The sequence below is a fragment of the Sulfurisphaera tokodaii str. 7 genome, assembly GCF_000011205.1.
Lineage (GTDB): Archaea > Thermoproteota > Thermoprotei_A > Sulfolobales > Sulfolobaceae > Sulfurisphaera > Sulfurisphaera tokodaii.
The window spans coordinates 287502-402844 of the sequence record NC_003106.2; the positions used below are offsets into that span (position 1 = coordinate 287502).

A 115343-nucleotide genomic window follows, 5' to 3' on the forward strand; every position below is an offset into this window, starting at 1 on the left:
GATTTCTTACTAAATCTTCTAGATTATCGCTATATCCTACTATCTCAATTGATTTTCCTATAAGTTTTTCCAGCCTTTTTACATTAGAACCATTTTTACCTATAGCTGTTCCCATATTTTCTGGGTTTACAAGAAATATAATTCTGTTATTTTCTTCATCTACAATACAATCCCTTGCAGTTACACGCGTTACGTCTTGAAAAAGTGACATATACCTTAATTCCTCTGAAGTAAGCTTAATCTCAGGCAATTATTGAGCCCCCTCCTTTATTTCTTCTAGTAATCTGGATTCACCAGGATCTATAACACCAATAGTGGATATCATAAATGGTTTTCCACAAAGTGTTCCTAATTCATATGCACTACCATTATACTGATAAACTGGAATATTAGATATCTTTGCATAAGCTAGAATATCATCTTTAAGATCTTGCCTCAAGGTAGAAGCTATTATTACCATTTTTACTTTCCCTGTCTTCACCATTTTTATTGTTTTTTTGCTCCCAAAAACTACTTTTCCTGTTCTTAATAAAGTTTTTAGCTCGCTTTCAAATCCTGTTACTTCTGCCATTTACTTCACCTCACATTCAGCCTCATAGTCAACTCAACTATACCCGTGCCCAATCTAATTGGTTGACCGATTATAATATTTTCTACTACTCCTTTAAATTCTTCCATTTCTCCTCTTGCTGCAGCATCAAGTAAATGTTTCACAGTTACCTCGAATGCAGCTCTAGCTAATACGCTACTTTTTTCTCCAGTTACTCCATGTCTTCCAATTTGTCTAACTACACCAGTTCTTGTCATTATATCTGCTACTAATAGAATATGTCTCATATCTACATCTAGACCTTGTTCTTCAAGAACTTTTTTAATCTCTCTTGCAATAGCCTCTCTTGCAGCCTCTATTCCAAAAGTGTCTGCTATCTCATGAATATTATTTGTCTGAATTTTATTTACATCAACACCCTTTATTCCTATTACGCCTTCTAAGTTTGAACCATCAGTTATAATTACATATTCATCTCCTTTTTTCTGTACAATAGCTCTTCTAATTCCTTTTATTCCTTTAATTTTTGTATTTAATAACTTTTCACGCATTTTAAACAGAGCTGAAATATTATCTATTTCCTCAAAGTAAATGGTAAAAGTATAATCGTCAATATCTTCAATTCGTATCTTACCTAATTTTAACTTCGAGATGATCTTCTTAACACTAGAAGGATCTACTCCTTTATCTTTAAGCATCTCCTCGTCTAATTGTATGGTAATAGACATATTAGTTATATCAACACTTATAGATGAAATCACATTCTCTATTTTGGTATACTCAATTTTTCTTGCTATTTCCAATGCTTTTTCTTTATCGTATTTATATTCATCTGTTAAATAGATAGTCATTATAGGGGTAGATGGTGTTTTTCTAGCGTCAACAATCTCTATTAATCGGGGTAAACCCAAAGTAACGTTTAACTCTCTAATACCGGCAAAGTGGAAGGTTCTTAAAGTCATTTGTGTACCAGGCTCGCCTATTGACTGTGCTGATACAATACCTACAGCTTCTCCAGGTTCAATTAACGACTCTTGGTAATCTTTCACAGCTAAATCTATTATTTTATCCACATCAGATTCTGTGAGATTTATATCAGTATTTAATAAAGCTTCTCTTAAATCTTGTATTACTTTATCAGGTAATTTATCCCTTATTTGTTCTAGTGATCTTTCTATATAAGATTTAATATAGTCCGAAACCATATAGTTCACCTCTTCCATCCTACTACTCTTTCTATTATTCTATTTACGTCAACAGTTTTACCGTGAGAACTATACATTGGATGCACCTCGTCTTCACCATAAGCTAGTTCGATTACTTCACCATATAAGGATCTTACAGTACCATCATATTCTACCCTCAAATCAGATAAGGCATTAATTAGTCTTCTCTGCATGTAACCGCTTTGCGATGTTTTAACTGCTGTATCAACTAGTCCCTCTCTACCTCCTGCCGCATGGAAAAACATTTCTATCGGTGTTAGTCCTCTTGTGAATGAGTTATGTACAAAACCTCTAGCATCTGGGGAAATATCTCCAGGCTTAAAATGAGGTAATGTTCTTGTCATATACCCTCTTTTTATTCTTTCTCCTCTTACTGACTGCTGACCTAGCATAGCTGTCATCTGCGTTATATTTAGTTCACTACCTCTTGCACCAGTAACTGCCATGATATAAACATTGTTGAATGGATCTAGATATTTAGTAGCTATATCACCAGCTACTTTTCTTAATTGATCTAACGTTTCTAAAATGTGATCTTCTAAGCTCTCTTCAGCAGTTCTACCAGGGATTAATTCTAATGTTCCTTCATTATATTGCTTAATTAATTCTTCTACTTTCTTATAAGCTACTTCTATTTGTTCATCAATTTCTTTAAATGCTTGAGGCGGTATCGTTACATCATCTAACGTCATAGTGAAACCTCTTAACTCGATAAACCTTATAAATAGTTTGAACACGTTATCCATTACCCATCTTCCATATTCTGTCCCATACTCTCGCACTAACCAATGCAATATACTTTCTGGTTGCTGGTTTCCTATTGCTTTTTTATCTAATACTCCTTCTAAAAGTATACCGTTCTTGATAACTATATACGAATCATGGGGACATACTTCATTTTTACAAGCTCTGAAACCTTTGGATATGTTAGCTTGTCCATGGAAATTGAAATCTTTTGGCAAGAATAGACTTACTATCTGTTTTCCGGTGTAATATTCTCTAGGTGCTAGTATTGCAGGCTCTCCTATTTCACCCATAAAATCAGTTACACCCAGAATTGTAGTTACTTCTTCTCTAGTAAGTAACGTAGTTTTTACTGTTAATAGATAAGCTCCACTAATATAATCTTGTGCTCCACCCATTATAGGACCTCCATACCTAGGGGTTATTATATTCCTGTGTACTAGCATTATTTCTTTAGCTTCAGCTATTGCTTCTTCTGATTGAGGCACATGTAAATTCATTTCATCTCCATCAAAATCAGCATTATATGGGGGACATACTAACAGATTTAGCCTGAAAGTCCTACCTGGTAATACCTTTACCTTATGTCCCATCATAGAGATTCTATGTAGAGATGGTTGTCTATTGAATAATACAATATCACCATCAATTAGATGCCTTTCAACAATATATCCGGGGGTTAAACTTGATGCAAGCTCCTTTCTATCCTTTACATATCTTAAATCTATTCTCCTACCATCTGGTCTAATAACATAATTTGCACCCGGCCATTTTTCTGGGCCATTAATTACATATTGTCTCATTCTTTCTATATTCATTTTAGTAACTCTTTCTGGCACAGTTAACGTTTTTGCAATAGCTACCGGTACTCCGACTTCATCAATACTTATATTAGGATCAGGTGATATTACGGTTCTTGCTGAAAAGTCTACTCTTTTTCCAGATAAGTTACCTCTGAATCTACCTTCTTTTCCTTTTAGTCTTTGAGCTAATGTTCTTAAAGGTCTACCAGATCTATGTTTTGCTGGTGGTATTCCAGGTATTTCATTATCGAAGTAAGTAGAAACATGATATTGTAATAGATCCCATAAATCTTCAATTATTAATTGTGGGGCACCAGCATCTATACTTTCCTTTAGTCTTTCGTTTATTCTTATTATATCCACTAACTTATGAGTTAAGTCGTCTTCAGCCCTAATTCCACTTTCTATTGTTATTGAAGGTCTAATAGTTATTGGAGGAACTGGCAATACTGTTAAAATCATCCATTCTGGCCTAGAATATTTAGGATCATATCCTAGTAATTCATAATCACTATCTGGTATTCTTTCTAGTCTTTCTCTTATATCTGAAGGAGTTAGTCTAATAACACCTTCTTTCCTCTCTTCATAGAAATTATACGGTTTCTCCAACTTTATCTTAAATTGTTTTTCACCACAGTGAGGACATTCCATGTTTTTCATTGCATTTTTCTTTATATATTCTACTAATCTTCTTGCTGCTGAAGGCCATCTATCCTTAATTGCGTGATATATTCTCGAATATCTCTGCAAATCTTCTTCTTTTATCTTAAGCCTTCCACAATGTCTGCATGTAGCTCTTAATATATCATAAACATGCTTTACAAAACCTACGTGAATTACTGGCCTTACTAATTCTATATGACCGAAATGTCCAGGACAGCCATTTAAAGTATTCCCACATGTAGGGCATTTTTGGCCTGGTTCAATTACTCCAAGCCTTGGATCCATTACACCTCCTTCAATAGGAGTACCGTCTTCGTCGTAAACTTCAGATGTTATAATAGCTGTCACTGACATTTTTCTAATTTCATCTGGAGAAAGAATACCAAATTTTATCCCTTTAATTATCTTTTCACTCATTATTCTCACCACCTACAGAAACTTTATCACCTAATACTAATCTAGGTGATATAACCATACTCATTAACTCTTGTAAAAGTAACTTAAATGCATATGAAACAGTAACTGGATATAAGTTTGCATTCTCACCATGTATTGGACATACATACTTATTTCTAGCTCTATCATACCAACCTATATATCCGCATTTATCACAAACATAAATTGTTGCTTTATCTGAATTATCTAATAATCTATCTTTAATGAGCATTGCAGTCCCAAAACCAATAAGACAGTCTCTTTCCATTTCTCCGAATCTTAATCCGCCTTCACGAGCTCTACCTTCAGTTGGTTGTCTAGTTAATATTTGTACCGGTCCTCTAGCCCTTGCATGCATCTTATCAGCAACCATGTGATGTAATTTTTGATAGTATACTATACCAAATAATATTCTGCCCTTTAATTTCTGACCTGTTCTACCATCATAAACTACTTCTGTCCCGTCTGGTAATAATCCAGATTCCCTAATTCCTTTCCTTATTTCTTCTAAAGGAGGACTTTCAATAAATGGAGTAGCATCAACTGGTTTACCCGTTAACGCAACATACTTGCCCGCCAAAGCTTCCATTATTTGTCCTATTGTCATTCTTGATGGTAATGCGTGTGGATTTAAAATTATATCTGGAACTACTCCTTTTACTGTATAAGGCATGTCAGCTTGATCTATTAGCATCCCTATTACTCCTTTTTGTCCATGTCTTGTAGCAAATTTATCACCTATTTCTGGAATTCTAAGATCTCTTACTCTAACTTTTACTAACTTATTTCCTTCAGATGATTCGGTTACTAATACTAAATCTACTATACCCATCTCTCCATGTCTTGTAACAATTGAGGTATCTCTCTTTGATTGCTCCGGAGATAGTTCTTTAAATTCTTGTAAAAATCTTGGCGGACTAACTTTACCTATAAGTACATCTCCACCTTTTACTTCAACCTCTGGGGATACTATTCCATTATCTTCAAGTAATCTATAATACTCATTACCCTTGTAACCCTTAGTACCTGGCTCTGGCTTCATTATTTTATCTTCTTGACCTCCAGGATATTTCAACTCTTCAGTTGAATAAAGTCTGAAGAATGTTGACCTATACATACCCCTTTCTACTGAAGATTTATTCATTATAATTGCATCTTCCATATTATATCCCGTGTATGACATTACTGCTAAAATAGCATTATTCCCAGCAGGCCTATCATTATAACCTATAATGTCTAATATTTTTGTTCCTACCAAAGGTTTTTGCGGATAATGAAGTAAATGAGCACGAGTATCAGTTCTGAGCTGATAGTTAGCTGCATATAATCCTAAAGCTTGTTTAGCCATAGCAGATTGATATGTATTTCTTGGTGACTGATTATGTTCTGGATAGGGAATAATCGAGGCTGTAATCCCTAATATAGCTGGAGGCCATATTTCTAAATGAGTATGATCTTTAGTAAGGTCTTGTGGGTTAAGTGCAATGTATGCATTTTCTTCTTCTTCAGCATCTAGAAATTCAATCTTACCTTGTTTTACAAGGTCATCAAAAGTTATCTCTCCTTTCCTTAATTTTTCTATGTCGTCTTCGCTTACTAAGGGCTTACCATCTTTAACAATAATTAATGGTCTTCTAACTCTTCCTCCATCACAATTTATATGTACTTCATTTATGTATTCTGTGACTATATGAGCAACATTAACTTCGTCACTAATCTTACCAGATCTACGTAGCTCTCTTATTTTTTCTGCTAGTTCTTTTCCATCTGGATAATATCCTAATAATCTTCCATTTAAATAGACTTTACTCCAATTTAGATACTTATTTATATCCTCTTCAGCTGAAAGTCTATCTATAAGTTCCTCTTGAGATATAACACCTTGTTCATAAATTACCTTTTCTATGCTTGATTCATTAATACCAACGGAAACTTGAGCTAATAATGCCAAATTTTTAACTAGTCCACTATTAGGACCTTCTGGGGTTTCAAACGGACACATTCTACCCCATTGAGTTCCATGTAAATCTCTAGCTTCAAAGTTTGGTTGTCCTCTAGCTAGTGAGGATACTACTCTCCTTAAGTGACTTAACATTGATAACCAATTAGTTCTATCTAATAGCTGACTTACGCCAGTTCTTCCTCCAACCCAATTTCCAGTAGCTAGTGCATGTCTTACTCTTTCAGTAATTATATCAGCCCTTACTAATGCAGTTAATGAAAGTCTTCTACCCCTTACTTTTGCCTTTTCTAATTGATAGACCAGATCTTTAACAAATGCTTTAAATGCAACTCTGAATAAGCTTGTAAATAAATCTCCTGCTAGTCTAACCCTCTTATTAGCATAATGATCTTTATCATCTGGTTGTCTTCTTCCTAGATATAGTTCTAGAAGCTTATTTACAGCAGCAGCCAAATAATATCCCTTCTTCTTCCTATCTTCTGGGGATGTACCAATGTGAGGTAAGAAGTATTTATCTATAATTTGCTCGGCTCTTTGAATTCTGTTTTCTCTTTTCTGACCTATAGCTATCCTATTTCCTATAAAGTCAAGGGCATCTTCAACTGTAGTTATTGAACTTGCTTGCTCTAATGAAGGTAGTAATTCATTCTGTATTTCTGGATCTAAAGATACTGCATAAACAATGTCCTTATCTGTAGTGAAACCTAATGCTCTCATCATAATGACAAATGGAATTTTACCTGGAACTGTAGCAAATGATACTTGAATACTACTATCCTTTAATCTTTCAATTACTACTTGAACTCTATATCCCGCAGCAGCTGATGTAATTTTTGCAACATGGGTTATATTAGAACCACTTTTACCATAATCAACCAATACTCTATTAGTGGCCAAATCTTCTTGCGCAACGATTACTTTTTCTGTTCCATTTACTATAAAATAGCCTCCAGGATCCTTAGGATCTTCTCCTATCTTTATTAGCTCATCATAAGTCATGTTAGATGTAGGATCTGCAATTGATTTTAACATAATTGGCAGATCTCCTATATAAACCTCAATTGGCTCTCCTTCTATATTATTCTCTATTGGAATCATAGTTAGATACAATGGGACAGCATAAGTTAGATTCCTAAGTCTAGCCTCAAGAGGAGTTAATTCTTTAGGGGGTCCTTTATCTGTTTCTCTAATTCCAGGTCTATCATATCTTATTTTACCTAACTTAATTTTTAATCCAGGTATTTCTGTTATAATTTCCCCTTGTTCATCTATTATTTGTTGTAATTTATTTCGCAGAAAATCATTGAAAGAATCTAAATGTTGTCTCACTAAACCCCTTAGTTTAAAGAATGATTTAACAATTTCCCATCTCTCATTAACTGTAAGACTCACTTATATCACCCACTTATAACGTATCTATATACAACTACTTCTCCAGACAAAGAGCTTTTTCTGGTAATTTTAATTATATCTCCAGGTTTTGCACCAACTAATTTAGCTATAGGATCTGATGCTCTAATCCAAGGAAGTTGCTCTGGTTTTATTCCTAATTCCTTAAGAATTTTATAAGCTTCTTCTATGCTTAGGACCTCATGCTTAGGAACAAGCTCATGCTGACTAGGATCTATTTTAATTTTTGATGAAGAACGCATTATATTCACCAAACTAAGTCGTAATATGTAAGTAGTTTCGACCACTTAAAAAAATTATGTTAATGAAGAAAGGAGTTTTCTTGCAGAATTTATAATCTCTCTTGCGGAAGAATAAATTTCGTCATATGATAATGAAACTCTTGCAATACCTTGCTGTATAGCCTTCATCCCTACAGCAGCTGCTACTCTTGGGTATACTTCCCACTCAGTCATTTTGGGAATAATATAATTTTCATTAATTCCTTTTTCTCTAGCAAAGGAAGCTAATTCTCTTGCCGCTTCGATTACCATTTCATCAGTTATAGTTTTCGCTCTAACATCTAAAGCACCCCTAAAAACTGCTGGAAATATTAAGGAGTTATTTACTTGGTTAGGTAAATCACTTCTTCCAGTAGCTACAATCCTAGCACCAGCATTTTTCGCTTCATCTGGCCAGATTTCAGGAACAGGATTAGCTAATGCAAACACTATTGGATCTTTATTCATTAATTTTATCCAATCTGATTTTATTACACCAGGGCCTGGCTTAGAAGCTGCAATTAAAACATCAGCACCTTTAAAAGCATCTTCTATTGTCCTAGCACCAATTTTATTTGTTTTTTCTAGAAGTTCATATTTCCATGGATTTTCTAATTTCATTGAATCCTCATCATTTCTTCCTTTATACAATGGTCCTTTACTATCTATAACAATCATATTTTCATAGGGAACACCATATTTATATAATAATCTCGCTGTAGCTATATTTGCTGCCCCAGCGCCATATAGAATGACTCTTATATTTTTTGGGTCTTTGCCAGTTATCTCAAGAGATGTTATTAATCCAGCTAGTGTAGCTCCTGCTGTACCTTGTTGATCGTCATGCCATACAGGAATTTCAACTGTTTGCCTTAATTTATCTAGAATATAAAAACATTTAGGTGATTCTATATCCTCTAAATTAATCCCTCCAAAAGCTGGTTCTAGTATTTTAACTGTTTCAATAATTTTATCCGGATCCTTCGTACCTATCGGCAACGGTATCGCGTCAACACCACCTAAATATTTAAAGATCAAAGCCTTTCCTTCCATTACTGGCATTGCGGCCTCTGGTCCAATATCTCCTAATCCTAAAACTCTTGTACCATCAGTTACTATAGCGATAGCATTCCACCTATAAGTATAATGGAAAGATAATTCTTTGTTTTTCGCAATTTCCTTGGATACTGCTGCTATACCTGGAGTATATAAAACGGCAAAATCGTCTATGGATTTTATAGGAACCTTAGGTAATATTTGTATTTTTCCCTTATATTTAGAAGAAATTTCAATTGCCTTTTTATCTAATTCACTCAATGTAATAACACCAGTATCTTTACTAAATATAAGATTAAATTTTTTGAGCATGAAATAGATATCAATGTGGTTTTAGTTGGTGAAAGATTATGTCTCAACAGTTACAAAGTAGAAGACTTAGACAACCTATTGTAGTGGTTTTAGGCCATGTAGATCACGGTAAAACAACATTATTAGATAAAATTAGAGGAACTGCAGTAGTAAAAAAGGAACCAGGGGAAATGACTCAAGAAGTAGGAGCTAGCTTCGTTCCTACGAGTGTAATAGAGAAAATAGCAGAACCATTGAAAAAGACATTTCCAATTAAACTTGAAATACCTGGATTACTCTTTATTGACACTCCAGGGCATGAACTATTTAGTAATCTAAGAAGAAGAGGGGGGAGTGTTGCAGATATTGCTATTCTTGTCGTAGATGTAGTAGAAGGGTTTCAAAAACAAACTTATGAATCCTTAGAGATATTAAGAAGTAGAAAAGTTCCTTTCTTAGTGGCCGCAAATAAAATTGACAGAATACCTGGCTGGAAACCAATAGATACTTATTCCTTCTTAGAAAGTATAAAAAGCCAAAGAAAAGATGTACAAACTCAACTAGATAATTACGTATATAGGCTTGTAGGACAATTAGCAGAATTAGGCTTCAATGCAGATAGGTTCGATCGTATAAGAGATTTCACTAAAACAGTTGCAATAGTACCTGTTTCAGCTAAGACAGGCGAAGGAATAGCTGAATTACTTGCTCTACTTGCTGGATTAACACAGAATTATATGAAAACAAAATTAAGATTTGCCGAAGGACCGGCTAAAGGTGTTATATTAGAGGTAAAAGAATTACAAGGGCTCGGATATACTATTGATGTTATTATATACGATGGGATCTTAAAGAAGAATGATACAATTATAATTGGGGGTCTAAACGGGCCAATTGTAACAAAGGTAAGGTCAATTCTTGTACCAAAGCCTTTGCAAGACATCAAAGTAGTTAAGACAGACTTAACACAAATTGATGAAGTTTATGCTGCTGCAGGTGTTAAGATTTATGCACCAGAACTCGAAAATGCATTAGCAGGTTCTCCGTTATTTGTAGCAGAGAACGAGCAACAAATTGAAGAATACAAGAAAATTATACAAGAAGAAATAGCTAGTGTAAAATATTACAATGCAAACATAGCAGGTATTGTTGTTAAAGCTGATAGTTTAGGAAGTTTAGAAGCTATAGTTGAAGGACTAAAACAAAAGAACATTCCGATTAGATTAGCAGATATAGGTCCTATAACAAAAAAAGATATAACTGAAGCTGAACTTACTTTACAAGAAGCAAAAGAATACGGAATTATAGCCGCATTTAGAGTAAAACCATTACAAGGCATAGAAGTCCCAAATAACATTAAGTTAATTTACAGCGAAATAATATACCAATTAATAGATGATATAGAGAAGTATATAACAGAAGTAAGAGAAAGTGAAAAGAGAAGAACTCTAGATTCTTTAATTCTTCCAGGCAAATTTAGGTTAATACCAGGTTATGTATTCCGTAGAAGTGATCCAGTAATAGTAGGTGTTGAAGTGCTAGGAGGAATAATAAGGCCAAAGTTTCCAGTTATGAAAAAAGATGGTAAAAGAGTGGGTGAGATACTTCAAATTCAAGATAATAAAAAAAGTGTAGATAGGGCTACTAAAGGAATGGAAGTAGCTGTTTCTATAAAGGGAAATATAATGGTAGGAAGACAAATTGATGAAGGAGAAATACTCTACACTGATGTACCAAAGGAAGATTTAGAGATACTATTAACCAAATATAAAGATATAATCACAGATGATATGAAAGAAGTTATAAAGGAAATAATTAATATAAAAAGAGTTAATGACCCTACATATGCACTTGGGCTAAAGGTGTAACTAGCTCTTCTTCTTTGAAAAATATACTCATTTCTCTTTTTGCCTTTTCTTCACTATCTGAAGCGTGTATAACATTTTCTGCTTTACTTAAGGCATAATCACCTCTTATTGTACCTGGTGGAGCCTCTTTAGGGTCAGTGTTTCCTATCATTTTTCTAACAACACTAACAGCTTCATCTCCTTCGATTACCATACACACTACTGGACCAGAAGTTATATAGCTAATTAACTCCTCAAAGAATGATTTACCTTTATGCTCTTCATAAAGTCTTTCTGCAGTAGGTCTATCTATTTTAACCATTTTTAAGCCTATAATTTTAAGACCTCTTTTTTCAAATCTAGAAATTATTTCGCCAATAAGATTTCTTCTTACACCATCTGGTTTTATCATAACAAAAGTTCTTTGGATACTCATCACTTACCACCTATATATGATTTTGTCCATTTCAACTTTTTAGGATCTCTATGTAGCTTCAACATTGATTTTTTACATTTATTTGAACAGAACCATAATATACTACCATCATTTCTTATATACATTAAACCAGTTGCTGGCGGTATTTCTTTTCCACAGAAACTGCACTGTTTAATTGAGGGCATCTCATGATAATACAGAGAGTGAAGTATTTAAGTGAATTGGTTTTTTGATTACTAAGGGAATAAGAAAATGAGCGAAAAAGAAAAATCACAAGCTCAGTCTTCGGTAATTGAAGAATTTGGATTCCCAGCTGAAGTAATACAAATTCTAGATAGAACTGGTGTTACTGGTGAAGTAACTCAGGTTAGAGTCAGAGTTTTAGAAGGAAGAGATAAAGGAAGAATTTTAACCAGAAATGTAAAGGGCCCAGTAAGATTAGGTGATATTTTAATACTTAGAGAAACAGAGAGAGAAGCAAGAAAATTGACAACAAAGAGGTAAATATATGCCTCTTTTTGTATTATCTAAACCAATTACATTACATTTTTTAACTCAGTTAAGATCTAAAAATACAGATCAGATTACTTTTAGGAAGACTTTAGTAAGATTAGGTAGAATTATAGGATATGAAATTCTTAATATGTTAGATTACAACATTATTGAAGTAGAGACTCCTTTAGGTGTAAAAGCTAAAGGAGTCTATATCTATGACTTGGAAAATATCGTAATTATAAGTATTCTAAGAGCAGCAACACCATTAGTTGAAGGACTTCTTAAAGCATTACCAACTGCTAGACTTGGTGTAATAGCTGCTAGTAGAAAGGAGACACAGGTTAATTTAGGATATCCAAAGGAAATGGAAGTTGAAATATTCTATAATAAAATACCAGAAATAAACATAAAAGACAATGTAATAATAGCAGATCCCATGATAGCTACAGCGAGTACAATGCTCAAAGCGTTAAATATAATAAAAGACAAAAAGCCTAAGAGAATTTTTATTGTATCTATAATAATATCCGAATATGGTCTGAAAAGAATATTAGAATCTTATCCCGATGTTAATATTATAACAGTATCTATAGATCCAGAATTAGATAATAGAGGATATATTTTGCCCGGATTAGGTGATGCAGGAGATAGAGCATTTGGTTAAACATTTTTATCCTTAAATGCTTTCATCAATAAATATGGTTAAAATAGGACTAGAAGTACACGTTCATCTTACATCATTGAAAACTAAATTATTCTGCTCCTGTCCTAGTGATTATACTGGGAAGGATCCTAATACAAACGTATGTCCCATATGCTTAGGTTTGCCTGGCGCAATTCCAGTATTAAACGAAAACGCTGTAAAAGCAGCTATTATGGTTGCTCTAGCCATCAATGCCGAAATAGCTAATTCTTTGATTATGGTAAGAAAACACTATTTTTACCCCGATATGGCAAAGAACTACCAAATCTCCCAATATGATGGACCTGGTAGCATTGCAATCAGTAAAGGTGGGTATCTAAAATTAAGAGAAGGCAAAACAGTTAGAATAAGAAGAATAAACATAGAAGAAGATCCTGCGAAGATAATCTATCCTACGGGATCAATGCTAACTAGCAAATACACGTTACTAGATTATAATAGATCTGGAATGGGACTGCTTGAAATAGTAACGGAACCTGATATGACGGAACCTAAAGAAGCGAGAGAATTTCTAGAGAAATTAAGATCTATATTAGAACACTTAGGTGTATGTAATTGTGATTTAGAAGGAGCTATGAGAGCAGACGCTAATGTCTCAGTAGAAGGAGGAGAGAGAGTTGAGATAAAGAACATAGGTTCGCCCAGAGAAGTAGAAGAAGCGTTAAAATATGAAATTGCTAGACAAAAAGCTGCTATAGCACAAGGTTTACCAGTTAAAAGAGAAACTAGGCATTGGGATTCTGAAAGAAAAGTAACAGTACCTACTAGGACAAAGGAAACAGAAGAAGATTACAGATATTTCCCAGATCCGGATTTACCACCATATCCAATAACTCAGGACCTCATAGAAGAAATAAGAAAGACTTTACCTGAATTACCCGATTTAAGGATAAAAAGATTAGTTACTCAGTATGGAATTTCAGATTACGATGCAACTGTATTAGTTATGGATAAAGCATTAGCTGATTTATTTGAAGAGACTGCGAAACATTATAGTAATTATAAAAAATTAGTCAATTTATTAATAAATGATTATTTAAGATGGTTAAATGATAAAAACCTAAGGCCTTCCCAATCCAAGGCTGGAAGTCAGCATTTAGTAGAATTATTAAAGTTGCTTGATGATGGAGTTATCACAATAAAAATAGCTAAGGAAATTCTTCCTGAAATTGTATTAGAAGGAAAAATGCCATCATCTATAATAAAAGAGAGAGGCCTTGTTGCAATAAAAGATGAAGATTACTTAATTAATGTAATAAAAGAAGTAATTAATGAAGAACCAGATGCTGCTGAAAAGGCTAAGAATGACCCTAAGGTTATAAATTATCTAGTTGGTAAAGTTATGAAAAAGACTGGAAAAAGAGCTGATCCACAATTAACTAACGAGTTAATAAAGAAGATTCTAGGCATTAAATAATCACAGCGTGGGTTTTTCATCACTTCTCAGCACTTAAAACCTCGATCATCAAAAATAATAGGAAGATGGTGATATTTATTTGAATATGCAAAAAGACAAGGATTTACGATTAAGATTAACAGTAGTGGATTTACTTAAAGAATTAAAAAACAGTTTCACTTATAAAGAACTTGCTAAAATCTTTAATATTCAAGAAAGTTTATTATGTAGATACGTTAACGGTTCTACTATTCCAAGTGAAGTACATGCAAAAGAGATACTTGACAAGTTAAAATCAAGAGATTTCCTAGTAAAATTCTTACTTAATAAAATAATTATTCATGATGACGGATATATTGATACTTCACGATTACTATTTTATCCAAATTTACTTAAGATATTAATTGAAATGTATTATTATAGATTTTTCGAAAATAAAGAAATAACTAAAATAGCTACTGTTGCTGTTAACGGGATTCCTTTTGCCACATTAACTGCTGAAGCTCTAGCTAAACCTCTAATAATCATAAAAAAGCATAAAGATTCTATGTTTATTGATTATATTGATGAAAGTTTAAAGGAGGCAGATGGTGTTATAACATCTATTTTTTTAAGAAAAGATTATATTTCAAAGAATGATAAAATACTACTTATTGATGATGTAATTAGAAGTGGTAAAACAATTACTACAGCAACAAAACTAATTAGAAAAGCTGGAGCAGATATAGTTGGAGTTTTAGTAATAGCTAGCGTCGGTAACGAATGGAGTAAACATATTAATGGGATACCGATTAAACCATTATTTGTATTATGATAGCAAGAATTCTAAAAGATGTATACGTAATAAAAGGAAATTTTAACAGTTACTTAATTATTACTAACAATCAACATGTAATTCTAATCGATAGTAGTAATGGAAATGATTCTAGTATATTAATAGAGGGAATTGAGGAAATACTATCAAAATACGATAAAGGAATAGACTATCTAATATTAACAAGTCATTATGAGGAAGTCTCTGGAGGAGCCAATTATATTTCATCTTTTCTACAAATACCATATATTGTAGCAAGTAAGGAGGATGCAATACTCATTAGAAAGGGAATAGGTAAAGAAAAATCCTATACTCCAGCTAAAGTAAATCTTGAAATTAAGGATACTACGAAGAAAATAGAAGAGGATATTTACATATTTAAATCAAAAGCGCCTACTTTAGGATCCCTTCTTGTTCTACATAAGAATATTATCTTTAGTGGAGTTAACAAGATATCAGGTATTATGAATAGGATAAATTATATATGTAACGCATATGAATGTAAAAAGGTAGAAGAGCTTTGGTTTTCGAAGAAAGATGTGACTCATGCGGAAGATTTACAGAAACAAAATACTGTGGAGTGAAAAAAATTAATGTTTGCGTAGACTGCTGTTTACTCTGCAACATAAGAAGTAAATGTGAGCTTAGGGTTTGGTTTCATGACCTAGTGCCTATAATAAGTGTTAAAGGGAAAATTTCAAAATGAGACCCTATATTATAATATTCAGTACTACTACTATAGATGGTAGAATTGCCTCAAAAGACTATTATAGTGAACTAAGCTGTCCTTACGATAAAATGAGATTACATATTTTAAGAACTGAAGTTGATGCTGTATTGGTTGGTTCTAATACTGTAAGGATAGATAATCCTAAGCTTTTAGTTAAGTATGCTAAGGGAAGAAATCCTGTTAGAGTTACAATAAGTGAGAGCTTAAATTTTGATCCTAATCTAAATATATTTAGTGTACCTCCTGATACAATAATTTATACTACTTACCAAGCTTATCTAAGGAATGAGGATAAAGCAAATGAATTAAAGAAAAAAGGAGTAAAAATAAGAGTTTTAGAAAAACTTTCATCTTGTATAATTGCAGAAGACTTATACAATTTAGGAGTAAAAAGAATTCTAATTGAAGGAGGAGGAAGAACTATATGGAATTTTATAAAGGATAATTGCTTTGATGAGATTAGGATAACAATATCTCCTAAAATTTTCGGAAATGGTGTTTCAGTAGTAAATGGAGAAGGATTCAAAGGAATAGAAGCACCAGAGCTTAAACTTGTAGATTGTAAAATATGTGAATGTAAAAAAGAAATTCATTTAAGATATATGAGATTATAAGAAGGGTTTGTATGTTAACTGGTATATTTCTCCTTGCTCAAGTCTTGTTGCATTTCTCTTGTATTTCATTGCATCTCCAATACTATCTTCTCCGTGCATCTTAATCCATTTATCTAATGGAATTTGATATTCTTTTAAGATCTTATCTCTGTATAAATCATTTAATACATTATATGTACAGAATGGAATAACCCTACCATCTGGCGTTACATAATGAATATCACATCTCATTACTCTTTGAATATCATAGTTATATAAGTCCATGAAATGCATAGTACCTAAGAATAATGTTCTATAATGCCATTCGCCTAGAGCCTCATAATTATGGTTTACTATAATATTATATAGCATCTTGTACACATCGAAATCTTTTGGACCCTTCTCCTTATCAATAAACTTTCTGAGATTATATAGCAACTTAATTCCTATCCAATATTTATTTCCTCCTTCTCTTAGTTCTTCTGTCTTCTCCTTTAGATATTCTAATAATCCTTCTAAATCAATAAATTTAGATATAGGAATAAAATGAGGTTCTCCATTTCTCCATTCTACATAGACATATGTTCCTGCTCCACAGCTTGGATGATTAGCCATTTCAAACTGTTCTTTACCAGTTAAAGCTTCAACAAGTTTTGAGAATACAACAGAGGTTCCTATTGGATACCAGCTATCTCTTGTAATTTCACCATCCGTTTGCTCCTCGATATTCTTAAGTACTTCTGGAATGGTTATTCTAAATTTGTTTCTCATGTTTCTCTTCATCATCCCGGTTAAACTAACAGGTTGGAAGTTTACTGATCTAACTACATCTAAGTTATATGCAGCAAACTTAACTATATTACCTAGGTCTTGATCATTAACTGTCTTTATAACAGTAGGTACAAGTACAACACTTGTCATTCCAGCCTTTCTAAATACTTCTAAAGTATATGGAATCTCCCAATGATTCTTTGGATTCGTCCTCCTATTAGTACCATCAAAACTCATATATATAGTATTAACTCCAGCTTCTCTAAGCTCTCTAGCATATCTTATGGCTTTTTCTGGATCTTCAAAATACATCTTTGCAAAAGTTCCTCCCCATGTATTTAACTGAATATGCTTAACTCCACTTTCTCTTAATACTCTAACAATTTCAATTAGATCCTCTCTTAATGTTGGTTCTCCGCCAGTTATTTGAATTACTAGTGTTATATCTTGTCTTTTTAGCTGGTTTACCATGAATTTTATTTGCTCTATGGTAGGTTCAAATACGTATCCTGCTTTTTCAGCAAAGAAGAAGCAATACCAACAAGATAAATCACACCTATTAGTTATTACTAAATTAACTAGTGCTGAGTGCTGGTGATGCATTGGACATAATCCACAGTTAAATGGACAAGGAGACTTAAGATCAACATAAGGTACTTTAGGTCCTTTACCCTCATACTCCCAGTAATCAAATTTATAGTATAAGCCTACATCTCCATAATATAGATCTTCAAACTCTCCGTGTTCTGGGCAAATTTTTCTAATATAAAGTTTATCTTCTTTTTCAAATATAACTGCTGGCAATAATCTATAACATACTGGACATAAGGAGCTTGTAACTCTGACAAGTTTCTCATTTTCAGTCAGTTTAGGCAATGGACCTCCAACTTTTATTTCTCTATCTCCGAATTTTACAACACCGTTTTCGAACTTTGAAGGAGCTGGTAATAGCCTAAAACCGCCTTGTGGTTCCTCTTGTGAAGTCTGTGCCATATTTACCTATCTACTACATAAAGAATTGCATATATATAAACAATTTCACCGTATATACCATCAATTAGGTTAAAACCATCCTGTAAAATTATCCCAACCAGTTTTTTTAATTATTGATTTTTTATATTCTAATACAGCACGTGAAGTTACTCTTCCAATTATATTGGGTGAAAAACCTAGATATTCCATATAATCAATAATTTCTGAGGCATTGTCATGCTTAACGACAATTAATGTTTCAAACTCTTCGCCACCATATTTAAGTAAATCATCGATCTTTATTCCATATTCATAAGTTTTCTCAATAACATTTTTCGAAAAAGGCAAATCTAGTAATTCTATGCCTTTTTTAGAACGTTCAATAATGTTATATAAAGATACTATCAGACCATCACTTATATCAGTTGAATAATTAATTGATGAGCAATAGTTCTCAAAGAGATCCTTAATTCTTCTATTAATAATAGGGTGTCTAACTTTATTTATTTCTGTTTCAGTAAGCTTTATTTTCCAATTATTGATATATGATAGAAAAACAATAGATGTGTATCCTATAAAATTACTTATTATAACTATATCATTTTCTTGGATATTTTTTACATCTTTGTAACAAATAGCCTTACCTACACCAGCTATATCTATCCATCCAGTAGTAGAAGCAGAATTAAGATCACCACCTATATATTGTGAACCATAATAATCGCTAGCATCTTTAATTCCTCTTACTATATCTTCTATCTGTGATACATATTTCTTATCTATCCCTAAAGAAGATAATATAAATTTTGGAACTCCTCCTTTTGAAAAAATATCACTCATTACAGCAGTAACAGCTTTCCATCCTATGTCATAAAAGTCCATGAAATTGAAAGTATAATCGAGTTTAAAACCATCAATTTTATACATATTATTATCCTTATCTACATATACATCATCTTCTACGTAACTATATTTCCCTATAATATTTTTTATAATTTCGTGCTCACTCATAGTAATCACAGAGCCGCCGCGGGGACTTGAACCCCGGACCACCGGCTTTCTTGGATCCTTCTTAGGAACCTTACGAGGCCGGCGCTCTACCAGACTGAGCTACGGCGGCATATTATAATTTAGAGTATCAAAATAAAATTTTTACGTCTGTTCAATAACATTCTTTGCATATGATAATGCTCTACTTATTAATTTCTTGTATTCTCCTAAATAGCTATACGGATTTAATGCTTCTATTATTTTCTCCTTACCTAGTATTTTAACTATTTCCTCATTGTCTAAAGCAGCTTCAAGCAATGATTTCCCTTCTCTTTCTGCTTCTCTAGATACTTTCATAACAAGTTCATGAGCTATATGCCTTGGAACATTTGCTAATGTAAGATTAATCATTAAGCTTTCAGCCATAATAAGACCTTTAGTGAGTTCTAGGTTCTTTCTCATATTTTCTGGGTAAACTCTTAGATTTCTTAAAAGAGCTTCCATACTCTCTAACATCTCATCCATTATAAGAAAAGAGTGAGAAAGAATTATCCTTTCAGATGAGCTGTTAGTTAGATCTCTTTCATGCCATAAAGGTATATTTTCTAGCTCAGATATTACAAAGCCCCTCAATACCTTGGCTAATCCACTGATTTTTTCCGCAGTTACTGGATTCTCCTTATGAGGCATAGTACTACTTCCTACTCTTGATTCTGCAGAACCTTCAGCTAACTCTAAAATTTCAGGTCTCATTAGCTCCCTTATTTCTAAGGCAAATCTGTCAAGCTGAGACGCTAAAATTGCAAGATCTGAGACTAACTCAGTATATCCGTCACGAGGAGCTATCTGAGTAGAGATTTCATGAGGAGGTAATCCTAAGTATTCTGAAACATATTTTTCTATCTCTAAACCTTTATCTTTCCAACCTGCCATTGTGCCTACTGCCCCAGCCATTTTTATTTTAAGTAATCTTTTGCTTGTATCGTTAAGCCTCTCTAACGAACGAGTAAACTCATAAACGTAATTTGCAAATTTAAAACCCAGCGTTATTGGTAACGCGTGTTGCCCATGTGTTCTACCTACCATTACAAGTTCTTGGTATTTTTCAGCATATTCCATTAATATTATTATTATATTTTTTAATTTTTTCTTTATTATATTTATGGCATCCCTAAAAATTAATACATTAGCTGTATCTACTATGTCATAACTTGTAGCACCAAAATGAATAAATTTACCAGATTCGCCAGATAATTCAGCTAAATGCACAGTTAATGCCATAACATCATGTCCTAATTTCTTCTCTAATTCTTCTACTCTGCTTATATTTATTTTGTCTATGTTTTTTTGCACAACCAGTACATCCTCTTCTCTTACTAAACCTATCTTTGATAAAGCATAAAGTAACGCTACTTCTACTGTAGCCATTCTTTTAAGAATTGTAGCTCTTTGGAATAATTCTCTCATCTCTTTGCTTCCGTATCTCCAGTCTAATACACAAACTGAATTTTCCACGGGAGAAATTATTTATTAAGTAGTATATGTGATTTTTTATTAATGTACATACTTACGATAGGAAGTCATTCATCATTACAAATATTACATGGAGCAAAAAAAGAAGGGTTTAAAACAGCTTTAGTAACGCCAGAAAAGAGAGTAAAATTCTACAAACAATTTACTTTCATAGATGAAGTTTATGGATACAAAAATGAAGATGAGGCAGTAGATTATATTAATGACTTTGCAAATAACGGTATACTTATCCCTCACGGGAGTTTAGTAGAATATATTGGACCCGAAAGAGTAAATAAGATAAAAACAAAAATTTTTGGAAATAGGAATCTGTTCGAATGGGAAGCCAATCAGAAAAAGAAAATGAGTTTATTAAAGAGTGCAAAAATAAAAATCCCCGAACAATTTGAAAATCCAGAAGATATAGACAGATTAGTTATAATTAAGTTACCAGGTGCTAAGGGAGGAAAAGGTTATTTTATAGCTAGAAATAAAAGTGAAGCAAAAGAAGGTTTAAATAAATTATTAGAACAAAAAATGATAAGAAGCATAGATGAAGTAATAATCCAAGAATATGTAATAGGTGTTCCTATGTATTTTCAATTTTTCAATAGTATCATATTAAATAGACTAGAAATTATGGGTATCGATATTAGGTATGAAACGAATATTGATGGACTAAGAAGACTTCCAGCAGATATTAAGATAGACCCTACTTTAGTTGTAGTAGGTAACATACCTGCAGTGGCTAGAGAAAGTCTTTTACCCCTCGTATACGAATACGGTGAAAATTTTGTTAATACGGTAAAAGAATTGGTACCTCCAGGAATGATTGGACCTTTCTGTTTAGAATCAGTAGTAACTGATCAAGGAGACATAGTGGTATTTGAATTCTCTGGAAGAATAGTAGCTGGAACTAATCTTTATGTTAATGGAAGTCCATATAGTTGGCTTTATTGGGATGAACCCATGAGCGTTGGCAGAAGAATCAGTAGAGAGATAAAATTAGCAATAAACTCTAATAAGTTAGAACAGGTGTTAACATAATGGTTAGAATAGCTGCTCTTGCAAGTCATTCTGCCCTTGATGTTTTTGATGGAGCTAAAGATGAAAATTTTGAGACTATAGCTCTTTGTAAAAAAGGTAGAGAAAGACCTTATTTAGAATTTAAAAGAATCGTAGATGAATGCATCATTTTAGATGATTTCAAAGAAATAGCTTCAGAAAAAATAGATAGTTACTTAACTTCTAGAGATGCTATAATAATTCCTAACAGAAGTTTAGCAGTATATGTTGGTTATGATAATCTAGAAAAAATGAGAACTAAATATTTTGGAAATAGAAAGATGTTAAGATGGGAAGAAAGGACTGGAGAAAAAAATTACTATAAAATATTAGATGAAGCTAAAATCAGAAGACCTAAAATATATAAACCTGAAGAAGTTGATGGTGCAGTTATAGTAAAATTACCCGAAGCTAAAAGAAGAGTTGAGAGAGGATTTTTCATTGCTGTTAATAAAAAAGATTTTGATGAGAAATTAGATTCCTTAATGAAGGCCGGTATTATAGATGAAAAAAGTGTTAATGAGATGGTAATAGAAGAGTATATATTGGGTGCCCATTTTAATATAAACTATTTCTATTCACCAATTTTTAATAGAGTTGAACTTTTAAGCATAGATAGAAGAATACAGAGCGATCTAGATTCCTTTTACAGATTACCAGCTGAAATACAGCTTAAACTTAATAGATTGCCAAGATTTATAGAAGTAGGACATGAACCAGCTACTATAAGAGAGAGTTTACTTGAAAAAGTTTTTGAAATTGGATATGCTTTTGTAGAAGCTACAAAAAAACTAGAACCGCCTGGTATAATAGGGCCCTTTACACTTCAAGCAATGGTTACACCAGAATTAGATTTAGTAGTATTTGATGTTGCCCCTAGAATAGGCGGCGGTACTAATGCTCATATGGGAATAGGCAGTCAATATTCTAAACTTTATTTCGGGAAGCCTATTAGTTTAGGTAGAAGGATAGCAATTGAGATAAAAGAAGGAATAAAAAACGGAGAATCTAATAAAATTCTTACATGATAATTATAACGTAACTTACACATAAGACTACCTAATTTCTCAGGTATCTATAATTATAAATCAGTATTAGCTAAGTTTATATATTTTTAAGAGAGATTTATCAAAACGGTGTTTTATGCTAAACATCCTTGTAGGAGGATTTTTTGGCGATGAAGGTAAGGGAAAAGTTGCAGCATACCTTTCATTAAAAGATTCCCCATCTCTTTCTGTAAGAACTGGATCAATTAACGCTGGGCATACTGTAACATATATGGGAAAACAATGGAAATTAAGAATTATTCCCTCAGCTTTTGTAAATAGAACCACATATTTAGCATTAGCTCCAGGGGCTTTAACTTCAATTGAAGTATTAATAAATGAGGCAAGAGAGACTAACTCATTAGATCGATTGTATATAGATCCACATGTTGGTATTATAACTGAGAAGGAAATCGAGGAAGAGAGAAATGATGAATACTTAATGAAGAGAGTAGGAAGTACAGGACAAGGAGTAGGATATGCTGAAGCAAAAAGAATTCTAAGAAAATTAAAACTAGCTAAAGATTATGATATATTATCTAAATTTTTGATCAATGTTCCAAATTTAGTTATAGAGAAATTAGAAAAGAATGAGACAGTTTTAATTGAAGGCACACAAGGTTACTACTTAAGCTTATACCACGGAGAATATCCTTATGTAACAAGTAGAAATACTTCTTCATCAGGTGTTTTAAGCGAAGTAGGTATAGGACCAAAATACGTAGATCATGTAATAGTCGTATTCAAATCCTATGTGACAAGAGTAGGTGAGGGACCTTTAGAAGGAGAATTAGATTGGGAAGAAGCTCAAAGGCTAGGGATTGCTGAAATAGCCACAGTTACTGGAAGAAAAAGAAGAAGTGCTCCATTTAATATTAAGCTTGCAAAAGAAGCAATAAGAGCTAACTCAGCTACTCAAATTGCTATAACTAAATTAGATGCATTATTTAAAGATGCTAAAGGAGTAAAAGAATATTCAAAACTTCCTCAAGAAGCTAAGAAATGGATAGAAGATATAGAGGAACAGTTAAAAGTACCAATCACACTAATTGGAACTGGAGAAGACACACTGGATATGATAGACTTGAGAAAAGAAAAGCTATGAGGTGAAATAGATGTTCTTTGACACTATAATAATTGGTGCCGGACCTGCTGGATTATTTGCGGCTTATGAATTAGCAAATCTAAATAAGAATGATGTGAAAATTCTTCTGATAGATAAAGGAACAAGACCACTGAAACGTGTGTGCCCATTATTAAGTCCAAAAGAGAAATGTACCTTTTGTAATCCATGTCATATCACATACGGTATAGGTGGTGCTGGGACGTACAGTAGTGGCATAATAAATCTTAGGCCAGATATTGGTGGAGAGCTTCATGAAATTATGAGAAGTTGGGATAAAGCACAAGAGTTAATTGATTATGTAGATCAAATACTTGTTAAATTTGGAGCACCTAAAGATAGATATTTTGAACCCAACATGGAAAAAGTAAAGGAAATCCAAAGAAGGGCTGCTAAAGTTGGCGCAGAATTTATACCAATAAGACAACGTCATATAGGAACTGATAAGACGCCTATCGTTATTGAGAATATATTAAAATATATTGAGAGCAAAAATGTGCAAGTTGCTGAACTTACTGAAGCTCTAGAAATAGAAAAGAAAGGCTCTGAATTCATTATAAAAACAGATAAGCTAGGTGAAATAGAAACTAAAACTTTATTAGTTGCCCCAGGGAGGGCTGGGGCAAAATGGTTCCTAGAGCAAGCTAAGAAATTAGGAGTTGACATGGTTCCTGGACCTCTTGATATAGGAGTCAGAGTAGAAACAGAAGCCTTTGTGATGGAAGATTTAACTAATGCTGTATGGGATCCTAAGGTTGTTATGTATACAAGGAAGTATGATGATAAAGTAAGAACTTTCTGTGTTAATCCAGGAGGATTTGTAATGAAAGAAGTTTATGATGACGGGACCATTGGAGTTAACGGACAAACTTTTGCAGATAGAAAAAGTAAAAACATAAACTTTGCGTTCTTAACTACTATTAAACTCTCAGATCCATTGGAAGATACCATAGAATATGGTAAAAGTATTGCTAGATTGATGACCAGATTAGGAGGAGAAAAACCAATAATTCAACGTTTAATTGATTTTGAAAAAGGAAGAAGAAGTACATGGGATAGAATTAACAGATCTACTGTTAAACCTACCTTAAGGGATGTAACACCAGGAGATATAAGCATGGGATTACCATATAGAGTAGTCAGCAATATAATTGAAGGGTTAGAAAGATTAGATAATCTAGCTCCAGGGATTTACTCGTCTAATACATTGTTATATGCACCTGAAATAAAATATTATAGCATGAAAGCAGTAGTGGATAGTAATATGGAGACCGTAGTTGATAATTTATTTGTAGCCGGAGATGGTGTTGGATTATCTAGAGGTATAAATGTAGCTGCAGCAACTGGAATATTAGCTGCAAGAGGAATTGCAATTAAATTAGGTCTTTTATAAATAGTACTTTTTTAGCTTTTAGTATAATTATTTATCATATGGAGCTATCAGAAATCGATAAGAAGCTTATAATGGAGCTTGAATATCATTTTCCCTTTAATGAGAAACCTTTTAGTGAAATCTCAGAAAGGCTTGGAATTTCTGAAGAAGAGATTATAAAGAAAACTAAGGAATTACTGAGTAATGAGATTATAAAAAGAGTAGGGATGTATGTAAACTTTAGAGCTAAAGGAATGGAAGGGGCTCTAATAGCTGCTGAGATACCAATAGAAAATTTGGAAAAATATAGAAAAATTACATTAGCTATAAAAGAACTTACTCATAATTATATTAGAAACCATCCAAAATATAATGTTTGGTTTGTATTAAAAGCTGAAAGCAAAGATAAATTGAAAGAAAATGTGAAAAAGATTTTAGAAGAAAGTAATGGTAGAGATTATGTGATTCTGTTCTCTAAAAAAACTCTTAAACTTAGCGTAAAATATGATATAATAAGAGGTGTTTCATATAGCGAACCAGAAGAAATTCACGAAAAAATACCTACAGCTGAAGAATTAGGTATTCCGAAAGAGTTATTGAAAGACCTTTCACTTCCATTACAGATTACTTCAAGACCGTTCAGAAATATAGCCGAAAAATATAATATGAAAGAGAGTGAATTAGTAGAACTAATAAAAGAACTTAAAGAAAAAGGAGTTATTAAAGATTATGGAGCAACAGTAAATGGCGATAAAGTAGGAATTAAAGAGAATGCCATGATGCTAGTTAATTCAGATGATATAGAATCCTCTTGTTACAACTTAGCTAAAAATCTAAAGGAAGCTACACATGTTGTATTAAGAGAATCGGATAAAAAATGGGACTATTTATGCTATGCTATGATCCATGGAGCAAATAAAAAAATAATATTTGAAGTTGCAAAAAAAGGAGTCGAAATTACTAAAGCCAAGAGTTATATGCTACTATTTAGCTTAGATAATTTGAAACCTGGTATTGTAATTTAGTAAAACTACCTTTTATTTTTAACATAGATGTTATATTTCTAATTTCTTCTAATGTTGCTTTTACTTTATTGTCTTTTATATTTCCTTCAAATTCCAGGTAAAAGTAATATTGCCATGGTATACTTTTTAATGGTCTTGAGTAGATCATTGTCAAATTAATGTTATTGTTATAAAATTTCTCTAAGACCTTATATAATGCACCAGGTTTATGAGGTACAGTAAACATTACCATAGTTTTATCTCCGTCTTCTATAAGTTTTTTGGATATAACAATAAATCTAGTTATATTGATACTATCATTTATATCTCTTAAAATAATTTTTAAATTATATAAATTAGCTGCATACTCTGAACATATTGCAGCAGAATATTTTTGTTTAGATGCATATAAAGCTGCAGTAGATGTACTTTCTACTGGAACAAAATTAGTAAAATTGTATTTGCTAAGTGTTTCTTTTGCCTCATTTATAGCATGAGAATGAGAATAGATAACTTCTATATCGTTTAAACTATTAACGGAAGGATTTACTGCAAGAACTAATTTTATCTCTTTTTCTATCTCATAATTCACATAAATCTCTTCATTTTTAAATAAATTATCTAATGTTTCATGAACAGGTCCTTCTATGCTATTTTCTATAGGTACTATCCCTATAGAATTATCTGTTATGCTATTAAATACTTCTGTAATAGTTCTTTTTGGTATTTTATCTCCTTCAAAAATTTCAGCAACCTCATTAGTGAAACTTCCTTTGGGACCTAAATAGTAAATTCCATTTGGATCAATAATTTAACTTTTTTCCTATATATAAACTATTCTACTAATTTAGCCTCAATACCATCTAAAGCTAAGTTGTACATGAAATCTGAAAGAGCATCACCACTAGGTACTTCAAACATTACATAAATTTTAGTATAACCAGGTTTAACATCACTGCTTGTTCTATCATGAACTACATCGATAACGTTCCCTCTTATTTGTGCTACTCTACTTAATACTTTATTAAGATATCCAGGTTTATCTGGTACTATTACCTTCACTTTGACTATTCGTTTATTCTTGAAAAGCATCTTATCTATAATTCTGGATAACATTGAAAGATCTATATTGCCCCCACTTAGAACCGGAATAGCTTTATGATTATAAGCAACTTTAATCTTTCCAGATAAAAGTGCTGCTAATGAAGCAGCAGCTGCTCCTTCTACTAATGTTTTATTTCTTTCTAATAAATATACTATAGCATTTGCTATTTCTTCATCATCAACAAGAACAATATCATCCACTAATTCATCTATTATGCTAAACGTTATTTCAGAGGGAGATTTTACTAGAATTCCATCTGCTATCGAAAAAGAGGGCTCAATCTCTACTAGCCTATGAAGATCTTTTGAGACCTTTAATGAAGGAGAAGCTGAAGATTGTACACCTATTATTTTGGTTTTTGGATTTTTTGCTTTTAATGCTATAGATATTCCTGATATTAGTCCTCCCCCTCCTATAGGAACAACAACAATATCTGGATTATATGGCAAAAGTTCTAGTCCTAATGTACCTTGACCCAAAATTACATCAAGATCTCCGTAAGGATGAACAAGAATACTTCCTTCTTCTCTTATAATCTCCTCAGCTTTTTTCATACTCTCATGAAGAAATTTCCCATACAAAATAACTTGAGCACCGTATGACTTTGTAGCTTGATATTTTGAGATTGGAGCAGTTTCTGGCATTACTATAGTTGCTTTAATTCCTAAAACTTTTGCAGCATATGCAACACCTTGAGCATGATTACCCGCGGAAACCGCTATAACACCTTTTTTCCTTTCTTCTTCGGCTAGGCTTGTCAATTTTGAAAAAGCTCCTCTTACCTTAAAAGAACCTGTTTTCTGCAAATTTTCAAGCTTTAAATATATTTGAGCTCCAATCATATCAGAAAAGGTTTTTGAGTAATCAATAGGCGTCTCATGAATATATTGTTTAATTCTATCTTGAATTTTTACTATTTCATCAAAATATTTTGTATAAGACATCAGGAAAACCCTGCAGTCATCACTTTTCAGAGATCGAGGGCTTCCTCATTAATTATCTTTTCTATTTCTGGCTTTAATTTATTATAGGTATCTTCTAAAATCTCTGGAAGAACTTTAACACCGCCTATAACTGGCATGAAATTAGCATCGCCGTTCCACCTAGGCACTAAATGGATATGAACATGTTGATCAATTCCCGCTCCAGCAACTCTGCCAATATTTATTCCTATATTAAAGCCATCTGGTGAATAGACTTTCCTAATTGCTTTCATACTTACTTTGAGAAAATACATCATTTCTAGTATTTCTTTTTCTTCTAATCCTTCTATTGAACTGACATGTTTATAAGGAACAATCATTAAATGTCCAGGGTTATAAGGAAACGCATTCAGTATAATAAATGAGAATTTACCCCTATAAACGATCCAGTTATTTTTATCTTCCTTTTTTTCGATTACATCACAAAATAAACACGAGGAGGACTTATTTTTTGAAGCTTCAGAGACATATTTTGACCTCCAAGGAGCCCAGAGAATATCCATAAGTGAAATAAATTAAGAGATGGATTAAAAATTACTCTTCAGCGTCTCTTACTCCCTCTTCCGTAATCGCAAATACTACTTCTCCTTCTGGCAAATGAGGAGCATCAACTATTCTAGCTATTCTTTTATTGCCTCTACTTTTCTTAAGCTGAACTCTTATACCTGGAACATGATATAGAGTATGACCACCTACAGCCACTGTAGGATCACCATAAAACATATCTGGCCTCGCCATAACTTGATTTGTTATTATAACCGCAAGGTCATACATTTCCGCTAATCTTACTAATTGATGTAAGTGTTTGTTTAATTTTTGCTGTCTCACAGCTAAATTTTCTCTCCCAGGGAATTCAGCCCTAAAGTGTGAAGTTACAGAATCTACAATTACTAGTTTAATTGCTGGATCTTTGCTAATGAGTTCTTGAAGATCATCAACTATTGCCATTTGATGATCACTGTTAATCGCTCTCATATAATATATATTATTCATTGCACTATCTGGTTCTAACCCTATAGCCTTTGACATAGCTTCTATTCTTTCCCATCTAAAAGTACCCTCAGTATCTATATAAACAGCTTTACCTCCTAATCCGCCTTTTTCTAACGGTAATTGAACATTAACACTTAACTGATGGCATAATTGAGTTTTACCAGAGCCAAACTCTCCGAAGAGTTCAGTCATTGTTCTTGTCTCTATTCCTCCGCCTAAAAGTCCGTCTAAAGCTTGACTACCAGTAGTTATTTTCTTAGTATTTATCCTCTCCTTCTTTACTTCCAAGGCTGTTTTAAATCTTATATCTAAAGCCTCTCTCGCCTCTTTAATTATTCTTTGGGCTGTAGTTAGTGGTATTCCTGCAGCTACACTCAAATCTTGAGGAGAAGCTACAGCAACTGCTTCTAATGACGAATACCCAGCTTCAATAAGTTTGTTAAGAATACTCTGTCCTACTCCAGGAAGATCTGAGAGACTTTTTACTTTCTTCCCATCAGAAGACATATCATTCACCAATTTCTAAATGTTACTCTTCTTATTTACTCCTAATAAACTTTTATCCTCCCTTTCTTAAATACCAACCTATATCTAATTCTGGTATTATCTTAACTGAATTCTTCTCTCTTTTAATCTTAACATATGCTATAAAAAATCCATCGTCATTTAGTGCTAAGTATCTGCCTTCATTTATTTCACTATTTATTGTAACTGACTTCCCATATGTAAGAATCTCACTTATTTTATTATTTATAAAAATTTTATTTTTACATATATTAATTAAATATTTAGATAAAGGTAATAAAGGCCTTATTTTCCTATTCTTTGTAATAAGCAGTATAGGTTCTCCTAAAGCATATGGATTCAATCTAATTTTGGCTAAATTTTCTAAAAGTTGATTTAATCTCTTTGATTTATCCATAATTTCTATCATTGAATAATATGCCCTAAATAAAAATATTTCTTTATTTATAAGAAAATCATAATTTTCTATACAATTATACATTTTTATTATCCTATTAATATATTTTATTGCTTCATCTATGGAAATTATTTCTACGATTACTCCTTTATTATTTTGCAAACAAAGAATCCCTCCGTACCACTTTTATGAGGATAAAACCTTATGCAATTTCTTAAACTTTCGTCAAATTTAATCCCATTAAATTCAGTAATTCCGCTAGTAGCAGGGTAACCATAAATTTTATCTGTTTTTGCCCCATAATTTTCTATTATATAATTTACAACAGCTTCGTTCTCCTCTGGGGCTATACTACAGCTAGAATACACTAATATGCCTCCTGGTTCTAGTATATTATAAGCAATATCTATAAGTTCTAGTTGATTTTGAAAAAATATTTTTAAATCCTCTATAGTAGTTTTAGTTTTTCTTGAAGGATCTTCTGGTATAAGACCTTCACCACTGCACGGAACATCTAACAGAATTTTATTAAATGGTATATTTAATTTACGCAATATTCTTGCGTCTGCCCTAAGTAAAACAACATTTTTAATTTTCATTCTATTTACATTTGAGTAAAGAGATTTAATTCTTTCCCTAGATTTTTCTACGGCAACTATTAATCCTTTATTTTTCATTAATTGTGCTAGTTGTGTAGTTTTGCTCCCCGGTGCAGCAGCCATATCAAGGACAAGATCATTTTCATTTGGATCTAATACGTATGGAGGAACCATCGATGCTAGTCCTTGAATATAATAGTAGCCAGATAAATATTCTATTGTCGCACCTAAACTAGGCTTAGATGGATACTGTTTTACTATATATCCATGTTTTAACCATGAAACTTTTTCTAGTTTAAATCCTTTATTTTCCATTATTTTTTCTAGTTTATTGCATTCTATTAGAAGATCATTACATCTTACACTTTTCTTTAAAGGAAAGGAACAACTATATAAAAAATCTTCTGTTTCTTCTTCTCCCATAATTTTTATATATCGTTCTACCATATAAGATAGAAATTTATATTTCGACGCGAGGGAAATAGCCTTTAAACTAGGAGAGATTGTAAATAAATTATTATACTTTTTAACATAATTTTCAATTGTCATAACCATGAAACATATTGAGAGAGAAATAAAAATAAAATTAATCTCTCCAAACATTGAAGAATTGGAAAAAATATTAAATATTAAGTACAAACTATTTAATGAAGAACATCAAATAGATATATATTATAATAGTCCAGTAAGAGATTTTAGAAAAACTGACGAAGCTTTACGTCTTAGATTAGTTAATAATGAAGTAGAATTAACATATAAAGGACCTAAACTCTCATCTGAGTCAAAATCAAGAGAAGAGATAACTGTTAAGATAGATAACCTAGATTCTATGGATTTAATTCTACAGAGACTAGGGTTCATTAAAGTTTTAAAAATAGAAAAAATAAGAAAAAATTATAAGATTAATAATTTTACTGTATCTCTAGATAGAGTATTTGACTTAGGAGATTTCGTTGAGATAGAAGGAATAGACATCACTGATGAGGAACTAATTAATTTCGTAAATAACTTTTTAAAAGAGTATAATATTGAGGGAGAAAAAACACTTAAGTCCTACCTTGAATTATTAGTTGATAAACTTGAGAAAGAGTCAAATAGCAATACTTACTGATTTTGGAATTTCTGATAACTATAACGGTGTAATGGAAGGAGTAATAAGGAAAATAAATCCAAACGTAGATATTACATATATAACTCCAAATGCTAAAGAATTTAATATATACGCTGGAGCCTATTTATTATATACAGCATATCGGTATTTTAAGAAAGGAACTATATTTTTGGTAGTAATAGACCCTGGAGTTGGAACTGAAAGAAAAGCATTACTAATCAAAACTAAAAATTATTATTTTATAGGTCCAGATAATGGAGTTCTATACCCATCAGTAGAAGAAGATAAAATAGAAAAAGTAATATATATTAATAATCCAAAACTGTACCTATCTAAAAATATCTCTAATACATTTCATGGTAGGGATATATTCTCAGTAGCTGCTGCATATCTTTCATTAAATGTGGATATTAATGTTTTTGGAAGTGAGATTAATAAAAATGAAATAGAAAAATTATCATTTTTATCTAACGAAATGCGTGAAGATAAAAATATAATATATTGTGGCAAGATTCTCTATATAGATCATTTTGGAAATGTTGCCACTTCAATTAGAATTAAAGCCACTAAAAATTTTAAATACCTTCTCAAGTACAAGGGAAATGAATATGAACTATTTGCAGTAAAAACTTTTGGAGAAGGAGAGCAGAATAAATTACTCTTATACAATAATGGATATGGTTTCTTAGAAATAGGAATAAATAAAGGCAATGCCTCAATAGTTATTAATGCGAAAGAAGGTGAGGATATCTGCTTAGAGGTTTATACCCAGGAAGATTCCAACCATTCCACTTAGGTCATTTATCTGTTATCAAATGGGCGCTTCAGAAAGTTGATGAACTAATAATAGTTATAGGAAGCGCTCAAGAGAGTCATACGTTAGCAAATCCTTTTACTGCAGGAGAAAGGATAGAAATGATAAGGGAAAGTTTACTAGAAGAAAATATAGATCTATCTTCTATTTATCTAATTCCAGTCCCAGATATATTAATGAATAATGTATGGGTTTCGCATGTTAGATCTTTTTCGCCAAATTTTGATATAGTATTTGCGAGAAACCCGTTGGTAATTAGGTTATTTAAAGAGGCTGGATTCGAAATTCTTATTCCTCCTCCATATGATAGAGAAAAATACAACTCTACATTAATAAGACGATTAATAATTGAAAATAGCGACGAGTGGAAAAAATTAGTACCTCAGAAGGTAGCAGAGTATATCCTAAAAATAAGGGGAGATGAAAGACTTAAAGCAATAGCTGGAATTTATTAAGCCACCAAATGGAAAATATTATATTTTTTAAACTATTATATATAACTGATAACTAATGATGAAATTAGAAACATATTATAATGTATATCCTTGGCATGCTAATCATTTTGGTAGTTTACATGGCGGAATTTATATGAACTGGTTAATAGATACAGCGGGCATGTTAATGTCTGGTATAAGTAGAGGCAACTATTTGCTTGCATCAGTAGATTATATTTATCTTTTTAAACCTGGTAAAGTCGGTGACGTAATTAGAATTATAGCAGAACCTTTAGCTAGTTGGGAAAGCTCTGTAGAAATAAAAGTAAAGGCTTGTATAAAGAGGGATAATAAAGAAGAATTAGGAGCTTTAGGCTTAACTACATATGTAGCTGTAGATGAGAATAATAGACCTAGACCACTACCCATAAAAATTGGAACTAACGAAGAAGCAAATAAAAGGAAAGAAAAAAGATTAGAAAGAAAGAAAAAAGATGCTGAAGATAATGAAGACCTTTTACCCGGAATGAGCTTTGGAAGAAGTTATATAAGAACTATATATCCAGAACATGGTTTTATGAATGGAATATTGTACGCTGGAAAGATGTATACAATGTTAGATGAGGCATTAGCTATAGTAGCTAAATTATACTCTAAAGGTAATGTGTTTACTGCAAGTGCAGGCTATGCTAATTTTCTCACTCCGGTTAGAATTGGAGACATATTAGAAATTCAGGGGGCAATAGAATATACGGGTAATACTTCTTTGGATGTTGGAGCAAAAGTATTTGCTATTAATCATTACACTGGTGAAAAAAGACTAGTCACCAGAACAGTATTCTCTTTTGTCGCAATAGATGAAAATGGCAAACCAAAGCCAATAAACAAGATAACGCCAGCTACAGAAAAAGAAAAGAGAATATTTGATGAAAGATTAAAGGAAAGAGAAGAAAGAATAAAACTATCTAAAAACATTCAAGAAAGTGAGAGTTGTAGCTAAATGATTTTTTTAGATAAAAGAAATGTAGACAAACTACTTGAAATTTCATGAGCTATTTTTAGTGGTAAAGGTATTCTATCAAATACTTGATATTCCTCAATAATATTTTTTGCCATTTTTAGATCTAAATTTGTATATATGTAAACGTCGCCCCTCAAAGTAGATACTCTTGTCAAGTTAGAAATCACGTTTATAATGATATCTCTCCTTTCATCATTGAAATGTCTATCTAACGCTCTAGTAATTTTGAATATATTTGGTTTAGATGAATAAAATATAATATATTTACTTTTTAATTCACTAGGATTTACAAAATTAAATCCACCAAAGGTTAATCCATCTAATATACATACATCACCAGTTTGTAAGGAATTCAAAACAGAAGTGCCATCATCACCATCTACAATTATAAAATCAAAATCTATGTCAATTATATCATAATCCTTAAAAACTACTGATAACATTACCGTACGGCCGTTTCTGCCCTTATATTTTAAAGGAAAGTATCCATCATCTATCCCAGAGACTAGCAATTTTACTATCTTTTTCAGAAATTGCCTTAATAACTGTTTCCTCATTAACTGCTAGGTTGACTTCCTTAGTTTTCCCATATCTCCCTCTATTCACAACCCTTGCAGTAATAATTCCTAACATATCTAATTCATTAATAATATCACTAACTCGCCTTTGAGTAACACTTTCAACACCAATCTTCTTAGCTAACTTAGTGTATACGTCATAAACTTCTCCAGTAGTAAGGGTTCTCCTTTTTTCATTAACACCGATCACAATAGCTAAAAGAACTAACTTAGAATGAAAAGGGAGAGTTGAAACAACCTCATATACTCTATCTCTTTCTATTTCAACCCTAGCTTTGTTTACATGCTCTATAGTTAATTTTTCGGCACCATCTCTCTCTGCTACTTCACCCGCAACTCTTAAAAGATCTAAAGCCCTTCTTGCATCTCCATGATCTCTTGCAGCAATAGCAGCACATAATTTAATTACATCATCAGAAACGACGGAATCATAAAATGCTAAAGTAGCCCTCCTTTTTAGAATGTCCTCTAATTCTTCAGCATTATAGGGAGGAAATACTATTTCCTCTTCACTTAAACTACTTTTAACCCTAGGATCAAGAAACTCAACAAATTTAATATCATTAGTTATACCTATTATAGATACCTTACTTTTACCCATTTCGTAATTAGCCCTAGTTAATCTATATAAAATATCATCACCATGCTTTTTGACTAAGGCATCTATCTCATCTAAAACTATAACTAAAATTGGCTTTAATTCTAATACTTTTTTGATAAATCGCCTATATAATTCTGCAGTAGAAATTCCTGTAAAAGGGACCTTTGAACCTAAATTTTCAAGAAGATCAGCCAAAATTCTGTATGGGGTATCTGTTTGCCTAGTATTAATATATACATAAATAAAAGAATTGGATATTTTCTCATGAAGCTTCTTGACCACAAATTTTGTTACAGCAGTTTTTCCAGTTCCCGTTAAACCATAGATGAAAATATTATTTGGTTTTTCTCCTCGCATTAATGGAGAAAGTATTTCAACTAATCTTTTAATTTGCTCTTCTCTATGAGGTAACTCTTCTGGAACATAATCTGGTAATAATAACTCTCTGTTTCTAAAGATTCTAGAACGACTTAAGGATGATAATATCTCATCAATAATCTTACTCATCAAACTCTAATTTTGAGACTATATGACATAAAAAGCCTAAGTCATTTTACCCCCCAGTAAATTACCCCTCTGTTTCCACTGGAGATTTATAAGATAATACAATAAAGCTTAATGGATACCAATACCCCTCTGTTTCCACTGAAACAAGAGAATAAGCAAGTATAAGATATTTTAAAACGTTTTGTATAATTCACTACATCTTGAATAAGAAAAAGCTAAAGTTATATTGTTTCCAGTGGAAACAGAGGGGTTCCCATCTGTTTAAGATGAGAAAGATTAATTAGCTATTATATAATAGTAAGTTATGGGCCGGTAGCTCAGCCTGGAAGAGTGCTCGGTTGGCATCCGAGAGGTCCCGGGTTCAAATCCCGGCCGGTCCACTGTGGGGGATACCCCCACACCCCCAATGCTAACGTAAAATTCCACTATCTTATCTAAAGGACCTACGTAAGTTTCCTTTACGTTACCATTAGAATCCTTCTCTATCTTGTAAACATAATACTTATTCCCTCTTTGACGTATCTTATATTGCCCGGCTGAGAAAACCCTATAACCCATATTTAAATTATGTCCTGTTTCTTTCATATAATCTTTTAGTTACGAGGTTATTGCCCTAGTTATCTGTTAGATTAAAAGAGAGATAAAAAATTCTATATTAGTAATAATAACCGTTTAGTGTTATTATTATAATTATTTTTATGAAATTTTAGTATTATTTTTTATGCAACAAGTTTTGATTCCTCTCAACTATTGTACTATAAAGCTGCTTAGTTATCTTAAAATCAATTGTTAATCATTAAATTTTATAGCATATGGAAAACAGTAACATAATTTTTGAACTATATGAATATAAGGTAATATAAAGAATAGATATATTGTGCTATCATCTGTAATTAAAGCTAAATCTGCTGTTATCGAGGGTAGAATAATAAAATTGCAATTGACTGATTCTTATTTTTATTTTTATATTTTTATGGGAAAATATAGAGATTATATCCTTAATGAAATATTATGCTCTTGTAAAAATTTCTTATTTAATAATATTTTTAAGAATAATAATAAATGCTACCATCAATATGCGTTAGAGTATGCACTCGAGATGGATAAAGTTTTAACATTAGAAGTTACTGAAGATCTCATGAGGGATATTATTATGGAGATTTATACCATGGATAAGTCATTTATACTTCGGAAAATACTATTTAGCCGAGGTTTAATACGTTGATCCCTACGTTAGGTATTCTTTATTTAGCTGTTGTTGGAGTTATAGTATCTGGTTTAATATATATCTCTTTTGCGGAAGTTTTTAAGAGTGGAATAAGAATTAAGCTTCAGAGAAGTAAAATAAACAAAGGTGGATCAGATGGGGGGAAGAAGAAAAAGAAGAAAGCAACTACTTCTAAGACCAAAACCTAAAATACCTAATACCTTTGAATGTCCTAGATGTGGAAAAGTAGCGATAACGGTAGAAATTAAAAATGGTATTGCCAAAATAAAGTGTGGAAATTGTGGACTAGAAGACCAATTTGAAGTTCCTCCGATATTTGATGAAGCTAACGCATATGGGAAGTTTATTGATAGATATTTTGAAGGTAAGATAGAAATAAAAGAGAGTAATAGTGAGGAGAAGGAAGAAAATGAAACTGAGAGGGAAAGTGAGGAAGATAATTCAGGAGAAACTGAATGAAGGAAAAGTTTTGCATTTTTCTTTATTCGATCCTGATAAAGTAGATCTAGAATCAATTTATTCAATAGCATTAAAGCTAGTAGAATCTGGTACAAGTGGTTTTTTAATAGGTGGAACTTTAGGAGTATCTAAAGAAAAACTTGACAGTATAATAGAGATTCTTGAAGATTTTGAGGTACCTAAAATAATTTTTCCTAGTAATGTCAATTTAATAACTGAAAAAGCTGATGCAATACTTTTTATGTCTCTCTTAAATTCAGATGATATTTATTATATAACTGGGGCTCAATTAATTGCCGCACCCATAATTAAGAAGCTTAAGTTAGAATCATTACCTACAGGATATATAATTGTTGGGCATGGAGGAACAGCTGCTCATGTTGGTAAGGCTAGAGTAATACCTTATGATAATATTGAATTAATAGTCGCATATTCTATCATGGCTGAACTTTTTGGAATGGATTTCGTTTATTTAGAAGCAGGCTCAGGTGCACCAGAGCCCATAAGACCTTCAGTTATCTCTATTACTAAGAAATACTTAGAAAATTCTAAAATTATAGTAGGAGGTGGAATTAGAAATGAAGAGATAGCAAAAGAATTAGCTCTTGCTGGAGCAGATATTATAGTAACTGGGAATATTATTGAGCAGAATTTGGAAAAAGCATTAAAAATAGTAAAAGAGATTAGTAATATTAGGAGATAATTATGCCATCAAGTAAAAAGAAGAAAGAAACAGTACCTTTAGCGTCTATGGCTGGATTAATTAGATATTATGAGGAGGAAAATGAAAAAATTAAGATTTCTCCGAAACTTTTGATAATTATAAGTATAATTATGGTCGCTGGAGTAATAGTAGCATCTATATTAATCCCACCCCCATAAAAAATAAGGGGAGCCCTAGATTGGGCTACGGGTTGCTGAGGAAACACCGGCCTCCAGGTCCCAGGGAGACCCCGTTAAGGGGTAGGGGTAGCACCCCTAGCAACTACACAGAAACGAGACTGGCATGATAGCAGATGAAGATGATTTGATGGTAACCCAAGTAATTGGGTTACCTAAATGAGAGCTATCATGCCAGTTGAAACGGTAGTCTCTCCTGGAGCAAGTGGGGAAAAGATGAGAAGGGACCCGATTTTCCCCGAGACGCTAAGTCAAATCCCAAAAATACAGAAGCCGGGTTATGCTAGGGCTCCCCTATTATCTTTTCTATTACTTCTCTCTCTATTTCTAATATTTCATTTTCTGATTTATTTCTATAAGATTCTAATAATTCTTTATTAAGTTCTAAAAAAGTATGTCCCCATTTAATAATATTTGCGATTTTTATGGCTTCTTCTACCTCATTTAATATATACAATGAAGCTATCACTGCTTCTATTGACGATAACTTATATGCAATCCCATAATTTGTTGGATTACCTGCGAAAAGAATAGGTAATCTTCTATGTTCTCCTTTTATTTTCTCAAATTCAATTTTAGAAGTAGAATTCCATGAAGTGTCAACAATAGTTATACCAGTTTTTAATGCAATATCTTTATCGAGAATAGATAGAATTCTTTTAGAATATGGATCGAGAATTATACCTTTTCCATATCTTGTTAATTCTGCAAAATTCAATTTAATTAATTTTCTTCCTGTACATTTCTTAGGATCATCTCTATGATAATCTATAATATATACTTTCATTAATTGTCATAAAGTTCTTATAACTTTATAATTAATAAACCTTCTGTAGATTAAAAATGGCCTCTGCAATAGTCCTCATAAATACAGATGCTGGTGGAGAAGACGAGGTATTTGAAAGATTAAAAAGTATGAGTGAAGTCACAGAAGTTCATGTAGTATATGGAGTTTACGATATAGTAGTGAAAGTTGAGGCAGATTCTATGGATAAATTAAAAGATTTTGTGACAAATACAATAAGAAAATTGCCTAAGGTGAGATCAACATTAACAATGATAATAGTAGAGGGAAAGAGTCTGGTCAAAAAATAATTATTGGTATTGACGATCACGATTCTCCAGTAGCTGGATGTACTACTCATTTTTCAACATTGCTAATTAAAGAATTAATTAAGGAAAAGATAAAACTTTTAGATTTTCCTTATCTCGTTAGATTAAATCCTAATATTCCGTGGAAAACTAGAGGTAATGCTAGCATAAAAATAATTATTTATAGCGAAAGAGATATAGATGAACTGGCTGATATTATATGGAATAAATCCATAGAATATACAGAAAAAATCAGTAAATCAGCAAAATATAACAGAAAGCCTGGTTTAGCAATATCAAATAAGGATATCTCTGATAGATGGTTTTATGAGAAAGCCGTAAAAGATGTTATCCCATTAAATTTGGCTATAGAGTATGCAAAAAAACAAGGCATGATAATAAAAGGTGATCGAGGTATCATAGGAAGTATTGCTGCAATTTCATATAAACCTAAAGAGTTCACTTATGAACTTATAACTTATAGACCAGAAAATGAGTGGAATAAGAATAAAAGAGAGATTGATATTAATAGTGTTATAGAATTCGAAAATAAATACTTCCCTTATGTTTTTGAAAATATTGATTATATAAAGAAATATTTGTTAATTTCTCCTCATGGTACTGATCCTATTCTATATGGAATTAGAGGAATTGATGCTAATATTTTGTTAAAAGGGCTAAATGAAATTATAACTAATGATAAAATAGACATGGCTATGATATTTAAGACTAATCAAGCTACTGATGACCACATAAATTCGTTTTCTAATTATTTTTATCAGACTACAGAAATTGAAGGAGAGATTTCTAAAATAGATAATATCAGAGGCGGTGATGTAATTATTAACGTTAATAGTAGTACAATAATAGTATATAAAGAAACTGGGGAGTTAAATATTGCTTCTAAGTTGTTAAAGGTAGGAGATACAATAAGAGTTGTTGGAGCGGTTAAACCTTCAGTTAAATATGGAAAGATAATAGAAGCTGAAAAAATTGAGGTTATTAAATTAAATAACAAGATTTTTAAAAACCCAGAATGTCCTAAATGCAACGGATCTACTGAATCTTTAGGAAAAGGCAAAGGATTTAGATGTAAAAAATGCGGTTATAGGTTCATTGGAGAAAAAAAATTAAAGGAAATTCCTAGGGAATTAACTTTAGGAATTTATCAATCTCGATATTATAGACATTTAAGTAAACCAATTTATCTTAATTTAATTAAAGAGAATAATTTAAATATAGATATAATAAATAATATTATAAAGTATTTAGTTAATTTTAAAAATATGTATACTTATTCCTGAAGAAGAGATTAAGAGTTATTATTTTATTACCTATTAGAGATAATCTATCTATGGACCCGTAGCTCAGCCAGGATAGAGCGCCGGCCTTCGGAGCCGGTGGTCCCGGGTTCAAATCCCGGCGGGTCCGCTATTTCCCGTTAAATTGAAAGATATTTTAATTCTCTATATCAGTACATTAATGCAAGGTATCTCGGCAAAAATGCAAAATCCTTATTAGGCTGAATGCTAAACATATATTGATGGTCAGTTTCGATATTTCAAAGTTAAACTATGATCAAAGACTCCGCGTGCTTAAGAAGGCAGTAGAAAAGCATGGTAAGGCATATATTGCGAGAGTATGCAATGTTAACTTAGCTACTATTTATCGTTATTTAAATGGTCAGATTTCAACAATACCAGATGAGGTAATTGAGAAGGCACTTCAAACATTAACAGTTGAAGAGATTAGTGATGCGATCTATGGTCTAAGGACTGTAGAAGTTGATCCAACGACTGCTTTAAGTGTAGTAGTTAAGGCAATGAAGGATGAGGGTTTTCGAAACTTCTTCCTATCCTTACTTTATAAATACTTAGGAGATTATTTAAAGCAAACATCTCAGTCCTATATCGTTACAGAAGAAGATGTTGAACTGTTTGAGAAGATTGTTAGAGAGACCAGAACTAAGAAGACAGCAGATGATATAATCAGGTATTTAACACGTGCTTTAGCAGAATTAAATAATGAACTGACCCCTGATAGGTTAAAGGAGTATATATTTGAATTAACGGAAGAAAATAGGGGTAGAGCTAGACACACTGCAAAAGCATTAAAACTCTTCATTAAAGAAGTAGTAAAGACAAGGGATAGCCACTTAGCACGAGAGTTATATGATTCATTTAAAATACCTAAAGCTAAGACTAATTATAAGCCCGTCAGCCTGAGCTTAGATACATTAAAACAAATATTTAACAATATAGAGGATTTGGGTGCTAAAGCATTCTTCTTGATTTTGACTGAAACTGGGCTGAGAGTAGGCGAAGTATTAAACTTAAGAGTAGACCAAATTGACTTAGAGCACAGAGTTATTAGGATTATGAAGGAGAGTGAGACTAAAAGAGCTTACATATCATTTCTTCATGAGGGTACTGCTAAATGGTTAAAAGAAGTTTATTTACCTTACCGCGAAGATTTCGTTAAACGTTATGAGCTCAACGTCAGAAAATTAGCCGAGGCTAACCCTGACCAAAATATAGATATTGAGGCGTGGAAGACAAAACTATTCCCATTCAGAGAGGATATGCTTAGAGCTGAGATTAAAATTGCAATGAGGAAAGTGGGCAAAGAGTTCAGGCTTTATGATTTAAGATCATTCTTCGCATCTTACATGATTAAACAAGGTGTTTCCCCAATGATAGTGAATTTATTGCAGGGTAGAGCACCACCACAGCAATTTCAGATACTACAAAACCATTATTTAGCAATCTCAGATATTGAACTACAGCAGTACTATGATAAATATGCTCCACGCCTCTTAGAGACTGTTCCAACATATTCTTAGATATCGAAATATGAAATTGATGTAAGCACGTGTACTGTTTACAGTCCACTTTTTAGTAGAATCATTTGTAGATTTGCAGAGTATATTGTGTTTTTCTGCAGTCTACTAAAAAGTGGACACGGGTGTATATACCCCCACCCCCTTCACCTAACTTACAAATTTCAAATTCGCACCCGCATATATATTCGCATTGCGAATTCAGCGAAATTCTGCGGAATCTTTCTACTTAACTGCTGAACTTTTTAGTTTTGTGATCATCTCTCCGCTGAAAGTTTCCAATTTTTTAACTAACTTCTCTTATTAACCACTAAAAAGTTGGCACTACTGAATCCTTCACGTGCTGTATTGGAATATTAATTGCAAAAAATTGCAAAAGCACTGGTTTTTGAAATGCAACCAGTTGGGTTTGAGGGGTGGGGGAGGGGGTGGGGGGTTACAAAATTTAGCACCTAGCCACTTTTAGGTGGCTAGATAGCAAAATTTGTAAAACAAACTGATTTTGCTCTAATAAGCACATAGATTAGTTTTTGGGTATACTGGGGTGTATAAGATCTTCACGCCGAATTTTATAATTACCAAATTTTACAACAATACGTAAAGACTTTTCATTTAAAGTTGATAACTAATTTTTACCCTTTCATGGGATATGTGCTATTAAATTTTACAAATATTTTTAGGCTTTCCGCCTTCATCTCTCCGATTGGGGGCATATAAAGGAAGAAGGACCGCGAAAGTAAGCCGTGTCACTGCATATGATGAGCGTAATAGCTATTCATAGCTATTATAGACGCTAATCAAAATAGCTATTATGAAGATGCTGACTAGGTTTAGATAAACTCCACGTGGGTTCTTTTATCTTTATATGCCTTTGCCTCCGCGTATTGAGGGCGTAAAGCCTTAATTGTTTAAACTTTTCGGTGAGAGAGAACATCAAATTTATAAAAATTGAAATTACGGGGCTTATGTGTGAGGGGGTCGTTAGATAAATTCAATTAATCTTTGTAAGAATATTTGAAAATCACTATTCTTATAGGAATAATATTACTTGGTTGACTATTTAGGTCACAGTGGTCCAACCAAAAATACTATTATTTTTTAAAACACGTGGTAACTTTTTTCACATTTTAATAGCAATTTGAGTTGGGACACCGTGACCAAAAATGTACATGACAGTTTAAAAATTCAATTAAAAAAATTCAAAATTTCAGTTGAATTCCATATGTTCTTCATCTATCCATCTACATAAATTCCTCTTTTCACACCAATCCAATAGTTCAAAAGCCCTGAGTCCTAACTCATCTTGTAAGTCCTTCATACTTCTAACTTTGCCCTTATATTGTGAATATAACTCTATTAATGAATTAGACACACCCACACTATCATTTCCACCCGTGCTATCTTCCTTTAGTTTAATCCCAACATAACACCAATCCCTTTCACCACCTATCCTTTTCCTTTGTTTTACTATCCTGAACCTACTCTCAAGTCTTTTCGTGAATGTGCTTTGAGGTTCAGGCTTTTTCTCGTTCTCATTACACCACTCAGTATACATACTATATAACTTCTTCTTAGACACAAACAAATTTCCGTTCTTAGGGTCATATTCTACTTTCCCACTCTCAATTAGGTCTTTAATAAATGCATAAACAGTATCTGAAGCCCTTTCCCACTTTTCTTTAATATCTGCACTACTATCCTCAAAATCAAACTTCTTCTGCTGAATCACGCGTGCAAATGCTAATATTGAAACTGTGATTATCCCCTCAATTTCATCTTTACTAAATGTCCTATCAAAGAATGTTGGGTCAGGATCAAATTGATGTGGAAATTCTATTACTAACCATCTTCTCCAAAATCCATAAGTCTGGTCTTTTACCACGGGCAATTCATTCGTGGAGTTGATCAGTTTAGCATAATTGATAAAGTATATAGGATCCCTGAACTTCTTTTGCCCCTCAATATAGTCCTCCCCCGTGAGTTTCTTAAAAGTGTCAGTGTTTGTGATTTTGAAGGCAAAGAGCTCACTGCTAATGTTTGCTAATTTATGGTATAACTCTATTGAGGCAAATTTATCACCATCAATTATCCTCTTGAGCGGTACTGCAGACACGTTATTTTTGCCAAGTATCTTCAGTAGTAGATTAAGAAATGTGGACTTACCGTTTGAACCATTACCCACGAGTAGGACTGCTTTATTAAAGTCATACCGTGGGTAAAGTGTGTAACCAATTACTTCAAAGAGCAAGATCCATTTATCATCAACCCATGATTTGAAGGTCTCCAAGCTCTTAGGACACACACCGCGTGCTAAATTCTCAATATCTTGTACTTTTATCTCCTTCCTCTCAAATTTTATTATCTCATCAATCTTAACACTCCACGGTATATAATGGAAAGCATATACGCGTGATGTCCTCTCCTTTGTATCATACCAAGTTATATCTTTGTCATTCCACTCCAAGGTGCCATTCCTAAATGCAATTCTCATTGGTTCTTTAACTAAGGGTCTAAGTGTTCTTCTCATAATCTCATCTTTAATATTTTTAACCACGCGTGTCTTATCAGAGCCTAATGGGAAATCCCTATACTCCTCTAACTTATCATTAATTATTTTCTCTATAGTCACATCAAAAGGTTCATAAATCCCCTTCTTCTTACTGAATCTAAATAAGCCGATAACGTACTCCTTAGCCTGATCCTTTCCCTTAAATGTTACAAGTCTATGTTCCCGCGTGATTTCCTCAGCGATAGCCTCGATAACAATTTGTTTAGCTTTTGATTTATCCTCTTTTGATATATTCTTAGCCTCAAGATACTTTGATACTACACTCCACGCGTTTTTAAGAGTTATCAGGAAATATTTGCGTGAATCCCACTTCTCATTATTCTTAGCCTTAGAGTCCTCTGGTAAAACCTGGAGTATTAGATCCGGATCCCTAAGCCCATGATATAATGATGTTTTAATTACCCTAAAGTCCCCACGACTCCTATCAATTCCTACATCAGCATAAGTTTTTCCTTCACAAATAACTTTGTACTCTAAACTACTGTGTTTAAGTTTCCCACAAATCTTATTTTTAGCCTCTTCAACACTCTTGAATTTGTTCTTCTTCTTGAGCTCAGCAATAAACTCCTCATAATGCTTATCCTCTGCTTTTAGTTCTTCCTTCCTATCACCTAACCATTCTATCACCCCACGTGATGGTTCAATCCCTATCTTTTTGCCCTTCTCTATTAGAAAGTTAAGTATGCCCTTTAGGTCAGCTTTTCTTATTTCATTATTATTAATAGAAGTATAGCATGTGGTATAGTCCTGACCCTTCCATGGGCATTTATCTGTGCTGCATGTTTTATGATTTACACAAGACTCAGGACCTACAACATAACTCCTAAAACTCTGTAAGTCTGCTATTCCTTTCCCATCTTTAATAAATGCGGGATTGAACTTCTGTGGTGGTATCTCATCAGCAGTAACGTAAATATGGATACCCCCGTGAACCGTATTAACACAGAGTGTGTTTTTGCATAGTTTAGTAAGCTCATCTTCTCCTATCCACGCCTTTAATAGTTCTTTATCCTCAAAGTCCAAAATTACTAAATTATTATGCCCGCCTAAGACTGCATAATTATGTCCTTCCTCAATCATCTTAAGGAATTTCTGGTACTCCTCATCAGTAGGCTTTCTATCCTGATACTCCTTCCATTCAATTGCCGGTCTCTTATCATCTTTATTCAGCGGTATAACGACAAACCCGTGCTGAATAAACCACTTAGCCCATTCTACTCTATCCACGCTGTATTACCTCTACTACCTTGATCTCAGGGCATTCAGCATATCTTCCCATATCTCCACAGATACTACTATCGCTATAACAATGCCTACCAAATGGGCATGAAGATTTTTTAATCTGTCTAACAGAGTTTAAACTAGCCATACGCACGCCCTCTAATTTTTAACTTAATTGCACGATTAGCGTGATTTTTTTAATTTTTGTCCAGTCTAACAAATTTTTTGGAAGACCTATGGCTAGCGTTCCGTTTTTATTAACAGTGTAGAAGGTCTTGAAGCCGATCGGGATAACATCATCATCAATTTTAGCATAAACATAGTATTTTTTGCCTTTTTCTATAACTTCCGAAAAAATCTTTGGCACGAACCCATACACGCGGTCCTTAGCTACTACAACAGTCACGGATGGAATAACAATTTGCTTAACTTCGAGTAACATTTTCTCACCGATAAAATCTCTGAAATTTCGCTATATATTAAAATTCATGGATAAAGCGAAAGGGATTTAATTTAAAATGAAATGAAAGGAAATTCAAAAGCGAAAGGAACCCCCCACGTGTGGTTTAGTAAAGCGAAAGGAGGTTAATCTAAGCGAAATGAGATAAATCGAAAGCAGTGCGGTAAATTAATATATTGCGTTTCGCTAAACTGTAGTTATGAGTGAAACAGCGAAAGATAAGAAAGATAATATAAAGGAAATATTAATTAAGAGGAAGGAGGTTAGCAAGGAGGAGTTAATGAACTTGCTTAAGGTTAGCCCCAGACGTGTTGAGCAATTAATTAAGGAGTTAAATGAGGAGTTTATGGAAGAGGGTTTCAGAATAAAGGGCATAGGGAAAAGTCCAAGGAAATATGTTTTGGAGAGAATTGAGTATGATGAATTCACGTTAACTCCCGATATCGCTTCATTGTTACTGAGATTTTCCAATTTAGATACTTCATGCAGACTCGTGCAGAGGTTCAAGAAAATACTCCCGCGTGCTTTAGAATTATTAAAGGAATCGAAATGGAGATTGTTATATTACACGGCTTTGGCAGGGATTAAGAGTGGCTCAATGACCATTATTCCGGAGGACCGAAAGGTTGAACTAAACGATGAAGATATTAAATTTCTGAAGCAATATATTTCGCGAGAAAATTACAATTTATTCATTAACTTTGTGTTTTATAATAGCGAGTTATTAAAGCAGTTTTTCAGTAAGTTAAAGTGGTCTGATGTTGAAAAGAATCCAGTACTTTTAACTATCGTTCAGTTTGTACAAAATAAGGGTTTGCATAGGGAAATTATATGCAATGTTGATCCCGAGTTCATCGTGTTTTGGGGGCACGGAATGGAAGAACAATTGTTATCAGAGTGTTTGCCTAGTAAGCAAGTAGAAGTGTTGGCAAAATTAGATGAGGTAAGGAAAAGAGTCCTTGAAGTGAGAAATAAAGTTAGCGATCTTCTTGACCCCATACAAACGGATAAAGGTGTGTTATCTTAGCAAGAGGATTTAGAAAACACGCGAGAGTAAATGTATATTTGGCATTTTTGTTGAATAATTATTTTTCGAAATGCTTTAGATGCAAAATAGCACGTGCAAAAGTTAGCCTAAAATGCAAGGTTATGTGTTCTTCGGAGCCGGTGGTCCCGGGTTCAAATCCCGGCGGGTCCGCTTGTAGGAGGATACTCCTTATGACCCCCAATTTCATTTTTAGATATGATTCAACTACGTCAACTAAAGAACCAACGTAACGCTCTTTTACCTCACCGTTTATCGTTTCCAGCTTATAGGCATAATACCGACCTTTTCTTTCGCGCAAAATATAATTACCGAACTTATATCTACGTTGTTTATCCGCCATTTCGCCTCACAGTATTATGGTTGCAAAATTTTAAACGCATTGTGGTATCACGTCAATTTTTGCTGTAAAAATGAGTTAAATTAAAAGTAGATAACAAATATTTTTGTTGTAAAAAATGAATTCAGAAAACAAAGCGACTTAGGAAATGGGTCACTAAGTATCGTTCCTCCACCGTTACATCTAAACAAGTAGTATACGTTGCGTAAAGAATTCGATATGTAGAGTTTATCATATTATTTTATTATTAATGGTTTTATAAAAGTATGGGGATATCTTATTTAGTATATACTATACTCTTTTTAGAAATATTTGCTCTAATAACTTGTAGTTTTGTAGAGTACTTTTTGGGATTTATTAATACTTAACACTCTTAATGCCAACCAAAATTCCTAAGGTAATTTTTTAAGTTAATTAAATATGTCATGATGTGGTGAAGGTTTTGGTTTTTGAGGAAGATTGGGAAGAAGAATTTGACGAGTTTGAGGAAGAGGAAGATTGGGAAGAAGAAGAGTTTGAAGAGGAAGAATGGTAATAAATTAAAGTTTTTTCTTACTTTTATTTAAGTTAGGTGTCATTATGAGAGTTGCAGTAATTAATTATGATTTTTGTAAGCCAGATAAGTGTAATTTAGAATGCATTACTTTCTGTCCTATTAATAGATCAGGTAGTAAAGCTATTGAATTATCTGATTTAGTTAAAGGAAAACCGATAATATATGAGGAGACTTGTATCGGTTGTGGTATATGTATTAAGAAATGCCCTTTTGAGGCTATAGATATTGTAAATCTTCCAGATGAGTATGGCGAAGATGTAATACACAGATATAAAATAAATGGTTTCAAGCTTTTCGGAATTGTAACACCAAAAAGAGGATATATAATAGGAATATTAGGGAAAAATAGTACTGGTAAATCTACTATTCTAAGGATTTTAAGCGGTGAGCTTATTCCTAATTTTGGCGATCCTCAAGCTAAATTAACTACTGACGAGGTTTTAGATCATTTTAAAGGAAAAGAAATATATGACTATTTTTATCAATTATATAATAAAAAAATAAGAGTAGCACATAAGATACAATATGTAGAATATGCAGCTAAATATCTTAAAGGTACTGTAAATGAATTACTAAAAAGAGCTGATCAAAGGGGAAAAATAGATGAGGTTAGGGAACTCCTTAATATGAAAAGTTTTTGGGAAAAGGATGTAAGATATTTAAGTGGTGGTGAATTACAGAAATTATTAATAGCAGCCACATTATTGAAGGATGCTGATATATACCTATTTGATGAACCTTCGTCTTATCTTGATATTAGGGAGAGAATAAATATGGCTTATGGAATACGTGAATTAACTAAAAATAAATATGTTTTGGTAGTAGAGCACGATTTGATTGTCCTAGATTATTTAGCAGATTTAGTAAACATTATATATGGCAAAAGCTCTGTTTATGGAAGGGTTTCTAAAACATATAGCAATAGAGTAGGAATTAATAATTTCTTAAGAGGTTATTTACCAGCTGAAAACGTAAAAATAAGACAAGAGGAAATAAAGTTCAATTTGAAAGATCTTACAGATTTAGATTTTAACCCACAAGCTTTACAAAAAGTTATTTGGACAGATATTACAAAGAAATTAGAGAGCTTTTATTTAGAAGTAAAAGGTGGTTATGCGAGAGAAGGGGAAGTAATAGGTATAGTAGGTCCTAATGGGATTGGTAAAACAACTTTTATGCGTATTTTAGTGGGTGAAATAAAACCTGATTCTGGTGAGGTCTTAACAGAAGGGCTTACATTATCATACAAGCCTCAGAAAATTGTTCCAGATTATGATGGAACAGTGCAGCAATACTTAGAAAATGTAAGAAAAGATATATTATCCTCTTCCTCGTGGTTCTACGAAGAAGTTATAAAAAGATTAAATTTGCATAGGATTTTAGAGTCATATGTAAAAGATTTAAGTGGTGGTGAATTGCAGAAATTATATATTGCAGCAACTCTTTCTAGGGAAGCAGATATATATGTTCTTGATGAACCTTCATCATATTTAGATGTAGAAGAACGATATATAGTAGCAAAAGCGATAAAAAGAGTTACTAGGGAGAGAAAAAGCGTTACTTTTATGGTAGATCACGATTTAGCTCTACATGATTATATAGCAGATAGAATAATGGTATTTTCTGGCGCTCCAGGGTTTTATGGCATAGGCAAAACTCCACAAACTCTAAGTAGCGGTATGAATGAATTTCTAAAGGAATTAAGAATAACATTTAGAAGAGATATGGATACTGGAAGACCTCGAGTAAATAAGCCAGGTAGTTATCTAGATAGATTACAAAAAGAAACTGGGGAATATTACTCTTTAAAGGTTATAAAAGAAGAATCCGCATAAAGTTTTTATCTGTATAGAGTAATAAGAGAGTGATGAAAACTACTATAAGTGTAATAAAGGCGGATATAGGAAGTTTAGCTGGTCATCACATAGTTCATCCAGACACTATGGCAGCCGCTAATAAAGTATTAGCTTCTGCTAAAGAGCAAGGAATAATTTTGGATTACTACATAACTCATGTTGGTGATGATCTTCAACTTATAATGACTCATACTAGAGGAGAACTAGATACTAAAGTTCATGAAACTGCTTGGAACGCATTTAAAGAAGCTGCAAAGGTGGCTAAAGATTTAGGTTTATATGCAGCGGGTCAAGATTTACTATCAGATTCATTTTCAGGGAATGTAAGAGGTTTAGGTCCAGGAGTAGCAGAAATGGAAATTGAAGAAAGAGCATCTGAACCTATAGCTATTTTTATGGCAGATAAGACTGAACCTGGTGCTTATAATTTGCCCTTATATAAGATGTTTGCAGATCCGTTTAATACACCCGGTTTAGTTATTGATCCTACTATGCATGGTGGTTTTAAGTTTGAGGTGTTGGACGTTTATCAAGGAGAGGCAGTAATGCTTTCAGCACCTCAAGAAATCTATGATTTATTAGCACTTATAGGTACACCAGCTAGATATGTTATAAGGAGGGTATACAGAAACGAGGATAACTTATTAGCTGCTGTAGTTTCCATAGAAAGGCTGAATTTAATAGCTGGAAAATATGTAGGTAAAGACGACCCTGTTATGATAGTAAGGTTACAACATGGTTTGCCAGCTTTAGGTGAAGCATTAGAAGCTTTTGCTTTCCCACATTTAGTTCCTGGATGGATGAGAGGTAGTCATTATGGTCCTTTAATGCCTGTATCTCAAAGAGATGCTAAGGCTACACGTTTTGATGGTCCACCAAGATTATTAGGACTTGGTTTTAATGTGAAAAATGGAAGACTTGTTGGTCCCACAGATTTATTTGATGATCCAGCATTTGATGAAACAAGACGTCTTGCTAATATTGTTGCTGACTATATGAGACGTCACGGTCCATTTATGCCACATAGATTAGAACCAACGGAAATGGAATATACTACATTACCTTTAATTTTAGAAAAACTAAAAGATAGATTCAAAAAAGAGTCAGATGTTTACAAAGCTAAAGAAAGTATTTATGCTAAAGAAGAAAGTCAAGGTCATGATTAATTTTTTCTTTTCCTTTCTTTATCTTAATTTAAGGTGATTTATGTGGGCAATGTGTACACCAAAGATATAAAGAGAGTAGCCATGCAATTATATGAGAAATTTAAAGATCAAATTTCCACTGATTATCAAGCTAATAAAAAAATAGTAGATGCATATGTTGATGTTATGTCAAAAAAGGTTAGAAATAGGATTGCTGGTTACTTGACAAGATATGCAAAAATGCAAAGAACTCAAGTTAAAAATGAGGTAGAAGAAGAATATATAGAGGGTGAAGGGTAAATATATGGTAAATATTATTTTTAAAGGTCCATTAGTAAATTATTTTGGAACTGATAGAATTATTCTTAAAAATTCTTATAATGATATAATAGATTTAATAAAAGAAATAGATAAGAATGATATTATAAGTCATGACGGTAAAATAAGGGCTGGATATATAATTCTAATAAATGGAAGAGATTATAGGATATATAATAAGCAACTAGGTGAAAATGATACGGTAGAAATAATTCCAATTAATCATGGAGGATAAAAATGGAGATTAGTGAATTCTCTTCAAGTATAGATGATATTAAAAAATATATTGGATTAAATGAGAATTGTATAGTTCAGATCATAGATTTTATACCGAAGGATATTTTAGCTAGTCATGCTTGTGAAGTATTTTTTTATTATTTAGATAAAGGATACAAAAACAGAATAAAATCTCCTGAAATATTTTTCTTAACATTATTATACGGATCTCTTAATATAAATGAAATTCTAAATAAAATAAAAATTTCCCAAAAAAAGTATATTATAAAATGTTGCAGAAATGAGAAAAATAATTATAAGAAAATTGACAAAGAAACTAGAATTCAATTATCTAATATAGCTATTAATTCACTTGAGACTCTCATATAAGTTTAGAACCAATATTATATGAATCAGAAATACCTTGCTTTTGTTCCTTTTATTATTGGTGTATATCTATTACTAATCTCTTTACATCTAATTAAATATAATAATTTTATTATTTTTATAACTATTATTTTTATAGCTCTATTAATACTAATATATAAATTAAATCTTAATAATAGAATAGAAAAAATAATGCTTAAATCAGTCATAACTAACTCCATTTATGAAATAGAAATAGATAACCAAAAATATTACTTCATAGGGTTTAGAATAATAGGAAAAGAAAATAATGAGGGAAAGATAGATTATAACTCTGAGCTTCAACTAGCTATTGATACAATTAGAAGAAATAAGGAGAGACATTTAAAAATAGCTATAGTAACTCTTTTAGACCCATCACCTGGAAGTGCAATTATATTTTATGCTAAAAAAGATAATGATTATGAAAGTTTTAGAAACGAAACTATATTAACTAAAAATATGATTGAAAGTATTGCACCTCATATCACATTAGAACCTGTAGAATTAAAAACAGATACTGTATTTCCAATACCTAAACTCTTAGGAAGTGTCTCATATGGAGGATATGTAGGTCAAATGAAATATGATATAAAAGCTAATCGTGTAGTTATTGGAGAATACGACATAGAACTAGGTAATATAATAGATGCTACTGAACTACCCGTAGGGATAAGATCAAATGATGTTTTTAGACATATAGGAATTTTTGGATCTACAGGAAGTGGCAAGTCAAATACAGCTGCAATAATTGCTGACGAACTTTATAAAAAAGGATTTGATGTAATAATATTAGACTGGCATGGTGAATATAAGAATTTACTTCCTAAATTTAATTTGTATAATAATAAGAATTATCTAGTTCTGAATCCTATTAATATGGATGATTTAACAACTATGGATATAACAGAATTGATTGGTGATGTTCTAGAACTTACCGAACCACAAAAGTTTATACTTTACTTGGGTTTAGAAGCCTTAAATCAGATGAAGGAATTCAGTTTCAAATCACTTTTACAAATAATATCTGCAAATATACCAGATAATACCTATATGCAAAGAGATATTAAATTTGCTTTGATTAGAAAGATAATAATGATATTTTCTGGGTTAGGCGAAAAACTCTTCTCATCGGAGAGCGGTTACACTTACTTAGATTTAGGCGAAAAATTAAGAGGAGGAAACATAATTGATTTAAGCTTTATTAGAAATATAAAGCTTAGAAAATTATATGGCTTAATGATATTAAAATTTTTATTAGAATATGTAATAGAAACCAAGAATAGAGACAGAAAAATATTTATAATTATTGAGGAGGCTCAAAACTATTTTAGCCAAGTGAATACTGTAATAAATAGGGCGTTACAAGAAATTAGAAAGTTCAATGTAGGGCTATGTATAATATCTCAGAGTCCTTCTAATGTTGACCAAGAAGTTATTAAGAATACAAGTATAAAGATAATTCACTCTATTAAATCCAATGTAGATAAAAAAGTTATTGCTGACTCAATATCACTAGAAAAAGAAGAGATACAAATACTAGATAAGCTTGACGTAGGAGAAGCTCTATTGGTTGCACCAAATTTAAGAAAAGAAACTCTAATAAAGGTAAAAAAAGTAGCTTAATCTTCTTCTTTCTTTTCTTCGCTCTTAGATTCTCCGCCTTTGCTTTCTGACTTCTTTCCTGCAGCTATTAGATCATCAATTCTTAATATTAATGTTGCAGCTTCGGTTGCAGCTTTAATTGCATTCATCTTTACTACTGCGGGCTCTATGACTCCAAGTTTCCACATATCTTCTACTTGGCCAGTAAACACATTAATACCATACCATTTGTTTGCCTCGTTCTCATGGGCACTTCTTAGTTTTACCAACAGATCAATAGGATCATAACCACCGTTTTCAATTAATATCATTACAAGGTTTTCTAATGCTGACGCATAAGCTTCAATAGCTAACTGTTCTTTGCCTCCAATTTGCGGTGCATATTTCCTTAATCTTTTTGCAATTTCCAATTCTACTGCTCCACCACCTGCTACTGCTCTACCATCCCTTATTACATCGGCTACAGTCCCTAGAGCATCTCTTAATGCTCTTTCTGTCTCATCAACTACTCTTTCTAAACCTCCTCTAATTAATATACTTACAGCTTTGGGATTCTTAGCTCCTTCAACAAATACCATTTTATCTTCTCCTACTTTTCTTTCTTCTACTAGTGCTGCATATCCTAAATCTTGTGGAGTTAATTCATCAATATTAGATACTACTCTACCACCAGTAGCTCTGGCTAATTTTTCTAAGTCACTCTTTTTAGCTCTTCTTACAGCCAAAATTCCTTTCTTTGCCAGATAGTGTTGTGCGACTTCATCAATTCCTTTCTGGCATATTACTACATTAGCACCAGTAGCAGCAATCTTATCTACTTTTTCCTTCAGTAAGTTTTCTTCTTCCTCAAGGAATTTCTTCATTTGTGTAGGGTCATTTATACGGATTTCTGCATCTAATTCTGGCTTTTCTACCTCTAAGGAAGCATCAAGCAATGCAATTTTTGCATTTTCTACTCTCTTAGGCATTCCAGGATGAACAACTTCTTTATCGACAACAATTCCATAAATTATTTGTGTATCATTAATACTACCGCCATGTTTCTTAACTATTTGTATATTATCTAGATCAACGTACCATCTATCTCCTCTTAATTCTGCAACTTGGGTTACTGCTTTTGCGACTATATCTGCAAGGTATTCTCTTGCACCTGCGACTGCTTTACTATTTAGTGATGTCATAGCAACTTTCTTTAATATATCCATATCATTGACAGATACCTTTTGAGCAATTTCTTCTATTGTTTTTAATGCTTGTTCTTCTGCCTTCTTAAATCCACTTACTATAATAGTTGGATGAATCTCTTTATATAGTAGTTCTTCTGCCTTTTTAACTAATTCTCCTGCGAGAATTACCGCAGTCTTTGTACCATCTGCTGTCTCTTCATCTTGTCCTTTGGCTATTTGTACTAATAATTTAGCTGCTGGATGTTGTAAGTCCATTTTGTCAAGGATTGTGGCACCATCATTTGTAATAGTAATATCACCCAGACTATCAACTAACATTTTATCCATTCCTCTAGGTCCATAAGTACTTTTTAGAGCTTCTTCTACAGCTTTTACAGCGGCTATGTTTATTCTTAATGCTTCTTTGCCATAAGTTCTACTTGACCCTTCTTTTAATATAATAACTGGAATACCTTCAGGTGTAGTTGCAACTGTAGCTGTGGTTGACATTTTTTCCACCGCTGAAAGCACATAAGAAGTGCTTATATAAAAAATTTTCTGTTAGTGTTTTGCGTGAATTTATACTCTGTGATTTAACTCAATATCTTAATTTTTATATAATAAAAGTTATATTTAAAGAAGTAAAAAGAATAATGCTTTGTTAAATATTATAAAAACTATTATTAGTCCTTTTTCCTATTTTATTTTTCAAAATATGCTGTATTTTAGTTTTTTCCTTAATTTTTATTTTAGATAATATTTTATTCATATATTTATTACTAATATTCAAATATCTTGATAATCTATTAAATTCTTTTTTATCGTAAAAATATAGTGCAATTGCCAATTTATATTTAACGCTTTTTGAATGAAATACTGGAAGATTATCAATAGTATCATATAATAATAATAATTTCTCGTTATTTTCCAAAAATTTCATTGCATTCAACGAGGTCTCTTTAATTACTGAACCGTTATATATAATTGTACTTTGTAATTTGTTTCTTCTACCTTTAAGAGTTTTATTCTTGAATTCTTTAATTCTTTTAGTTTTCGAGAAAAAATCGAAATATAAAGTTTCTGGGAAATAAACACTTTCGTCATAACTAGTAGAGTCTTCGTAATATATTTTATCAATGACTGAACCGCAACTTGTACAAACTAAATTACCATTTTTATAATCCCAAACTAAATTTTCACTTTCACAATATGGGCACTTCATGAGTGTATAGGATTCCTAAAGTATATATGATACTTATAAGGTATAACTTACTATAGAGACCCAGATGAATGAAGATATTGATATGTTAATAATAGCAAATGACCTTAAGCAAAGAGGAAGAAAATCGATAATTAGTGGAAAATTTATTTTCATTAACATGGCAAATGAGTACGAATACGTGGTATATCCGGTAAATGAAAATAAAACCCTCAGTGTAAAAGAATTAGAAGAATTTGTGGATTTTTCTAATAGAATTAAGAAAAAAGGTGTGATTGCAATAGTGGATAAATATGGTGATGTAACATACTATTTATTATCCGAAATAAATTTAGGTAAAAAGTGAGTAAGAAATGATTTCTTATGAGCCAGTAAGAGGAATGAAAGACTATTATGGCGAAGAGCTTCATAAAATAAAAGTAGTCGAGAATGCTTTTTTGAAAATTGTAAAACTAGCTGGATATCAAGAAGTGGAAACACCTATTGTAGAAGATTTTCAACTATTCGCTTTAAAAGGAGGAGAAGAACTTAGAAATACAATGTATGTCTTTAAAGATAAGGCCGGTAGAGAAGTTGCATTAAGACCCGAGTTCACACCTAGTATAGTTAGATTTTATCTTAATTCATTACAACATTTACCTAAGCCTATACGCTTATACTATTTAGGAACTGTATATAGATACGATGAGCCTCAATTTGGTAGATATAGGGAGTTTAGGCAAGCTGGTATAGAATTACTAGGATCTTCCAATATTTATTCAGATTTAGAAATATTACAAATATTAATAGAGATATATAGAGAATTAAATCTTATAAATAAAATTAGATTGAAAATAAATAATATATCATTAATAAGAAAAATACTTAATAAATTAAACATAAGTGATAATCTTCAAGAGCATTTTCTACATTTAATAGATAAAGGAAAAATTGATGAGGCATTATCACTTTTACCAAGTTCAGAATATACAGAACTTATAACTAACATCCTAAGTGTAAATAATTTAGATATCTCAAGTTATAATAAGATTAAAGAAGATCTTACAGAAAAATATAATTTAAAGGATTTAATTCAAGATCTAGATAGGATTATGTTACTCAAAAATATATTAGATAATCTAGGTGTAAATTCATATATAGACTTAGGTTTTGTTAGAGGTTTAGCTTATTATACCGGTTTAATATTTGAAGTGTTACATCCTTCTGTTTCTTTTAGTATTGCTGGTGGAGGACGATATGATAACCTTGTGGAACTGTATGGAGGTCCTCAAACTCCAGCTATAGGTTTTGCTATAGGAGTTGAGAGGACAGCATTAGTACTTGAGGAGCCTAATACTGTAAAAGAGAAGCAAAACAAAATAGGTGTAATAGTTTTATCAGACGAAGCTATATTATATGCTATTAGAATTGTGGATAAATTAAGATCAAATAATTATATTGCTACGATTAATCTAAAATCTATATCAATTTCTAAATTAATTCCTTCTTATGCTGAGGAAGGGTACTCGTTCTTAATTTTCATAGGTAAAAAGGAATATGAAGATAAAACTATAACTTTGAAAAATCTCAGTACAAAAGAGCAAGTGACTATTAAGGAAGAAAACCTTTTGGACTATCTTAAGCAAATAATTTAAGTTATCAAATAATCATTTTCATGGGTTATTAAAACATGGAAGAACTTCCTGCAACAGCGTTAGGTATTAAACTTAATGACGGTATAATTCTTGCTGCTGAAAGGAGACTTAGTTATGGCGGTTTCGTACTTAGTAGATCAGCTAAAAAAGTTTTTAAAATAGGAAGATTCGGCATAGCTGGAGCTGGTATAATGGGTGATATTCAAACATTAACACGTTTAATGAATGTTGAGATAAAGTATTACGAAATGTATAATAATAAGCCTATATCAGTAAAGGCAGCAGCTAAGTTATTATCAGTTATACTATACCAGTATAAGTGGACCCCCTTTATTTCGGAATTGTTATTTGGTGGTGTAGACGATGAAGGTCCCAAATTGTTTGTTTTAGATCCTATAGGTTCATTAATTGAAGATAATTACGCTGCTGTTGGTTCTGGTGCCAGAGTAGCAATAGGAGTTTTAGAAAGTGAATATGATCCAAGTATGAATTTAGATAAAGGGAAAGAAATTGTTCTAAAAGCACTAAAAGCTGCAATAGAAAGAGATGTAACTTCAGGTGACGGAATAGATATATTAACGATAAAAAGAGATAATACATCAAGCGAAGATTTTATAAAGATTTTTTAACACAAAAATAGACATGGTCCATCATCTTAAATAGACTATTACCTATTAATCCTTTTTCGCTATAGATTTTTACTATTAATCCAAATAGAGATATTTGATCTAAAATTTTGTTGCCTTCCGGTTTCTCATAAAAAAGATATCCGTGCGCACAAAAATCATTAGAAGTATAAACTGGTTTTTCTCTTGATATAATCATCGATACATTTTCTTCTTGTTTAAAGATATTAATACTTTCCAATATATCAAACTCTACTTGATATATTCCACAATCCATTTTGATTATAATAAGTCCCTTTAAACTACCCTTATCTATTGAGGTTATTTTACATGTAGTCTCGACTTTACCTTCAACCTGAACTGACATACCCTTTATAATAGTTTAATCTTAAATAATATTAACTATTATTCATTTTGATGAGTAGTAGAAGAGTTGCAACGGAATTAAATTCCCTTCTAGATAAAGCGATTGTTGTAAGGCTTATTAATAATAAAATCTACTACGGTACTTTATCTTCATATGAGCTATCACCATTTATTTTAACACTAACAAATGCAAAAGATAATGATAATAACACTTATTATAAAGTTATTTTAAATGGAAATTCTATAACTGAAATTCTAGTCAAATCTTCGCCTATATTTGATCCGAAAGAATTTGCAGATTTAGTGACGAAAGAGCTTAATTTACGTGCAGGAGACGCAAAAGTCTATGAGGAGGCGGGGGTTGTAGTAATACTTGATAGGATAAAAGTTTCTGAAAATGGAGTGGAAGGAAGCGGACCCTTGGCACAAAGAATTTACGATTTATATAACGATTATATAAATAAGAAAAAGAAAGGATCTTAAAATGGTAGGAGAATTTGAAATAAAAGATGAAGATCTAGCTGGTAGAATAGGAATCATAGAGACAAAAAGTGGAAAACTAGAAACACCGGTATTCTTTCCAGTAATTAATCCTTTTAAATCTGAAATCTCGATAAAAGATATAGAAAATTTAGGGTTTAAGAATTTAATCACAAATGCATATTTAATAAAAAAGATAACTAATACTAAAATTCAAGATATTCATAGCTTTTTACAATTTAATGGTGTAATAATGACTGATTCTGGAGCTTATCAGATACTTCAATACGGAAACATAGAAGTTACAAATAGAGAGATAGTTGAGTACGAGAGGGATATAAATACAGATATAGCAGTCTATTTAGATCTTCCTACTGGTGATACAAATAGCAGAGATGAAGCTATTAACAGTGTAAAAATCACGTTAGAGAGGGCAAAAGAAATAGAGGATATAGTCAAAAATGATTCAGAAAGGATTTGGGTACACCCCATTCAAGGTGGAAGATTTCTAGACCTTGTTGAATATTCGGCGATAGAGGCTGATAAAAACGAGGCATTTAAAATGCTAGCATTAGGAAGTCCTACAGTAGTAATGGAAAAGTACGACTATTCCTTATTGATCGATATGGTATTTATAGCAAAAAGTAATGTAAGTAGAGGCAAACCTTTTCATCTTTTTGGTGGCGGTCTTCCTCATATAATGCCTCTTGTTATAGCACTAGGTGTAGATTCTTTTGATTCTGCATCATATATACTTTATGCTAGGGATAATAGGTACATAACGAGAAGTAGAGTATATAGACTAGAAGAGTTAGAATATTTTCCATGTTCATGTCCAATCTGCTTAAAATACACACCCAAAGAGCTGCTAGAGTTACCAAAAGAAGAAAGAACAAAACTTTTGGCTCTTCATAATCTTTATGTAATTAAGGAAGAACTTAATGCTATAAAACAAGCTATTAGAGAAGGAAGATTATTTGAATATATTCAAGAAAAAGCATACTCTCACCCAGCAGTGTATTCTGCTTTTAAAAAAATATTAAAATATAAAGATTACTTAGAAAAATATGATCCAAGAGTAAAAGGAAATATTAGAGGAATTTTCTTGTTCGATCTTAAGTCTTTAAATAGACCAGAAATTGTTAGGCATTATAATTTCTTAGATAGGATTAATAAGAATAACGATAAAGCTATTATAATTTGTGAAAAAAGAGAAAATATATTAAAAAAAGTGAAAAATAATGAGAATGTAGACATATATCTTTTTAATCCTTTTTATGGTTTAATACCGATAAATCTAATAGAAGTCTATCCATACTTTCAAACTGAATATCCAGAGGAAATTGATGAAGATGTTTTACGTTATATTGAAAGTAAAATAGTTGAATTTGTAAGATCTAAAGGATATACAAAAATTGATTTCATAGGTTGTGAAAAATATTTATCACATATAAACTCTATTGGAGCCTTCTTTAGTTAATTCTTTTTGAACTAACTCTAATTGCCTTTGCAATTCTTCTTCAATCTTTCTTGCATCTTCGTATAGTTCTGACACATCAACCTTTAATCCATATAATTTATTAATTTCCTCTAATGCGATTGCTGCAGCTGCAGGGTCTATTCTTTCTCTATCTGCATAAGGTAATAACACTGTAGCTGGAAGATCCTCAATTTCAGCATATATAGTAAATAAAGCTAAGGGTCCAATAATTAATAGCTGTTTTTCCATTAGTGGATAAGGGAGAGTAATTTTACTAGCAGAAGTTTTTAACCATCTTAAGTTGCTACTGTCATTTTTGTATCTTTTATCTAATCCTCCTATTAGTAATATATCTGAAACTTGTATATTTTTTAACCACTTCATTATTTTTGCTGAGAAGATATTCATTTCTCTTTGTAGTGGTAATAGATGACTTAACAACACTAAGATATTATTATTGTTATCATAAAATAATTCAAAAGGTGTTGCTAGTCCGTACTCATCAATAAATGTAACATCTCTTAAATATTTAGTCAAAACGAAGCCTACTCTTTTCATTCCTAACTTTAAAACTAAATATCTAGTAGCTATATAACCTACTTCACCTAATGTTCTAAAACCGGTAATAAACTTAGCACCTTTTAGTTCATCTTCACTAATTCCCTTTAGAATTATCTTGATAGACATTTTTTATTCCTCTCTTTACAATTACAGCTAATCCCCTTTTATATTGTTTTACTTCCTCACCAGAGACTTTTGCTCTTCCTACAGCTAACAAGTTATCTTGTTCATCAACAACTAAGACTTCATCACCAGCTCTAATACTGGGATCAGAGTTTATGACGAACTTACAAAAAGCATTTCTTCCTTCTCTAATAAAGCTAGCCACCTCGTTCTTAATAATAAACCTAAATGAAGGAGGGGAAGTACAATTTTTTATAATTTGTCCACTTATTTCTGTAATAGAGAAAAGATTATCTTGTGCCCTTAATACTAAGAATAATCTTTTATCTTCTGTAAGAATATTTCTTATTCTATTAGTAGTTAATGATCTCTGTATAAAAAATGTAGAATCTTCTGGAAATAAACAAGAAGCTACTTTTGAAGAAAACTGATACATTGCAATATAACGTAAATAATTTATTTCATCTTTTTGTGCTTTTAAAGGTTTAGTTAAGTTAAACATACTTTTCTGTTCTGTCAGTATTTTTAGCTTTATTATTTTTAGCTTTAATTTTTTCTATAGCTGTAATTAAATCAGTCATGTTAACATACTTTCTTCCATTTCTAATTGCAATATACCCTGCTTCAGTACACACATTTTTAATCTCAGCACCGCTAAATCCTTCAGTCATGCTAGCAAGGATATCATATCTAATATTGCCATCTGTTTTCATTTTTTGCAAATAGATTCTAAATATTTCCTTTCTTCCCTCAAAATTCGGTAAAGGTACCTCAATTAACCTATCAAACCTTCCTGGTCTCAGTAGTGCTGGATCAAGAATGTCTAGCCTGTTTGTTGCGGCAATAATTTTAACATTATCTAATGGTTTAAATCCATCTATCTCAGCTAATAATTGCATTAAAGTCCTTTGTATTTCCCTTTCTCCACTAGTTCCCATATCCACTCTTTTAGCACCAATTGCATCTATTTCATCTATAAATACTATTGATGGAGCTTTTCTTCTTGCCAACTCAAATACTTCCCTAACAATTCTAGCTCCTTCTCCTACAAATTTTTGTGCAAATTCAGAAGCAACAACTTGAATAAATGTTGCATTACTTTCTGTTGCCACGGCTTTTGCTAGTAAAGTTTTACCAGTTCCAGGTGGACCGTAAAGTAATACACCTTTAGGCGGATCTATACCTATTTCTTTAAATAATTCTGGGTTTTTTAAAGGTAATTCTATAACTTCTCTTATTTCGTTTATTTGCTCATTTAATCCTCCGATATCAGAATAATGAACATTAGGTTTTTCTATAACTTCAAACGACTTTACATATGCATCTTCTCTTTCCGGTAATACTTCAACTATAGTGGATCCTCTTTGAGTTAATGCTACTAGAGAGCCAGGTTTAAGCTTTTTAATATCAATATTTGAGGAAACATTAACTATTAAATTAGGTCCAGAAGAACTTCTTACTATTACTTTCCCGTCTGGTAGTATGTCCAATACAATTGCTTCAATATATGGAGGAGCTAGTAGTTTTTCAAGTTCACCTTTATACCAATTTAAATCTTGACGTAGTTTTTCAAGTTCTTTAGTTAGAGATTCTATTTTCTCTTCAAGTAATCTTACTATTGGATCATCACTATTATAATGTTTGGCTCTGTAACTGTCTAATTCGTCAGACAATTTACCCCAATAATATCTTTGTATAATTAAACCTAAAAACGTTTAAGAGTAGTAATAAAGAATATATAGTATGCAAAGCTCAGCACAAAAATACTGTGAAATGTGTGGTGCTCCTATAAAAGGAAAAGGTATTACAGTTGCCTATGAAGGGAGTATTATTACTGTATGCCTATCTTGTTATAATAAAATTAGAAAATCTGCAAAAATAGTTAATGAAAAAGAAATAAAGAAAAACGAAGAAAAGAAAAAAATAAAAGCATCGACACCAAAATTATCTACTGAAGTGGAATTAGAAGTAGTAGATGATTATTACAAGTTAATTAAAGAAGCTAGAGAAAGACATGGTCTTTCACAACAACAGTTAGCTCAACAATTAAAAGTTTCAGAAAATGTAATAAAGAGATTTGAAAGTGGTAAATTAAAACCAACAATACAACAAGCAAAACAATTAGAAAAAATCTTAGGAATCAAACTGCTAGTACCAGTTGAGTCAGAAGAAGAAGGAGAGGAAAAAGATTTTGAGCTAACGCTGGGTGATGTAGCAAACATCAGAGAGGGAAAGAAGTGAAAGCAATACTCTTTACAGCAGAGGAATACAAAGACGAAGCCTTATCATTAGCAGAAACAGCATTTTATGAAATAACAAAAATCTACAAAATACCAAAAAAACCAAATCCAAATTTTTATATTCAAAAAGATAAAGTAGAGGAAATTAAAAAATTGAATGATATAGATGCTATCATAATTTTTGATTTATTAAAATCAAGGCATTTTATAAATCTTAACAAGGAACTTTTAGGAAAGAAAATATTAGATAAAGTTATTCTTCTTCTAGAAATATTTGCGCTTCATGCAGGATCTAAAGAGGCAAAATTGCAAATAGAATTAGCTAAGTTAAAGTACGAATTACCTATCCTTAAAGACATGTATAAAAAGACTAAAATTACTGAACAGCAAGGTCCTTTGGGTGCCGGTGTATACGGAGTAGAATCTACAATTAGGCTTTATCAGAGAAGAATAGTAAAAATAAGAAAAGAGCTGGAAGAAATAAAAAAAGCTAAAGAAGATCAAGTAAGGAGAGTCAATTTCAATAGTATAGCAATTGTAGGTTATACTAACGCTGGTAAAACTACTATTTTTAATTACTTAACTGGGTTGAATCAAAAAGTAGACTCCTCAATGTTTACAACTACATCACCTAAAAGATATGCAATACCAATAGATGGAAAGAAAATAATGCTTGTGGATACTGTGGGTTTTATTAGAGGTATTCCGCCACAAATAATTGAAGCTTTCTTTGTTACTTTATCAGAGGCAAAATACGCTAATGCTCTATTACTTGTATTGGATTCTTCTTTGTCAAGTACTTTACTGATTGAAATGTTGCAAAGTTCCCTTGAAATATTACGTGAATTAGGAATATCTGGGAAGCCTATGATCATAGTATTAAATAAAATTGATAAAAATAATGAAGAGAAAGAAGTAGAGGAGAAAGTAAGTTTAGTAAAAGAATTAGCAAACTCACTCTATACTCCAATAATAGATGTAATTCCAGTATCAGCGTTAAAAGGAATAAATATGAATATATTAAGGGATAAGATATTAGCATTAATTTAAAAGATATTTACGTTTTAAGATTGCATCATAGACCAGAAAGGGACAAAAGAGTTACAACGCATGTAGCTCTTGTAGCTAGAGCATTTGGGGCCAAAGGAATATTTATTCATGGAGAGGATATGAATCTGTTAAAGACCATAGAGAAAGTAAAAGCTAATTGGGGCGGAAAATATTTTTCAATAGAATTTGTTAAAAATCCAAAAAAAGTAGTTAGAGATTGGAGAAACTCTGGAGGCATTGTGGTTCATTTGACAATGTATGGAATTCCTATAGATAATATAATGGAAAAAATAATAAATAAAAATACAAAAATACTAGTTGTTGTAGGATCAGAAAAAGTAGAAGGCTGGTATTATTATAATTCAGATTATAACATTGCTATAGGTAACCAGCCTCATTCTGAAGTTGCTGCATTAGCTATTTTTCTGGATAGAATATATAAGGGTGGAGAACTAAATATACAATTTAGTGATGCAAAATTATCTATTATACCCCAAGAAAGGGGGAAGAAGGTGAGGAAAAATGAGTAGTAGGGCAGAAGAATTGATACTTAGCTTGGCAAAGGATCTAGTTGGTGAAGATGCAACAGAATTATTAAAGTTTCTCTTAAGAAAGAGAATTGAAATGACAGATGATGATATAGCGAAAGAGCTTAATGTAAAAGTGAACGAAATTAGGAAAAAGTTATATTTACTTTCTGAGCAAGGTTTTATAACCTATCGTAAAACAAGAGATAAAGAAACGGGTTTATTTATATATTACTGGAAAGTAAACATAGATCAGATAAATGAATTATTACTTAACAGAAAAAGATTAGTACTAGAAAAATTAAAGGCGAGATATGAGCAAGAGAAAGATTCTTTATATTATTATTGTCCTCAAGATAATATTCAATATAATTTTGATGAAGCATTAGAGAATGAATTCAAATGTCCAAAATGTGGATCACCACTAGAATATTACGACTCAGAAAAGACTAAAAAATTCTTAGAGTATAAGATAAAACAAATTGAAAACGAAATAGAAAGAGAGACACGACATGGCTCCAATAGTCGTTGATCTTTTTTCTGGAGCTGGAGGATTTTCATTAGGATTTAAAAAATTAGGCTTTGATATTAGATTTGCAATAGATATTAATCATGCTGCCGCAAGAACTTATGCGACAAATTTTCCAACCACTTTAGTTATAGAAGATGATATACGAAATATTACAGGAAGAGATATAGAATATTTAATAGGTAGAAAAGTCGATATCGTAATAGGAAGTCCTCCTTGTGAACCATATACTGGAGCAAATCCATTAAGAATGAAAGAACCTTTAGATAGACTTTACCTGGATGAAGATGGACAATTAACACTTGAATATATAAGAATTGTAGGCGAACTTAGACCAAAGATATTTGTTATGGAAAATGTACCATCCATTATTGGTACTGAATCTCTTAAATCTGCTGTAGAATATGAATTTTATAAAATAGGTTATAAGATATTCTTTAATTTTTTAAATGCAGAAGATTATGGTAACCCGTCAAAAAGAACTAGAGTATTTATTTCCAACATAGAAATAAATCCGCCAAAATCTAAGGAAAAAAAGACAGTTTGGGATGCAATAAAGGATTTAGAAGGAAGAACAGACGTACCAAACAATGAAGTTCAAGAGTTAAACGAGAATAAAATAAAGGAAATATCAAAATTGGATTACGGGGATTATCTGACCATGTTTAGAGGCAGTAATGGTAAGAATATACCCTTATATGTTAGACTTAATCCTTATGATATAGCTCCCACAGTTTTAGGAAATTCGAGATTCATTCATCCTTTCGAAAACCGATTCTTAACAGTCAGAGAACAAGCTAGATTAATGAGTTATCCAGACGATCATATTTTTCTAGGTAGCAGAGATGAGCAATATAATCAAGTAGGAGAAGCAGTTCCAGTAGTCTTATCTACCGCTATTGCACGAGAAATAATGGGAAAAGTATATGGAATTGTTTATAGTGCTACATAACATAAGTAGTACTCAAAGAATTATTGATTTTGCAAAATTAATTTTTAATTTAAATATAAATCACTTTATAGTAACAAAAGTAGGTGGAGTAGCAGCACAAGCTGGTGTACCAGAAGTAAGCAAGTTAGCTTATAAAAATAATAAATCATTTATAATATTACCAGATCTGAAAGACGCAATAGAAATTTTCAAGCCAGAAGTAGTTTATCTTTTTACACAGTCAGCAGAAAAAACATTTACAAAAGATTTACTTAAAGATAAAAATAGAGTAATGCTTGTCTTTCCGGGAAATGAAAGCGGATTCAATAAATTAGAATTAAATTTAGGCGAACCAGTTAAAATAGAAGGGTTAAGTAGCGAAATATCACCGGTTGCTCTTGTAGGCATAGTGACATATTGTTTAATTAATGAAGGGAAAATTTTGAATAAACAATAATTGAAGAAACTTTTATAAGTCAAAATATATAATAAGTTGTACAAGGGCCCGTCGTCTAGCCTGGTTAGGACGCCGCCCTTACAAGGCGGAGGTCCTGGGTTCAAGTCCCAGCGGGCCCATATTTTATGTTCTTCTTATTGCTAGAATTGTAAGTTAATGCAACAGCAAAGATTAAATGTGCAACGATATTAAGTTAAGACATAATGAATACAAAATATGCCAAAAGTAAACGTGGGCAAACCAAGACCTTTAGATTCTGGGTTCTAATCTCAAAAGCAGTTTTAGGGAATTAAAAAGTGAAGTAAGGTTTTGTTAAATATTCTATGATTATAATATAAATTGCAGATTTAAGAATTAATAGGAATAAATAGAAGACCTCTTTATCCGATGTTTTTTGCAGATAAAAAGAGAGAAATAATCATAATTATGGCAAAGATAAAAGGTTAGAATATTCAATGCCTTAAATATAATATGATAGAAATACCTTCTACGACTAATTACGAATAGAAGTTAATTATAATTTTTCGATGTCATTGATTTATAGAACCCTTAAATAGAAATTCAATACTAATAACATAAAATTAATGAGACAGAGTATTTTTAATTTTGATTATTAATATCTGAAGTAAAATTATAGAAAGAATGTTAACAAGTAATTCAATACTTATAATACTTTTTTAGCTACTATTAGCATTTCTCTAACTCTGTCTATGTATGAAGTGATATCGTTAACTGTAAGTTTTGATTCATGAAATCCCCAGACATGAATTACATACCCGCTATTCCAACTATCCAAAAACCCATTTTCTCAGCTTGATTGAAGAGTATTAGAGGCTTTAGCTAATAGATAAGTGTACCATCTGCCTTTACTCATTGCTTGCTGATATTCTGGTAAGTTAAACTTTTCAGCTAAAGCCTTAACAATCTCTTAGAAACCTTATAAGTCTTCTCTGAAACTTGAATAGGATTACCTCTACTTCTTTCATATATTTTTCCAGCTAACTCAAGCCTAAGCTTAATCCCATTTTGAGGATCTTTTTAACAATCCTAGTATGCTCAATTTCTCTACATCGATTTTTTCTTTTTCAGCTCTTTTAATTAGTTCTTCCATAAGAGGATCTTTATGTTCAAACCTATATTTTTAGTTCGTAGTCTAGCTTATAGCTATAGCTAATATTGCCATGCCGAGTAAGTTTGGTTATTAATTCGAAATTTATGCTATATTCATAATAGCTTACATCGTAAAGGTTTATCTTAATTTATATCCTTAAATATCTTAGATAGACAAACACTCTTTTTAGTCTTATGAGATAATAATTCATAAATGTGAATTGCTAAAGGATCTCTTAATTTATCCTTACTTTGTAAGATAAAAAGTATATATATATTATTAAATTTATCTTGAGCATTATATAGAATAAGATTACATATTCGCATAGAGAAATATATATTTAACAGCATATAATTAGTAATAATAAAAACTAAGACGAGTTTATATATATTCTAAAGTAGTTCATGCATAGAGGAACTATTACTTAAGTATTATATAATATCCAGCAAACTTTAAGAATTCTTTCTCATCTTTCTCATCTATTAAGTTTAGATCTACAAGTTCAGAAATATCCTCTGGTAAAGAGAGATGAATTTTAATGAGAAGCTCACTTAATTTCTTGGCGTCTAAGTTTCTAATAACTAGAGCTATATCTAAATCACTACTCCCCATAGTCCTCCCTTTTATAACAGAACCGTAAACTATAGCTTCCTTAACATCTACTAAGTTCCTGGCAGAATTAAGTACCAACAATGCAATATTCTTCCAGTTTTCCTCAAGGTATTTTATTCTCTCTATTCCGAACACCACTTATCTCCCCAGACTTTTCTTACAAGATTAATTACCTCCCTAGCGGTATTTAAGCAGATTTCTGCATCATCCTTTCCAAGCCCATAAGAAAAATACTGTCCCCTTTGTCTAGCATCTTCTAAAAGAATGAGCTCTCCTCTTTTAGCCTTTATGAACTCAGAAATTTCATCTTTTAATATAAGTGTTGATAGCACAGATAAAAGCTTTCTTATTTCATGAGTTTCTGGGAACGAGTAACCAAGAAAGGCAATAGTTGCCTTAATCGCAAGTTCTGCGGAAATTTGCGACATTAATCCAGAAGCGTTATAAAGCCCATTAATAAATGCTTCTTCGGAAGCTTTTAAATATTCTAAAGACCTTTTACACAAAGTTACATGAAGCTCATGCACTATATATGGTTAGTAAGGCAATTTAAAAACCTCATGTTATTGATGATATTATTTGGCTTTACATGATGTAATAGTGTTTTCCCATAGATTAACTTCTATGCAAAATCTGAATATATAACTATTTTCCATGTATATTTTTATAATAACTTCTAAATATTTAACGCATTTTCTTTCTATGATTCACATGGTAGTCACTAATTTCCTTTTAAATTTTGCATAATTTATTAACTCCCTATTAAAATTATTTTAAAACTTAAAGTTTCAGATTCAATTAAATGGCTAGCTCAAAACTGATAGCTATGCTCATAATGACTTCACTAGGTATAAATTTATTAATTAATGAGAATCTCTATAGGAGAAGATGCTAAGAAAAGGTTTTATACATCCTAATGTGAATATAGAAATATAAATACCATAATGACGATAATATAACTATGCTATTCCTTTCCCTTTCGTTTCTTCTATGAAATATACACCTATACATGTAATGGTTATGTAGCTTAACATTATGAATATAAAGAGGTTAGAATAGTCTGAAATTAAGAGAGGGGCTAAGGCACCTCCTAGTATACTTGCTAGTTGATATGAGAAATTAGCTGCAGTAAACCTATATTTTTTATTAAATATTTCAGTAAAAATTGAGGATTGAGGAGCATATAATGCAGAATCAGAGATAGATATAACTATTTCTCCATAATAAATGATCTTCAATGATAAAAGATAACTTCCAACTCCCATTATAATGAGACCTATAATAACTACTAATCTTCTTCCAATAATATCTGATAAAAAACCAAAAAGCGGTATTGTGAATAGTTGAAATGTAATTGCTTCTAAAACTATTATAGGAAGCTCTTTCAAATTAGAATATAGAGAAAAAATATAAGCTGAAAAAACGTAAAAAGCTGCACTTTCACTTACTTTTATACTAATAGATTTTAGTATATTTTTCCAATCATTCAATATTGCCTCAAATAATGGAATTTTACTACTGAACATTTTTTCTTTGTTTACATCTCTAATTAACGGTAATGCTATTAGAGTTAAAACAGTTATAATTAGAAAAGATTCTCTCCAAGGAATTGAATATAAGAAAATTAGAAGAAGCGTAGAAGAGGAAAGTATTATAGCTATAGGTACAGATAATTGAATTATACTCGCAATAGTTCCTCTAAGTCTATGGCTTGAATAGGTTTCTATTATTACAGTGCTAGCACCTCCCCATTCACCTCCTAGACTTAAACCCTGTAAAATCCTAGAAATAAAAACAATAAATATACTCGGTATTAAAACAATTAATGAAGATATGATTAACGTAATTCCAGTTAGCAATAATGCTGTTCTTCTACTAATTTTATCACCTATGTATCCAAATAAAATACTGCCTAAGGCCCTACTTATAAAACCCATTATAAATATAGACAATCCTATAAATTCACTAAATACTATAAAAGAAAACTGAGAAAATAAGAAAAATGCATACCATTGTGATATTGTTAACAATAAACTACCTATGATTACTCTTTTCATATAACTAAATCTTAATGCGTAACTCTCACTAATATTTATTTGCAATCTATAAAAATTATCAATCTTAGCAACATAGATCTAAATATATTATAAGGTAATATATATAATAAATAGAAAAGATATTTTAAAAAAATAAGTTACATATGGTATTTAATCATATTGAAGGAAATGTAAATATTCCAGGGGAAATACCTTGGGAAATAATATTAATATATTTTGTAGTAGCACCAACGCTATTATATTTGATTGCAAGAAAAGAAAATATAATCAAAAAATTTACTACTCTAGATAATGTATATATTGGGATAGGTGCAGCTATCGCTACAGTATGGGAGTTTTTTATAGGAAGTTTTTTAGATAGAGTAATAGCAATAAGTTATATCGATTTAGCGTTTTGGGGGAAGAATGCTTATACTAATTATAGTAGTTGGAATTATAAGAAAGTTCGGAGCTGGAATGTTATCACTAGTGGTATTTGACGTTTTGGCAGATGCTGCACACTATGGCTGGTCTGGTCAACCACTATTCTTTATTTACGAAGGTTTAACATATGGTTTATTCATCGACTTGATTATTGTAATAACTAAGGGAAGACCTTTTGAAGGTAAGTATGCTGCACTTCAAGGTGCTTTAGTAGGCTTCTTGTGGAGTCTGCCAGATCCTCTACTGTGGGAAGGATTTTTAAGACCCTTTATGTATGGTGGTATAGTAAACTGGGATAAAATAGGTTTCGATATTCTGATGTCTTTTCCGTTTACGATCATAGTTGGTGCGATAACGGCACTTACATCAGTAAGAGTTGCTAGGGCAATAGGAGCATAAGTTAAACTTTTTTTATTATTTTCTTTTTACACCCTATGGACTATAAGGTTAAAGATCTTAGTTTAGCTGAACAAGGTAAAAAACAAATAGAATGGGCAGAAATACACATGCCAGCATTAATGGAGATAAGAAAGCAATTTGAGAAAGAAAAACCTCTTCAAGGATTAAGGATTAGTGCTGTCCTTCACGTAACTAAGGAAACTGCTGTATTAGTTAAGACTCTAAAAATAGGAGGAGCTACAGTTGCATTAGCTGGTAGTAATCCGTTATCTACTCAAGATGACGTTGCTGCTGCACTAGTTGAGGAGGGAATTCGTGTATTTGCATGGAGAGGTGAAACTGAAAAAGATTATTATGATAATATTAAAGAAATTCTAAAATATGAACCTCAAATAATAATGGATGATGGAGGAGATCTTCATGCTTATGTCCACGAAAATATGCCACAGTTAAAACTATTTGGGGGTACAGAAGAAACAACAACAGGAGTAATAAGACTAAAGGCCATGGAAGAACAAGGAGTCCTAAGATATCCAGTAATCGCTGTAAATAATGCTTTTACAAAATACTTATTTGATAATAGAATAGGTACTGGACAGAGTACAATAGATGGAATACTTAGAGCAACAAATATACTAATTGCTGGTAAAGTAGCTGTAGTAGCTGGATACGGATGGGTAGGAAGAGGGATAGCTCAAAGGCTTAGAGGTATGGGTGCTAGGGTTATAGTGGTCGAAGTATCTCCTTTAAGAGCATTAGAGGCAGTTATGGATGGTTTTGATGTAATGCCAATGAGTAAAGCTGCAGAATTAGGGGAGATTTTTATCACTGCTACCGGTAATATAAACGTAATAAGAAAAGAACATATTCTAAAAATGAAAGATGGTGCAATTTTAGCAAACTCTGGGCATTTTAATGTAGAGATAGACGTAAAAGGATTAAAAGAAATGGCAAAATCATCAAGATTGATAAGACCAAACTTGGAAGAATATGAATTACCTAATGGAAAAAGAATTTATTTATTAGCTGAAGGTAGATTAGTTAATTTAGCTGCAGCCGAGGGACATCCTAGTGAGGTTATGGATTTAAGCTTTTCAAATCAAGCTTTATCGGTAAAGTATATTTATGAAAATAGAGGAAAGTTAGAGAATAAAGTATATAATGTTCCACAAGAGATAGATGAAACGGTTGCTAAATTAAAATTAAATGGAATGGGAATAGAAATAGAGCCAATGACACAAGAACAAATAGAATACATGAAACAATGGAGATATGGTACTTGACCTTTTTTACTTAGCGTAACTCTTTTAAATCATTTTAGCATATTTGTTTATTGGGCCCGTAGCTTAGCCCGGTAGAGCGCCCGGCTCATAAAGATCCTTCTCTTGAGAGACCGGGTGGTCCGGGGTTCAAGTCCCCGCGGGCCCATCTTTATTCCTTAACTATTTGTTGTAGGTTAATCATAAAGCTCGTATTAGGTAGAGGATTTAAAAACATCAACGAGAAAACGCGGATTATTATGGTAAAGTTTATTAGTAAAGATGTATTGAAATATTGATGGTAGTCCCGCCGTAGCTCAGCCCGGTGGAGCGCCCGGCTGTAGGGAAGGAGGGCACGCGGTGACCGGGTGGTCCGGGGTTCAAGTCCCCGCGGCGGGACTTTATTTTTGTTACATATTCTTAATAGTTAGTGAATTGATCAATTCTAAAGCGAGTCTTAATTATGATGAATTAGTTAAATTAAACCGTTTATTCCTCTACTTTTTACTCATATTATACGTTAAAGAAGTAATATGAGATTTCTCAGCAATGAATTAATTTCTTATATTTCTACATTTAAAGTGAAATATTTTCTATTCTATATTAAGAAAATTTTATAGATAGCATTACTTATTAAACTATGATCAAGCTTTTTCCCTTTTACTCTCATATGTTACAACATAATTACTACTAACGTGGATTCTTTATATCTTCTTTCGGCTCCACACATTTTTACGGCAAAATTTTATGAGTTGCCAAAGCTTTTAAATGCGAATTGGCAACCACAATCTGTGAGGCGAAATGGCGGATAAACAACGTAGATATAAATTCGGTGACTATATTTTACGTGAGAGGAAAGGTCGGTATTATGTCTATAAGCTGGAAACGATAAACGGTGAGGTAAAAGAGCGTTACGTCGCCCCGTTAATTGACGTCGTTGAGACTTACATTAAAATTATGGGTGCGGGGGTTGTACCCCCACAATGGGCCCGCTGGGACTTGAACCCAGGACCTCCGCCGCGTCAGGGCGGCGTCCTAACCAGGCTAGACGACGGGCCCATTATCATATTTTAAATTAAGATTTAAAAGATTATAGGTTAAGAATTACCTAGTTTTAAACTACTCTTATGCTATCAAGTATCTGTGGAGCATAGACTTTAGTCCCTTTCATTCCAATTTTTTCTTTCTCTCTTTCTACTAATCTTCTGAAAGATTCTATAGAGCCAGGTTCGCCATGATTTAGTAATAGATTCTTCGGTTTTACATTTAGATTCTTTAAGAAGTTTAGAAGCTGTCTTCTATCAGAGTGACCAGAGAATCCTTCCACTCTTGTGACTTCCATCTTTATTTGTATATTCTCAATCCTACCATCTCTATCAATAATTTGTATTTCTTGTGCTCCATCACTCACTTTTCTACCCAGTGTTCCCTCTGCTTGGTAGCTCACAAAAATTATCGAATTCCTACTATCTGGAGCCATTGTCTTAAAGAATTCTACTGCCGGGCCTCCATTTAGCATACCAGATGTTGCTAAGATAATTGATGGCTCGCCTTGCGCAATATCTTCTCTATATCCTTCAATTCTGTGGAAGAATTCCGACATGAACGGATTCTCATCCTTATACAGTATTGCTTCCCTTACTTCTCTGCTTAACATTTCTGGGTAAGCATTATGTATTGCTGTAATTTCTTCAACTAAACCTGTGACATAGATTGGTACTTCTGGTATTAACTTCTTTTTCATCGCATCATTTAAAACCAGCATTATTTCTTGACCTCTTCCAACAGCTAGAACGGGGATTAGTACTCTTCCTCCCCTACTAATGGTTCTATTTATAATCTCTATAAGTTTTGCCTCAGCTTCTTCTCTGTTTTCTTGTTCATGGTCTCCATATGTTGTCTCCATAATTATAGTATCAACTCTTGGAAACTCATCGTTAGCCTTATCTAATAATTTAGTTCTAGCATATTTGAAATCACCAGTATAAACGATATTGTGTGTTCCATCGCCTATATGAAGATGCGCCATAGCAGAGCCTAATATATGTCCAGCATTATAGAATGTTAGTTTAATATCTGGAGCTATATCAGTAACTTCTTCATAATCAAGCGTTATAGTGTGTAACAATTCTTTCCTAACTTCCTTGGCTGTATAGGGCAAGGGTCTTCCTTCTTTTTCCGCTACATCTAGTGCATCTAATTGCATTAGTGCCATTATATCTCTTGTGGGTGCAGTTGTGTAGACAGGGCCATTATAGCCATACTTAAATAATAAAGGAACCATTCCGCAATGGTCTAGGTGTGCATGCGTTATTACTACTGCATCAATATCTTCAAGTCTTACTTGATCAATGTCAAGCTTTGGAAATAGTTTTTCTCCATAACTTACACTTGGATTTAATCCTACGTCTAATAATACTTTGCTTTCTGGAGTCTCTACAAGTACTGCAGATCTACCTACTTCTTGGAATCCACCTAATGCAGTTATCCTAACATTTCTATCTTTGAATAGTAGTTCTCTATGTATTCTTTCACCAAAGATCTTTAACATCTTTGCTCTATATTCAGTCTCATTATAAATATGTGTTAAGATACTATCATATGTTCTTGATTTTAATGGTGGTTCTCTTACTATTATAGGTCTCCAAAAAGTCTCAAAAAATATTTTATTCTGGATTGTTCCTCCTTTACCTATTACGAGTCCGGGTTTTTTAGCTTTTATTAGTACTTCACCTAATTCATCATCAAACTTTATATCTGTAATTTCTGCCTCTTTTGGTACGATATTCTTTATAATCTCTATTGTTTCTTTCTTATCTTTTCTTGCTTTCTCATCAGCTTTCAGCACAATTCTCTTTCTAATGTCCTTTGCAATTTTCTTTAACAAATCTGTTTTATCAGCCAATATTGTTGGACTCCTAACATATATTGCTATTTCTGGACCTTCAAACTCAATTTTTGTTATTCCAGCCTCTTTTGGTATATTATTATATATTGTTGCTATTATGTTTAATCTAAGAGACGACACCTATTTCACCAACTATAAGAAGTAGATGTACAAATTAGATATGGTAATTTTTAATATATAAATGCTTGTTATATAAGTTGTGGAGCTGAAAGAACATATAATTGACTTACCAAAGAAAGTTTACATTGGTTATGATATAATTGATAATATAAAAGAATACATATTATCACTTAATCTTTCTGGTCCTTTTTTGATAGTAACTGGTCCACTAGTTAGGAAAATTATAACGGATAAAATTATAGAAAATTTCAAAGATGAGAGTGTTGAAGTTGTTGAAGTGAAAATAGCATCAATTGATGAAGTAAATAAAGTAGAGGAAATGGCTAAAGGTTCTAGAATTAACACAATAATTGGTGTTGGAGGAGGAAATATAATAGATGTAGCAAAATATGTTGCTTATAGAATTGGAAAAGAATTCGTAAGTCTTCCTACAGCTCCTTCACATGATGGAATTACATCTCCATTCGCGTCAATTAAAGGTCTAGGAAAACCTACTTCTGTTAAAGCAAAAGGTCCAATAGCAATAATTGCAGACATAAATGTTTTAGCTTCAGCACCTAGAAGATTAATTAATGCTGGAATAGGTGATACAATAGGTAAAATAACAGCTGTAAGGGATTGGCAATTAGCAGCTAAATTAAGGGGGGAATATTATGGAGATTATACAGCATCCTTAGCCCTTATGTCCGCTAAACATGCACTTTCTTGTGCTAAAATTCTTGATAAAGACGTCAGAGCTGGCGTTAGAGTTCTAACAGAAGCTTTAATAAGTAGTGGTGTTGCGATGGGCATGGCAGGAAGCACAAGGCCTGCTAGCGGTTCTGAACATTTATTTGCACATGCTATTGAAATTCTATATCCAGATAAAGCTTTACATGGAGAGTTAGTAGCTTTGGGTACAATTCTTATGGCATATATTCATGGTATAAATTGGAAAAAAATTAAGAAAGCAATGAAAAAAGTTGGTTTACCTACTAAGGCTAAACAATTAGGAATTCCAGATGAAATAATTATAAAAGCACTGACTATTGCTCACACTATAAGGCCGGAAAGATATACTATTTTAGGAGATAGGGGATTAACATGGGAAGCTGCTGAAAAAATAGCTAAAGAGACTGGAATTATTGACTAAAAACTTCTTTGTTATAGTTCTCTATATATGTTACAGTTGATTCTGGTAAAACATAGTTTATAATGTCTTTTGCTAACATATATTTTCTAATTTGTATATCTTCAACTAGATATAATTCTTTAGGTAATGTGAATTTAACATTTTTCTTCTCATCTAATTCCATGTTTAATTTATCAACATAAGATGAGCCTAACCATCTCTCTATTAATGCTTTTATTTTGTCGCTCTCATTTTCTAAAACTTTTACAACCTTTACCTTATATACTAATGTTTTGCCAGCTAATGGGTGGTTTAAATCTAATATTACTCTTCCACCAGATACGCTTTTTACTACAGCTAAGGAACCATTAGATAATCTTACAACCATATTAGGATAAGGATTTATACCTTGTCTTCTTAATTCTCCTAAGGAAATTGTTTTAACTTTTGTATTGTCTCTAGGTCCATAAGCTTTTTCTGGAGGAATCTCAATTTCTTTCTCTTCACCTGGATTCATTTGATATAATGCTTCTTCTAGTCCTTGAATAACATTATGTTCGCCTAATATAACTAGCTTAGGCGCATATTTAGTTTCTTTATTATAAATATTAGCCTTCTTTGCTTCTTCCTCAATAGTTGTATCGAATACTTCACCAGTATCTTTTACTTTTCCAATGTAATCTATATAGACAAAATCTTTATCTTTTAACATTTTCTAATCTAAAATCTGTAGGGCTTGTAGTTTATAAAGCTAAGTAGAAGGTTAAAGTTTTAATTTAGTATCTTAATGTTTTTAATGAAATGAAAGGAACGCCCTCTTTTGGAAAAATGAATAAATCACCAACTCATGTAAGATGCAGAAGATGTGGTAGGAATTCGTTTAATGTTAGAAAAGGCTATTGTGCTGCATGCGGATTTGGAAGAAGTAAGAAAATAAGAAGATATAATTGGCAAAATAAGAAAGTTAATGGTTTGAGGCTCGTATAAATGTATGAATGGCATTGGCATATAGAATGGCAAACTCCATACGAATTTCATGGACACGCTATAACTAAAGTAATTGCGGAAGAAAAAACACCTTATCAGAGAGCTCTTTTAGTTGAATTAGCTAGATTCGGGAAAGCACTAATATTAGACGGAAAAATACAATCTACAATAACTGACGAGTTCATATACCATGAGGCATTAGTACATCCATTACTTTTATCTATAAATAATCCAGAAAAAATTCTAATATTAGGAGGGGGAGAAGGAGCAACATTAAGAGAAGTTCTTAAACATAAAACTATAAAGAATGTTACTATGGTTGATATAGATCCTGTAGTAATCGATTTTGCCAAAAAATATTTACAAGAATGGCATCAAGGAGCTTTCGATAATCCCAAAAGTAAATTAGTCATAGAGGATGGCTATAAATTTATTAAAGAAACAAAAGAGAAATTTGACGCAGTAGTTATTGATCTTACAGACCCAATAAAAGATTCGCCTTCCCAAATGCTATATACTAAAGAGTTTTATGAAGAAGTTAAGAGAATAAGTAAATGGGGTATAGTAACACAAGCTACTTCTCCATCATTTAGTTTAGAAACCTTCTCCATAATTTATAATACAATAAAACATGTTTTCAAAAAAGTAAGTGCTGGAATAACATATGTACCGGCATTTGACGGCTTATGGGGATTTGTATATGCTTCAGATGAAGTTAATCCAGCAGAATTTAGTAAAGAAGAAATTAATAATAGAATTAAAGAAAGAATAGATGGAAGTCTTAGATTTTATGATGGTGAAACTCATATTACAATGTTTAGTATCCCGAAACATATAAGGGAAGTACTAGAAAAAGAAAATAAAATTTCGACTAGAGAAAATCCAGTAGCAGTTCCAGCATAGTCTTTTTATTTTATGTTTTCAAATTTTATACTTGCCGGGGTGCCCGAGCGGACTAAGGGGGTAGGCTCGAGACTTTCCAGCGTTAAGATGGCGTGCGACCTACTGCCCCTATGGGGCACGCGGGTTCAAATCCCGCCCCCGGCGCGTAATAATTTTAAGTCTTAGAAAACAATAAAATAAGAGAAGCGGGGGTGCCCGAGCAAGGTCAAAGGGGTCGGGCTCAGGACAAGATATGTGGGATCCCCGATGGCATAGGCCTGCGTGGGTTCAAGTCCCACCCCCCGCATTTATTAATAGTTTCAATATATAGATAGAGTTTAATGTTAACGTGACAAAGAATTTTAGTAAATGCTAAGACCTTCAAGGAATTAATTAATGCGTTTTTATCTCATACATAGTTAGGAAAAACTTACATATTAAGTATATGAGATTGTAATTTTGAAAATTATTTTTATTTTTATCGATGAAAATACCTAATGGAAATACACTATTTTGTTAAAGAAACTGAATATATATCAGTATTTCAAGATAAGTTGTATTAAAAAGATTTTGAAATATATAGGATTAAATTATACATTGTTTTCTACATGTTCCTTTAATATTTAAATTATACTCATGTGTTATCCAAACTTGTGGTGAAAAGAAATAGCAATTACTAAAGAACAGCTCTTAGAAAGAGGAAAAGAAATAGTTGATAAAGCTAGGGAGAAAAACGTAATACTAAGATTAATTGGTGGAGCCGCAGTTGCCATACTAGCTCCTAAGGGTAGTGAAATGTTTACGAGAAAATATAAAGATATTGACTTCTTTGGGATTTCTAGCCAAAGTAAAAAAATAAGTGAAGTATTAGAAAGTGTAGGAATGATAGGAAATAAACGCTTTAATGCCTTACATGGTGATAGAAGATTAATGTTTTATGATCCTAAGATAGATTCTACAGTAGATGTTTTTCTTGATGTCTTTGAAATGTGCCACAAAATTACTCTAAAAGATAGATTAGCAATTATGCCTTATACAATTCCTTCTTCTGATCTATTACTAACAAAATTACAAATTATTAAATTAACTGAAAACGATGTAAAAGATATTTTTGCTCTATTAACAGATTTAGAACTAGGCGATCATGATGACGAGAAAACTATTGACATAAATTATATTGCTAAACTTCTCGCAGATGATTGGGGATTTTATACAACTGTTACTGATAACATAGAAAGACTATTAAATGAATTTAACCCACCATTCAATATAGCTGAAAAACTTAGAATATTAAAAGAAAAAATTGAGAAAGAGCCAAAATCCTTAAAATGGAAGATGAGAGCAAAAATTGGTAGAAAAGTTAAGTGGTATGAGGAACCGGAGGAAGTAGGACAATTTAAGATATCTGGTGAAAGTCTATAAAATTTTCTTAACAGAAGTGTGCTCATATTAAAAAGGAAAAAAAGTTTTATTCTCTCCCTTTTTAGTTAATCTACTATAGTTTCTCATTAACTTTATATTTTGATAGAAAAGGTGCGGAACACATAAATAATAATTAAAGATATTAATAAGGGGAGAAATATTACTACATAGATAGTATAAAAAATCTTTTCATTTTTGTCTCAAGATAGACTATTAGCTCGAGGGCAATGAGTATTGTTTAGAATTACACCAAAATCAAATATAGTTATATATAGATATAAAAAAGAATTTTTTGTTAATTCAATTTCATTATCTTTATTTCTGTATACTTATACTTTGGAGTTTTTGTAATTTCATCAAGTTCATCACATATGATATAATTAACTTTAGGATCATGCATATACATTATTGCAGTTCCTTTCTGAACATCTTTGGAAATCATTACCCTGAAATTCATTTTTCCACATTCAGAAGTTACTAAAACTTCCTCATTATCTCTTATTTTTAATTCTAGTGCATCTTCTTGACTTACATAGATTAAACTTTCATATTTTCCATATCCTGGTATTCTTCCAGTGATTACATCGGTATTATATCTGGTCACATTTCTAACAGTAATTAATATTATTCCATTCTTAACTTCTGGCTGTTCTACTAAAATTAATTTCGCCTTATTTGTCTCTGTGTAAAACTTTTCATCATATAAATAAATCTCATGGTTAGGATATCTTGAGCTCGAAGAATAATCCATGATTTCATCTAAAGTTAAATTGGAGTACAAAGGAACAACTTTTTTCATCTCTTCGAAAATTTCCTTTGGATCTGAGCTAAAATTATAGCCTAATTCCTCTGCAAGTTTCTTTAATATTTCATAATCTGGCTTAGCCTCCCCTGGAGGATCTATAGCTTTAAATCTCCACTTGGCTAACCTATCCAAATTAGTAACTGAACCCTCTTTCTCAGCCCATACTGCGGCTGGCAAAACATAATGTGCTAAACTAGCTGTCTCTGTCATAAATGCGTCAATTACTACCAATAGATCTAGGCTCTTTAATTTTCTTTCAACTTTTTCTCTATTTGGTAAACTGATTAAGGGATTAAATCCCATGAATATGATAGCCCTAATATTATTATCTCTTAATAATGCTTCAGTTACTGATAATCCAGGTTTAGTTGGTGGTAGAAAATTCCATATTTCTGCTAATTTTTTAGCGTTTTCTTCATCCATTGTACCGTTAGGAAATTTATCTGGCTTTAGAAGATCCCCTGAACCTTGAACATTAGTTTGTCCTCTAAATACTAAAAGTCCTCCGTTCTTTCCTATATTTCCAGTAAGTAATGCTAAGTTTATATAAGCTCTAACACCATTAACCCCTGAAGACTGAGTTAAACCAAGTCCCCATGAAAATATTACTCCTTTTTGGGCAATTAACTCAGCAAACTTTTTTATATTCTCTTTTCTTACTCCTGTTACCTTTTCAGCGTACTCTAACGTGTATTTTGACACTCCTTTAGCATATTCTTCAAAACCAATCACCCTTTCTTTAATGAACTTTTCATCGATTAACGAATTTTCAATTAAATAATTTCCTACCGCATTAAACAATGCTATATCTGTTCCTGGTCTTAATCTTAAATGAAGATCAGAGAATTTTGCTGTCCCAGTTACTCTAGGATCTATTACAATGAGTTTAGTACCGTTCTTTTTTGCCTCGGTCAAATACTGAGATAATACGGGGTGGCTTTCAGTAATAGATTCTCCCGTGATTACTACTACTTTCATTCTAGGGATCATTTCTACGGAAACTGATGAAGCCCCTATTCCAACCATTTCCTTTAATGCAGTTGCTGAAGGATCATGGCATACTCTAGCGCAAGAATCTATGTTATTAGTACCCATAGCTCTTGCTAATTTCTGCATTAAATAGTCTTCTTCTAAAGTGTTTTGACACCCACCATAAAATGCTATTGCGTCACTACCATATTGCTGAATTATTTCCTTAAGTTTAGAAGCTATTTCTTTTATCGCTATTTCCCAGCTTATTCTTATATGCTCTCCCTTAACTTTCTTCAAAGGGTAAGTCAATCTATCCCAAGCAAAAATAGGTTCATATGCCAGAGTTCCCTTTCCACATAAGTGTCCCCTACTTACAACATGTTCTTTAACTGGAGATAATCTTATAATAGTCGAACTCTCTACATATAATTCAACACCACATCCTACTCCACAAAATGGACAAATGCTCTTTACTGTTTCCATTATGTTACTATGCGTTCTTATAAATAAAAATTTGCGTTAAATAGTTCTTTAGAGTAAATATTTGATATATTATAATTAATAATAATAGAATAAAAAATAATACTGAAGGGATATAATAGTTATTTTCTTAGAATTCAAAAATAGGAATTATGTTTAATTTTGATTGAACACTCAATTTATGGAAAAAGTATAGTTGCAATCTTATATTATCTTCTTACTAACGTTAGCATTCGGCTAGCAATTAGCGAGACTATTAGAATATCTTAGAATCTATCAAGAGATATGTTACTTTACTTTTTTATAAAACCTAGTATAAGACAGAATTTCATAGATTAAATTATATATCAAATTAGTATCTACAAGGGCCACATCTAAAGACAAGATAACCCTTGTGATTTCTGATTTCAACAGTAGATTCTCAATTTATATTATATTTAATTAAAAATTAGTGCCGCGGCCGGGATTTGAACCCGGGCCACGGGCTTGAGAGGCCCGCATACTTTCGGCGTATCGAGCTTGACCGGGCTATACTACCGCGGCGTTATTATATTAAAATTATAAGCATAAAAAGTTTAAGCTTAATTTCTCACGGATATTTTGCTTTACGTCCTATTATCCATGGTAAGACGAAGAAAATTAATGCAATTATCGTAAATAATATTCCAAATATAAATAGATAGGGTAATTGAGAAGGATTACCTGCTCCAAATACTATAGGTATGGGTCCTAAAAATACTACGCCAGCAAAGCCTCCATTTGTAGTTGTAGACACAGTAGTTGAGCTAATAGAAGCCAAAGTTAAAATGATTATACCTAGAAATATTAAACCAATTCCTGCATAGATTAGCTTCATATATAATATTATATTTTGTTATCCTTTAACTTTTATCCGTATTAATTTCTTCTATATTCATTAAATACTAGAAAAGTTTATATATACGTATAAGCATAAAGTTTATAAGGGGTTTTAAAAAGTTTCCCTCTTCTGGGTGGTTTTATGTCAGAAAGTAATAAATCTCAAGCTTCTGCTACTCCTTGTCCTCCAGATAAAATAGTTTTTGATGAGGAAAGGGGAGAGTATATTTGTACGGAAACTGGGGAAGTGATAGAAGAAAGGGCAATTGATCAGGGGCCCGAATGGAGGGCTTTCACTCCAGAAGAAAAAGAGAAAAGAAGTAGAGTTGGAGGTCCATTAAATCAGACTATACATGATATGGGTATATCTACTGTAATTGATTGGAAAGACAAAGACGCAATGGGTAGAACTTTAGATCCAAAGAGGAGATTAGAAGTATTAAGATGGAGAAAGTGGCAAATTAGAGCAAGAATACAATCTTCTATAGATAGAAACTTAGCACAAGCAATGAATGAGTTAGAGAGAATAGGAAACTTGCTTAATTTACCAAAGGCTGTAAAAGATGAGGCTGCTTTAATTTATAGAAAAGCTGTTGAGAAAGGATTAGTAAGAGGCAGAAGTATTGAAAGTGTTGTTGCAGCATCTATATATGCAGCTTGTAGAAGAATGAAGATGGCAAGGACATTAGATGAAATTGCTCAATTTACAAAGGCTAACAGAAAAGAAGTAGCTAGATGTTATAGATTAATTTTAAGAGAATTAGATATTAATGTCCCTGTTAGTGATCCAAAGGATTATGTTACTAGAATTGGTAGTTTGTTAGGCTTAAGCGGTTCTACAATGAAGATGGCAATAGATATTATTGAGAAAGCTAAAGAGTCTGGTCTAACGGCTGGAAAAGATCCTGCTGGCCTGGCAGCTGCTGCAATTTATATAGCGGCCTTACTTAATGATGAAAGAAGGACGCAGAAAGAGATTGCACAGATTGCAGGTGTTACAGAAGTAACTGTTAGAAATAGATATAAGGAATTAACACAAGAGTTAAAAATTCAAATTCCAAATCAATAAAATTTTAACTTTTTTCTTAGTTTAACTCTTTTTATTTTCTTTCTTTTTATTCTATTATTATGATGTTAGATTCTGGGTAACCCATTTTCATAAGAAGTTCTTTTACTCTTTCTCTGTGATCTCCTTGTAATTCTATTTTTCCATTTTTAACTGTTCCGCCTGCAGCAAGCTTTGATTTGAGTTCTGAGGCTATTTTCTTTAATTCTACATCAGAACCAGAAAGGCCTTCTATTATTGTTACTTCTTTTCCATATCTTCTTTTTTCTACTTTTATTTTTATGAATTGTTCTTCTTTATTTAATTGTTCACAAATTTCGGGTGGTAGACCTCCACACAGATTATCAGACATTCTCAAAGATTTTTATTGTATTTGGGATTTTTCAACTTTTCTGTTAACAGTTAGGTTTTTAATTATGAGGTTTTTATTATCTTTTATGGCAAAATATAGGTGTGGTAACTGTTGGAGAGAATTTGATGATGAACAATTAAGAGCTCTTCCAGGTGTGAGATGTCCTTATTGCGGCTATAAAATAATCTATATGGTAAGAAAACCTACAGTAAAGGTTGTTAAAGCGATCTAGCCTTATAAATCTGGGCAGATGTTTCTAAGATTATTCTGGCTCCTAATACTGAAGTTATTCCAGATGGATCATGAGGTGGTGAAACTTCTACTACATCAAAGCCTACAACTCTTTTATCTATTATAAGCGATATAATATCTAGTACTGTAGTTGGGTCTAATCCTTCAGGCTCTGGAGTAGCTACACCTGGAGCATATGCTGGATCTATTCCATCCATATCATATGTTACATAGATTTTTTCACAATCTCTGAAATTGTTAACAATTTTCTTTGCAGTCTCTCTTACTCCTAATAATCTTATTTGATGTGGTGTAAGATAAGCTATTCCGTTTTTATTTGCGTAATCTAATTCTTCTTTAGAGACAGCTCTTGTAGCTATTTCCATTATTTTAACTCCCTGTTCTGATATTCGTCTCATAACACAAGCGTGGTCGTATTTATAACCCATGTATTCATCTCTAAGGTCTAGATGTGCGTCAATACTAAGTACACAGTCTGGTTTAATTCCTCTTACAGTTCCTACAGTTACAGAATGTTCTCCACCTATACCTATTATTATTTTTCCTTTTTCGGCAAAATAACTAGTTACGTCTGATATTCTTCTTATATTTTCTTCTACATCAGAGGGATGCATTACTACATCTCCTACATCATTAAACCCTACTTCTCCCATATCTATTCCAGTTCTTATAGAATAAAACTCAATAAATTGTGCGTACTCTCTTATGGTAGATGGTGCAAATCTGGAACCTGGTCTGAAACTACTTGTTATATCTAATGGTAGACCAATTATAACAAATGGAGATGTTGGTTTATTAAATCCGGCAAATAATCTACTATTTTCATTTAAGTATAGTAACCTGCTATCTGACATGAGAGTAGAAATTTTTAATCTTGTTTATATGCTTATCTCGTATGAGTGAGAAGTTAATTGAATTGGCGAAAAGAAGAGGAATATTTTGGCCTTCATATGAAATTTATGGCGGTGTTGCAGGACTTTATGATATTGGTCCTATTGGAGTTAGAATAAAAAATAAAATTATTGAGCTATGGAGAAGATATTTTATCTATGATAATTCTGAGTTTGTAGTAGAAATTGAAACACCAATGATAACGCCTTATAAAGTATTAGAAGCTAGTGGTCATGTGGAAAACTTTACAGATCCAATTGTCGAATGTACAAAATGTCATAAAATTTATAGAGCAGACCATCTTATTGAAGAATTGGCTAAAATAAATGTTGAGGGTCTTTCGCCATCAGAATTAGATAGAATAATTAGAGAAAAAGGGCTAAAATGCCCTGCTTGTGGTGGTGAATTGGGTGAGGTAAGACTATTTAATTTACTTTTTACTACAAATATCGGTCCATATACTGGTAATCAAGGATTTTTAAGACCAGAAACAGCACAAGGAATGTTTACCTCATTTAAGAGAGTTTTTGAGGCATTTAGACAAAAATTACCTTTAGGCATTGCACAAGTAGGTAGGGTCGCTAGGAATGAAATTTCTCCTAGGCAAGGTCTAATAAGAATGAGAGAATTTACCATAATGGAAGTAGAATTTTTCTTTGACCCAGAAAGTAATGTAAATCCACCTCTTGAAAAATTCGGCAATATGAAGCTTAATATCTTAAGGGGAGAGGACAAACTTAAGAATGAAAAACCGAAAGAATATAGTATTGAAGAACTTCTAAAGGAAAAGATAGTGTTGAATCCTTGGATGTTATATTGGATGGCTACTGCTGCTAAATTTGTCACCGCATTAGGTATGAAATCATATTATTTTGAAGAAAAATTACCTCATGAAAGAGCGCACTATTCTAAGCAAACTTTTGATCAAATTGTTGTTATAGGAGACGAAAAAGTTGAAATCTCTGGGCATGCATATAGAACTGATTACGATTTAAGTAGACATATGAAGTATAGTGGACAAGATATGACTGTTTTTAAAAAATATGATAAGCCGAAAACTATAAAGAGAAAGATAGTTGTAATTAATAAAGATTCTCTAAATAAGGAAGATAAAGAATTTGTGAAGAATTTTATGAGTTTTATATCTTCTAAAAAACCAGAAGAAATAGAGGAATTTATTAATGCAAATGAGAAAGTAAATGGTAAAAACATATCTAATTATGTAAAAATATTAGAGAAGGAAGAGAAAGTTAACGGTGAAAAAATCATACCTCATGTAGTTGAGCCCTCTTTTGGTGTTGAGAGATGTTTATATCTAACTCTATTAAATGCTTATAAGGAGAAAGAAGGAAGGATAGTGTTATCATTACCTAAATATTTAGCTCCTTATGATGTTGCTGTATTTCCACTTTTAGAAAAGGAGGAGCTTATTAACAAGGCTAAAGAAGTATATAATCTCGTCAGAGAAAGATTTGATACAATTTTTGATGATTCTGGTAGTATAGGGAAAAGATATGCTAGAGCTGATGAAATTGGTGTTCCTTATTCTATAACGATTGATCCACAGACTTTAGTTGATAATTCTGTAACTATTAGGGACAGAGATACTTGGCAGCAAATAAGAGTTAATATTAACGATATTGTCTCGGTATTAGAAAGGTTGTTTAAGGGTGAAGAGTTTAATAAGGTAGGTAAAGTAATTAATAATGAAAATGAGTAAGGATGAAAAAGAAGAGGAAAAGAAGGTTGATGTAAAATCTTTAGTAAATATTATACCTCCTGCATCTTCTTTAAAGAAGAGTAAAGCTCCGCCTAAAGAAAAGAGAGTGAAAATGAAAAAGAGACCAGATGTAGATCAAGGTATTATTTTAATTTCAAGTAAATTAGCCACAGAACTAGGAATAAGTGATGAGGCAGAGGTATCCGTAAAGGGAAAAAGAGCTAAGTTTAAGGTTATTATTCAAGATGGATTGCCAGATACAGAAATTTATGGAAATGATGCAGACATGATAAAATTAGGTCTTGAGGATAACAGTACAGTTAGCGTGAGGGCTTCTAAATGAATGAAAGTGATATAGAGATAGGTAGAGTTTTACTTCAATTTGACCAGGTTATTGAGGAACATAACTCTTATCTTGAGGAACTGGAAAATATAATAGAATTACCTAGTGTTGAGACAGATAAAATTCACAGAATTTTAAAAAGAATGAGAAGAACTAGAAAGGAAATATTAAGTGGTATATCAAATATAGTCAAGCATATAGCTACTTCTAATGATAAAAAAATAAAAGAGGAAGCATTGGGTATCATGAATTATTTTTACGTTGTTGGAATTAAAGATGAGGAAAACGCTTTAAGAAAAGTTATGGAAATAGACTTGTCATTTAAAGAGGATGTAGAAAAAGATATTGAAACACTGGAAAAAATTAGGTCATTAGTGATGCAATTTATTTATTAACCATGAGTTACTTTGTATCATGAATGAGTGTTCCAGAATTAAACATAGAGGAGCAAGTACAAAATATATTAAATAATATATTGGATCAGCTTAGATTATTATACCAACAATTTATGGAAAATGATGTGAATCATATGCAGATTTACTCTAAAATTGATGGATTAAAATCTGTAGTTGAAGATTCTAAATATAAACTGGGCGAATATATTATAAAAGTTAAAGAAGGAATAGAAACAGCAAGTTTATACTTAGATATACTAAATTACATAGAAAAAGTTTCGCAAAATTTAAGTGCAGTATCTTATAGATATACAGTTTTGCAAAGTAAAATAAAAATTGAAGATAAGATAATCCAATCGCTATTAATTAGTATGATAGAAAAATTAATTGCTGCAACCAGTAATGCTCTTGAATCTTTTAGACTGTTATCTCTTAATACTAAAAAGTCAGCTGAAAAAGCTAGGAATATTATAAAAATAGAAGAAGAAGTAGATGATCTATATAGAAACTTTGAGTTAAAATTGTTTGAAAAAGAAAGTGAACTTGCATTTATGATGTTAACAAAAGACATAGGCGACAGATTAGAAGATTGTGCAGATTTATTACGTGATACCGCAAATAATATACTTTACATTAGCTATCTAAGGGAATAGAATGATAGGTGAATTAGTAAAAGATAAGATTCTTATAAAAAATATTGAAGATGCTAGATTAATTTATAAAATGGGATATTATGGTAAACCTATTGGTATTTCAAAGCCTAAATCTGCTGAAGAAATAAATTCTGAACTAATATTATCTTTAATAGAAGGAGTATATCTGGTTAAGAAAGGTAAGTTAGAGATTGTTTCAAATGGTGAAAGATTAGATTTTGAGAGATTATATCAAATAGGAGTTACACAAATTCCTAGATTTCGTATACTCTATAGTGTTTATGAGGATTTAAGAGAGAAAGGATATGTAGTAAGATCTGGAATTAAGTATGGTGCAGACTTTGCCGTTTATACCATAGGCCCTGGAATCGAACATGCTCCTTATTTAGTTATAGCTCTTGACGAGAATTCTCAGATCTCATCTAATGAGATTCTAGGATTTGGAAGAGTTTCACACAGTACCAGAAAAGAACTTATTTTGGGTATTGTTAATTTAACTAACGGAAAAATAAGATACATAATGTTTAAATGGTTGAAGATGTAATATGATTATAGGTTTAATAAAAATTGGGTGATAAATAATTGAATCCCAGAGACGGCACCTTTAGACAAAAACCCAGCTTTAATGCGGACGAGCCAAAACCGATGCCTTTAGGAGAAAAATGTAATTATCTCTGTCCTTATTTTAGATGTAATAAAAAAGCACTTAATATACAGAAGAAATATGTTAAAGGGACTCCTCAAAAAATTGGATATTGTATGTGGGTTGGAGATATATGTATAACCGGTGATTGTCAATACGCTTACTGTGAAAAAAGGGCCTTATTGCCTGGTAATAAATGTGCTTTTGCCATAAAGAGGAATGAAAACGGAGAAGATATGGAGAGAGAGTTAAAGAAAGAAGAAGAATATGATAGTAAAATGAAAGATATATTATCTAAGAGGTTTGGTCACAAGGGATATGATTTGCTGTAACAGTGTGCCAATGTTTATATAAGGAATTAGATATTTTTAACAAATCAAGAATTTTTCCTACAACAAAGTTTATCAAATCATCAACACCCTGTGGTGAATGATAGAAAGCTGGGGATGCGGGCATAATTATTCCTCCAGCTTTAGAAACCTTTAGAGCATTTTGTAATTCTATAGTCCCTAGGGGTGTTTCTCGTATTACTAAGATTAGTCTTTTTCTGACTCTTAAAAAATTAAGAGCTGTTCTAGATAATAAATTAGACGCGATTCCATTAGCAATTTCTGCTAGGGTTTTTATGCTACATGGTACTATGACCATTCCTCTTGTTTCTACTATATGACTTGAACTAGAAGGAGGAGCCTCTATTTGATCTTCGTCATAAATAATAGAGTCTTGAGCTTTAAAGAAAGAGTCCAAATCAATATCACATTCTATTTTAGCTACTTTTTTTGCTTCTTTGCTTAAAATAACTTCAGTTTTGTAACCCAATTCTTTTAGTGCCTTAACTGTTCTTATGCCATAAATTATTCCGCTAGCACCACTTATGCCTATAACAACTGTCCTTTTCTTGTCCCTACTTTCTGTTCTTGTCTCCTTATCCATTCCCTCACCCAATTATTATAACATTGTTTACTACAAAAAACCCATGGCTTATTATTGCAGCATGTTTTAACTACTATAGGATTATCTCTTATTATTCTACCACACCAGCTACAGTGTAATTGGTTCACTTTCGTGTCTAACTGAAAAGGCATAGGTGTTAATTTGGGTTATAAAATAAATAGATTTTTCATAAAAATGCTATATTAGCTAGTTTATAATCTACTTAATCTATGGACTCTAATTCAATAAAGGTTAAACAAGTAGATGAGGTTAAAATAAGTAAATACATTTTGAAGTATACTTTTCAAGACTGGGAGGATATAGTAGAAAGTGACGTAGTTATAGTAGGGGCTGGTCCTTCTGGAATGACTGCTGCATATTACTTAGCTAAAGCTGGTCTAAAAACTGTAGTTTTTGAAAGAAGATTAAGTTTTGGTGGTGGTATTGGTGGCGGTGCTATGTTATTTCATAAGATAGTTATTGAATCACCAGCTGATGAAATATTGAAAGAAATGAAAATTAAATTAAACAAAGTTGAAGAAGGAGTTTATATAGTGGATTCAGCGGAATTTATGGCAAAGTTAGCAGCTTCAGCTATTGACGCTGGAGCTAAGATCATTCATGGAGTAACAGTAGATGATGTAATATTTAGAGAAAATCCTCTAAAAGTTGTAGGCGTTGCAGTAGAGTGGACTGCAACACAAATGGCTGGATTACATGTAGATCCCTTATTTATTTCAGCGAAAGCTGTTGTTGATGCTACTGGTCATGACGCTGAAGTAATTTCTGTTGCTGCAAGAAAAATTCCGGAATTAAACATAGTTATTCCTGGGGAAAAATCTGCATATAGTGAGACAGCTGAAGAATTAACGGTAGAAAATACCGGTATGGTTGCACCTGGTTTATATGCTGCCGGTATGGCTGTAACTGAAGTGAAAGGATTACCAAGAATGGGTCCTATCTTTGGTGCTATGGTCTTATCTGGTAAAAGAGTGGCTGAAATAATTATAAAAGATCTCCGTTACTCTTAAAGCCTATTATTATATTTTTTATTTCGATGAGTGAAGTACAACAAACTAAAATAAAGATTTCAGAAAAAGCTGAGGGTATAGTTGAAAGGGACATAAAAAATAATGTAATTGGTAGAAGAGAATTATATATTAAAGTTTTTCATATTGGTAGTGGAACGATATCAAGGAAAGATATGATTAAAGCAATTGCATCAAGTTATGGAGCTCAAGAAGATCTTGTAGTAATAAAGAAAATTCATACACTTTACGGTGCAGGTATTAGCTATGTTAGAGCGAATATATATAATGATAAGAAAACTTTACAAGAGTTTGAACCTCAATATTTAATAGGAAGAGATACTGGTCAAAAAGTAAAGAAAGGTGGTAAAGGTGCCCAAAAACAAGGATGAAAGTCAAAAAGCTATAGTTAGAACCTATTATATAATAGAAGGAGATAAAATTAAACTTAAAAATAAAAAATGTCCTAGATGCGGTAGTATTATGGCTCATCATATGAAACCTGTTGAGCGTTGGGCTTGTGGGAAGTGTGGTTACACTGAGTTTATAGGTAAAGGGAAATGAATGTTTTAGGGATCGAATCTACTGCTCATACTTTTGGAGTAGGTATAGTTTCTGATGATGATAGTGAAATAAGAATATTATCAAATGAAAGGGATACTTTTGTCCCTAAACAAGGTGGAATGAAACCTAGTGATTTGGGTAGACATCATTCTGAAGTTGCACCAGAAGTATTACAAAAGGCCTTAATAAAGGCTAATTTGAGCATAAGAGATATTAATTATATAGCAGTTTCTTTAGGCCCTGGTATAGGGCCAGCATTAAGAGTAGGAGCTACAATAGCTAGAGCATTATCTTTAAAATATGACATTAAACTTGTACCCGTAAATCATGGAATTGCCCATATTGAAATAGGAAGATTTACAACTAGATCTAAAGATCCTTTAATCTTGTATCTTTCTGGAGGGAATACTATAATAACAACTTATTTAGATGGCAAGTATAGAATTTTTGGTGAAACGTTAGATATAGCATTAGGAAATATGTTAGACACATTTGTTAGAGAAGTAGGGCTAGCTCCTCCTTATATTGTAAACGGTGTTCATCAAATAGATTTATGTGCAAATAAAGGTGGGAATTTTATTGAGCTACCATATATAGTAAAGGGTCAGGATATGTCTTATAGTGGTTTGCTAACTGCTGCTTTAAGAGCGACAAAAAATAATAGACTTGAAGACGTATGTTATAGTGTTAGGGAAGTGGCTTTTGATATGTTATTAGAGGCTACTGAAAGAGCATTAGCATTGACTGGAAAGAAAGAAATTCTTGTTGTTGGGGGTGTTGCAGCTAGTGTAAGTTTAAAGACTAAGTTATATAATCTTGCGAAAGATTGGAATGTTGAAGTAAAAATAGTTCCACCAGAATATTCTGGAGATAACGGGGCAATGATAGCTTTTACTGGTTTACTTGAGGCAAGGCACGGAGTTACAATTCCAGTAGAAAAAAGTATTATTAGACCTAGATGGAGAGTAGATCAAGTAGATGTGACATGGAGATTATCAGAGAATTAAAGAGAGGAGCAGAGTCCATAATTTATGAAGGATATTTTGCGGGTATTCACGCTGTATTTAAGAAAAGAATATCTAAATCTTATAGAGATCAAAAACTTGATTATAAAATTAATAGTGAAAGGACTAAATTGGAAGCTAGATTAATGTATTCAGCTTTAAAAAATGGTATCAATGTTCCAGCATTATTACTTGTTGATCCTTATGAATACTTAATTGTCATGGAATATATAGACGGATTTCCTGTGAAAGAAATAGTTCCTAAGTATAAAGATGATAATTTAATCCGAATTGGTGAAATGATAGGGGAAATTGCTGGAAAACTGCATAAATCTGGAATATCACATGGAGATTTCACTACAAATAATCTTATATACACTACTGATAATGAGATATTTTTAATAGATTTTGGACTATCTAAGAGAAGCGATGATATTGAAGATTTCGCAACAGATGTGCATGTTTTTTTAAGGAGTTTAGAAAGTGTTCATTATGAATTTAAAGATATAATTTTCAAAGGTTTTGAAAAAGGCTATTCTAAATTTATGGATTTTAAGAGTATTATGAATACAGTGAAACAAATAAGAATGAGGGGAAGATATGTTGAAGAGCGTAGAAGTAAACGTAATAACGTCTAATGAAAATAAATTTAAGGAATTAGATTCTATAGCTAAGAAATATAATATTAAATTAAAGTGGATAAATTTACCTAAATTTGAAGTACAATCTGATTCTTTAGAGGAGATTGTTAGAAGTTCTGCTGTTATAGCTTTCAATATGATAAGATCTCCTTTAATTGTTGAAGATAGTGGTTTATTTATTGAAGCCTTAAATAATTTTCCAGGTCCTTATACTAATTACGTAAGGAGAACATTAGGGCTAAAAGGTATACTAAAACTTATGGAAGGTATACAAAATAGAAAAGCATATTTTATGACAGCATTATGTTATGTTGATGAAGAAGTTATTAGAGTATTTACTGGCAAAGTAGTTGGGAAAATCTCTGAATCTATAAGAGGAGATAAAGGTTTTGGTTTTGACCCAATATTTATACCAGATGGAGATGAAAGAACTTTTGGTGAAATGAATATTGAAGAGAAAAATAAGTATTCACATAGAGGTAAAGCCTTTGAAGAGTTTATAAAATTCTTTCTTACTTATATCTCTTAGTTTCTTCAATGCTCTCCTTATTCAATTCACTAAAATTGTTTATAGAATATTCATATAGATATTTATACTCTTCTTCTGTTAATTCTGGCAATTTTTCTACTTCAAGGAATTCATTAAGTTCGTTAATAGATGATATATTAGGAAGAACTGAAGAGACTCTTTTGTTATATAGTATAAATTTTAAAGCTAGTTGAGATAATTTCATTCCTTTATTTCTAGCAAAGGAAAGAAGAGGTTTAGAAAGTTCAACTGCTCTTCTAATCCAATTAATATCTTTTAAGCTCCTATGTAGTTTAGGATCATTATATATTGGCCATTTATCTTCAATTAGTGCATCGGATGCATGAGGTACTCTAACGAAATGACCAATATCATAATTTAAGAAATCTATTCCAGGCTTTAATTCGATTAAATTATATATATATTCCAGGCTTTCATATCCCATTTTTATAGCTTCTATGCCTTCCTCTCCCCATCCTAATGTTGGTCCTAATGCTACTCCAATTAATCTAACTTTTCCTTCTTTTTTTAAACCCTGTAAAAAATCTAATATTTCTTTATTTTTTATTATATGCATCTTAGGATTATGTATCATTAAGATATCAATGTAATCTGTATTAAGTCTCTCTAGACTTTTCTTGAATGCATAATCTATATATTCTATCGAAAATCTCTGTGAAATTCTGTTATTTGATTTATTATAGAAGTCATAGCCTATTTTTGTTAGAATGATTATTTTATCTCTTTTTGTGTTAAAGACTTTGGCTAATATTTTTTCACCAAGTCCTTCACCATATACATCTGCAGTATCAAAGAAGTTTATTCCGTTTTCTAGCGCTTTCTTCAATATCTCTTCAGCTTTGTTAATTTCTCCTCCCCACCAATCAGTAACAAGACTCCAAACACCAATTCCTATCTCTGATACTTCAATATTAGTATGATCTATTTTTCTTAGATTCATGTAATACCACACCTAATGTTAAAATCATTTTTGATGTTATAAAAAGCATAATGTATAATGCTTGTAAAAGTGCCAGAAAGAGTATTTGATGAACTACTCAGAAAATTGAAAATTCAAGTATATGAATATAATTCTAGAATAAAGGAATATGGGGTTTATCTTAAGCCTTATCATATTGTATACAAGAACGGAAAGCAGTATATCTATATAGGAAAATATTGGTATAAATTGGATAAAAAAGATGGAAAACTTAAATGGATTTATTTAGGTAAGAAAAAACCAGTTCAATATTTGCCAGATCCTCCAGCAATACCAGATTATACGATTATAAAAGACATTGAGGGATATATTATTGACGAGAAGGCATTAAATGAGATCAAATGAGAGCATTTTTTTAATCTTTTCAATTATCCCTAATTTTATACCATTCAAAATCATTGTTATATCCTCATAATCTAATTTTATAAGTTCTGATATGGCGAGAATTGTTGATGGAGTAAACGGACTACCCATGAAAGCTTCTATGGAATATTTTCTTGAATTTACTCTAGCTAAACGATAAAGAGTCGCAAAAGCATCATATACATTTGCCAGAGTTAAGTTTTTAGCATAAGAAGTTCTAGCCAAGATATCTAATATTTCTTTATCATTATTAGCAGATGCTAAGTCTTTTAATAAACTTTCATCAATTTTACAACTAATATTTTCAACAAGATGAAGTTTATATGCCATCATGGAAGCATAATAATCTTCGTAAGTGCAAATTATGTCTTGAGCTTTTGATTTCCAATCTCCTCTGAATTCACTGACTATTTTTGATAATTTATAAATGAAATAAAATTCTAACAAGGAGTTTATTTCAGAAGGAGTCTTTTTAGATGCTCTAGCCATTGCAAATTTTAATCCTTCATTAATTATACCTTTTGAGAAATTTAAAATATCATCTAAATTTTGTGGATTGGAATCTGCTAGTTCCTTTATTAATAGAAAATTATCATATATTTTGCTTCCAGTTAATACTGAAGTGATTAAAGGTTCTAATTCGTTTAGGCTAAATAAATATAAGTATAAATCTATGATGTCCGCGTTTATTTTAACATTACTTACATATCCTCTAATTTTTAATAGAAAATTAATTGAACGTTGCCTAAATTTTCTCTCTGCATCTTCTATAGTTGAAGGTATCTCTTCAATATAACCTCTATCTTTAAGCACGCCAATTGCATCTCTCCAATCACTCGAAGTTAAAAGCTCATTTATTGTACCCCTAGTTATAATAAATGACTTATATAACCTAGCTATTGCTGTGGAATACGCTAATGTGCTACTCATCTACTTAAATACCTCCTCGATTTTCTTTAGAACAAAATCTGTAGCTTTTTCCATATTTTTTTGCCCTTTGTTCTTTATCTCAGTTATTTTTTTATCTCTTTCCTCAGAAAACTTCTTTGATAATTCATTAATTTTGTCATTTGTATTTTTCTCTACTTCTTTAGAAATTTGATTAAAAACTTCTTCCGCTACTCCTTTAAACTCTGTTGCTAACGATTCAGAAAAAATTACGAGTTTTTTTCCATCATCAGCTATATTTTTTTCGATATTTTTTAGCTCTTCTTCAAATCTTACTATTAGATTAGCGTATGTCGATAATTTTGAAGACATGCTATTATAATACTCTAAACACTACTTTTTAATGATTTTCTTCCTCTAATGATATAACCGGTATGCATTACTCCAATATTTTTTGGTCTCACAGCATTCTCTTTAATTTGATATTCTCTTAGAATGAGTTCTTCAGCATGAATATCAATAAAACCATTATTCTTCAAAGCTATACCAGTTTTTTCTATTTGATTTACTGTAGGAACAAAAATAACTATTGAACCAGACGGTTTTAAGGCATGATATGCAAATTTTACTACATTCCAAGGATCTGGCATATCAAGAAATATTGCATCTACATTAGTTTCGTCAAATCCTTCTCTAACATCTTTTAACTTAAATATAACTCTGTTTGAGAATCCTAAAAATTCAACATTTTTTTTCGCTATTTCTTGCATATCTTGTCTAATATCATAAGTTATAACTTTACCATTATCTCCTAAATAATGAGCTAAAGATATAGTTAAAAAACCAGAACCCGTGCCAGCCTCAATTACAGTATCTCCAGGTTTTATGCCAGAAGAATATATCATATACGCAATATCTTTAGGGTAAAGAACCTGGGATGGTCTTCTTAATCCGTTATAAATATCAATTAACGTGGGTTTTAGTATATATGCTTTATTTCCAGTTGATAATGTAACCTCAACTCCATATTCTAAGCCTATTATGCTATCTAAGTTTAATGCTCCTTTATCGCTTCCAACTTTTTTTCCTTTTCTAACTTTTACTAAATAAGTTCTTTTGGTATCTATCCAAAGAGTTATTACATCCTCTTCTTTTATCATCAGAATTAGAAAGAATAAGAGAAATTAAAAATCAGTTCTGGTGTCTTATTTCATTATTCAAAAACACCAGCTTTCATCATTTATCATTTATCCATAGTTCTTTCCTAATAAACTCATTTAGTGCTGCTCTTATAACTTCACTTCTTGATGTGTATCTTCCTGTATTTATTAATTCATCTATTGCCTCTAAGAATTGTTCTGGTAGTTTAACAGTTATTATTCTCATTATTGGTCAGTTATTTTGCTTCTATTATATAGTCTTATAAGCATTATTCCTTACTTTTATCAGCCTTTTCCCATAAATACTCAAAATAAACTTTACCTATTTCTACGAAATAAATATGATTTGAGAACATACCTAGTAACATATTTCCTTGAGTTTTTATTATTAAAAATATAGAGTTAGAAGTTATAATACCGCTTCCAAACATTGAGTCTAAATATTTTATGTTAAGAACATTACTCTCTATATTAATATTTTTTGTTAATATAACTCTTACATCATATTTATATGAATTTGCTTCTAAAATTTTAATTAAATCATCTGAAATTAGTTCTTTAAAAGATATAGCAACATAGTATTTACTTGAGTTTTCAGCTAATATTTGCTTTAAAGTCTGTGCAATATTATCTTGTTGTACTAATGCTATGTTATAGAATGATGTTTGAGAAGAAAGCAATACAGAAATAGGTAGGATTAATTCTCTTTCTACTTTCTCTAATGCATCAGAAATATTCTTTTTAACATTCTCCCATACCTCTCTTATTGGATTAGCTACATAATATGATGGTCTCTTTCCTATTCTTCTAATCCATCCCCTTCCTTCAAGTTTTGTTAAAATTGGATAAATTTTAGTATAGGAAATATTTATTTTATCGGATAATTCTTTAGCAGTCATTTTTCCATTAAGTAATAATAAAAAATAGAGTTTCAATTCATTTCGGGTTATTCCGAAGGCTCTTGCTATATTTCCAATTTTACTAACTATATCATCTATGTTCTGAGACATGTTAACATTTTTATTTTCCTTATACATATTAATAAACGGTGTGCTAAATGGGTGGTGCTAGTAAGAAACCTATATCTACTGTAGAAAAAAGAATGAAAAAGATGGCTGAAGAGCAGCAAAAGAAGCAACAAAAAAGAGCAACAACAAAGACAGGGAAAGAGTTAACTAGTAAGAACGTTGTGATTGATAATGAAACATTAAAGAAAGTGCAAGAAGAACTTAAAAAAGAGACCATAGTGACACCTTATACGTTATCAACTAAGTTAAATGTCACTATAAGTGTAGCAAAGAAAATTTTAGAAGAGCTTGAAAGGCAAGGCGTAGTAAAAATAGGGACTAAAGACAGAAGAACAGCTGTTTATATAGCTGCTTCATAAAAATATTATTCTTCGTCTTCTTTTTGCTCTTCTAATTTTCTTCCTACATTAGTTTTAATCTTTTTTATACTTTTACAGAACCCTTGTAATACAGAATCTATGTTGTTTATACTACCTATTCTTTCTCTCCCAGCTTCTTGGGTTAACACTGTAGATTCAACATAAACAACTGTATCTTCTTCTTCAGCTTGTTTATAAATTAAAGAGTTAACACTTGTGACAAAGGTAGGAGATGAGCCTATTATTTCTCCGTTTTCATCTTCTATTGTTTCTCCCACAATAATATAAGGAAGACCATTTTCTATAGTTCTTGCTATTGCCATATATTTAATTATATCATAACCATTCCTAGGATAAGCTTTTACTGTACCTACTATTGCCGCAACGTTATTAAGTGATAACAGCCTATTAATTTCTGGGGAAAATATATCATCCTCAGATATTATTCCATACCTTTTATCTAATGACATATATACGGGTTCTTTGCCAGCTGAAATCCCTAATCTTACATCTTTTTCTGAAACAATAATTTTTCTATATTTTCCTAATATTTCTCCTTGAGGTGAGATTATAAGTGTTGTAAGGAAGATTTTAGGGCCTGCTTGTTCAAGAATAGGGCCTGCAATTAAATGAATTTCTCCTTCCATTGATAGGTTTATTAGTGTATCAGTAACACTACCAGGTATTTTTTCAGCTAAATTTTTTATTATACTTTTAGATTTCTTATCATTTTCGTATATTTCAAAGATATTACCTGCAGGGAATAATGAAGGTAAGATAACTAATTTTGCTCCCTTATCTTTTGCAGCCTTTATTAATTTTTTAGCTTTTTCTATGTTATATTTCTTACTCATTTCTTTCAATCTAAGATGAAGTAAACCTATTAGCATAATATCACCTAATACTCTTTATTTCGTAATAAATATCCTTTAATATTTGTATATAATCTTGTTTACCTTGTTCTACCATATCCATCAACTGCAAAAGATTTCTTGTTCTTTCCTCAGATACAAAACTACTAAACTTTTGATTTAAATACTTATTTACTTCTTTGCCTAACTGTGTCGGGATAAGCTTCTTAGTTTTTTTACTTTCAATAACATATCCTCTTTTTAATATTGTGCTAATTATCGTAGCGTATGTACTAGGTCTTCCAATCTCTTTTCTCTTCATTTCGGCTACTAATTCCGCTTGAGTATACAAATTTACTGTACTTTTAACGAATGAACCAGTTAGTTGGATTTTAGAAACTAGTTCCGCATTTGTTGAGCCGGTTGTTTCTTGAAGTTTCTTTATAATACTATTTTTAATAATTCTTGTAGTAGGAAGATATAGGAATTTAGAATAGTCAAGCTGAATAGGAAGTTTTATATCTGTGATAAATTCAGAATAATTCTGTAAAGTTTTTAATTCAGAATTACAGTTGCTATCTTCACATATTTTATATTCAATTCTCTCTTTAATAACTTTTAGGGGAACTAATTGGCTTGTAATAAATCTTCTAAATATTAAGTCGTATATAAGGAAATGTGCTCTCGTGATTTTTTTAGCTAATTCTATCTCTCCTTCATCGACAAGAAGTCTTAATTGGTCTACATCTAGAGGTCTAGTAGGCCTTATTGCTTCATGTGCACCTCCCTCTCCCCAGCTTCTCGGCTTAAATATTTTAGTGTAGTTTTCTCCAGCTATTTGTTTTAGATATCCTTCAGCTATTGATATTCCTGTGTTAGAGATTCTAGTACTATCTGTTCTATGATAGGTTATAAGTCCTAACTCAAAAAGATCTTGAGCAATTTTCATCGTTTCAGATGCTGAGATTCCATAAAATTGATTGGCATCATAAAGTAAGGTATCTGTAGTATAAGGTGGTAGTGGATTAATTTCTTCTTCTAATACTTTTGTGTTAATGATTTTTACGTATATATTAGCGTTTTTCCTTATTTTTTCATTTTGTTTGAATACATAAAATTTAAGTTCGTCTATGCCTTTGATACTACCATAATATATTTTTGTTTTATTTGCATTATACTCGTCATATCTATTTACTATCCAATTAAGTACTGGTGATTGGACTCTTCCAGCACTTAAATTCTTATTTTCTTCGCTTTTACAATTATAGTTCTTACAATATTCTTTCCAGAAATCTTCTTGTAATTTAGTTGAAAGTTTAAATCCAATCCATCTATCTTCTATTCTCCTAACTATTTGAGATTTAACTAAATTTACGTTAAATGGTCTTGGATTATTGATTGCTTGGAGGATAGCTTTTCTAGTAACTTCATGAAATTCTGCTCTTTTTATGTTAGAATTAAATGGTTTTAAAGCAAGGTAAATATCCCAAGCGATTTTCTCTCCTTCAGTATCCGGATCTGTACCTATTAATATTTCATCTGCCTCTAAGGCTAATTTCCTTAATGCATCTATAGTAGCTGTTTTATCTAATATTATTTGTGTGGTATGACATTTAGGACACTGATTTCCTTGTTCAAAATCAGTAAACTGATGCCCATTTATACATTTCTTAATAGTATTATAATATGGTATAAAGTTAAAATGAGAATTCTGCTGCTGTACTTCAACACCGTAAATTCCTATGTTCTGAGTTGTTAAATCATATACATGTCCTCCTGTAGCTGCAACAATTAATATTTTATCTTCTAAAACGGTTTCGAAAGCTCTAATATTTTCAAGCTGTCTAATACTAGGTTTCGCAAAGAAGTTTGATATGGTTTTTGCTTTATTTGGCGATTCCACAATAAATAAAACCGTTTTAACTTTCTGTAACGAAGGTTCAATTTCTCCCTCTTTTTTTACCTTTAATATTCTTTCTCTCTCTTCATTAATTTTATTTATTATTTCAGTTAGATCACTAGAGCCTATCTTATTCTTTTTAATTTGTAACTCTTGCCATATAATTTCATCCAGAATCAATGAGAGTTTTCTGTTTAGTATATTGAATAAATTAATATCATCTATTAAGAGAACAGATAACCCAGTGGTTAGTTCTCCGCCATATATTCTCGAAGTTCTTCCGCTTGCTTGTATATATGTAAGATAGTCAGGCATGAGAATATAGCCGTTTGATATTACGAGATCTCCCAGTTCAGCTATCTTTTTAAGAATATCCTTATCTTCTAAGTATTTATTTACGACTTCATAGGCTCTAAGCAAAGTTTCATCCTCAAGCTTACCCTCTCTAGCTTGATTTGTTAGCATTGAAATTGCTGCTGGACTTAACTTTCTTAGTTTTCCTCTTACTCTACCAGCTAATCTTACAATATCCTGATCCTTAGTAATTAGACCTATCATACTTAAAATTCTAGATAATGCAACTAAATTCATTACTTCGCCTATCTTGAACTTAAATTTTGGAATTCCAACGAAAATAGCATACTTAACTCTCCAAGGTATATCTATTCCTCTTACTAGGATTCCATAATGAGTTGCAGATCCTATTAGAGCATATATGTTACCATTTGCGAAATCTTCAATTTTATTAGTATTAGATGAGGTTATCGTAACAACATTAAAACTATCACTCAATTTTGCTTCCAAGAATTTTGCATATTCTTGACCTTTATCAACTGGTACAAAGATAAGTCCTCCTTCACCTAGCTTATTTAGAAGTTCTTTTAATAGATTTACTACATCATCATCATTATTGGGTAGATATGCATATGTGTCGATTATTTTTCTCAAATAAATCACAGAACTACCTGGTCTAAAGCCCATTAATGCAGAAAGTACTGGATTACCACGAGTTAATGTTGCTGACGAAAATACGATAGTTTTCCCTTTAAGTTTATTTCCTCTTATTTCCTGGATTTTTGTATATACTGATTCATCTTCTCTAGATTTTCGTAGAAGCTCTTTTACTGATAAAATATCATCTTTTGAAAATCCAGCTAAATTAAGTATGGTTTCAGCACTTTTACTAGATTTTAATGCTGTATCAACGTCATCTACAAACATGAAATCATATTTTATGTTTTTTAGTTCATTTATTTTATCTATAAAAAATCTATTTGTTGCAATAAAGATATTAAAATCCCCTGCATTTAGTGCTTTGTATAACTCTTGTTTTTGAGATTCATTAATGCCAGAATGATAGTATAAAAGTTTTGTTTCTATATTAGTTTTATTAGAATACATAGATATTCTATCTACTGCTTGCTTAACTAAGCTTCTTGTAGGAAATATAAGAATAGATCTAAAATTCTTTGAGGAAAAGTATAATGAGGTAATAATACCAAATGTGGTTTTACCTAAACCTGGAGGAGCAATTATAGCAAAACTTTCCTTTCTTAAAACTCTTATAATCCAACTCTTTTGAGGTCCAAATGGAGGAAAGCCTATTATTCTTTTAAATAATTCAACGAAAATATCATATTCTCTTAGAACCTCTTTTATGTAGTTTAGTCTATTTAGTTTATTTAACCTACTTAGTTCATTGACTAATTCTCTAATGCTATTAAATTCACGATCTTCTTCAAGACACTCACTACATACGGATCCTTTATAGAGTCTTTCAGCTGAGATTACTCTGCCGCAATTAGGACATGAAGATAAGTAATTTGATGAAGGGATAGTGTTCAAGATTCCCTATCACTAATTTATGTAACAGTTAGACTTATTTAAAAGATTGCATAGTTCAAAATAATGAGCCAAGAGGTCAGTCTAAGAGTAAGTGAAGCTAGGCAAAGAGACGTAGGAAAAAAGATTGCAAGATTATCAGATTACACGATGAGAAAACTTGGGATTGAAACTGGAGATTACATTGAAATAATAGGTCCAAATGGTTCCGCCCTAGCTCAAGCTATGCCTTCTTATGATATTTCTGATGACGAAATAAAGATTGATGGGTATATTAGGAAATCTATAGGAGTGGGGATCGGCGATGATGTAAAGGTAAAGAAAGCTAATGTAACTCCAGCAACAAAGATAACTCTTGCACCTACACAGCCAATAAGATTTGATAGAAGTTTCGTAGAATATGTGAAAGACCAACTAATGAATAAACCGTTGGCAAAGGGAGAAACAATACCAGTCCCAATTTACACTGGTACATTAGATTTCATAGTAATAAATACTCAACCTTCAAATTATGTATATGTTACAGAGTCTACAAACCTTGAGATAAGAGAAGAACCAGCTAAAGAAAGTGAATTGGGCGGATATCCTAAAGTAACATGGGAGGATATAGGCGATTTAGAAGAGGCTAAACAAAAAATCAGAGAAATAGTTGAATGGCCTTTAAGGCACCCTGAATTATTCCAAAGATTAGGGATCGAACCACCTAAAGGAATCTTGCTATATGGTCCTCCAGGAAATGGTAAAACTTTACTTGCTAGGGCATTAGCTAATGAGGTTGGAGCTAGTTTTTATACAATTAACGGCCCAGAAATTATGAGTAAATTCTATGGTGAGAGCGAACAAAGACTAAGAGAAATATTTGAAGAGGCACAGAAAAATGCCCCAGCTATAATATTTATTGACGAAATAGATTCTATCGCACCTAAAAGAGAGGAAGTTACTGGTGAAGTTGAGAAGAGAGTTGTAGCACAACTATTAACATTAATGGACGGAATTAAAGGTAGAGGAAAAGTAATAGTAATAGGTGCTACAAATAGACCAGATGCGGTAGATCCAGCACTAAGAAGGCCTGGAAGATTCGATAGGGAAATAGAGATTAGACCTCCAGATACTAAAGGAAGAAAAGAAATCCTACAAGTACATACAAGAAATATGCCATTAGCAGAAGATGTAGATTTAGATAAACTTGCAGAAATTACATACGGATATACTGGAGCAGATTTAGCAGCATTAGCAAAAGAAGCCGCTATGAATGCGTTAAGAAGGTTTATAGCTGAGAAAAAAATAAATCTTGAACAAGAAAGAATTCCTGCTGAAATTTTAAAGGAATTAAAAGTTACTATGCAAGATTTCTTAGAGGCTATGAAATCTATACAGCCAACTCTCCTTAGAGAAGTTTATGTTGAAGTTCCAAAAGTTCATTGGAATGATATTGGTGGTCTTGAAGAGGTTAAACAACAGCTTAGGGAAGCGGTAGAATGGCCTTTAAGATTTTCAGAACTATTTAACAAAAGCGGAATAACTCCGCCTAAGGGTATTTTGTTGTTTGGTCCTCCTGGTACTGGTAAGACTATGCTTGCTAAGGCTGTTGCTACTGAGAGTGGTGCTAATTTTATTGCTGTTCGTGGTCCTGAAATCTTATCAAAGTGGGTTGGTGAGAGTGAGAAGGCTATTAGGGAAATATTTAGGAAGGCTAGGCAAGCAGCACCAACAATAATATTCTTTGATGAAATAGATGCAATAGCACCAATGAGAGGACTAACAACAGACAGTGGCGTAACAGAAAGAATAGTAAACCAACTACTAGCAGAAATGGACGGGATTGTGCCCCTAAATAAGGTTGTCGTTATTGCTGCTACTAATAGGCCTGATATTCTTGATCCTGCTTTGTTGAGGCCTGGTAGGTTTGATAGGTTGATTTATGTTCCTCCGCCAGATAAGAGGGCTAGGGCTGAGATTTTGAAAGTTCATACTAGGAATGTGCCATTAGCTGAAGATATTACATTAGACGAGCTAGCTGAAAAAACAGAAGGCTACACAGGTGCAGATATTGAAGCTTTGGTAAGAGAAGCTACAATTAATGCTATGAGAAAGATATTCAATGATTGTGACAAGAAAGCCAAAGATCAATGTCAGAATAATGTTGATTGTTATAATAGTAAAATGAGGGATTGTATGAATAATGCAAAAGTTATTGTAACAAAAGAAGATTTTAATAAAGCTTTAGAAGTAGTTAAACCAAGTTTAACAGCAGCTGACATACAAAGATATGAAAGACTAGCAAAAGAATTAAAGAGGTCAGTATTATGAAACAATATAAGATATTGTTTTTTATAGCAGATGGTTTAGGAGATAGGCCAGTAAGGAAACTTCAAGGTAAAACGCCATTAGAATATGTGGATAAACCTAACATAAGAGAGCTTTTAAAGAATTCAATTATAGGTCTTATGGATCCCATCTCACCAGGTGTTGTTGCGGGGAGTGATACTTCGCATCTTTCAATGTTTGGTTTAGATCCACATAAATATTATAGAGGTAGAGGAGCTTTCGAAGCTATAGGTGCTGGTGCTAGGCTCAAAGCAAGTGATGTAGCATTTAGAGGAAACTTTGCTACTGTAAATAACGAGTTTATAGTAGTTGATAGAAGAGCAGGAAGGAAAATAGAGGAAGCAGACGATTTAGTAAAAGAACTTAACGAGAAAATAGGAGAGATAGATGGAGTTAAGGTTAGGTTTTATCATGGGACAGAACATAGAGTCGCTGTAGTTTTGAGTGGTAAAGGGCTTACTGATAAAGTTAGTGACACTGATCCTCATGAAGTAAATAAAAAAGTTTTGGAGAGTAAGCCTCTGGATAATTCGCCAGAAAGCCAGTTTACTGCTAATATCATAAATAAATTAACACGTAAAATTTACGAAATTTTAAATTCATCAGAAATAAATAAAATAAGGGTAAGTAAAGGAGAGTTACCAGCTAATATAATACTACTAAGAGGCGCTGCTGAGTTTGTTGAGCTTCCTCAATTTGAAAGCTACACAAAGCTTAAAGCGGCTGCTGTATCAGCGACTGCGTTGATTAAAGGAATTTGTGAGCAGATTGGAATGAGAGTTGTCACTCCTCCAGGAGCTACAGGAGGTTTAGATACTAATTACTTAGGAAAAGCTGATGCTGCTGTAGAGTTATTAAAAGAATATGATTTTGTATTTTTGCATTTAAAGGCTACAGATGCGGCTTCACATGATGGTAATGTAGATGGAAAAGTATATGCTATTAATAAAATGGATGAGATGATTGGAAGAATATTAGATAAATTAGGAAGTGAGTTAGTTATTGCTATTAGTGGAGACCACACAACGCCAGTAGAAGTTAAGGAACATACAGGTGATCCGGTTCCATTCTTATTATACGTTCCTTATGATATAATTAATGATGTAGTAAATGATTTTAATGAAAGAGAAGCAAGAAGAGGTTCTTTAAGGATAAGGGGTCTTGATGTTATAAACTTGCTACTAAATTATTCTAACAGAGCAGAAAAATATGGCGCATGAAGAGGCTCGAAAGGTCTGATTGAATGATGACCCCGCGCAGGTCGGATTTTAGCATTTTTTTACATAAAATTTTTCTAGTATTTGTTTTACTCTTATTTTTACAAAATGATTATTTATTATAACTACTGCACCAGCATTAGGCTGTCCGTAAACAATAATATCGTTATTTCTACCAAAGATAACTACTGGTATAACTAGTAAGTCCTCTTCCCCGTCAACTAAGATTGTTGCCCTCTCGTTTTTGTCTAATAAATTTTTAATAATTTTCATTACAGAAAATCTAATGGTTGATTTTTCATTTTTTACTTTAATAACATTTTCGTTAACAGTTTTAACTTTTATTTGCCTTTTCGTTTTTCCATCTATTATTGATAAAAAAGGAATTATATTGCGATCATATAACGTCGATGTGACAACATCACCTACTGTAATTAATCTATTATTTTTCTTCTCAAGTATAAAATTTATAAAGATATCATTATTTGTAAATAAAAAACCATAAGGTCTTGTTAATTCCTTTTTTATAGAGTCTGGCATTTCAAAACAGTAATCTATTTCACTATTATTGCGTATCTCCAAGGTACAGTAGCCCCAAATAATTTTGCTGTTTCTGACTCAGGATCCAAAATGATTACAATTCCGCTCCAATCATCGCTGAAGCTAATTGATCCACAAACTGGGCATTTAGGTGTATCTTGTGGTACTAATGCTCTGCAATTCTTACAAGCTTTAAATTCTTTATTTTTTCCGGGCATTATTTACTCGCCTTTGTTAACTCTTGTGATATCCATTCAATTTTTCCCAAATACGGTTGTTTCATCGTTAAAGCTATTCTAGGCATTCTTCCACCACTTGTAGATACACTAATAATCCTTGCTCTAACTCTATCCCCTTTTTGTATTATTTTTTTGCTCCTTTCTCCTATAAGAATTCCCCTATTTTGATCAAATTTAAGATTATCATCAGTGATTTGTGAAATGTGTGCTAATCCATCAACTGGTCCTATATTTACATAAACCCCATAATTATCTACTTGATTAACTTCACCTTCTACAACTTCTTGAATTATTGGAACAAAAGCTAGCATTTCAAAACTAACTTCATGATACGTTGCACCATCTCCGAATATAATATATCCTTCTTCACTTACTTTAGCGTCTAGTACAGCGAGGACTAAACCAAGGTCTTTAATCATTTTTTCTTGATATTCTTGCCTTAAAATTTGTAGTGCTATTTCATCTAGTGGTTGCCCAAAATACTCAGGAGGAATGCGTATTATACCCTTTGCTTTAATTAGTTTAAACATAAAATATCAGACTAGATAATGATGTCTACCTTTATATTTTTACTCTTCTGTCTTAGATAAATAACTCTTACCCCTTTAAGCTTAGCTTTATGTCTAAGTCTAGTATCATTTGTAAATAAAAACAAATCGTAGTCTTTGCATATTTGTATAAGTGCATCGTCAACTCTCATGTTTTCATAACCTTCTATGCTTTTCCAATAATTTTTATATGTATTAAGGTATTGTAAAGCTAAATTGGCTTTCTTATTCATAATAATACTTTTAGAATTAAGAAATTTATTTAACTCTTTTAGAACTATATTAGGTATATAGAAAACTGGCTTATAATCTAGAAATTGAATTATCTTCTCAAAAGGATCAAAACCGTGATATATATAAAGAAGTATATTAGTATCAACTAATACTCCTAAATTTTTATTATTCCCCAACCTACTAGTCTCCATCTTCCACTAACTTGTCTACTTATAACAACTCTTAAATCTTTATCCCATACTACTAAAGGCCTTTTTAATTCTACTTCTAATTCGTCATTCTTAATGTTTTTTGCTACACCTAAGGTAGTTGCTGAACCTAATGTTAACATCAGTACCTCGCCTTTCTTAATATTCTCGACCTTAACTAATTCTTTTGCTCCAACAACTCTTTCTAGTAATTGATAGTTTTCAATTTTTAAATTCCATAAAACAGAAACATTTTTGTTACTCGATTTAACTACTACACTACCAACTAAACTATCAGCCTTAACATAGGAAGGATCTAATTCAGTTCCTAAAGCTACTAAACCACCCGGTTTAGCCTCTTTTACTTCTAAATCAGAAAAGCGAATAGAAGTAATTGTTGTGTAAAGCGGTTCATACTCTACTTTACCGCCAGGTTTTTCATGCCTTAATCCTGGTAAGATTTTTATCTCGTCTCCTATTTCTAGTTTTCCTTGAATAATACTACCTCCAATTACTCCTCCTTTCAGTTCATTATAAGGAGTCCCAGGCTTATTTACATCAAAACTTCTAATAACTAACATGATTGGATCTTTGCTAAGATCTCTCTGAGGAGTTGGGATATACTTTTGAATTCCTTCTATTAACGCATCGATATTAATTTTATGCAACGCACTGACTGGAATTATTGGAGCGTCTTCAGCCCAGGTACCCTTTAGAAATTCTTTTATTTGCTTATACTGTTTTAACGCTTCTTCTTTGCTTACTACGTCTACCTTATTTTGTACTATAATTAAATTTTTTATATTAACAATGCCTAAAGCAACAAAATGCTCTCTTGTTTGTGGTTGAGGAAAAGGTTCATTAGCTGCTACAACAAGTAACGCGCCATCCATAAGTGCTGCTCCAGATAACATTGTAGCCATTAAAATTTCGTGCCCTGGTGCATCAATAAAAGATACTTTCCTAAGAAATTGTGGTTTTTCGTCACTTCCACACTGATTGCAAGAGTATTCTGTAACATATGCTTCTGGCTTGTTACAGTTGGGGCATACACCTATACTAGCTTCTGCATATCCAAGTTTTATCGTCATACCTCTCTTTAATTCTTCACTATGCTTTGAAGTCCAAACTCCAGTAATCGCTTGGACTAATGTAGTTTTACCATGATCTACATGGCCAACTACACCTATGTTAACTTCTGGTTGAACTTGTGGCCAAGACAAAAGCATAATCACCTAATAATTATAGTGTTAATCTGAACTATATCTTGTGTAATCATATTTCCTCTAACAGTTTTTTTTCTTCTCATTCCGTCTTCTTCTGGATAGAAACCTGGAGGTCCACTTAATAATAGCTTTCTTTTGGCTCCACCTGGAACATCATATCTCATTGGGAAACCAGAATTATCAGATCCACCAGTTATCTTTACTTTTAGAGGTATTCCAGACACATTTAATTCTATTACATCACCAATTTTTGCTCCTATAATATTGCTTAATTTTGATTGATCTATAGATAATTGAAAAGATTTAGTCCTATAAGCTTCTGCTTCAAACTCATTAGCTCCATATTTTTCTGCTATGCTAGCTGCAATCCAAACTTCGTCAGAGGGAACATTATTGTCAATTTCTATTTTAAAATGGGTTTTTACTTTCACTTTTTTGTCTCCTTCTTGTTTTATTGTTTGTAATGTTAGTAAAGTATCTAAACCTAATTCCTCCTTTAACTTCTGATTTATTTTCGCAATGGGCAAAGCTTTTCCTTCTTTTTCTCCTTGAATTGATTGAATTTGATCAGATACTTTTACTTTTACTTTCTTTATTTTAGATTCTTTTGTTTGTGGATCAGATATAACAATTTTAAAGTCTGGCAAGTTAATATCCCTTGGTAAGGTAAATTAGAATACAAGTATTTAAAATCGAAGTACATAAAATACGTATGTATGGAGTATTATTAGTTCTACACGGTAGTAAAATTAAAGAATGGCAAGATGTTGCAATTCAATACGCCAATCTTTTGAGAAAATATTTTGATTTAGTTGAATATGGCTTTATAGAATTTAATCAACCTAGTATAACAGAAGCTGCAAAGAAATTAGCTAGTAATGGTGTAGATACAATTATTGTAGTTCCCTTACTATTTGCAGCTGGTACTCACTTTAAAAGAGATATACCAAAACAATTAGAAGAAATAAAAGGTGTAAAAATTATGATTGCAGAACCTATAGGTGTTGATGAAAGGATCGCAGAAATTTTAAAAGAAAGAGTTGAAGAAGTTTTAAGAAGCAGCACCAGAAGCTAATAGCTCTGCTTTCTCTGGCTCATATTTCCATTCTTTAGGCAATTTACCTATTCTCTTATAGTAATCCGCAAGTCTTCTAATTTTAGATTCTATTTCTTCTAATCCTTTTTTAGCCCTCTTATCCTTAGGATGTTCAAACAAGTGTCTCCTTACGTTCGCTGCTTTTCTAATTAAATTAAACAAGTCTTCGGGTATTTTTGGAGCAAGCCCTTTTTCTTCTAGGATTTTAGTGAGTTTTTTTCCAGTAATTTGTTTTACTAGAGGAATACCGTACTGATCTCTTAAAATTATACCTATCATACTAGGTGAATAACCTTTTTTGGCTAATTCTTCTACTAATAATTCTACTTCTTCTCTAGTAAACCTAACCCACTTAGGTGCTCCACTTCTAACTGGCCTTGTAGAATGTGACTTACCATTAGGACGTTTCTTATTCACTCTAATTCACCTATTTACCAAAGGCTTTAGTGAAGTACTATTATAACCTTTATTTTTAAGTTCTTCTCTTACAATTTTCGTTCCCTTAACCATGTTGAGTAGTTTTTGGAATGCAATTTTTCTCGGTAAAAGCTTTAATCCACAATCTGGATTTACCCATATCATTTCTGGTTTAAAGTAATCTAGTAACATTTTTAAGTCATTGGCAACTTCCTCTGGTGTTTCTATTCTTTTATTATGAACATCTATAACTCCTACTCCAATTTCTCTATCCCATTTTTTAAACAGTTTTACTGGTTCATAGTTATAATTCTTTAATGCCAAATTAATTTGATCAACATTTAATTTATCTAAGTAAGGCTCTAAATAACTATATTCGCCATAACATACATGCATTACAACTTTAACGTTAATTCCCTTTATGGACTCATTTACAGCTTCTATAGCCCATTCAACTTCATTTTTATGAGTATGGATAGCTGGTTCATCTACTTGAATAATTTTTGCACCAGCTTCTACTAACTTTTTCATTTCACTATTAATTACCTTAGCCAGATCAAACGCTAAGTCCTTTTTACTTTTATAGTATTCATTATATGACCATTCAGCTATTGTGTATGGTCCGGTGATAGTAATCTTTAGATTTTCAGTATAGGATACAGATTTAGCGAACAAAAATTCATCAACTAGCATAGGCTTAATATACTCAACTTTGCTTACTACGGATGGTTTTCTATAATAATTAGTCCCCCATACTCTAACTGGTCCATAGAATTTAAATCCGGCTAATCTTTCTGCGAAAAATTCTACCATTTCATCTCTTCTCATTTCTCCATCAGTGGGTACATCAACTCCAGCTATCTCGTGATCATGTAATACTGTAACTACTGCATCATCAAAAGCTTCTTGTAAATCTTCATCAGAAATTTTTCCGGCTTTATGTAATCGTATTGCTTCTCTTAACCATTTCGGTCTAGGATAACTACCTATAACTGTTGTTGGAAGAATTGGTAATTCATCCATTTAAGATCATCTCCTTTGCTTTTTGTAATAATTTAAATTTTTTCTGAACTATTATTTCTGGTATAAAATCATTAAAGGAGGAGTTACCTAAAATTAACCTTTCTATTCCTTTTTCGGATGCAGTAGAAACTATTCTTTTAATTGTAACAATTTTTTCCATTTTTGTTGTCCTTGAATCTAGGATTCCAAAATATACTTGCTTTCCTTTTAGGAATTGATACAGCCTACCAAGCTTATTTTTATTGCTTTCAGTCACGTCAAATCCATAAATAGTTGCTGGCAATTTCATATAATTTTCTAATCTATCAAAATTTATATCAAAATAAGTTAATAAATGTATTTCATTGTTTATATTTTCTAGCATTGTATTGTAAATTTCTGGAAGAGTGTTCAATAAGTCCTTCTTTATTCCTTTTTGGAAAATTGAGGGTTCGTGAATTTCTACTACATCGCTTTTTATGTTCTTCAGTAGTGAGTTTACTATTAGAGCATAGTCCTTCATTAACTCTTCTTCGTTTTTGTAGTATTGATTTTCAGAAAGTTTAAGAAAAGTTAATGGTCCTAAAATTACTGCTTTAAGTTTAAAATTATAACTTTTTGAAAGCTCTTTAGCTTTTTCAAAATATTTAATGTATGTATTATCCTCTTTGTACTTCAGTTTTTCATTTATTACAATTTGTCTATAGTAGAAGTTATTGTCAAAAAATCTCGTTAGACTTCCCTTTTTAACATTGGTAAGGAAAGAATATGTTAAGTCTGCAATATCATCCCACTCTATCATACTGTCTGTAGTAAAATCAACATTAAAGGATTTCATCATCTCAAAAAAATTACTCATAAAATTGAATATTTGCTCCAGATATTTCTCCTCAGATATTTTTCCATTATTTTTCTTTGAAATTATTTTAGCGATTCTCACTGGTTTAGGATAGCTCCCGATTAGTGCTGTTTCTATTCTCATCAGGATAATTTGGGGGCAAGCAAATAAGTAACTTTCCCCCCTCCTTCCATGTTGAATTCCAACTGCATAGGTTTTTGATCCGCAAATGCTACCTTGACGTAATCTGATAGCTTCGTAAGAGATATAATATCATTTAGATATTCGACGTCATATGCAGAAGAAGATTCCTTATTAAATTCTATGTCTGCAAGACTTCCTGTATCTTTTGAGAATTCTACTTCTACTTTATTTTCGCCTTCACCCTTAACTACAACCTTTTCTTCGTTACCTGAAATTAATAGTGTATCTGCTACTTCGGCTATTTCGCCTATTGCATTCTTTAAACCACTGGCATTAATTGTGGCTTTAATATCAAATTCTAAATTGACTTCGGGTACCTCTGGTGGCAATACTTCTATGTTATTTACGTTAAATACCCTATTTAATGCACCACTTAAAGTGAGCTTTACAACTTCTGGAGAATCTGCATCTATAATTATCTCCTCTTTTCTTTTAGCTGCCTTTAAAAGTTTGCTCATATATTGTGTATTAAATCCAAACTTGAATTCTTCTGGTACATCATATTCTTTAAACATTTCTTTAGGAAGTTCTATTTTTATTAAAGAAATATGAGCTTTATCTATAGCTACAAGTTGTATTCCTTCAGGTTTTATGTCAAACAGAGCCTCGTCAACCAATTTAAGCAAAGCCTGAATAATAGCCTTCAGATCCCTTACGTCATCGTAAACTATATGCATTTACTATCCCATATTTATTTAATCTAATCAGTTTCTTATTTTTTCTTATGAGGTTTCCTCGTATAATCATTTCTTCAGATAGAAGTAACTCGGGCAAAACAATAATATCCTCTGCCCTAATGAGAGTTTTATCTAGGAAAATGAAAGTGAGGGGCTTTAAGGCAGGACCAGATTTTATTGATCCAAAATATCATACA

Annotated in this window: 127 protein-coding genes, 10 tRNA genes, 1 other RNA gene and 3 pseudogenes (2 of these 141 cut by a window edge); 77 read left to right on the forward strand and 64 right to left on the reverse strand. The window is 31.9% G+C overall.

Annotated elements, in window-relative coordinates; translation table 11 throughout:
- The 7 genes in view from STK_RS01525 to STK_RS01555 are tightly spaced (at most 54 nt apart) and all read right to left on the reverse strand, a layout consistent with a single transcriptional unit that may run on beyond the window.
- On the reverse strand, positions 1-250 hold the 5' portion of the coding sequence (locus tag STK_RS01525) for a NusA-like transcription termination signal-binding factor (RefSeq protein ID WP_010978223.1). It extends 182 nt beyond the left edge of the window; the window shows 250 of its 432 coding nt (coding positions 1-250); it begins with the start codon at positions 248-250; the stop codon falls past the left edge of the window.
- Positions 251-571: a 50S ribosomal protein L30e gene (locus STK_RS01530; protein ID WP_010978224.1), complete on the reverse strand. Its 321-nt coding sequence runs from the start codon at positions 569-571 to the stop codon at positions 251-253.
- A gap of 5 nt (positions 572-576) precedes the next feature.
- Entirely contained in the window at positions 577-1755 is a 1179-nt protein-coding gene (rpoA2, locus tag STK_RS01535) for a DNA-directed RNA polymerase subunit A'' (protein WP_052846867.1), read from the reverse strand.
- 5 nt (positions 1756-1760) lie between these two features.
- The gene (rpoA1, locus tag STK_RS01540) at positions 1761-4403 is read right to left on the reverse strand and encodes a DNA-directed RNA polymerase subunit A' (protein WP_052846236.1); all 2643 of its coding nucleotides are present in this window, start codon (positions 4401-4403) and stop codon (positions 1761-1763) included.
- A complete protein-coding gene (locus STK_RS01545; RefSeq protein ID WP_010978227.1) occupies positions 4396-7776 on the reverse strand; it encodes a DNA-directed RNA polymerase subunit B in 3381 nt (1126 codons plus the stop codon). Before STK_RS01545 ends, rpoA1 begins: the two co-directional genes overlap by 8 nt.
- Positions 7777-7781: 5 nt before the next feature.
- Positions 7782-8036, reverse strand: a complete 255-nt coding sequence (locus STK_RS01550) for a DNA-directed RNA polymerase subunit H (RefSeq protein ID WP_052846238.1) — start codon at positions 8034-8036, stop codon at positions 7782-7784.
- A 54-nt stretch (positions 8037-8090) separates the two neighbouring features.
- Positions 8091-9422 carry an NAD(P)-dependent malic enzyme gene (locus STK_RS01555; RefSeq protein WP_010978229.1) on the reverse strand — a complete coding sequence of 444 codons (1332 nt, stop codon included), beginning with the start codon at positions 9420-9422 and terminating at the stop codon, positions 8091-8093.
- Between the two features lie 38 nt (positions 9423-9460).
- Here STK_RS01555 and infB point away from each other — a divergent pair, with 38 nt between their 5' ends.
- Entirely contained in the window at positions 9461-11269 is a 1809-nt protein-coding gene (gene infB / locus STK_RS01560) for a translation initiation factor IF-2 (protein ID WP_010978230.1), read from the forward strand.
- Here the strand turns inward: infB and ndk are convergent.
- Together ndk and STK_RS01570 are read right to left on the reverse strand one after the other, a co-directional pair.
- Positions 11241-11684 (reverse strand): nucleoside-diphosphate kinase, encoded by a 444-nt coding sequence (gene ndk / locus STK_RS01565; RefSeq protein WP_052846241.1) that lies wholly within the window; start codon positions 11682-11684, stop codon positions 11241-11243. The two genes, infB and ndk, sit on opposite strands and share 29 nt — an antisense overlap.
- Complete coding sequence (locus STK_RS01570; RefSeq protein ID WP_010978232.1) at positions 11684-11869, reverse strand: 50S ribosomal protein L24e; 186 nt, start codon at positions 11867-11869, stop codon at positions 11684-11686. Before STK_RS01570 ends, ndk begins: the two co-directional genes overlap by 1 nt.
- 67 nt (positions 11870-11936) lie before the next feature.
- On the opposite strand from STK_RS01570, the gene STK_RS01575 reads away from it, so the two are divergent.
- The 6 genes from STK_RS01575 (at position 11937) to STK_RS01600 (ending at position 16436) form a co-directional block, all read left to right on the forward strand.
- Positions 11937-12188, forward strand: a complete 252-nt coding sequence (locus STK_RS01575; RefSeq protein ID WP_010978233.1) for a 30S ribosomal protein S28e — start codon at positions 11937-11939, stop codon at positions 12186-12188.
- 4 nt (positions 12189-12192) lie between these two features.
- Positions 12193-12843, forward strand: coding sequence for a uracil phosphoribosyltransferase (gene upp / locus STK_RS01580; RefSeq protein WP_010978234.1), 651 nt, complete (start codon positions 12193-12195; stop codon positions 12841-12843).
- 34 nt (positions 12844-12877) lie between these two features.
- Complete coding sequence (gatB, locus tag STK_RS01585) at positions 12878-14299, forward strand: Asp-tRNA(Asn)/Glu-tRNA(Gln) amidotransferase subunit GatB (RefSeq protein WP_052846244.1); 1422 nt, start codon at positions 12878-12880, stop codon at positions 14297-14299.
- A gap of 85 nt (positions 14300-14384) precedes the next feature.
- Positions 14385-15092 (forward strand): phosphoribosyltransferase family protein, encoded by a 708-nt coding sequence (locus STK_RS01590; protein WP_010978236.1) that lies wholly within the window; start codon positions 14385-14387, stop codon positions 15090-15092.
- Positions 15089-15676 carry a hypothetical protein gene (locus STK_RS01595; RefSeq protein WP_010978237.1) on the forward strand — a complete coding sequence of 196 codons (588 nt, stop codon included), beginning with the start codon at positions 15089-15091 and terminating at the stop codon, positions 15674-15676. The genes STK_RS01590 and STK_RS01595 overlap by 4 nt, the downstream gene beginning before the upstream one ends.
- 118 nt (positions 15677-15794) lie before the next feature.
- A complete protein-coding gene (locus STK_RS01600) occupies positions 15795-16436 on the forward strand; it encodes a 2,5-diamino-6-(ribosylamino)-4(3H)-pyrimidinone 5'-phosphate reductase (protein WP_010978238.1) in 642 nt (213 codons plus the stop codon).
- Here the strand turns inward: STK_RS01600 and tes are convergent.
- The 4 genes from tes to purB all read right to left on the reverse strand — a co-directional run bounded on the left by tes (position 16431) and on the right by purB (position 20663).
- Positions 16431-18179, reverse strand: coding sequence for a tetraether lipid synthase Tes (gene tes / locus STK_RS01605; RefSeq protein ID WP_010978239.1), 1749 nt, complete (start codon positions 18177-18179; stop codon positions 16431-16433). The two genes, STK_RS01600 and tes, sit on opposite strands and share 6 nt — an antisense overlap.
- A 69-nt stretch (positions 18180-18248) precedes the next feature.
- On the reverse strand, positions 18249-19169 hold the full coding sequence (locus tag STK_RS01610; RefSeq protein WP_052846246.1) for a thiamine-phosphate kinase: 921 nt from the start codon (positions 19167-19169) through the stop codon (positions 18249-18251).
- An 11-nt stretch (positions 19170-19180) separates the two neighbouring features.
- Positions 19181-19278 (reverse strand) — tRNA-Thr (locus tag STK_RS01615).
- 32 nt (positions 19279-19310) lie between these two features.
- Positions 19311-20663 (reverse strand): adenylosuccinate lyase, encoded by a 1353-nt coding sequence (gene purB / locus STK_RS01620; RefSeq protein ID WP_010978241.1) that lies wholly within the window; start codon positions 20661-20663, stop codon positions 19311-19313.
- A gap of 42 nt (positions 20664-20705) precedes the next feature.
- On the opposite strand from purB, the gene STK_RS01625 reads away from it, so the two are divergent.
- The 5 genes from STK_RS01625 (at position 20706) to STK_RS01645 (ending at position 26291) form a co-directional block, all read left to right on the forward strand.
- Positions 20706-21707: a formate--phosphoribosylaminoimidazolecarboxamide ligase gene (locus STK_RS01625; RefSeq protein ID WP_010978242.1), complete on the forward strand. Its 1002-nt coding sequence runs from the start codon at positions 20706-20708 to the stop codon at positions 21705-21707.
- A complete protein-coding gene (locus tag STK_RS01630) occupies positions 21704-22753 on the forward strand; it encodes a formate--phosphoribosylaminoimidazolecarboxamide ligase family protein (RefSeq protein WP_052846248.1) in 1050 nt (349 codons plus the stop codon). Before STK_RS01625 ends, STK_RS01630 begins: the two co-directional genes overlap by 4 nt.
- Positions 22754-22868: 115 nt before the next feature.
- Positions 22869-23876 (forward strand): adenylosuccinate synthetase, encoded by a 1008-nt coding sequence (locus STK_RS01635; RefSeq protein ID WP_010978244.1) that lies wholly within the window; start codon positions 22869-22871, stop codon positions 23874-23876.
- Positions 23877-23886: 10 nt separating this feature from the next.
- Complete coding sequence (locus STK_RS01640; RefSeq protein WP_010978245.1) at positions 23887-25287, forward strand: NAD(P)/FAD-dependent oxidoreductase; 1401 nt, start codon at positions 23887-23889, stop codon at positions 25285-25287.
- 38 nt (positions 25288-25325) lie between these two features.
- Positions 25326-26291 carry an Lrp/AsnC family transcriptional regulator gene (locus STK_RS01645; protein ID WP_010978246.1) on the forward strand — a complete coding sequence of 322 codons (966 nt, stop codon included), beginning with the start codon at positions 25326-25328 and terminating at the stop codon, positions 26289-26291.
- Here the strand turns inward: STK_RS01645 and STK_RS01650 are convergent.
- Genes STK_RS01650 through STK_RS01675 form a run of 6 tightly spaced genes read right to left on the reverse strand, consistent with a single transcriptional unit; the run spans position 26254 to position 31427 of the window.
- Positions 26254-27081 carry a prephenate dehydratase domain-containing protein gene (locus STK_RS01650; RefSeq protein ID WP_052846250.1) on the reverse strand — a complete coding sequence of 276 codons (828 nt, stop codon included), beginning with the start codon at positions 27079-27081 and terminating at the stop codon, positions 26254-26256. The two genes, STK_RS01645 and STK_RS01650, sit on opposite strands and share 38 nt — an antisense overlap.
- 23 nt (positions 27082-27104) lie before the next feature.
- Positions 27105-28319 carry a threonine ammonia-lyase gene (ilvA, locus tag STK_RS01655; protein WP_010978248.1) on the reverse strand — a complete coding sequence of 405 codons (1215 nt, stop codon included), beginning with the start codon at positions 28317-28319 and terminating at the stop codon, positions 27105-27107.
- Positions 28320-28345: 26 nt separating this feature from the next.
- Positions 28346-28861 carry an HIT family protein gene (locus STK_RS01660; protein WP_010978249.1) on the reverse strand — a complete coding sequence of 172 codons (516 nt, stop codon included), beginning with the start codon at positions 28859-28861 and terminating at the stop codon, positions 28346-28348.
- Positions 28862-28892: 31 nt separating this feature from the next.
- Positions 28893-29858, reverse strand: a complete 966-nt coding sequence (gene radA / locus STK_RS01665; protein WP_052846870.1) for a DNA repair and recombination protein RadA — start codon at positions 29856-29858, stop codon at positions 28893-28895.
- A gap of 52 nt (positions 29859-29910) precedes the next feature.
- Entirely contained in the window at positions 29911-30435 is a 525-nt protein-coding gene (locus STK_RS01670) for a hypothetical protein (protein WP_198429725.1), read from the reverse strand.
- A complete protein-coding gene (locus STK_RS01675; protein ID WP_052846871.1) occupies positions 30414-31427 on the reverse strand; it encodes an RsmB/NOP family class I SAM-dependent RNA methyltransferase in 1014 nt (337 codons plus the stop codon). The genes STK_RS01670 and STK_RS01675 overlap by 22 nt, the downstream gene beginning before the upstream one ends.
- Between STK_RS01675 and cyaB the strand changes: the two genes are divergently transcribed.
- From cyaB to STK_RS01695, 4 genes are read left to right on the forward strand one after another with little or no spacing between them, the layout of a single operon-like run.
- Complete coding sequence (gene cyaB, locus STK_RS01680; RefSeq protein ID WP_010978253.1) at positions 31426-31983, forward strand: class IV adenylate cyclase; 558 nt, start codon at positions 31426-31428, stop codon at positions 31981-31983. The two genes, STK_RS01675 and cyaB, sit on opposite strands and share 2 nt — an antisense overlap.
- A gap of 31 nt (positions 31984-32014) precedes the next feature.
- The gene (locus STK_RS01685) at positions 32015-32779 is read left to right on the forward strand and encodes an SAM hydrolase/SAM-dependent halogenase family protein (RefSeq protein ID WP_010978254.1); all 765 of its coding nucleotides are present in this window, start codon (positions 32015-32017) and stop codon (positions 32777-32779) included.
- Positions 32734-33252: a nicotinamide-nucleotide adenylyltransferase gene (locus tag STK_RS01690; RefSeq protein ID WP_052846254.1), complete on the forward strand. Its 519-nt coding sequence runs from the start codon at positions 32734-32736 to the stop codon at positions 33250-33252. Before STK_RS01685 ends, STK_RS01690 begins: the two co-directional genes overlap by 46 nt.
- Positions 33253-33307: 55 nt before the next feature.
- Complete coding sequence (locus STK_RS01695; RefSeq protein ID WP_010978256.1) at positions 33308-34231, forward strand: hotdog domain-containing protein; 924 nt, start codon at positions 33308-33310, stop codon at positions 34229-34231.
- On the opposite strand, the gene STK_RS01700 is transcribed toward STK_RS01695, so the two are convergent.
- Both STK_RS01700 and STK_RS01705 read right to left on the reverse strand, forming a co-directional pair.
- Entirely contained in the window at positions 34228-34809 is a 582-nt protein-coding gene (locus STK_RS01700; RefSeq protein WP_010978257.1) for a DUF99 family protein, read from the reverse strand. The genes STK_RS01695 and STK_RS01700 overlap by 4 nt on opposite strands.
- Complete coding sequence (locus STK_RS01705) at positions 34742-35938, reverse strand: ORC1-type DNA replication protein (RefSeq protein ID WP_010978258.1); 1197 nt, start codon at positions 35936-35938, stop codon at positions 34742-34744. Before STK_RS01705 ends, STK_RS01700 begins: the two co-directional genes overlap by 68 nt.
- A gap of 306 nt (positions 35939-36244) precedes the next feature.
- Here STK_RS01705 and STK_RS01710 point away from each other — a divergent pair.
- Positions 36245-36318, forward strand: a tRNA-Ala gene (locus tag STK_RS01710).
- Between the two features lie 28 nt (positions 36319-36346).
- On the opposite strand, the pseudogene STK_RS14710 reads toward STK_RS01710, so the two are convergent.
- Positions 36347-36523 (reverse strand): annotated as a pseudogene (locus STK_RS14710) (putative integrase); the annotation flags it as partial.
- 636 nt (positions 36524-37159) lie between these two features.
- On the opposite strand from STK_RS14710, the gene STK_RS01720 reads away from it, so the two are divergent.
- From STK_RS01720 to rnpB, 5 genes are all read left to right on the forward strand, one after another.
- The gene (locus tag STK_RS01720) at positions 37160-37354 is read left to right on the forward strand and encodes a hypothetical protein (protein ID WP_052846257.1); all 195 of its coding nucleotides are present in this window, start codon (positions 37160-37162) and stop codon (positions 37352-37354) included.
- Entirely contained in the window at positions 37302-37625 is a 324-nt protein-coding gene (locus STK_RS01725; protein WP_052846259.1) for a transcription elongation factor, read from the forward strand. The genes STK_RS01720 and STK_RS01725 overlap by 53 nt, the downstream gene beginning before the upstream one ends.
- Positions 37576-38328, forward strand: coding sequence for a geranylgeranylglyceryl/heptaprenylglyceryl phosphate synthase (locus STK_RS01730; RefSeq protein WP_052846261.1), 753 nt, complete (start codon positions 37576-37578; stop codon positions 38326-38328). The genes STK_RS01725 and STK_RS01730 overlap by 50 nt, the downstream gene beginning before the upstream one ends.
- 2 nt (positions 38329-38330) lie before the next feature.
- Complete coding sequence (locus STK_RS01735; protein ID WP_010978264.1) at positions 38331-38507, forward strand: preprotein translocase subunit Sec61beta; 177 nt, start codon at positions 38331-38333, stop codon at positions 38505-38507.
- A gap of 8 nt (positions 38508-38515) precedes the next feature.
- An RNA gene (rnpB, locus tag STK_RS14520) (RNase P RNA component) lies at positions 38516-38819 on the forward strand.
- On the opposite strand, the gene STK_RS01740 is transcribed toward rnpB, so the two are convergent.
- Positions 38809-39312, reverse strand: coding sequence for a DUF367 family protein (locus tag STK_RS01740; protein WP_010978265.1), 504 nt, complete (start codon positions 39310-39312; stop codon positions 38809-38811). The two genes, rnpB and STK_RS01740, sit on opposite strands and share 11 nt — an antisense overlap.
- Positions 39313-39368: 56 nt before the next feature.
- Here STK_RS01740 and STK_RS01745 point away from each other — a divergent pair, with 56 nt between their 5' ends.
- From STK_RS01745 to STK_RS01760, 4 genes are all read left to right on the forward strand, one after another.
- Entirely contained in the window at positions 39369-39620 is a 252-nt protein-coding gene (locus STK_RS01745) for an Lrp/AsnC family transcriptional regulator (RefSeq protein ID WP_010978266.1), read from the forward strand.
- Positions 39621-39628: 8 nt separating this feature from the next.
- Positions 39629-40921 (forward strand): TiaS agmantine-binding domain-containing protein, encoded by a 1293-nt coding sequence (locus STK_RS01750; protein ID WP_420825186.1) that lies wholly within the window; start codon positions 39629-39631, stop codon positions 40919-40921.
- 52 nt (positions 40922-40973) lie between these two features.
- A tRNA-Arg gene (locus STK_RS01755) sits at positions 40974-41048 on the forward strand.
- A gap of 112 nt (positions 41049-41160) precedes the next feature.
- Positions 41161-42459, forward strand: coding sequence for a tyrosine-type recombinase/integrase (locus STK_RS01760; protein ID WP_010978269.1), 1299 nt, complete (start codon positions 41161-41163; stop codon positions 42457-42459).
- A 1204-nt stretch (positions 42460-43663) separates the two neighbouring features.
- Here STK_RS01760 and STK_RS01765 read toward each other — a convergent pair.
- Positions 43664-46252 (reverse strand): phage/plasmid primase, P4 family, encoded by a 2589-nt coding sequence (locus STK_RS01765; protein ID WP_010978270.1) that lies wholly within the window; start codon positions 46250-46252, stop codon positions 43664-43666.
- A gap of 160 nt (positions 46253-46412) precedes the next feature.
- The gene (locus STK_RS01770; protein WP_010978272.1) at positions 46413-46688 is read right to left on the reverse strand and encodes a hypothetical protein; all 276 of its coding nucleotides are present in this window, start codon (positions 46686-46688) and stop codon (positions 46413-46415) included.
- Positions 46689-46905: 217 nt separating this feature from the next.
- Here STK_RS01770 and STK_RS01775 point away from each other — a divergent pair, with 217 nt between their 5' ends.
- Positions 46906-47733, forward strand: a complete 828-nt coding sequence (locus STK_RS01775) for a hypothetical protein (RefSeq protein WP_010978273.1) — start codon at positions 46906-46908, stop codon at positions 47731-47733.
- Positions 47734-47791: 58 nt separating this feature from the next.
- Here the strand turns inward: STK_RS01775 and STK_RS01780 are convergent, their stop codons facing one another.
- Positions 47792-48094, reverse strand: coding sequence for a putative integrase (locus tag STK_RS01780; RefSeq protein ID WP_010978274.1), 303 nt, complete (start codon positions 48092-48094; stop codon positions 47792-47794).
- A gap of 576 nt (positions 48095-48670) precedes the next feature.
- On the opposite strand from STK_RS01780, the gene STK_RS01785 reads away from it, so the two are divergent.
- The 6 genes from STK_RS01785 to STK_RS01810 all read left to right on the forward strand — a co-directional run bounded on the left by STK_RS01785 (position 48671) and on the right by STK_RS01810 (position 54213).
- Entirely contained in the window at positions 48671-50482 is a 1812-nt protein-coding gene (locus STK_RS01785; protein WP_010978275.1) for a ribosome biogenesis/translation initiation ATPase RLI, read from the forward strand.
- A 32-nt stretch (positions 50483-50514) separates the two neighbouring features.
- Positions 50515-51669 carry a fructose-1,6-bisphosphate aldolase/phosphatase gene (fbp, locus tag STK_RS01790; RefSeq protein ID WP_052846263.1) on the forward strand — a complete coding sequence of 385 codons (1155 nt, stop codon included), beginning with the start codon at positions 50515-50517 and terminating at the stop codon, positions 51667-51669.
- Between the two features lie 42 nt (positions 51670-51711).
- The gene (locus tag STK_RS01795; protein ID WP_052846873.1) at positions 51712-51948 is read left to right on the forward strand and encodes a 30S ribosomal protein S17e; all 237 of its coding nucleotides are present in this window, start codon (positions 51712-51714) and stop codon (positions 51946-51948) included.
- 4 nt (positions 51949-51952) lie between these two features.
- A complete protein-coding gene (locus STK_RS01800; protein WP_069168171.1) occupies positions 51953-52201 on the forward strand; it encodes a hypothetical protein in 249 nt (82 codons plus the stop codon).
- Positions 52202-52203: 2 nt separating this feature from the next.
- Complete coding sequence (locus STK_RS01805; RefSeq protein WP_010978278.1) at positions 52204-52572, forward strand: hypothetical protein; 369 nt, start codon at positions 52204-52206, stop codon at positions 52570-52572.
- Between the two features lie 189 nt (positions 52573-52761).
- Positions 52762-54213 carry an ATP-binding protein gene (locus STK_RS01810; protein WP_232616512.1) on the forward strand — a complete coding sequence of 484 codons (1452 nt, stop codon included), beginning with the start codon at positions 52762-52764 and terminating at the stop codon, positions 54211-54213.
- Here STK_RS01810 and thsB read toward each other — a convergent pair.
- Both thsB and STK_RS01820 read right to left on the reverse strand, forming a co-directional pair.
- The gene (gene thsB / locus STK_RS01815; RefSeq protein ID WP_052846874.1) at positions 54210-55868 is read right to left on the reverse strand and encodes a thermosome subunit beta; all 1659 of its coding nucleotides are present in this window, start codon (positions 55866-55868) and stop codon (positions 54210-54212) included. The genes STK_RS01810 and thsB overlap by 4 nt on opposite strands.
- A 151-nt stretch (positions 55869-56019) precedes the next feature.
- Positions 56020-56580 carry a TFIIB-type zinc ribbon-containing protein gene (locus STK_RS01820; RefSeq protein WP_010978281.1) on the reverse strand — a complete coding sequence of 187 codons (561 nt, stop codon included), beginning with the start codon at positions 56578-56580 and terminating at the stop codon, positions 56020-56022.
- Positions 56581-56644: 64 nt separating this feature from the next.
- Between STK_RS01820 and STK_RS01825 the strand changes: the two genes are divergently transcribed.
- The 3 genes from STK_RS01825 to psmB are packed head-to-tail and all read left to right on the forward strand — an operon-like array spanning position 56645 to position 58840.
- Positions 56645-56923, forward strand: a complete 279-nt coding sequence (locus STK_RS01825; protein WP_010978282.1) for a hypothetical protein — start codon at positions 56645-56647, stop codon at positions 56921-56923.
- A 7-nt stretch (positions 56924-56930) separates the two neighbouring features.
- A complete protein-coding gene (gene hisS / locus STK_RS01830) occupies positions 56931-58211 on the forward strand; it encodes a histidine--tRNA ligase (protein WP_010978283.1) in 1281 nt (426 codons plus the stop codon).
- A 35-nt stretch (positions 58212-58246) separates the two neighbouring features.
- The gene (psmB, locus tag STK_RS01835) at positions 58247-58840 is read left to right on the forward strand and encodes an archaeal proteasome endopeptidase complex subunit beta (protein WP_010978284.1); all 594 of its coding nucleotides are present in this window, start codon (positions 58247-58249) and stop codon (positions 58838-58840) included.
- Here the strand turns inward: psmB and STK_RS01840 are convergent.
- Positions 58824-59204: a DNA-directed RNA polymerase subunit G gene (locus tag STK_RS01840; RefSeq protein WP_010978285.1), complete on the reverse strand. Its 381-nt coding sequence runs from the start codon at positions 59202-59204 to the stop codon at positions 58824-58826. The genes psmB and STK_RS01840 overlap by 17 nt on opposite strands.
- Before the next feature lie 47 nt (positions 59205-59251).
- Between STK_RS01840 and STK_RS01845 the strand changes: the two genes are divergently transcribed.
- Complete coding sequence (locus tag STK_RS01845; RefSeq protein WP_052846267.1) at positions 59252-59686, forward strand: Lsm family RNA-binding protein; 435 nt, start codon at positions 59252-59254, stop codon at positions 59684-59686.
- Position 59687: 1 nt separating this feature from the next.
- The gene (tgtA, locus tag STK_RS01850) at positions 59688-61163 is read left to right on the forward strand and encodes a tRNA guanosine(15) transglycosylase TgtA (protein ID WP_010978287.1); all 1476 of its coding nucleotides are present in this window, start codon (positions 59688-59690) and stop codon (positions 61161-61163) included.
- Here tgtA and STK_RS01855 read toward each other — a convergent pair.
- The 3 genes from STK_RS01855 to STK_RS01865 are packed head-to-tail and all read right to left on the reverse strand — an operon-like array spanning position 61128 to position 63520.
- The gene (locus STK_RS01855; protein WP_010978288.1) at positions 61128-61850 is read right to left on the reverse strand and encodes a proteasome assembly chaperone family protein; all 723 of its coding nucleotides are present in this window, start codon (positions 61848-61850) and stop codon (positions 61128-61130) included. The genes tgtA and STK_RS01855 overlap by 36 nt on opposite strands.
- Positions 61819-62349 carry a PUA domain-containing protein gene (locus STK_RS01860; protein ID WP_010978289.1) on the reverse strand — a complete coding sequence of 177 codons (531 nt, stop codon included), beginning with the start codon at positions 62347-62349 and terminating at the stop codon, positions 61819-61821. The genes STK_RS01855 and STK_RS01860 overlap by 32 nt, the downstream gene beginning before the upstream one ends.
- A complete protein-coding gene (locus STK_RS01865) occupies positions 62342-63520 on the reverse strand; it encodes a proteasome-activating nucleotidase (protein ID WP_052846270.1) in 1179 nt (392 codons plus the stop codon). Before STK_RS01865 ends, STK_RS01860 begins: the two co-directional genes overlap by 8 nt.
- 70 nt (positions 63521-63590) lie before the next feature.
- Between STK_RS01865 and STK_RS01870 the strand changes: the two genes are divergently transcribed.
- From STK_RS01870 to STK_RS01900, 7 genes are all read left to right on the forward strand, one after another.
- Complete coding sequence (locus STK_RS01870; RefSeq protein ID WP_010978291.1) at positions 63591-64088, forward strand: multiprotein bridging factor aMBF1; 498 nt, start codon at positions 63591-63593, stop codon at positions 64086-64088.
- Positions 64085-65137 carry a GTPase HflX gene (gene hflX / locus STK_RS01875; RefSeq protein WP_010978292.1) on the forward strand — a complete coding sequence of 351 codons (1053 nt, stop codon included), beginning with the start codon at positions 64085-64087 and terminating at the stop codon, positions 65135-65137. The genes STK_RS01870 and hflX overlap by 4 nt, the downstream gene beginning before the upstream one ends.
- Positions 65138-65256: 119 nt before the next feature.
- Positions 65257-65667 (forward strand): tRNA methyltransferase, encoded by a 411-nt coding sequence (locus STK_RS01880; protein WP_010978293.1) that lies wholly within the window; start codon positions 65257-65259, stop codon positions 65665-65667.
- Entirely contained in the window at positions 65660-66196 is a 537-nt protein-coding gene (locus STK_RS01885) for a transcription factor (RefSeq protein ID WP_010978294.1), read from the forward strand. The genes STK_RS01880 and STK_RS01885 overlap by 8 nt, the downstream gene beginning before the upstream one ends.
- Positions 66177-67145, forward strand: coding sequence for a DNA cytosine methyltransferase (locus tag STK_RS01890; RefSeq protein ID WP_010978295.1), 969 nt, complete (start codon positions 66177-66179; stop codon positions 67143-67145). The genes STK_RS01885 and STK_RS01890 overlap by 20 nt, the downstream gene beginning before the upstream one ends.
- The gene (locus STK_RS01895) at positions 67120-67581 is read left to right on the forward strand and encodes a RecB-family nuclease (protein ID WP_010978296.1); all 462 of its coding nucleotides are present in this window, start codon (positions 67120-67122) and stop codon (positions 67579-67581) included. The genes STK_RS01890 and STK_RS01895 overlap by 26 nt, the downstream gene beginning before the upstream one ends.
- Before the next feature lie 44 nt (positions 67582-67625).
- Positions 67626-67700 (forward strand) — tRNA-Val (locus tag STK_RS01900).
- A 545-nt stretch (positions 67701-68245) separates the two neighbouring features.
- Here STK_RS01900 and STK_RS14715 read toward each other — a convergent pair.
- From STK_RS14715 to STK_RS01920, 4 genes and pseudogenes are all read right to left on the reverse strand, one after another.
- A pseudogene (locus tag STK_RS14715) lies at positions 68246-68692 on the reverse strand (PaREP1 family protein).
- A gap of 420 nt (positions 68693-69112) precedes the next feature.
- On the reverse strand, positions 69113-69439 hold the full coding sequence (locus STK_RS01910) for a nucleotidyltransferase domain-containing protein (protein ID WP_198429727.1): 327 nt from the start codon (positions 69437-69439) through the stop codon (positions 69113-69115).
- Positions 69427-69831, reverse strand: coding sequence for a HEPN domain-containing protein (locus STK_RS01915; RefSeq protein WP_010978298.1), 405 nt, complete (start codon positions 69829-69831; stop codon positions 69427-69429). The genes STK_RS01910 and STK_RS01915 overlap by 13 nt, the downstream gene beginning before the upstream one ends.
- Positions 69832-70263: 432 nt before the next feature.
- Positions 70264-71361, reverse strand: coding sequence for an MFS transporter (locus STK_RS01920; RefSeq protein ID WP_010978299.1), 1098 nt, complete (start codon positions 71359-71361; stop codon positions 70264-70266).
- Between the two features lie 143 nt (positions 71362-71504).
- Between STK_RS01920 and STK_RS14720 the strand changes: the two genes are divergently transcribed.
- From STK_RS14720 to STK_RS14535, 6 genes and pseudogenes are all read left to right on the forward strand, one after another.
- Positions 71505-71840 (forward strand): hypothetical protein, encoded by a 336-nt coding sequence (locus STK_RS14720; RefSeq protein WP_010978300.1) that lies wholly within the window; start codon positions 71505-71507, stop codon positions 71838-71840.
- Positions 71767-72183, forward strand: a complete 417-nt coding sequence (locus STK_RS14725; protein WP_010978301.1) for a hypothetical protein — start codon at positions 71767-71769, stop codon at positions 72181-72183. The genes STK_RS14720 and STK_RS14725 overlap by 74 nt, the downstream gene beginning before the upstream one ends.
- 35 nt (positions 72184-72218) lie before the next feature.
- Positions 72219-73466 (forward strand): adenosylhomocysteinase, encoded by a 1248-nt coding sequence (gene ahcY / locus STK_RS01935; RefSeq protein ID WP_010978302.1) that lies wholly within the window; start codon positions 72219-72221, stop codon positions 73464-73466.
- Between the two features lie 52 nt (positions 73467-73518).
- Positions 73519-73611: transfer RNA gene (locus STK_RS01940), tRNA-Ile, on the forward strand.
- A gap of 137 nt (positions 73612-73748) precedes the next feature.
- Positions 73749-73841, forward strand: a tRNA-Tyr gene (locus STK_RS01945).
- 402 nt (positions 73842-74243) lie between these two features.
- A pseudogene (locus STK_RS14535) lies at positions 74244-74405 on the forward strand (putative integrase); the annotation flags it as partial.
- 21 nt (positions 74406-74426) lie between these two features.
- Here STK_RS14535 and STK_RS01950 read toward each other — a convergent pair.
- Both STK_RS01950 and STK_RS01955 read right to left on the reverse strand, forming a co-directional pair.
- A tRNA-Val gene (locus tag STK_RS01950) sits at positions 74427-74501 on the reverse strand.
- A 55-nt stretch (positions 74502-74556) separates the two neighbouring features.
- A complete protein-coding gene (locus STK_RS01955) occupies positions 74557-76470 on the reverse strand; it encodes a beta-CASP ribonuclease aCPSF1 (protein WP_010978304.1) in 1914 nt (637 codons plus the stop codon).
- Between the two features lie 79 nt (positions 76471-76549).
- On the opposite strand from STK_RS01955, the gene STK_RS01960 reads away from it, so the two are divergent.
- Positions 76550-77602: an NAD(P)-dependent glycerol-1-phosphate dehydrogenase gene (locus STK_RS01960; RefSeq protein ID WP_010978305.1), complete on the forward strand. Its 1053-nt coding sequence runs from the start codon at positions 76550-76552 to the stop codon at positions 77600-77602.
- Here STK_RS01960 and STK_RS01965 read toward each other — a convergent pair.
- Positions 77592-78293 carry a peptidylprolyl isomerase gene (locus tag STK_RS01965; protein ID WP_010978306.1) on the reverse strand — a complete coding sequence of 234 codons (702 nt, stop codon included), beginning with the start codon at positions 78291-78293 and terminating at the stop codon, positions 77592-77594. The two genes, STK_RS01960 and STK_RS01965, sit on opposite strands and share 11 nt — an antisense overlap.
- Before the next feature lie 89 nt (positions 78294-78382).
- On the opposite strand from STK_RS01965, the gene STK_RS01970 reads away from it, so the two are divergent.
- The 4 genes from STK_RS01970 to STK_RS01985 all read left to right on the forward strand — a co-directional run bounded on the left by STK_RS01970 (position 78383) and on the right by STK_RS01985 (position 79757).
- Positions 78383-78568 carry a 50S ribosomal protein L37e gene (locus tag STK_RS01970; protein ID WP_010978307.1) on the forward strand — a complete coding sequence of 62 codons (186 nt, stop codon included), beginning with the start codon at positions 78383-78385 and terminating at the stop codon, positions 78566-78568.
- Positions 78569-79471, forward strand: a complete 903-nt coding sequence (gene speE, locus STK_RS01975; protein ID WP_010978308.1) for a polyamine aminopropyltransferase — start codon at positions 78569-78571, stop codon at positions 79469-79471.
- Positions 79472-79504: 33 nt separating this feature from the next.
- Positions 79505-79615 (forward strand) — tRNA-Ser (locus STK_RS01980).
- Between the two features lie 41 nt (positions 79616-79656).
- Positions 79657-79757: transfer RNA gene (locus STK_RS01985), tRNA-Leu, on the forward strand.
- Positions 79758-80091: 334 nt separating this feature from the next.
- On the opposite strand, the gene STK_RS15840 is transcribed toward STK_RS01985, so the two are convergent.
- The gene (locus STK_RS15840; RefSeq protein ID WP_269770902.1) at positions 80092-80223 is read right to left on the reverse strand and encodes a hypothetical protein; all 132 of its coding nucleotides are present in this window, start codon (positions 80221-80223) and stop codon (positions 80092-80094) included.
- Positions 80224-80245: 22 nt separating this feature from the next.
- On the opposite strand from STK_RS15840, the gene STK_RS01990 reads away from it, so the two are divergent.
- Entirely contained in the window at positions 80246-80872 is a 627-nt protein-coding gene (locus STK_RS01990; RefSeq protein WP_010978309.1) for a hypothetical protein, read from the forward strand.
- A 295-nt stretch (positions 80873-81167) separates the two neighbouring features.
- Here the strand turns inward: STK_RS01990 and fdhF are convergent, their stop codons facing one another.
- The 3 genes from fdhF to STK_RS02005 all read right to left on the reverse strand — a co-directional run bounded on the left by fdhF (position 81168) and on the right by STK_RS02005 (position 83985).
- Positions 81168-83132, reverse strand: a complete 1965-nt coding sequence (gene fdhF, locus STK_RS01995; protein ID WP_010978310.1) for a formate dehydrogenase subunit alpha — start codon at positions 83130-83132, stop codon at positions 81168-81170.
- A gap of 449 nt (positions 83133-83581) precedes the next feature.
- A tRNA-Glu gene (locus tag STK_RS02000) sits at positions 83582-83672 on the reverse strand.
- 46 nt (positions 83673-83718) lie between these two features.
- Positions 83719-83985 carry a TIGR00304 family membrane protein gene (locus STK_RS02005; RefSeq protein ID WP_010978311.1) on the reverse strand — a complete coding sequence of 89 codons (267 nt, stop codon included), beginning with the start codon at positions 83983-83985 and terminating at the stop codon, positions 83719-83721.
- A gap of 144 nt (positions 83986-84129) precedes the next feature.
- Here STK_RS02005 and STK_RS02010 point away from each other — a divergent pair, with 144 nt between their 5' ends.
- Entirely contained in the window at positions 84130-85056 is a 927-nt protein-coding gene (locus STK_RS02010; protein ID WP_010978312.1) for a transcription initiation factor IIB, read from the forward strand.
- Between the two features lie 46 nt (positions 85057-85102).
- Here the strand turns inward: STK_RS02010 and yciH are convergent, their stop codons facing one another.
- Positions 85103-85405, reverse strand: a complete 303-nt coding sequence (gene yciH / locus STK_RS02015) for a stress response translation initiation inhibitor YciH (RefSeq protein WP_010978313.1) — start codon at positions 85403-85405, stop codon at positions 85103-85105.
- Between the two features lie 85 nt (positions 85406-85490).
- On the opposite strand from yciH, the gene STK_RS02020 reads away from it, so the two are divergent.
- Entirely contained in the window at positions 85491-85637 is a 147-nt protein-coding gene (locus STK_RS02020) for a DNA-directed RNA polymerase subunit P (RefSeq protein WP_010978314.1), read from the forward strand.
- Here the strand turns inward: STK_RS02020 and speB are convergent.
- On the reverse strand, positions 85624-86511 hold the full coding sequence (speB, locus tag STK_RS02025) for an agmatinase (protein WP_010978315.1): 888 nt from the start codon (positions 86509-86511) through the stop codon (positions 85624-85626). The two genes, STK_RS02020 and speB, sit on opposite strands and share 14 nt — an antisense overlap.
- A 41-nt stretch (positions 86512-86552) precedes the next feature.
- Between speB and glyS the strand changes: the two genes are divergently transcribed.
- From glyS to STK_RS02055, 6 genes are read left to right on the forward strand one after another with little or no spacing between them, the layout of a single operon-like run.
- Positions 86553-88268, forward strand: a complete 1716-nt coding sequence (gene glyS, locus STK_RS02030; RefSeq protein ID WP_010978316.1) for a glycine--tRNA ligase — start codon at positions 86553-86555, stop codon at positions 88266-88268.
- The gene (locus STK_RS02035) at positions 88255-88611 is read left to right on the forward strand and encodes a hypothetical protein (RefSeq protein WP_010978317.1); all 357 of its coding nucleotides are present in this window, start codon (positions 88255-88257) and stop codon (positions 88609-88611) included. Before glyS ends, STK_RS02035 begins: the two co-directional genes overlap by 14 nt.
- Complete coding sequence (locus tag STK_RS02040) at positions 88608-89006, forward strand: hypothetical protein (protein ID WP_010978318.1); 399 nt, start codon at positions 88608-88610, stop codon at positions 89004-89006. The genes STK_RS02035 and STK_RS02040 overlap by 4 nt, the downstream gene beginning before the upstream one ends.
- A gap of 23 nt (positions 89007-89029) precedes the next feature.
- Entirely contained in the window at positions 89030-89659 is a 630-nt protein-coding gene (locus tag STK_RS02045; RefSeq protein WP_010978319.1) for a DUF47 family protein, read from the forward strand.
- A 1-nt stretch (position 89660) separates the two neighbouring features.
- Positions 89661-90203, forward strand: a complete 543-nt coding sequence (gene endA, locus STK_RS02050) for a tRNA-intron lyase (protein ID WP_010978320.1) — start codon at positions 89661-89663, stop codon at positions 90201-90203.
- Positions 90204-90241: 38 nt separating this feature from the next.
- Complete coding sequence (locus tag STK_RS02055; RefSeq protein ID WP_052846281.1) at positions 90242-90634, forward strand: hypothetical protein; 393 nt, start codon at positions 90242-90244, stop codon at positions 90632-90634.
- Here STK_RS02055 and STK_RS02060 read toward each other — a convergent pair.
- On the reverse strand, positions 90597-91235 hold the full coding sequence (locus STK_RS02060) for a UbiX family flavin prenyltransferase (RefSeq protein ID WP_010978322.1): 639 nt from the start codon (positions 91233-91235) through the stop codon (positions 90597-90599). The two genes, STK_RS02055 and STK_RS02060, sit on opposite strands and share 38 nt — an antisense overlap.
- A 230-nt stretch (positions 91236-91465) precedes the next feature.
- Between STK_RS02060 and STK_RS02065 the strand changes: the two genes are divergently transcribed.
- From STK_RS02065 to STK_RS02090, 6 genes are read left to right on the forward strand one after another with little or no spacing between them, the layout of a single operon-like run.
- Complete coding sequence (locus STK_RS02065) at positions 91466-92266, forward strand: sulfide-dependent adenosine diphosphate thiazole synthase (RefSeq protein ID WP_010978323.1); 801 nt, start codon at positions 91466-91468, stop codon at positions 92264-92266.
- A 26-nt stretch (positions 92267-92292) separates the two neighbouring features.
- Positions 92293-92655, forward strand: a complete 363-nt coding sequence (locus tag STK_RS02070) for a 30S ribosomal protein S24e (RefSeq protein ID WP_010978324.1) — start codon at positions 92293-92295, stop codon at positions 92653-92655.
- Complete coding sequence (locus STK_RS02075; protein WP_010978325.1) at positions 92627-92827, forward strand: 30S ribosomal protein S27ae; 201 nt, start codon at positions 92627-92629, stop codon at positions 92825-92827. Before STK_RS02070 ends, STK_RS02075 begins: the two co-directional genes overlap by 29 nt.
- On the forward strand, positions 92824-93834 hold the full coding sequence (gene kae1 / locus STK_RS02080; protein ID WP_010978326.1) for a KEOPS complex N(6)-L-threonylcarbamoyladenine synthase Kae1: 1011 nt from the start codon (positions 92824-92826) through the stop codon (positions 93832-93834). The genes STK_RS02075 and kae1 overlap by 4 nt, the downstream gene beginning before the upstream one ends.
- On the forward strand, positions 93786-94469 hold the full coding sequence (locus STK_RS02085; protein ID WP_010978327.1) for a Kae1-associated kinase Bud32: 684 nt from the start codon (positions 93786-93788) through the stop codon (positions 94467-94469). The genes kae1 and STK_RS02085 overlap by 49 nt, the downstream gene beginning before the upstream one ends.
- On the forward strand, positions 94432-95001 hold the full coding sequence (locus tag STK_RS02090) for an XTP/dITP diphosphatase (protein WP_010978328.1): 570 nt from the start codon (positions 94432-94434) through the stop codon (positions 94999-95001). Before STK_RS02085 ends, STK_RS02090 begins: the two co-directional genes overlap by 38 nt.
- Here STK_RS02090 and STK_RS02095 read toward each other — a convergent pair.
- Positions 94985-95962 (reverse strand): aldo/keto reductase, encoded by a 978-nt coding sequence (locus tag STK_RS02095; RefSeq protein ID WP_052846877.1) that lies wholly within the window; start codon positions 95960-95962, stop codon positions 94985-94987. The two genes, STK_RS02090 and STK_RS02095, sit on opposite strands and share 17 nt — an antisense overlap.
- Positions 95963-96019: 57 nt before the next feature.
- Between STK_RS02095 and STK_RS02100 the strand changes: the two genes are divergently transcribed.
- Complete coding sequence (locus STK_RS02100; protein WP_010978330.1) at positions 96020-96346, forward strand: hypothetical protein; 327 nt, start codon at positions 96020-96022, stop codon at positions 96344-96346.
- Here STK_RS02100 and STK_RS02105 read toward each other — a convergent pair.
- From STK_RS02105 to STK_RS02125, 5 genes are all read right to left on the reverse strand, one after another.
- On the reverse strand, positions 96329-97294 hold the full coding sequence (locus STK_RS02105) for a V0D/AC39 family V-type ATPase subunit (RefSeq protein WP_010978331.1): 966 nt from the start codon (positions 97292-97294) through the stop codon (positions 96329-96331). The genes STK_RS02100 and STK_RS02105 overlap by 18 nt on opposite strands.
- Entirely contained in the window at positions 97295-97624 is a 330-nt protein-coding gene (locus STK_RS02110) for a hypothetical protein (protein ID WP_010978332.1), read from the reverse strand. It lies immediately after the preceding gene.
- A gap of 14 nt (positions 97625-97638) precedes the next feature.
- Positions 97639-98412: a tRNA (adenine-N1)-methyltransferase gene (locus STK_RS02115; protein ID WP_010978333.1), complete on the reverse strand. Its 774-nt coding sequence runs from the start codon at positions 98410-98412 to the stop codon at positions 97639-97641.
- A 76-nt stretch (positions 98413-98488) separates the two neighbouring features.
- The gene (locus STK_RS02120; protein WP_052846285.1) at positions 98489-98638 is read right to left on the reverse strand and encodes a ribbon-helix-helix domain-containing protein; all 150 of its coding nucleotides are present in this window, start codon (positions 98636-98638) and stop codon (positions 98489-98491) included.
- A gap of 43 nt (positions 98639-98681) precedes the next feature.
- Entirely contained in the window at positions 98682-99449 is a 768-nt protein-coding gene (locus STK_RS02125; RefSeq protein WP_010978334.1) for a TrmB family transcriptional regulator, read from the reverse strand.
- A 20-nt stretch (positions 99450-99469) separates the two neighbouring features.
- Here STK_RS02125 and STK_RS02130 point away from each other — a divergent pair, with 20 nt between their 5' ends.
- A complete protein-coding gene (locus STK_RS02130) occupies positions 99470-99799 on the forward strand; it encodes a 30S ribosomal protein S25e (RefSeq protein WP_010978335.1) in 330 nt (109 codons plus the stop codon).
- 5 nt (positions 99800-99804) lie between these two features.
- On the opposite strand, the gene STK_RS02135 is transcribed toward STK_RS02130, so the two are convergent.
- Together STK_RS02135 and rgy are read right to left on the reverse strand one after the other, a co-directional pair.
- On the reverse strand, positions 99805-100689 hold the full coding sequence (locus STK_RS02135; protein ID WP_010978336.1) for a carbon-nitrogen hydrolase family protein: 885 nt from the start codon (positions 100687-100689) through the stop codon (positions 99805-99807).
- Positions 100690-100693: 4 nt separating this feature from the next.
- Positions 100694-104395: a reverse gyrase gene (gene rgy / locus STK_RS02140; protein ID WP_052846290.1), complete on the reverse strand. Its 3702-nt coding sequence runs from the start codon at positions 104393-104395 to the stop codon at positions 100694-100696.
- 63 nt (positions 104396-104458) lie between these two features.
- Between rgy and STK_RS02145 the strand changes: the two genes are divergently transcribed.
- Together STK_RS02145 and STK_RS02150 are read left to right on the forward strand one after the other, a co-directional pair.
- Positions 104459-106702 carry a CDC48 family AAA ATPase gene (locus tag STK_RS02145; RefSeq protein ID WP_010978339.1) on the forward strand — a complete coding sequence of 748 codons (2244 nt, stop codon included), beginning with the start codon at positions 104459-104461 and terminating at the stop codon, positions 106700-106702.
- A complete protein-coding gene (locus tag STK_RS02150; protein ID WP_010978340.1) occupies positions 106699-107940 on the forward strand; it encodes a 2,3-bisphosphoglycerate-independent phosphoglycerate mutase in 1242 nt (413 codons plus the stop codon). The genes STK_RS02145 and STK_RS02150 overlap by 4 nt, the downstream gene beginning before the upstream one ends.
- Before the next feature lie 48 nt (positions 107941-107988).
- Here STK_RS02150 and STK_RS02155 read toward each other — a convergent pair whose 3' ends face one another.
- From STK_RS02155 to STK_RS02180, 6 genes are read right to left on the reverse strand one after another with little or no spacing between them, the layout of a single operon-like run.
- Entirely contained in the window at positions 107989-108477 is a 489-nt protein-coding gene (locus STK_RS02155) for a GTP-dependent dephospho-CoA kinase family protein (RefSeq protein WP_010978341.1), read from the reverse strand.
- 14 nt (positions 108478-108491) lie between these two features.
- Positions 108492-108695, reverse strand: a complete 204-nt coding sequence (spt4, locus tag STK_RS02160) for a transcription elongation factor subunit Spt4 (RefSeq protein WP_010978342.1) — start codon at positions 108693-108695, stop codon at positions 108492-108494.
- Complete coding sequence (locus tag STK_RS02165; protein WP_010978343.1) at positions 108695-109246, reverse strand: DNA-directed RNA polymerase; 552 nt, start codon at positions 109244-109246, stop codon at positions 108695-108697. The genes spt4 and STK_RS02165 overlap by 1 nt, the downstream gene beginning before the upstream one ends.
- Positions 109247-109257: 11 nt before the next feature.
- A complete protein-coding gene (locus STK_RS02170; RefSeq protein WP_010978344.1) occupies positions 109258-109689 on the reverse strand; it encodes a PIN domain-containing protein in 432 nt (143 codons plus the stop codon).
- Positions 109653-110909, reverse strand: a complete 1257-nt coding sequence (eif2g, locus tag STK_RS02175) for a translation initiation factor IF-2 subunit gamma (protein ID WP_052846878.1) — start codon at positions 110907-110909, stop codon at positions 109653-109655. The genes STK_RS02170 and eif2g overlap by 37 nt, the downstream gene beginning before the upstream one ends.
- A gap of 8 nt (positions 110910-110917) precedes the next feature.
- Complete coding sequence (locus tag STK_RS02180) at positions 110918-111559, reverse strand: 30S ribosomal protein S6e (RefSeq protein WP_010978346.1); 642 nt, start codon at positions 111557-111559, stop codon at positions 110918-110920.
- Between the two features lie 65 nt (positions 111560-111624).
- Here STK_RS02180 and STK_RS02185 point away from each other — a divergent pair, with 65 nt between their 5' ends.
- Entirely contained in the window at positions 111625-111987 is a 363-nt protein-coding gene (locus STK_RS02185; protein ID WP_010978347.1) for a CbiX/SirB N-terminal domain-containing protein, read from the forward strand.
- Here STK_RS02185 and STK_RS02190 read toward each other — a convergent pair.
- Genes STK_RS02190 through pcn form a run of 4 tightly spaced genes read right to left on the reverse strand, consistent with a single transcriptional unit; the run spans position 111964 to position 115146 of the window.
- A complete protein-coding gene (locus STK_RS02190) occupies positions 111964-112425 on the reverse strand; it encodes a 30S ribosomal protein S15 (RefSeq protein ID WP_010978348.1) in 462 nt (153 codons plus the stop codon). The genes STK_RS02185 and STK_RS02190 overlap by 24 nt on opposite strands.
- 6 nt (positions 112426-112431) lie before the next feature.
- Complete coding sequence (locus STK_RS02195; RefSeq protein ID WP_010978349.1) at positions 112432-113448, reverse strand: methionine synthase; 1017 nt, start codon at positions 113446-113448, stop codon at positions 112432-112434.
- Positions 113441-114409, reverse strand: coding sequence for a 5-methyltetrahydropteroyltriglutamate--homocysteine methyltransferase (locus STK_RS02200; protein ID WP_010978350.1), 969 nt, complete (start codon positions 114407-114409; stop codon positions 113441-113443). Before STK_RS02200 ends, STK_RS02195 begins: the two co-directional genes overlap by 8 nt.
- Positions 114409-115146, reverse strand: a complete 738-nt coding sequence (pcn, locus tag STK_RS02205) for a proliferating cell nuclear antigen (pcna) (RefSeq protein WP_010978351.1) — start codon at positions 115144-115146, stop codon at positions 114409-114411. The genes STK_RS02200 and pcn overlap by 1 nt, the downstream gene beginning before the upstream one ends.
- Before the next feature lie 47 nt (positions 115147-115193).
- Between pcn and STK_RS02210 the strand changes: the two genes are divergently transcribed.
- Positions 115194-115343: the 5' portion of a cobyrinate a,c-diamide synthase gene (locus STK_RS02210; RefSeq protein ID WP_010978353.1), read on the forward strand. It continues 1164 nt past the right edge of the window; 150 of the gene's 1314 nt are visible here — the first part of the coding sequence; its start codon is at positions 115194-115196; the stop codon falls past the right edge of the window.

What these genes read in the sequence shown, in the direction of transcription:
- STK_RS01530 (WP_010978224.1), bottom strand. Translation starts at nt 571, where the DNA reads ATGGCAGAAGTAACAGGATTTGAAAGCGAGCTAAAAACTTTATTAAGA.
- STK_RS01555 (WP_010978229.1), bottom strand. Translation starts at nt 9,422, where the DNA reads ATGCTCAAAAAATTTAATCTTATATTTAGTAAAGATACTGGTGTTATT.
- STK_RS01600 (WP_010978238.1), top strand. Translation starts at nt 15,795, where the DNA reads ATGAGACCCTATATTATAATATTCAGTACTACTACTATAGATGGTAGA.
- STK_RS01810 (WP_232616512.1), top strand. Translation starts at nt 52,762, where the DNA reads ATGCTTAAATCAGTCATAACTAACTCCATTTATGAAATAGAAATAGAT.
- STK_RS01550 (WP_052846238.1), bottom strand. Translation starts at nt 8,036, where the DNA reads ATGCGTTCTTCATCAAAAATTAAAATAGATCCTAGTCAGCATGAGCTT.
- STK_RS01695 (WP_010978256.1), top strand. Translation starts at nt 33,308, where the DNA reads ATGATGAAATTAGAAACATATTATAATGTATATCCTTGGCATGCTAAT.
- speB (WP_010978315.1), bottom strand. Translation starts at nt 86,511, where the DNA reads ATGTCAGATAGCAGGTTACTATACTTAAATGAAAATAGTAGATTATTT.
- STK_RS02130 (WP_010978335.1), top strand. Translation starts at nt 99,470, where the DNA reads ATGGGTGGTGCTAGTAAGAAACCTATATCTACTGTAGAAAAAAGAATG.
- STK_RS01920 (WP_010978299.1), bottom strand. Translation starts at nt 71,361, where the DNA reads ATGAAAAGAGTAATCATAGGTAGTTTATTGTTAACAATATCACAATGG.
- STK_RS02125 (WP_010978334.1), bottom strand. Translation starts at nt 99,449, where the DNA reads ATGTATAAGGAAAATAAAAATGTTAACATGTCTCAGAACATAGATGAT.
- STK_RS02115 (WP_010978333.1), bottom strand. Translation starts at nt 98,412, where the DNA reads ATGATAAAAGAAGAGGATGTAATAACTCTTTGGATAGATACCAAAAGA.
- STK_RS01725 (WP_052846259.1), top strand. Translation starts at nt 37,302, where the DNA reads ATGGGGGGAAGAAGAAAAAGAAGAAAGCAACTACTTCTAAGACCAAAA.
- STK_RS02100 (WP_010978330.1), top strand. Translation starts at nt 96,020, where the DNA reads ATGCTTGTAAAAGTGCCAGAAAGAGTATTTGATGAACTACTCAGAAAA.
- STK_RS01840 (WP_010978285.1), bottom strand. Translation starts at nt 59,204, where the DNA reads ATGTCAGTTCAGGTTGAAGGTAAAGTCGAGACTACATGTAAAATAACC.
- STK_RS02045 (WP_010978319.1), top strand. Translation starts at nt 89,030, where the DNA reads ATGAGTGTTCCAGAATTAAACATAGAGGAGCAAGTACAAAATATATTA.
- STK_RS01895 (WP_010978296.1), top strand. Translation starts at nt 67,120, where the DNA reads ATGGAATTGTTTATAGTGCTACATAACATAAGTAGTACTCAAAGAATT.
- STK_RS02060 (WP_010978322.1), bottom strand. Translation starts at nt 91,235, where the DNA reads ATGGATAAGGAGACAAGAACAGAAAGTAGGGACAAGAAAAGGACAGTT.
- STK_RS02020 (WP_010978314.1), top strand. Translation starts at nt 85,491, where the DNA reads ATGGCAAAATATAGGTGTGGTAACTGTTGGAGAGAATTTGATGATGAA.
- STK_RS02165 (WP_010978343.1), bottom strand. Translation starts at nt 109,246, where the DNA reads ATGTTTAAACTAATTAAAGCAAAGGGTATAATACGCATTCCTCCTGAG.
- STK_RS01685 (WP_010978254.1), top strand. Translation starts at nt 32,015, where the DNA reads ATGGAAGGAGTAATAAGGAAAATAAATCCAAACGTAGATATTACATAT.
- STK_RS01890 (WP_010978295.1), top strand. Translation starts at nt 66,177, where the DNA reads ATGGCTCCAATAGTCGTTGATCTTTTTTCTGGAGCTGGAGGATTTTCA.
- STK_RS02195 (WP_010978349.1), bottom strand. Translation starts at nt 113,448, where the DNA reads ATGGATGAATTACCAATTCTTCCAACAACAGTTATAGGTAGTTATCCT.
- STK_RS01645 (WP_010978246.1), top strand. Translation starts at nt 25,326, where the DNA reads ATGGAGCTATCAGAAATCGATAAGAAGCTTATAATGGAGCTTGAATAT.
- tgtA (WP_010978287.1), top strand. Translation starts at nt 59,688, where the DNA reads ATGGTAGGAGAATTTGAAATAAAAGATGAAGATCTAGCTGGTAGAATA.
- fdhF (WP_010978310.1), bottom strand. Translation starts at nt 83,132, where the DNA reads ATGGAAACAGTAAAGAGCATTTGTCCATTTTGTGGAGTAGGATGTGGT.
- glyS (WP_010978316.1), top strand. Translation starts at nt 86,553, where the DNA reads ATGAGTGAGAAGTTAATTGAATTGGCGAAAAGAAGAGGAATATTTTGG.
- cyaB (WP_010978253.1), top strand. Translation starts at nt 31,426, where the DNA reads ATGAAACATATTGAGAGAGAAATAAAAATAAAATTAATCTCTCCAAAC.
- gatB (WP_052846244.1), top strand. Translation starts at nt 12,878, where the DNA reads ATGGTTAAAATAGGACTAGAAGTACACGTTCATCTTACATCATTGAAA.
- STK_RS01575 (WP_010978233.1), top strand. Translation starts at nt 11,937, where the DNA reads ATGAGCGAAAAAGAAAAATCACAAGCTCAGTCTTCGGTAATTGAAGAA.
- STK_RS02095 (WP_052846877.1), bottom strand. Translation starts at nt 95,962, where the DNA reads ATGAATCTAAGAAAAATAGATCATACTAATATTGAAGTATCAGAGATA.
- STK_RS01965 (WP_010978306.1), bottom strand. Translation starts at nt 78,293, where the DNA reads ATGTTAAAAGATAAAGATTTTGTCTATATAGATTACATTGGAAAAGTA.
- fbp (WP_052846263.1), top strand. Translation starts at nt 50,515, where the DNA reads ATGAAAACTACTATAAGTGTAATAAAGGCGGATATAGGAAGTTTAGCT.
- hisS (WP_010978283.1), top strand. Translation starts at nt 56,931, where the DNA reads ATGATTTCTTATGAGCCAGTAAGAGGAATGAAAGACTATTATGGCGAA.
- STK_RS02105 (WP_010978331.1), bottom strand. Translation starts at nt 97,294, where the DNA reads ATGAGTAGCACATTAGCGTATTCCACAGCAATAGCTAGGTTATATAAG.
- STK_RS01775 (WP_010978273.1), top strand. Translation starts at nt 46,906, where the DNA reads ATGAGTGAAACAGCGAAAGATAAGAAAGATAATATAAAGGAAATATTA.
- STK_RS01990 (WP_010978309.1), top strand. Translation starts at nt 80,246, where the DNA reads ATGTTTACGAGAAAATATAAAGATATTGACTTCTTTGGGATTTCTAGC.
- psmB (WP_010978284.1), top strand. Translation starts at nt 58,247, where the DNA reads ATGGAAGAACTTCCTGCAACAGCGTTAGGTATTAAACTTAATGACGGT.
- yciH (WP_010978313.1), bottom strand. Translation starts at nt 85,405, where the DNA reads ATGTCTGATAATCTGTGTGGAGGTCTACCACCCGAAATTTGTGAACAA.
- STK_RS02110 (WP_010978332.1), bottom strand. Translation starts at nt 97,624, where the DNA reads ATGTCTTCAAAATTATCGACATACGCTAATCTAATAGTAAGATTTGAA.
- STK_RS01825 (WP_010978282.1), top strand. Translation starts at nt 56,645, where the DNA reads ATGAATGAAGATATTGATATGTTAATAATAGCAAATGACCTTAAGCAA.
- STK_RS01970 (WP_010978307.1), top strand. Translation starts at nt 78,383, where the DNA reads ATGAAAGGAACGCCCTCTTTTGGAAAAATGAATAAATCACCAACTCAT.
- thsB (WP_052846874.1), bottom strand. Translation starts at nt 55,868, where the DNA reads ATGTCAACCACAGCTACAGTTGCAACTACACCTGAAGGTATTCCAGTT.
- STK_RS02035 (WP_010978317.1), top strand. Translation starts at nt 88,255, where the DNA reads ATGAAAATGAGTAAGGATGAAAAAGAAGAGGAAAAGAAGGTTGATGTA.
- STK_RS01675 (WP_052846871.1), bottom strand. Translation starts at nt 31,427, where the DNA reads ATGGTTATGACAATTGAAAATTATGTTAAAAAGTATAATAATTTATTT.
- STK_RS02065 (WP_010978323.1), top strand. Translation starts at nt 91,466, where the DNA reads ATGGACTCTAATTCAATAAAGGTTAAACAAGTAGATGAGGTTAAAATA.
- STK_RS02170 (WP_010978344.1), bottom strand. Translation starts at nt 109,689, where the DNA reads ATGGAGACTAGTAGGTTGGGGAATAATAAAAATTTAGGAGTATTAGTT.
- STK_RS02145 (WP_010978339.1), top strand. Translation starts at nt 104,459, where the DNA reads ATGAGCCAAGAGGTCAGTCTAAGAGTAAGTGAAGCTAGGCAAAGAGAC.
- STK_RS14720 (WP_010978300.1), top strand. Translation starts at nt 71,505, where the DNA reads ATGGTATTTAATCATATTGAAGGAAATGTAAATATTCCAGGGGAAATA.
- upp (WP_010978234.1), top strand. Translation starts at nt 12,193, where the DNA reads ATGCCTCTTTTTGTATTATCTAAACCAATTACATTACATTTTTTAACT.
- radA (WP_052846870.1), bottom strand. Translation starts at nt 29,858, where the DNA reads ATGTCTTCTGATGGGAAGAAAGTAAAAAGTCTCTCAGATCTTCCTGGA.
- STK_RS01785 (WP_010978275.1), top strand. Translation starts at nt 48,671, where the DNA reads ATGAGAGTTGCAGTAATTAATTATGATTTTTGTAAGCCAGATAAGTGT.
- rpoA2 (WP_052846867.1), bottom strand. Translation starts at nt 1,755, where the DNA reads ATGGTTTCGGACTATATTAAATCTTATATAGAAAGATCACTAGAACAA.
- ndk (WP_052846241.1), bottom strand. Translation starts at nt 11,684, where the DNA reads ATGAGTATCCAAAGAACTTTTGTTATGATAAAACCAGATGGTGTAAGA.
- STK_RS01730 (WP_052846261.1), top strand. Translation starts at nt 37,576, where the DNA reads ATGAAACTGAGAGGGAAAGTGAGGAAGATAATTCAGGAGAAACTGAAT.
- STK_RS02200 (WP_010978350.1), bottom strand. Translation starts at nt 114,409, where the DNA reads ATGAGAATAGAAACAGCACTAATCGGGAGCTATCCTAAACCAGTGAGA.
- STK_RS01570 (WP_010978232.1), bottom strand. Translation starts at nt 11,869, where the DNA reads ATGCCCTCAATTAAACAGTGCAGTTTCTGTGGAAAAGAAATACCGCCA.
- STK_RS01880 (WP_010978293.1), top strand. Translation starts at nt 65,257, where the DNA reads ATGAATCTGTTAAAGACCATAGAGAAAGTAAAAGCTAATTGGGGCGGA.
- STK_RS01870 (WP_010978291.1), top strand. Translation starts at nt 63,591, where the DNA reads ATGCAAAGCTCAGCACAAAAATACTGTGAAATGTGTGGTGCTCCTATA.
- STK_RS02120 (WP_052846285.1), bottom strand. Translation starts at nt 98,638, where the DNA reads ATGAGAATAATAACTGTTAAACTACCAGAACAATTCTTAGAGGCAATA.
- STK_RS01700 (WP_010978257.1), bottom strand. Translation starts at nt 34,809, where the DNA reads ATGAGGAAACAGTTATTAAGGCAATTTCTGAAAAAGATAGTAAAATTG.
- STK_RS01705 (WP_010978258.1), bottom strand. Translation starts at nt 35,938, where the DNA reads ATGAGTAAGATTATTGATGAGATATTATCATCCTTAAGTCGTTCTAGA.
- STK_RS14725 (WP_010978301.1), top strand. Translation starts at nt 71,767, where the DNA reads ATGCTTATACTAATTATAGTAGTTGGAATTATAAGAAAGTTCGGAGCT.
- STK_RS02085 (WP_010978327.1), top strand. Translation starts at nt 93,786, where the DNA reads ATGGAGAGTAGATCAAGTAGATGTGACATGGAGATTATCAGAGAATTA.
- STK_RS02150 (WP_010978340.1), top strand. Translation starts at nt 106,699, where the DNA reads ATGAAACAATATAAGATATTGTTTTTTATAGCAGATGGTTTAGGAGAT.
- STK_RS01855 (WP_010978288.1), bottom strand. Translation starts at nt 61,850, where the DNA reads ATGTCTATCAAGATAATTCTAAAGGGAATTAGTGAAGATGAACTAAAA.
- STK_RS01860 (WP_010978289.1), bottom strand. Translation starts at nt 62,349, where the DNA reads ATGTTTAACTTAACTAAACCTTTAAAAGCACAAAAAGATGAAATAAAT.
- spt4 (WP_010978342.1), bottom strand. Translation starts at nt 108,695, where the DNA reads ATGCCCGGAAAAAATAAAGAATTTAAAGCTTGTAAGAATTGCAGAGCA.
- speE (WP_010978308.1), top strand. Translation starts at nt 78,569, where the DNA reads ATGTATGAATGGCATTGGCATATAGAATGGCAAACTCCATACGAATTT.
- STK_RS01740 (WP_010978265.1), bottom strand. Translation starts at nt 39,312, where the DNA reads ATGAAAGTATATATTATAGATTATCATAGAGATGATCCTAAGAAATGT.
- pcn (WP_010978351.1), bottom strand. Translation starts at nt 115,146, where the DNA reads ATGCATATAGTTTACGATGACGTAAGGGATCTGAAGGCTATTATTCAG.
- STK_RS02090 (WP_010978328.1), top strand. Translation starts at nt 94,432, where the DNA reads ATGTTGAAGAGCGTAGAAGTAAACGTAATAACGTCTAATGAAAATAAA.
- STK_RS01885 (WP_010978294.1), top strand. Translation starts at nt 65,660, where the DNA reads ATGAGTAGTAGGGCAGAAGAATTGATACTTAGCTTGGCAAAGGATCTA.
- STK_RS02010 (WP_010978312.1), top strand. Translation starts at nt 84,130, where the DNA reads ATGTCAGAAAGTAATAAATCTCAAGCTTCTGCTACTCCTTGTCCTCCA.
- rpoA1 (WP_052846236.1), bottom strand. Translation starts at nt 4,403, where the DNA reads ATGAGTGAAAAGATAATTAAAGGGATAAAATTTGGTATTCTTTCTCCA.
- endA (WP_010978320.1), top strand. Translation starts at nt 89,661, where the DNA reads ATGATAGGTGAATTAGTAAAAGATAAGATTCTTATAAAAAATATTGAA.
- STK_RS02005 (WP_010978311.1), bottom strand. Translation starts at nt 83,985, where the DNA reads ATGAAGCTAATCTATGCAGGAATTGGTTTAATATTTCTAGGTATAATC.
- STK_RS02040 (WP_010978318.1), top strand. Translation starts at nt 88,608, where the DNA reads ATGAATGAAAGTGATATAGAGATAGGTAGAGTTTTACTTCAATTTGAC.
- STK_RS15840 (WP_269770902.1), bottom strand. Translation starts at nt 80,223, where the DNA reads ATGGCAACTGCGGCTCCACCAATTAATCTTAGTATTACGTTTTTCTCC.
- ilvA (WP_010978248.1), bottom strand. Translation starts at nt 28,319, where the DNA reads ATGTCTTATACAAAATATTTTGATGAAATAGTAAAAATTCAAGATAGA.
- tes (WP_010978239.1), bottom strand. Translation starts at nt 18,179, where the DNA reads ATGGCACAGACTTCACAAGAGGAACCACAAGGCGGTTTTAGGCTATTA.
- STK_RS01735 (WP_010978264.1), top strand. Translation starts at nt 38,331, where the DNA reads ATGCCATCAAGTAAAAAGAAGAAAGAAACAGTACCTTTAGCGTCTATG.
- STK_RS02135 (WP_010978336.1), bottom strand. Translation starts at nt 100,689, where the DNA reads ATGCTAATAGGTTTACTTCATCTTAGATTGAAAGAAATGAGTAAGAAA.
- STK_RS01635 (WP_010978244.1), top strand. Translation starts at nt 22,869, where the DNA reads ATGCTAAACATCCTTGTAGGAGGATTTTTTGGCGATGAAGGTAAGGGA.
- STK_RS01625 (WP_010978242.1), top strand. Translation starts at nt 20,706, where the DNA reads ATGTACATACTTACGATAGGAAGTCATTCATCATTACAAATATTACAT.
- STK_RS02070 (WP_010978324.1), top strand. Translation starts at nt 92,293, where the DNA reads ATGAGTGAAGTACAACAAACTAAAATAAAGATTTCAGAAAAAGCTGAG.
- STK_RS01820 (WP_010978281.1), bottom strand. Translation starts at nt 56,580, where the DNA reads ATGAAGTGCCCATATTGTGAAAGTGAAAATTTAGTTTGGGATTATAAA.
- STK_RS01745 (WP_010978266.1), top strand. Translation starts at nt 39,369, where the DNA reads ATGGCCTCTGCAATAGTCCTCATAAATACAGATGCTGGTGGAGAAGAC.
- kae1 (WP_010978326.1), top strand. Translation starts at nt 92,824, where the DNA reads ATGAATGTTTTAGGGATCGAATCTACTGCTCATACTTTTGGAGTAGGT.
- STK_RS01640 (WP_010978245.1), top strand. Translation starts at nt 23,887, where the DNA reads ATGTTCTTTGACACTATAATAATTGGTGCCGGACCTGCTGGATTATTT.
- ahcY (WP_010978302.1), top strand. Translation starts at nt 72,219, where the DNA reads ATGGACTATAAGGTTAAAGATCTTAGTTTAGCTGAACAAGGTAAAAAA.
- STK_RS01780 (WP_010978274.1), bottom strand. Translation starts at nt 48,094, where the DNA reads ATGGCGGATAAACAACGTAGATATAAGTTCGGTAATTATATTTTGCGC.
- STK_RS01760 (WP_010978269.1), top strand. Translation starts at nt 41,161, where the DNA reads ATGGTCAGTTTCGATATTTCAAAGTTAAACTATGATCAAAGACTCCGC.
- STK_RS01590 (WP_010978236.1), top strand. Translation starts at nt 14,385, where the DNA reads ATGCAAAAAGACAAGGATTTACGATTAAGATTAACAGTAGTGGATTTA.
- STK_RS01660 (WP_010978249.1), bottom strand. Translation starts at nt 28,861, where the DNA reads ATGGATATTCTCTGGGCTCCTTGGAGGTCAAAATATGTCTCTGAAGCT.
- STK_RS01610 (WP_052846246.1), bottom strand. Translation starts at nt 19,169, where the DNA reads ATGAGTGAGCACGAAATTATAAAAAATATTATAGGGAAATATAGTTAC.
- STK_RS02155 (WP_010978341.1), bottom strand. Translation starts at nt 108,477, where the DNA reads ATGCCAGACTCTATAAAAAAGGAATTAACAAGACCTTATGGTTTTTTA.
- infB (WP_010978230.1), top strand. Translation starts at nt 9,461, where the DNA reads ATGTCTCAACAGTTACAAAGTAGAAGACTTAGACAACCTATTGTAGTG.
- STK_RS01800 (WP_069168171.1), top strand. Translation starts at nt 51,953, where the DNA reads ATGGTAAATATTATTTTTAAAGGTCCATTAGTAAATTATTTTGGAACT.
- STK_RS01595 (WP_010978237.1), top strand. Translation starts at nt 15,089, where the DNA reads ATGATAGCAAGAATTCTAAAAGATGTATACGTAATAAAAGGAAATTTT.
- STK_RS02185 (WP_010978347.1), top strand. Translation starts at nt 111,625, where the DNA reads ATGTATGGAGTATTATTAGTTCTACACGGTAGTAAAATTAAAGAATGG.
- STK_RS01770 (WP_010978272.1), bottom strand. Translation starts at nt 46,688, where the DNA reads ATGTTACTCGAAGTTAAGCAAATTGTTATTCCATCCGTGACTGTTGTA.
- STK_RS01805 (WP_010978278.1), top strand. Translation starts at nt 52,204, where the DNA reads ATGGAGATTAGTGAATTCTCTTCAAGTATAGATGATATTAAAAAATAT.